General features: G+C 60.8%; 94 protein-coding genes, 4 pseudogenes and 1 other annotated feature (2 of these 99 only partly in view). Of the genes and pseudogenes, 61 read left to right on the top strand and 37 right to left on the bottom strand.

Going from position 1 to position 115,343, the window contains the following annotated elements:
* Positions 1 to 400, bottom strand: partial view of an MFS transporter gene (locus L1F31_RS11845; protein ID WP_265417487.1) — the 5' end (the start) only. The gene continues 833 nt to the left of window position 1, outside the view; only the first 400 of its 1,233 coding nucleotides appear in the window; it begins with the start codon at positions 398 to 400; the stop codon falls past the left edge of the window.
* A gap of 234 nt (positions 401 to 634) precedes the next feature.
* On the opposite strand from L1F31_RS11845, the gene L1F31_RS11840 reads away from it, so the two are divergent.
* The 12 genes from L1F31_RS11840 to dapF all read left to right on the top strand — a co-directional run bounded on the left by L1F31_RS11840 (position 635) and on the right by dapF (position 13,071).
* Positions 635 to 1,285, top strand: coding sequence for an ArsR/SmtB family transcription factor (locus tag L1F31_RS11840; protein WP_346732462.1), 651 nt, complete (start codon positions 635 to 637; stop codon positions 1,283 to 1,285).
* Between the two features lie 240 nt (positions 1,286 to 1,525).
* On the top strand, positions 1,526 to 4,444 hold the full coding sequence (locus L1F31_RS11835; protein WP_429860927.1) for an FtsK/SpoIIIE family DNA translocase: 2,919 nt from the start codon (positions 1,526 to 1,528) through the stop codon (positions 4,442 to 4,444).
* A 128-nt stretch (positions 4,445 to 4,572) separates the two neighbouring features.
* Positions 4,573 to 5,223 (top strand): CDP-diacylglycerol--glycerol-3-phosphate 3-phosphatidyltransferase, encoded by a 651-nt coding sequence (gene pgsA, locus L1F31_RS11830; RefSeq protein ID WP_265417485.1) that lies wholly within the window; start codon positions 4,573 to 4,575, stop codon positions 5,221 to 5,223.
* Positions 5,216 to 5,737, top strand: coding sequence for a CinA family protein (locus L1F31_RS11825; RefSeq protein WP_265417484.1), 522 nt, complete (start codon positions 5,216 to 5,218; stop codon positions 5,735 to 5,737). The genes pgsA and L1F31_RS11825 overlap by 8 nt, the downstream gene beginning before the upstream one ends.
* Before the next feature lie 177 nt (positions 5,738 to 5,914).
* Entirely contained in the window at positions 5,915 to 6,244 is a 330-nt protein-coding gene (locus tag L1F31_RS11820; protein ID WP_265417483.1) for a helix-turn-helix domain-containing protein, read from the top strand.
* Positions 6,244 to 6,471 carry a DUF3046 domain-containing protein gene (locus tag L1F31_RS11815; protein ID WP_265417482.1) on the top strand — a complete coding sequence of 76 codons (228 nt, stop codon included), beginning with the start codon at positions 6,244 to 6,246 and terminating at the stop codon, positions 6,469 to 6,471. The genes L1F31_RS11820 and L1F31_RS11815 overlap by 1 nt, the downstream gene beginning before the upstream one ends.
* 280 nt (positions 6,472 to 6,751) lie before the next feature.
* A complete protein-coding gene (recA, locus tag L1F31_RS11810; protein WP_283255772.1) occupies positions 6,752 to 7,843 on the top strand; it encodes a recombinase RecA in 1,092 nt (363 codons plus the stop codon).
* Complete coding sequence (locus tag L1F31_RS11805; RefSeq protein ID WP_265417481.1) at positions 7,824 to 8,795, top strand: regulatory protein RecX; 972 nt, start codon at positions 7,824 to 7,826, stop codon at positions 8,793 to 8,795. Before recA ends, L1F31_RS11805 begins: the two co-directional genes overlap by 20 nt.
* Positions 8,796 to 8,892: 97 nt before the next feature.
* Positions 8,893 to 10,386, top strand: coding sequence for a tRNA (N6-isopentenyl adenosine(37)-C2)-methylthiotransferase MiaB (gene miaB / locus L1F31_RS11800; protein WP_265417480.1), 1,494 nt, complete (start codon positions 8,893 to 8,895; stop codon positions 10,384 to 10,386).
* Between the two features lies 1 nt (position 10,387).
* Positions 10,388 to 11,062, top strand: a complete 675-nt coding sequence (locus L1F31_RS11795) for a hypothetical protein (RefSeq protein ID WP_265417479.1) — start codon at positions 10,388 to 10,390, stop codon at positions 11,060 to 11,062.
* 6 nt (positions 11,063 to 11,068) lie between these two features.
* Positions 11,069 to 11,995, top strand: a complete 927-nt coding sequence (gene miaA / locus L1F31_RS11790) for a tRNA (adenosine(37)-N6)-dimethylallyltransferase MiaA (protein WP_265417478.1) — start codon at positions 11,069 to 11,071, stop codon at positions 11,993 to 11,995.
* Positions 11,996 to 12,081: 86 nt separating this feature from the next.
* Positions 12,082 to 13,071 carry a diaminopimelate epimerase gene (gene dapF, locus L1F31_RS11785; protein WP_265417477.1) on the top strand — a complete coding sequence of 330 codons (990 nt, stop codon included), beginning with the start codon at positions 12,082 to 12,084 and terminating at the stop codon, positions 13,069 to 13,071.
* A gap of 78 nt (positions 13,072 to 13,149) precedes the next feature.
* Here dapF and L1F31_RS11780 read toward each other — a convergent pair whose 3' ends face one another.
* Positions 13,150 to 13,764, bottom strand: a complete 615-nt coding sequence (locus L1F31_RS11780; RefSeq protein WP_265417476.1) for a class I SAM-dependent methyltransferase — start codon at positions 13,762 to 13,764, stop codon at positions 13,150 to 13,152.
* Between the two features lie 129 nt (positions 13,765 to 13,893).
* On the opposite strand from L1F31_RS11780, the gene hflX reads away from it, so the two are divergent.
* Together hflX and L1F31_RS11770 are read left to right on the top strand one after the other, a co-directional pair.
* A complete protein-coding gene (gene hflX, locus L1F31_RS11775; protein ID WP_265417475.1) occupies positions 13,894 to 15,366 on the top strand; it encodes a GTPase HflX in 1,473 nt (490 codons plus the stop codon).
* Positions 15,363 to 17,333, top strand: a complete 1,971-nt coding sequence (locus L1F31_RS11770; RefSeq protein WP_265417474.1) for an ATP-dependent DNA helicase — start codon at positions 15,363 to 15,365, stop codon at positions 17,331 to 17,333. Before hflX ends, L1F31_RS11770 begins: the two co-directional genes overlap by 4 nt.
* Positions 17,334 to 17,491: 158 nt before the next feature.
* On the opposite strand, the gene lexA is transcribed toward L1F31_RS11770, so the two are convergent.
* Complete coding sequence (lexA, locus tag L1F31_RS11765) at positions 17,492 to 18,247, bottom strand: transcriptional repressor LexA (protein WP_265417473.1); 756 nt, start codon at positions 18,245 to 18,247, stop codon at positions 17,492 to 17,494.
* Between the two features lie 234 nt (positions 18,248 to 18,481).
* On the opposite strand from lexA, the gene L1F31_RS11760 reads away from it, so the two are divergent.
* From L1F31_RS11760 to L1F31_RS11730, 7 genes are all read left to right on the top strand, one after another.
* Positions 18,482 to 18,820 carry a LysM peptidoglycan-binding domain-containing protein gene (locus L1F31_RS11760; protein WP_265417472.1) on the top strand — a complete coding sequence of 113 codons (339 nt, stop codon included), beginning with the start codon at positions 18,482 to 18,484 and terminating at the stop codon, positions 18,818 to 18,820.
* A 201-nt stretch (positions 18,821 to 19,021) separates the two neighbouring features.
* Positions 19,022 to 20,200, top strand: a complete 1,179-nt coding sequence (locus tag L1F31_RS11755; protein WP_265417471.1) for a histidinol-phosphate transaminase — start codon at positions 19,022 to 19,024, stop codon at positions 20,198 to 20,200.
* Positions 20,197 to 20,793, top strand: a complete 597-nt coding sequence (gene hisB / locus L1F31_RS11750; RefSeq protein ID WP_265417470.1) for an imidazoleglycerol-phosphate dehydratase HisB — start codon at positions 20,197 to 20,199, stop codon at positions 20,791 to 20,793. The genes L1F31_RS11755 and hisB overlap by 4 nt, the downstream gene beginning before the upstream one ends.
* Entirely contained in the window at positions 20,790 to 21,392 is a 603-nt protein-coding gene (locus L1F31_RS11745; protein WP_265417469.1) for a hypothetical protein, read from the top strand. The genes hisB and L1F31_RS11745 overlap by 4 nt, the downstream gene beginning before the upstream one ends.
* Positions 21,389 to 22,015: an imidazole glycerol phosphate synthase subunit HisH gene (hisH, locus tag L1F31_RS11740; protein WP_265417468.1), complete on the top strand. Its 627-nt coding sequence runs from the start codon at positions 21,389 to 21,391 to the stop codon at positions 22,013 to 22,015. The genes L1F31_RS11745 and hisH overlap by 4 nt, the downstream gene beginning before the upstream one ends.
* Positions 22,016 to 22,072: 57 nt before the next feature.
* The gene (gene priA, locus L1F31_RS11735; protein ID WP_265417467.1) at positions 22,073 to 22,810 is read left to right on the top strand and encodes a bifunctional 1-(5-phosphoribosyl)-5-((5-phosphoribosylamino)methylideneamino)imidazole-4-carboxamide isomerase/phosphoribosylanthranilate isomerase PriA; all 738 of its coding nucleotides are present in this window, start codon (positions 22,073 to 22,075) and stop codon (positions 22,808 to 22,810) included.
* A gap of 4 nt (positions 22,811 to 22,814) precedes the next feature.
* On the top strand, positions 22,815 to 23,627 hold the full coding sequence (locus L1F31_RS11730) for an SseB family protein (RefSeq protein WP_265417466.1): 813 nt from the start codon (positions 22,815 to 22,817) through the stop codon (positions 23,625 to 23,627).
* A gap of 21 nt (positions 23,628 to 23,648) precedes the next feature.
* Here the strand turns inward: L1F31_RS11730 and L1F31_RS11725 are convergent, their stop codons facing one another.
* On the bottom strand, positions 23,649 to 24,674 hold the full coding sequence (locus L1F31_RS11725; RefSeq protein WP_265417465.1) for an NAD(P)H-binding protein: 1,026 nt from the start codon (positions 24,672 to 24,674) through the stop codon (positions 23,649 to 23,651).
* Positions 24,675 to 24,869: 195 nt separating this feature from the next.
* Here L1F31_RS11725 and L1F31_RS11720 point away from each other — a divergent pair, with 195 nt between their 5' ends.
* Positions 24,870 to 25,535, top strand: a complete 666-nt coding sequence (locus L1F31_RS11720; RefSeq protein ID WP_265417464.1) for a TetR/AcrR family transcriptional regulator — start codon at positions 24,870 to 24,872, stop codon at positions 25,533 to 25,535.
* Positions 25,536 to 25,602: 67 nt separating this feature from the next.
* On the opposite strand, the gene L1F31_RS11715 is transcribed toward L1F31_RS11720, so the two are convergent.
* Positions 25,603 to 25,974: a DUF1844 domain-containing protein gene (locus L1F31_RS11715; protein WP_265417463.1), complete on the bottom strand. Its 372-nt coding sequence runs from the start codon at positions 25,972 to 25,974 to the stop codon at positions 25,603 to 25,605.
* A 284-nt stretch (positions 25,975 to 26,258) separates the two neighbouring features.
* On the opposite strand from L1F31_RS11715, the gene infC reads away from it, so the two are divergent.
* The 5 genes from infC (at position 26,259) to L1F31_RS11690 (ending at position 29,176) form a co-directional block, all read left to right on the top strand.
* Positions 26,259 to 26,909, top strand: coding sequence for a translation initiation factor IF-3 (gene infC / locus L1F31_RS11710; RefSeq protein ID WP_265417462.1), 651 nt, complete (start codon positions 26,259 to 26,261; stop codon positions 26,907 to 26,909).
* A 101-nt stretch (positions 26,910 to 27,010) separates the two neighbouring features.
* On the top strand, positions 27,011 to 27,217 hold the full coding sequence (gene rpmI / locus L1F31_RS11705; RefSeq protein ID WP_039206667.1) for a 50S ribosomal protein L35: 207 nt from the start codon (positions 27,011 to 27,013) through the stop codon (positions 27,215 to 27,217).
* 128 nt (positions 27,218 to 27,345) lie between these two features.
* The gene (gene rplT, locus L1F31_RS11700) at positions 27,346 to 27,735 is read left to right on the top strand and encodes a 50S ribosomal protein L20 (protein ID WP_025779787.1); all 390 of its coding nucleotides are present in this window, start codon (positions 27,346 to 27,348) and stop codon (positions 27,733 to 27,735) included.
* Between the two features lie 177 nt (positions 27,736 to 27,912).
* Positions 27,913 to 28,734 carry a TrmH family RNA methyltransferase gene (locus L1F31_RS11695; RefSeq protein WP_265417461.1) on the top strand — a complete coding sequence of 274 codons (822 nt, stop codon included), beginning with the start codon at positions 27,913 to 27,915 and terminating at the stop codon, positions 28,732 to 28,734.
* A 109-nt stretch (positions 28,735 to 28,843) separates the two neighbouring features.
* Entirely contained in the window at positions 28,844 to 29,176 is a 333-nt protein-coding gene (locus tag L1F31_RS11690) for a hypothetical protein (protein WP_265417460.1), read from the top strand.
* Between the two features lie 67 nt (positions 29,177 to 29,243).
* On the opposite strand, the gene L1F31_RS11685 is transcribed toward L1F31_RS11690, so the two are convergent.
* Complete coding sequence (locus L1F31_RS11685; RefSeq protein ID WP_265417459.1) at positions 29,244 to 29,663, bottom strand: VOC family protein; 420 nt, start codon at positions 29,661 to 29,663, stop codon at positions 29,244 to 29,246.
* An 809-nt stretch (positions 29,664 to 30,472) separates the two neighbouring features.
* Here L1F31_RS11685 and L1F31_RS11680 point away from each other — a divergent pair.
* The 4 genes from L1F31_RS11680 to L1F31_RS11665 all read left to right on the top strand — a co-directional run bounded on the left by L1F31_RS11680 (position 30,473) and on the right by L1F31_RS11665 (position 34,139).
* Positions 30,473 to 31,234, top strand: coding sequence for a DUF2599 domain-containing protein (locus L1F31_RS11680; RefSeq protein ID WP_265417458.1), 762 nt, complete (start codon positions 30,473 to 30,475; stop codon positions 31,232 to 31,234).
* Between the two features lie 21 nt (positions 31,235 to 31,255).
* Positions 31,256 to 31,492, top strand: a complete 237-nt coding sequence (locus L1F31_RS11675) for a hypothetical protein (RefSeq protein WP_265417457.1) — start codon at positions 31,256 to 31,258, stop codon at positions 31,490 to 31,492.
* 933 nt (positions 31,493 to 32,425) lie between these two features.
* A complete protein-coding gene (locus L1F31_RS11670) occupies positions 32,426 to 33,085 on the top strand; it encodes a pentapeptide repeat-containing protein (RefSeq protein WP_265417456.1) in 660 nt (219 codons plus the stop codon).
* A 151-nt stretch (positions 33,086 to 33,236) separates the two neighbouring features.
* Complete coding sequence (locus tag L1F31_RS11665; RefSeq protein WP_265417455.1) at positions 33,237 to 34,139, top strand: polysaccharide deacetylase family protein; 903 nt, start codon at positions 33,237 to 33,239, stop codon at positions 34,137 to 34,139.
* Between the two features lie 69 nt (positions 34,140 to 34,208).
* Here L1F31_RS11665 and L1F31_RS11660 read toward each other — a convergent pair whose 3' ends face one another.
* The 4 genes from L1F31_RS11660 to L1F31_RS11645 are packed head-to-tail and all read right to left on the bottom strand — an operon-like array spanning position 34,209 to position 37,941.
* Entirely contained in the window at positions 34,209 to 34,715 is a 507-nt protein-coding gene (locus L1F31_RS11660) for a hypothetical protein (RefSeq protein WP_265417454.1), read from the bottom strand.
* Positions 34,716 to 34,736: 21 nt separating this feature from the next.
* Positions 34,737 to 35,807: a DNA polymerase III subunit beta family protein gene (locus L1F31_RS11655; RefSeq protein ID WP_265417453.1), complete on the bottom strand. Its 1,071-nt coding sequence runs from the start codon at positions 35,805 to 35,807 to the stop codon at positions 34,737 to 34,739.
* Positions 35,808 to 35,850: 43 nt separating this feature from the next.
* A complete protein-coding gene (locus L1F31_RS11650; RefSeq protein ID WP_265417452.1) occupies positions 35,851 to 36,264 on the bottom strand; it encodes a hypothetical protein in 414 nt (137 codons plus the stop codon).
* 45 nt (positions 36,265 to 36,309) lie between these two features.
* The gene (locus L1F31_RS11645; RefSeq protein ID WP_265417451.1) at positions 36,310 to 37,941 is read right to left on the bottom strand and encodes an acetolactate synthase large subunit; all 1,632 of its coding nucleotides are present in this window, start codon (positions 37,939 to 37,941) and stop codon (positions 36,310 to 36,312) included.
* A gap of 224 nt (positions 37,942 to 38,165) precedes the next feature.
* On the opposite strand from L1F31_RS11645, the gene L1F31_RS11640 reads away from it, so the two are divergent.
* The 7 genes from L1F31_RS11640 (at position 38,166) to L1F31_RS11610 (ending at position 47,471) form a co-directional block, all read left to right on the top strand.
* Entirely contained in the window at positions 38,166 to 39,209 is a 1,044-nt protein-coding gene (locus L1F31_RS11640; protein WP_265417450.1) for a phenylalanine--tRNA ligase subunit alpha, read from the top strand.
* A 1-nt stretch (position 39,210) separates the two neighbouring features.
* Positions 39,211 to 41,796 carry a phenylalanine--tRNA ligase subunit beta gene (pheT, locus tag L1F31_RS11635; protein WP_265417449.1) on the top strand — a complete coding sequence of 862 codons (2,586 nt, stop codon included), beginning with the start codon at positions 39,211 to 39,213 and terminating at the stop codon, positions 41,794 to 41,796.
* Between the two features lie 120 nt (positions 41,797 to 41,916).
* Positions 41,917 to 42,795, top strand: a complete 879-nt coding sequence (locus L1F31_RS11630; protein ID WP_265417448.1) for an SDR family NAD(P)-dependent oxidoreductase — start codon at positions 41,917 to 41,919, stop codon at positions 42,793 to 42,795.
* 99 nt (positions 42,796 to 42,894) lie between these two features.
* Positions 42,895 to 43,392 carry a hypothetical protein gene (locus L1F31_RS11625; RefSeq protein WP_265417447.1) on the top strand — a complete coding sequence of 166 codons (498 nt, stop codon included), beginning with the start codon at positions 42,895 to 42,897 and terminating at the stop codon, positions 43,390 to 43,392.
* A complete protein-coding gene (locus tag L1F31_RS11620) occupies positions 43,379 to 43,942 on the top strand; it encodes a hypothetical protein (RefSeq protein ID WP_265417446.1) in 564 nt (187 codons plus the stop codon). Before L1F31_RS11625 ends, L1F31_RS11620 begins: the two co-directional genes overlap by 14 nt.
* Positions 43,943 to 44,205: 263 nt before the next feature.
* On the top strand, positions 44,206 to 46,590 hold the full coding sequence (pabB, locus tag L1F31_RS11615; RefSeq protein WP_265417445.1) for an aminodeoxychorismate synthase component I: 2,385 nt from the start codon (positions 44,206 to 44,208) through the stop codon (positions 46,588 to 46,590).
* Positions 46,587 to 47,471, top strand: coding sequence for an aminotransferase class IV (locus L1F31_RS11610; protein WP_265417444.1), 885 nt, complete (start codon positions 46,587 to 46,589; stop codon positions 47,469 to 47,471). Before pabB ends, L1F31_RS11610 begins: the two co-directional genes overlap by 4 nt.
* Here L1F31_RS11610 and L1F31_RS11605 read toward each other — a convergent pair.
* The gene (locus L1F31_RS11605; protein ID WP_265417443.1) at positions 47,468 to 47,836 is read right to left on the bottom strand and encodes a hypothetical protein; all 369 of its coding nucleotides are present in this window, start codon (positions 47,834 to 47,836) and stop codon (positions 47,468 to 47,470) included. The two genes, L1F31_RS11610 and L1F31_RS11605, sit on opposite strands and share 4 nt — an antisense overlap.
* A gap of 166 nt (positions 47,837 to 48,002) precedes the next feature.
* Between L1F31_RS11605 and L1F31_RS11600 the strand changes: the two genes are divergently transcribed.
* Positions 48,003 to 49,310 (top strand): MFS transporter, encoded by a 1,308-nt coding sequence (locus tag L1F31_RS11600; RefSeq protein ID WP_265417442.1) that lies wholly within the window; start codon positions 48,003 to 48,005, stop codon positions 49,308 to 49,310.
* Here the strand turns inward: L1F31_RS11600 and L1F31_RS11595 are convergent.
* A protein-coding gene (locus tag L1F31_RS11595; protein WP_429860926.1) for an IS3 family transposase occupies positions 49,265 to 50,517 on the bottom strand; the annotation gives its coding sequence in 2 pieces (ribosomal slippage) (positions 49,265 to 50,226 and positions 50,226 to 50,517; 1,254 coding nt in all). The genes L1F31_RS11600 and L1F31_RS11595 overlap by 46 nt on opposite strands.
* Positions 50,102 to 50,233, bottom strand: a sequence feature (AL1L pseudoknot). (Overlaps the previous gene by 132 nt.)
* Positions 50,518 to 51,071: 554 nt before the next feature.
* Here L1F31_RS11595 and istA (L1F31_RS11590) point away from each other — a divergent pair.
* The 3 genes from istA (L1F31_RS11590) to L1F31_RS19055 all read left to right on the top strand — a co-directional run bounded on the left by istA (L1F31_RS11590) (position 51,072) and on the right by L1F31_RS19055 (position 54,265).
* A complete protein-coding gene (gene istA, locus L1F31_RS11590) occupies positions 51,072 to 52,625 on the top strand; it encodes an IS21 family transposase (protein ID WP_265417440.1) in 1,554 nt (517 codons plus the stop codon).
* Complete coding sequence (locus L1F31_RS11585) at positions 52,622 to 53,368, top strand: ATP-binding protein (RefSeq protein WP_283255771.1); 747 nt, start codon at positions 52,622 to 52,624, stop codon at positions 53,366 to 53,368. The genes istA (L1F31_RS11590) and L1F31_RS11585 overlap by 4 nt, the downstream gene beginning before the upstream one ends.
* Positions 53,369 to 54,154: 786 nt before the next feature.
* Entirely contained in the window at positions 54,155 to 54,265 is a 111-nt protein-coding gene (locus L1F31_RS19055; RefSeq protein WP_265420430.1) for a glutamine amidotransferase-related protein, read from the top strand.
* 381 nt (positions 54,266 to 54,646) lie between these two features.
* Here L1F31_RS19055 and L1F31_RS11575 read toward each other — a convergent pair whose 3' ends face one another.
* The 17 genes and pseudogenes from L1F31_RS11575 to L1F31_RS11495 all read right to left on the bottom strand — a co-directional run bounded on the left by L1F31_RS11575 (position 54,647) and on the right by L1F31_RS11495 (position 71,897).
* Positions 54,647 to 55,417, bottom strand: a complete 771-nt coding sequence (locus tag L1F31_RS11575; protein WP_265417439.1) for an SDR family NAD(P)-dependent oxidoreductase — start codon at positions 55,415 to 55,417, stop codon at positions 54,647 to 54,649.
* A gap of 337 nt (positions 55,418 to 55,754) precedes the next feature.
* A pseudogene (locus L1F31_RS11570) lies at positions 55,755 to 55,904 on the bottom strand (SDR family oxidoreductase); the annotation flags it as partial.
* Positions 55,905 to 56,101: 197 nt separating this feature from the next.
* A complete protein-coding gene (locus tag L1F31_RS11565; protein ID WP_265417433.1) occupies positions 56,102 to 56,362 on the bottom strand; it encodes a hypothetical protein in 261 nt (86 codons plus the stop codon).
* Positions 56,359 to 57,189, bottom strand: coding sequence for an IS21-like element helper ATPase IstB (gene istB / locus L1F31_RS11560; RefSeq protein WP_265417432.1), 831 nt, complete (start codon positions 57,187 to 57,189; stop codon positions 56,359 to 56,361). Before istB (L1F31_RS11560) ends, L1F31_RS11565 begins: the two co-directional genes overlap by 4 nt.
* Entirely contained in the window at positions 57,186 to 58,724 is a 1,539-nt protein-coding gene (istA, locus tag L1F31_RS11555) for an IS21 family transposase (protein WP_265420372.1), read from the bottom strand. The genes istB (L1F31_RS11560) and istA (L1F31_RS11555) overlap by 4 nt, the downstream gene beginning before the upstream one ends.
* A gap of 91 nt (positions 58,725 to 58,815) precedes the next feature.
* Positions 58,816 to 59,463: an SDR family NAD(P)-dependent oxidoreductase gene (locus tag L1F31_RS11550; protein WP_265417438.1), complete on the bottom strand. Its 648-nt coding sequence runs from the start codon at positions 59,461 to 59,463 to the stop codon at positions 58,816 to 58,818.
* On the bottom strand, positions 59,456 to 60,397 hold the full coding sequence (locus L1F31_RS11545; RefSeq protein ID WP_265417437.1) for a 3-hydroxyacyl-CoA dehydrogenase: 942 nt from the start codon (positions 60,395 to 60,397) through the stop codon (positions 59,456 to 59,458). The genes L1F31_RS11550 and L1F31_RS11545 overlap by 8 nt, the downstream gene beginning before the upstream one ends.
* Positions 60,394 to 61,638: an iron-containing alcohol dehydrogenase gene (locus L1F31_RS11540; RefSeq protein ID WP_265417436.1), complete on the bottom strand. Its 1,245-nt coding sequence runs from the start codon at positions 61,636 to 61,638 to the stop codon at positions 60,394 to 60,396. The genes L1F31_RS11545 and L1F31_RS11540 overlap by 4 nt, the downstream gene beginning before the upstream one ends.
* 133 nt (positions 61,639 to 61,771) lie before the next feature.
* The gene (locus tag L1F31_RS11535) at positions 61,772 to 63,433 is read right to left on the bottom strand and encodes a flavin-containing monooxygenase (protein ID WP_265417435.1); all 1,662 of its coding nucleotides are present in this window, start codon (positions 63,431 to 63,433) and stop codon (positions 61,772 to 61,774) included.
* A gap of 42 nt (positions 63,434 to 63,475) precedes the next feature.
* Positions 63,476 to 64,372, bottom strand: coding sequence for an alpha/beta hydrolase (locus L1F31_RS11530; protein ID WP_265417434.1), 897 nt, complete (start codon positions 64,370 to 64,372; stop codon positions 63,476 to 63,478).
* Between the two features lie 946 nt (positions 64,373 to 65,318).
* Positions 65,319 to 66,629 carry an ISL3 family transposase gene (locus L1F31_RS11525; protein ID WP_265417400.1) on the bottom strand — a complete coding sequence of 437 codons (1,311 nt, stop codon included), beginning with the start codon at positions 66,627 to 66,629 and terminating at the stop codon, positions 65,319 to 65,321.
* A 129-nt stretch (positions 66,630 to 66,758) separates the two neighbouring features.
* Positions 66,759 to 67,196, bottom strand: a pseudogene (locus tag L1F31_RS11520) (transposase); the annotation flags it as partial.
* Between the two features lie 176 nt (positions 67,197 to 67,372).
* A complete protein-coding gene (locus L1F31_RS11515; RefSeq protein ID WP_265417433.1) occupies positions 67,373 to 67,633 on the bottom strand; it encodes a hypothetical protein in 261 nt (86 codons plus the stop codon).
* Positions 67,630 to 68,460 (bottom strand): IS21-like element helper ATPase IstB, encoded by an 831-nt coding sequence (gene istB, locus L1F31_RS11510; protein ID WP_265417432.1) that lies wholly within the window; start codon positions 68,458 to 68,460, stop codon positions 67,630 to 67,632. Before istB (L1F31_RS11510) ends, L1F31_RS11515 begins: the two co-directional genes overlap by 4 nt.
* Positions 68,457 to 69,995, bottom strand: a complete 1,539-nt coding sequence (istA, locus tag L1F31_RS11505; RefSeq protein ID WP_265420372.1) for an IS21 family transposase — start codon at positions 69,993 to 69,995, stop codon at positions 68,457 to 68,459. Before istA (L1F31_RS11505) ends, istB (L1F31_RS11510) begins: the two co-directional genes overlap by 4 nt.
* A 133-nt stretch (positions 69,996 to 70,128) precedes the next feature.
* Positions 70,129 to 71,010, bottom strand: a pseudogene (locus L1F31_RS11500) (ISL3 family transposase); the annotation flags it as partial.
* Between the two features lie 179 nt (positions 71,011 to 71,189).
* Positions 71,190 to 71,897: an aspartate/glutamate racemase family protein gene (locus L1F31_RS11495; protein WP_265417431.1), complete on the bottom strand. Its 708-nt coding sequence runs from the start codon at positions 71,895 to 71,897 to the stop codon at positions 71,190 to 71,192.
* Positions 71,898 to 72,001: 104 nt separating this feature from the next.
* Between L1F31_RS11495 and L1F31_RS11490 the strand changes: the two genes are divergently transcribed.
* From L1F31_RS11490 to dctP, 4 genes are all read left to right on the top strand, one after another.
* Entirely contained in the window at positions 72,002 to 72,988 is a 987-nt protein-coding gene (locus tag L1F31_RS11490; RefSeq protein ID WP_265417430.1) for a LysR family transcriptional regulator, read from the top strand.
* The gene (locus L1F31_RS11485) at positions 72,988 to 73,524 is read left to right on the top strand and encodes a TRAP transporter small permease (protein ID WP_265417429.1); all 537 of its coding nucleotides are present in this window, start codon (positions 72,988 to 72,990) and stop codon (positions 73,522 to 73,524) included. Before L1F31_RS11490 ends, L1F31_RS11485 begins: the two co-directional genes overlap by 1 nt.
* Positions 73,525 to 73,533: 9 nt before the next feature.
* Complete coding sequence (locus tag L1F31_RS11480) at positions 73,534 to 75,144, top strand: TRAP transporter large permease (protein ID WP_265417428.1); 1,611 nt, start codon at positions 73,534 to 73,536, stop codon at positions 75,142 to 75,144.
* A gap of 166 nt (positions 75,145 to 75,310) precedes the next feature.
* Positions 75,311 to 76,588, top strand: a complete 1,278-nt coding sequence (gene dctP, locus L1F31_RS11475; RefSeq protein WP_265417427.1) for a TRAP transporter substrate-binding protein DctP — start codon at positions 75,311 to 75,313, stop codon at positions 76,586 to 76,588.
* A 101-nt stretch (positions 76,589 to 76,689) separates the two neighbouring features.
* Here the strand turns inward: dctP and L1F31_RS11470 are convergent, their stop codons facing one another.
* Both L1F31_RS11470 and L1F31_RS11465 read right to left on the bottom strand, forming a co-directional pair.
* Positions 76,690 to 77,115 carry a type II toxin-antitoxin system VapC family toxin gene (locus L1F31_RS11470; protein WP_265417426.1) on the bottom strand — a complete coding sequence of 142 codons (426 nt, stop codon included), beginning with the start codon at positions 77,113 to 77,115 and terminating at the stop codon, positions 76,690 to 76,692.
* Positions 77,112 to 77,339, bottom strand: coding sequence for a FitA-like ribbon-helix-helix domain-containing protein (locus tag L1F31_RS11465; RefSeq protein ID WP_265417425.1), 228 nt, complete (start codon positions 77,337 to 77,339; stop codon positions 77,112 to 77,114). The genes L1F31_RS11470 and L1F31_RS11465 overlap by 4 nt, the downstream gene beginning before the upstream one ends.
* A gap of 175 nt (positions 77,340 to 77,514) precedes the next feature.
* Between L1F31_RS11465 and L1F31_RS11460 the strand changes: the two genes are divergently transcribed.
* From L1F31_RS11460 to L1F31_RS11420, 9 genes are all read left to right on the top strand, one after another.
* On the top strand, positions 77,515 to 79,530 hold the full coding sequence (locus tag L1F31_RS11460) for an ABC1 kinase family protein (protein ID WP_265417424.1): 2,016 nt from the start codon (positions 77,515 to 77,517) through the stop codon (positions 79,528 to 79,530).
* Positions 79,531 to 79,727: 197 nt separating this feature from the next.
* The gene (locus tag L1F31_RS11455; protein WP_265417423.1) at positions 79,728 to 80,321 is read left to right on the top strand and encodes a TetR/AcrR family transcriptional regulator; all 594 of its coding nucleotides are present in this window, start codon (positions 79,728 to 79,730) and stop codon (positions 80,319 to 80,321) included.
* Positions 80,322 to 80,395: 74 nt separating this feature from the next.
* Positions 80,396 to 81,892: an MFS transporter gene (locus L1F31_RS11450; protein WP_265417422.1), complete on the top strand. Its 1,497-nt coding sequence runs from the start codon at positions 80,396 to 80,398 to the stop codon at positions 81,890 to 81,892.
* A 44-nt stretch (positions 81,893 to 81,936) separates the two neighbouring features.
* Positions 81,937 to 83,229 carry a metal-dependent hydrolase family protein gene (locus L1F31_RS11445; RefSeq protein ID WP_265417421.1) on the top strand — a complete coding sequence of 431 codons (1,293 nt, stop codon included), beginning with the start codon at positions 81,937 to 81,939 and terminating at the stop codon, positions 83,227 to 83,229.
* A 101-nt stretch (positions 83,230 to 83,330) separates the two neighbouring features.
* Positions 83,331 to 84,761 carry an amidase gene (locus L1F31_RS11440; protein ID WP_265417420.1) on the top strand — a complete coding sequence of 477 codons (1,431 nt, stop codon included), beginning with the start codon at positions 83,331 to 83,333 and terminating at the stop codon, positions 84,759 to 84,761.
* Between the two features lie 109 nt (positions 84,762 to 84,870).
* Positions 84,871 to 86,064, top strand: a complete 1,194-nt coding sequence (locus L1F31_RS11435; RefSeq protein ID WP_265417419.1) for a M20 metallopeptidase family protein — start codon at positions 84,871 to 84,873, stop codon at positions 86,062 to 86,064.
* Between the two features lie 51 nt (positions 86,065 to 86,115).
* A complete protein-coding gene (locus L1F31_RS11430; protein ID WP_265417418.1) occupies positions 86,116 to 87,018 on the top strand; it encodes a patatin-like phospholipase family protein in 903 nt (300 codons plus the stop codon).
* 68 nt (positions 87,019 to 87,086) lie between these two features.
* A complete protein-coding gene (locus L1F31_RS11425) occupies positions 87,087 to 89,147 on the top strand; it encodes a DUF262 domain-containing protein (RefSeq protein ID WP_265417417.1) in 2,061 nt (686 codons plus the stop codon).
* Positions 89,148 to 89,199: 52 nt separating this feature from the next.
* Entirely contained in the window at positions 89,200 to 89,331 is a 132-nt protein-coding gene (locus L1F31_RS11420) for a hypothetical protein (RefSeq protein WP_265417416.1), read from the top strand.
* A 296-nt stretch (positions 89,332 to 89,627) separates the two neighbouring features.
* On the opposite strand, the gene L1F31_RS11415 is transcribed toward L1F31_RS11420, so the two are convergent.
* The 3 genes from L1F31_RS11415 to L1F31_RS11405 all read right to left on the bottom strand — a co-directional run bounded on the left by L1F31_RS11415 (position 89,628) and on the right by L1F31_RS11405 (position 94,731).
* On the bottom strand, positions 89,628 to 90,311 hold the full coding sequence (locus L1F31_RS11415) for a hypothetical protein (RefSeq protein ID WP_265417415.1): 684 nt from the start codon (positions 90,309 to 90,311) through the stop codon (positions 89,628 to 89,630).
* Positions 90,312 to 90,385: 74 nt separating this feature from the next.
* Positions 90,386 to 91,696: an ISL3 family transposase gene (locus L1F31_RS11410; RefSeq protein WP_265417414.1), complete on the bottom strand. Its 1,311-nt coding sequence runs from the start codon at positions 91,694 to 91,696 to the stop codon at positions 90,386 to 90,388.
* Positions 91,697 to 91,944: 248 nt separating this feature from the next.
* The gene (locus tag L1F31_RS11405) at positions 91,945 to 94,731 is read right to left on the bottom strand and encodes a sigma-70 family RNA polymerase sigma factor (RefSeq protein WP_265417413.1); all 2,787 of its coding nucleotides are present in this window, start codon (positions 94,729 to 94,731) and stop codon (positions 91,945 to 91,947) included.
* 171 nt (positions 94,732 to 94,902) lie between these two features.
* Here L1F31_RS11405 and L1F31_RS11400 point away from each other — a divergent pair, with 171 nt between their 5' ends.
* The 3 genes from L1F31_RS11400 to L1F31_RS11390 all read left to right on the top strand — a co-directional run bounded on the left by L1F31_RS11400 (position 94,903) and on the right by L1F31_RS11390 (position 102,335).
* A complete protein-coding gene (locus tag L1F31_RS11400) occupies positions 94,903 to 97,770 on the top strand; it encodes a PD-(D/E)XK nuclease family protein (RefSeq protein ID WP_265417412.1) in 2,868 nt (955 codons plus the stop codon).
* The gene (locus L1F31_RS11395; protein WP_265417411.1) at positions 97,767 to 101,159 is read left to right on the top strand and encodes a UvrD-helicase domain-containing protein; all 3,393 of its coding nucleotides are present in this window, start codon (positions 97,767 to 97,769) and stop codon (positions 101,157 to 101,159) included. The genes L1F31_RS11400 and L1F31_RS11395 overlap by 4 nt, the downstream gene beginning before the upstream one ends.
* Positions 101,160 to 101,237: 78 nt before the next feature.
* Complete coding sequence (locus L1F31_RS11390; protein ID WP_265417410.1) at positions 101,238 to 102,335, top strand: hypothetical protein; 1,098 nt, start codon at positions 101,238 to 101,240, stop codon at positions 102,333 to 102,335.
* 412 nt (positions 102,336 to 102,747) lie between these two features.
* Here the strand turns inward: L1F31_RS11390 and L1F31_RS11385 are convergent.
* From L1F31_RS11385 to L1F31_RS11375, 3 genes and pseudogenes are all read right to left on the bottom strand, one after another.
* Positions 102,748 to 104,058 (bottom strand): annotated as a pseudogene (locus L1F31_RS11385) (ISL3 family transposase).
* A 205-nt stretch (positions 104,059 to 104,263) separates the two neighbouring features.
* Complete coding sequence (locus L1F31_RS11380) at positions 104,264 to 105,121, bottom strand: hypothetical protein (RefSeq protein WP_265417409.1); 858 nt, start codon at positions 105,119 to 105,121, stop codon at positions 104,264 to 104,266.
* A 581-nt stretch (positions 105,122 to 105,702) separates the two neighbouring features.
* Positions 105,703 to 107,163 carry a PIN-like domain-containing protein gene (locus tag L1F31_RS11375; protein ID WP_265417408.1) on the bottom strand — a complete coding sequence of 487 codons (1,461 nt, stop codon included), beginning with the start codon at positions 107,161 to 107,163 and terminating at the stop codon, positions 105,703 to 105,705.
* Positions 107,164 to 107,796: 633 nt separating this feature from the next.
* Here L1F31_RS11375 and L1F31_RS11370 point away from each other — a divergent pair.
* The 3 genes in view from L1F31_RS11370 to L1F31_RS11360 are tightly spaced (at most 1 nt apart) and all read left to right on the top strand, a layout consistent with a single transcriptional unit that may run on beyond the window.
* Positions 107,797 to 110,859 carry a helicase-related protein gene (locus tag L1F31_RS11370; protein WP_265417407.1) on the top strand — a complete coding sequence of 1,021 codons (3,063 nt, stop codon included), beginning with the start codon at positions 107,797 to 107,799 and terminating at the stop codon, positions 110,857 to 110,859.
* A 1-nt stretch (position 110,860) separates the two neighbouring features.
* Positions 110,861 to 112,771: a hypothetical protein gene (locus L1F31_RS11365; protein WP_265417406.1), complete on the top strand. Its 1,911-nt coding sequence runs from the start codon at positions 110,861 to 110,863 to the stop codon at positions 112,769 to 112,771.
* Positions 112,653 to 115,343: the 5' portion of an Eco57I restriction-modification methylase domain-containing protein gene (locus tag L1F31_RS11360; RefSeq protein WP_265417405.1), read on the top strand. The gene runs 285 nt beyond the window's last position; 2,691 of the gene's 2,976 nt are visible here — the first part of the coding sequence; its start codon is at positions 112,653 to 112,655; the stop codon falls past the right edge of the window. The genes L1F31_RS11365 and L1F31_RS11360 overlap by 119 nt, the downstream gene beginning before the upstream one ends.

The raw sequence follows: 115,343 nt of genomic DNA, 5'->3' as shown, positions 1-115,343 counted from the left end.
GGAGTTTGCCGTTGCCGTCGGCGATCGCGTCCCCGTCGACGAGTTCGGGCAGATAGGACTGGTTGGCGATATCGAAGAAGACGGTTACGATGCCGACCCCGGCCGCGACGAGGTATAGCTGAAGCATGCTCAGGGCATCGAGTGCCCAGGCCAGAGGGATGGTCAGCAGAATCGCGGCGCGGATGATGTCGCCGGAGACGATGACGAGCTTCTTCGGCAGGCGATCGACCCAGGCCCCGGCGGGCAGGCTGATGAGCAGGAACGCCGCTGATTCCAGGGCGGCGAGCACTCCCATCTCGAAGGCATCGGCGTGGCGGATATGGACGGCGATGAGGGGGAGTGCGAAGAGGACGAGCTCGGATCCGAAGACGGAGACGGTGTCACCGGCCCAGAGCTTCATGAAGTCACGATGGGTCCACAGCGAGGAGCGTCGGGGTGATTTCTGTGGGTGCGCTGGTTCCTGCTCGCTTGGTGGCAATGGATCGGCTGTGGCCATGGCTCTTCCTCGAGTCGGCAGGCGGACTATGTCAGTGATTGAGAACTCTCAATCAGTAATAGTCCACCACCGATTGAGAGAAGTCAATCACTTGGACGCTTTGATTGACTTCCTTCGATCACTCGCTAGCGTTGAGGCATGAACCCAGAGCCGACCGCGCCTGATCAGGCAGCGAGTCTCGCGGAGAGCCCTATGGGGCCGCGCGGGTCCGAAGCTAGTCGTCCCGCCGCGGCGGCACTCGCCCGCGCGGTTGAACGTCGAGACGCCACCGACGCCGAGGCGAAGGCTCTGGCCTCGAGTGTCCGCATCCGGATCCTACGGCTGTGCCTCGACGATGCCCTCAGCAACAGGGAGATCGCCGAGGCGGCCGGACTGAATCCTGCGACCTCTCTCCATCATGTGCGGATGCTTGCCGACACCGGATTCCTCGAAGCCCAGGAGCCCCGCCGCGGAAAGCGGGGTTCGCGGGAGATCCCGTACTTGGCGACAGGTAAGAGTTGGTTCCTCAACACAGGTGACATGACCGATGAGATGCTCGAGGCCTTCACTGCCGAGTTCACTGCCGCCCCGTACGAAGAACGGACGATGGGTCGGATGGCTGCGATGCTCACCGCCGAGGAGGTCGAGGAGTTCCGGACCCGCATCGACGAGCTGTTCGAAGAGTTTCGGTCGCGGCGGCAGAAGGACGGGGCGACGCAGTGGGGGCTGTTCATTGCCATGCACCCGAGCTCAACCGTGGTCGGCTCTGCTCCAGAACCTGACGACGGCGGTGAGCCTGACGCCCAATGAAGGCGCGAACGACGAGTAAAATGGGTTCAGATTGCCGAAATCGCGAAGAAAATGTGCAATCTGAACCCATTTAACTCACTCAACGTCGCGGAACCTCGATAGTCGCCTCGCCGGGGCTCGGTGGAGCCAGCCCAGCCAGGTCGCCCACCCGTCCCGACGAGGCACCCCACCCCCGACATGGCGCGCCGAAACCTGCGGATTTCCTGGGCAAGAGGCACGAATCGTCCTAAGATGAGAGACATGGCGACCAGAACGACTTCCCCCGCTTCTGGTTCCGGTAAACGCACAGCGCGCAAAAACGCTGGTCGGTCCGGTCAAGCGGGGACCGAAGAACCCGGGACAAACGTTGTCACCGGTGCGTGGAATGGAGTGGCCCACATGGCCGGAAACCGTGCGCGAAAGACCCTCAGCGACGAACCGACCGATCAGTCACCGACGAAGCGGGACGGCACAGCGTTCTTCCTCATCGGGCTTTCGATCATCATCGCCGCTTTCGAGTGGTGGAACATCCCCGGCGCGATCAGCGACGTCGTGCGCTCGATCGTCGAAGGAACCTTCGGCCGAGTGGCCCTGGCACTGCCGATCGTGTTCGTCTGCTATTCGATCCGCCTGTTCCTCCGCGGCGACGACAACCGCGGCAACAATCGGATCCTCATCGGCGGGATCTTCCTGCTGCTGTCCGCCTCGGGCCTGGCCCACATCGCGGCCGGCAACCCCAGCTTCGTCAACACCCGTGAGGCCATGGCCAACGGCGGCGGCGCCCTGGGCTTCGTCATCTCCTCACCCCTGACAACGGCCACCACCGTCTACGTGGCGGTGCCGCTGCTCGTCCTGCTCGGACTCTTCTCCCTGCTCGTCATCACCGCCACCCCGGTCCGCGCGATCCCGAAGCGCCTGACCGACCTCTACTGGCGCCTGACCGGAGGAGCACGCCCAGACTCCGAGGCGGCTGATTCCGAGAAGTCCCAGACCGACCTCGTCGCCGAGAACGGTCGCACCTCGAGCCTCAAACCCGTCATGGGCGCCAAGCGCCGCAGCCGGAAGAAGAAGACCGAGATCCCCGATTCCGACGAATCGGGGACCGATGACGACGCCGTGACGAAGGCCTACGACAAGGCCTACATCCACGAGGATGACGTCAACGACGAAGAGGCCGACACCACGGTCATCGAGACCGAACCGAAGCTCAAGCCCGGCCAGCGTCGCCCGACCAAGGCCGAACGCGAGATGGCCGAGCTCAAGAAGACCATCGGCATGGACGACGACGCCCAGGCGAAGAAGTCCGAGCCCGCTGCCGCCTCGGCGCCGGCGCCGGTTCCCACGACCAACGCTCCCGCGCCGCCGCCCACGGAGCAGCTGCCCGAACGCGTCGAGCAGCTCACCCTGGCCGGTGACGTCACCTACACCCTGCCCGCCTCGGACAACCTCCAGCCCGGACCTCCCGCGAAGGAGCGCTCCGAGGCCAACGACCGCGTCGTCGAAGCCCTGCGCGATGTGCTCGAGCAGTTCAAGATCGACGCTCAGGTCACCGGGTTCTCCCGCGGACCCACGGTCACCCGCTACGAGGTGGAACTGGGTGCCGGTACCAAGGTCGAGAAGGTCACTGCGCTGTCGAAGAACATCGCCTACGCGGTGGCCAGCGCCGATGTCCGCATCCTCTCGCCGATCCCCGGCAAGAAGGCGATCGGCATCGAGATCCCGAACTCCGACCGTGAGAACGTCGCCCTCGGCGATGTGCTGCGCTCGAAGGCCGCCCGCAAGACCGACCACCCGATGGTCATGGGCGTGGGCAAGGACGTCGAAGGCGGATTCGTCGTCGCCGACCTCTCGAAGATGCCCCACCTGCTCGTCGCCGGTGCCACCGGTGCCGGTAAGTCGAGCTTCGTGAACTCGATGATCACCTCGATCATGATGCGCGCCACCCCCGACGAGGTCCGCATGATCCTCGTCGACCCCAAGCGCGTGGAGCTCACGATCTACGAGGGCATCCCGCACCTCATCACCCCGATCATCACGAACCCGAAGAAGGCCGCCGAGGCGCTCGAATGGGTCGTGCGCGAAATGGACGCCCGCTACGACGACCTCGCGAACTACGGATTCAAGCACGTCAAGGAGTTCAACAAGGCCGTCCGGGAAGGCCGGATCCAGCCGCCCGCCGGTTCCGAACGCGTCCTCCAGCCGTACCCGTACCTGCTCGTGGTCGTCGACGAGCTCGCCGACCTCATGATGGTCGCCCCGCGCGACGTCGAGGCCTCGATCCAGCGCATCACCCAGCTGGCCCGTGCCGCCGGCATCCACCTGGTGCTCGCCACCCAGCGACCCAGCGTCGACGTCGTCACCGGCCTCATCAAGGCCAACGTGCCCTCGCGCCTGGCGTTCGCGACCTCGTCGCTGGCCGACTCTCGCGTCGTGCTCGACCAGCCCGGCGCGGAGAAGCTCATCGGCCAGGGTGATGCCCTGTTCCTGCCGATGGGTGCGGCCAAGCCGATGCGTGTCCAGGGCGCCTGGGTCAACGAGTCCGAGATCGAGAAGGTCGTCGAACACGTCAAGGGCCAGCTCAAACCGAACTACCGCGAAGACGTCGCCGTCGAGGCGCCGAAGAAGCAGATCGACGAGGACATCGGAGACGACCTCGAGCTGCTGCTCCAGGCGATCGAACAGGTCGTCACGACGCAGTTCGGTTCGACGTCGATGCTCCAGCGCAAGCTGCGCGTGGGCTTCGCCAAGGCCGGTCGCCTCATGGACCTCATGGAGTCGCGCGGAATCGTCGGCCCCTCCGAAGGGTCGAAGGCCCGCGATGTGCTCGTCCGTCCCGACGACCTGCCGGGCACCCTGGCCATCATCAAGGGGGAGACCCCGCCCGAGGATTCCGGCGGAGCCGCCGCCGATGCCCCGACCGACAACGGTCAGGGCAGCGGTCAGGGACACGGTCAGTCCGGGCACGCCTCGGCGGCCGGGGACTATGACGAGGAGTTCGACGACGACTACGGGCACTCATCCCACGGCTCGGCCCCGTCGTACGGGTCCGGCTCGTCCGACCGCTACGCCCAGGGCGTCGGCCACGCCGAGGACCTCGGCGTCGGCGACGTCGATCCGGAGACCGGACTCGAGGTCGTCGAAGCCAGCGGAGAGGACGCCTGGCAGCTCACCGGCAGGTGAGCATCGAACCCCACCCCTCGCCGAGGCGGCGCACCGATGATTCGGTGCGCCGCCTCGGCGATTGTGGTTGTGTTGGTCTGCCTGGTAGCTACGATGATCTGTCCAGCTCACTCCGATAGGGTGGAGACGTGAACGATCGAGTCGAGGCCGGAGCCTCTCAGCAGCCCGCCGCAGAACCGAGCCCATGGAACGTTCCGAACGCACTCACTGTGCTGCGGATCCTCATGGTGCCCGTCTTCCTTGTCCTCCTCTTGGCCAATGGCGGCGACGATGTGACGACCCGGTGGTGGGCACTCGTCGTGTTCCTGCTGGCGATGCTCACCGACAAGATCGACGGCGATCTGGCACGCAAATACAACCTCGTGACGAACTTCGGCAAGATCGCCGATCCGATCGCCGACAAATCGCTCATGGCCGCCGCCCTCATCGGACTCGCTGTCATCGTCGAACTGCCCTGGTGGGTGCCGGTGATCATCCTCGTGCGCGAACTCGGCATCACCGTGCTCCGGTTCTTCATGATCCGCATCATCGTCATGCCCGCCTCCCGCGGCGGAAAGATCAAGACGGTGCTGCAGACCGTCGCGATCGGACTGTTCCTGCTCCTCTACCCGCTGGCGAACGTGGTGCCGTCCGTCGTCACCTTCATCCTGCTCATCCTCGCCTGGGTCATCATGACCGCGGCCATCGTCGTCACGCTCGTGACCGGAATCGACTACTGCGTGCAGGCGGCGAAGACCTACCGGGAGGCGAAGGCCGGTGGAGGCACTCAGCGTGCCTGAGTCCGAGCTCTTCTCCACGAATCGGAACATCATCACCACCTGCACCCGGCTGGGGCTCTCGCTGGCCTCGGCGGAGTCGCTGACCGGAGGGCGATTCGTCGCCTCGCTCGTCGACGTGCCCGGTGCCTCGGCGGTGGTGCGCGGGGGACTCGTCACCTATGCCACCGACCTGAAATCCAGCCTCGCCGGAGTCGACGCCGACCACCTCGAGGAGACCGGCCCCATCGATCCCGTCGTCGCCGCGCAGATGGCTGTGGGAACAGCAGGCAGATGCGTCGCCGACATCGGGATCTCGTGCACGGGGGTGGCCGGGCCCGACCCGCAGGACGGCAAACCGGTCGGACTCGTCTACACGGCGATTGCCTTCGGCGGCAAGGCCAAGGTGTTCGAACACGAGTTCAGCGGCGACCGGAATGCCATCCGCGCCCAGACCGTTGCGGCGATGGCGGTCAACCTCGACGAATTCGTCACAGAACTCGCCTTCGGTCCGGCCGGCGGACAGGCCGGGGAATAACTTCGTCGCCGGGGAGGTTGACCGAGTGATGACCATCAGACTGAATTTCTCCGAAGCCTTCGAATGGACTGGCAATACCATCCGCTCGGGGCACCAGGTTGGTGCTGTGTCACGGCCAGGTTGTAAGGTTATTGGAACTACCACGACGGGACGCGCTGACAAAGGGAGGGCCGCGTTATGTTACTGAGAGTCGAAATCGGCGACGCGCTACGTTCCGCCCGCCGTCGTCAAGGCCGCACCCTGCGTGACGTCTCCACCGGTGCCAGCGTATCGCTGGGCTACCTCAGCGAGATCGAACGCGGACAGAAGGAAGCCTCCTCGGAGCTGCTGTCGGCCATCTGTGAAGCACTCGACCTGCCGCTGTCGGCACTGCTGTCCGCAGTGTCCGATCGCTTCGCCCTCGAAGAGGGAGTGCAGATTCCCGACACCATTCCGCAGGAACTGTCGGACAAGATCCTCGGGCATCCCGAGGGCTACTCTGCTCCACGCCTGGCCGCTAAGCCCTGATGCGGCATACGCTCTACTGGATCCTCATGAACGAGGAGTTCGGTGAGGCGCGTGCCGCGTCCCTGCACACCGATCTCACCCTGAGCTCGCTCGGCTCCCGCACCGCCGAAGAGGCATTCTCCGCCGGAGTCGAACCCCGCGACATCTGGATCGCTGTATGCGATTCCATGGGCGTGCCCGAATCGCGTCGACTGGGCAAAGAGAAACCTCGAGCGACACCGTTCTGAACGGCCGGAGTCGTCCCTTGCCTAGGCGGCGTTCGCTGCCTGGCGGAGTGGCTTTTGCCCCGGCTGTGCGCCCCTTGCTTCGGCGGCGCGCTCGAATGAAACACGCGACACACCCGAATATATAGAACACCTGTTCCCATGTGGGTTATCCTGGTGAGGAATCACGGGACCTGTGACATCGAGTGGCTGGTTATCCACGGGGGAGATCCTTCCTCTGTCGTTATGTCAGTGCCATCTTCTAGCCTTGGTCTCAAAGGAAAAGCAACGAAGAGGAGACGTCATGGCACGTACACCCAAGAACCTCCAGATCCCTACCGGCGGCGACAAGTCGAAGGCACTCGACGCCGCGCTGGGGCAGATCGATCGCAACTACGGCAAGGGCGCGATCATGCGTCTGGGTGAGGGTGTTCGCGAACCCATCGCCTCCATCCCGACCGGCTCGGTAGCCCTCGACATCGCTCTGGGCATCGGCGGCCTCCCGCGCGGTCGCGTCGTGGAGATCTACGGTCCGGAATCCTCCGGTAAGACGACCGTGGCCCTGCACGCAGTGGCCAACGCGCAGAAGGGCGGCGGCATCGCTGCGTTCATCGATGCCGAGCACGCTCTGGATCCGGAGTATGCGAAGAAGCTCGGCGTCGACACCGACCAGCTGCTCGTCTCGCAGCCGGACACCGGTGAGCAGGCACTCGAGATCGCCGATATGCTCATCCGCTCCGGCGCGCTCGATGTCATCGTCATCGACTCCGTCGCAGCACTCGTGCCCAAGGCTGAAATCGAAGGCGAGATGGGCGACAGCCACGTTGGTCTGCAGGCTCGTCTGATGTCGCAGGCTCTGCGTAAGATCACCGGTGCCCTCGCACAGTCGAAGACCACCGCGATCTTCATCAACCAGCTGCGTGAGAAGGTCGGCGTCTTCTTCGGTTCACCGGAGACCACCTCGGGTGGTAAGGCGCTGAAGTTCTACGCCTCCGTGCGCATCGACGTCCGCCGCATCGAAACCCTCAAGGAGGGCCAGGACGCGGTCGGCAACCGGACCCGGGCGAAGATCGTGAAGAACAAGGTCGCTCCGCCGTTCAAGCAGGCAGAGTTCGACATCCTCTACGGTCACGGCATCTCCCGCGAGGGCAGCCTCATCGATATGGGCGTCGACAACGGCATCATCCGCAAGTCCGGCTCCTGGTTCACATACGACGGTGACCAGCTGGGTCAGGGCAAGGAGAACGTCCGCAACTTCCTCCGCGACAACCCCGGCCTCGCCGAGGAGATCGAGTTGAAGATCAAGCACAAGCTGGGTCTCATCAAGGTCGACGAACCTGAGGAAGGCGCCGAGGCTGTCGAAGAGGCACAGACGGATGACGTCGAAGTCTCCTGACACCCCGACGTCTGACGTCGAGTCCTCCGCACCGGCCGAACGGGTCGGTGCGGGGGAGTCAGGTCAGGCCGGAACCGGTCAGGCTGGATCCGGTCAGGCCGAAACCCTCACGCAGCTGCGCAGCGCGATCTCGGAGATCGATCAGCGCCATGCCGAGGGTGAAGCCGGCTTCTTCGCCGGGCTCTCCGACATCGACGCGGACCCTGCACCGCGGAAGTCGTCGCGGAAATCTTCACAGAAGTCTTCGCAGACATCGCCGCGCACGAAGAAGAGAACAGCGGGTCGCAAGCGTCAGCAGAGCGATCCGGACAGCGGGTGGGTCGAAGGCGGCACCGAGGCGCTTCCCGACTTCGTCGACGCCCCCGATTTTGCTCAGGCACCCGGTTTCGCGCAGGCACCGGATTTCGTCGACGGCGCTGACGACGACGGCCCGCCTGATTTTGCTGCCGGTCCAGGGCTGAGCTTCGACGACGAAGACGATGCCCCCGATTTCGACGCCGACTACGCGCATGCGAAGAAGACGGCCATGAACATGCTCGCCATGCGCGACCACTCCAGCGATGAGCTGCGCAAGAAGCTGCTCAAACGCGACCTCATGCCCGAAGCCGTCGACGTGCTCATCGAGAAGCTGCAGAACTCCAAGCTGCTCAACGACGAAGAGTTCGCCCACCGATTCGTCCGCGCCCAGCGGGAGAACCGGAAGCTCTCCCGCTCCGTGCTCAAACGAGAGCTCAGCAAGAAGGGCATCAGCCCCGAACTCGCCGCTGACGCCGTTGCTGAAGTCGACGGCGAAGAAGAGCTCGCCCGCGAAGTCGCCGCGAAGAAGGCCGCATCGACCAGGCGTCTCGAACACCACGTGCGTGAGCGCCGAATCCTTGGCATGCTCGCCCGCCGCGGCTTCCCCTCAGGGATCTGCATCAAGGTCACCCGCGAGGTCCTCGCCGAAGACTGACCCGGTGCCGCCGAGGACTGACCCGGTGCCGCCGAAGACTGACCCGGTGCCGCCGAAGACTGACCCTGTGCCGGACAACGGCTAGAATGGGTGCGCCATGACTGAACTGATTGAATCCCCGGTGACACCCGAGACCACACCCCGCAGCTACGAGGTGAAGACCTACGGATGTCAGATGAACGTACACGATTCCGAGCGACTCTCCGGACTCCTCGACGACGCCGGCTACGTTCAGGCCAACACCGACGACCAAGCCGATGTCGTCGTCTTCAACACCTGTGCGGTGCGTGAGAACGCCGACAACCGCCTCTACGGCAACCTCGGCCAGCTCGCGAAGGTCAAGGAGAACCACCCCGGCCTGCAGATCGCCGTCGGCGGATGCATGGCGCAGAAGGACCGGGACACCATCGTCAAGAAGGCCCCGTGGGTCGACGTCGTCTTCGGCACCCACAACATGGGCTCCCTGCCGGCGCTGCTCGAACGCGCCCGCCACAACGAAGAAGCCCAGGTCGAGATCCTCGAAAGCCTCGACGTCTTCCCCTCCACTCTGCCCAGCCGCCGCGAATCCCAGCACTCCGGGTGGGTGTCGATCTCGGTCGGCTGCAACAACACCTGCACCTTCTGCATCGTGCCCAGCCTGCGCGGCAAGGAGAAGGACCGCCGCCCCGGCGACATCCTCGCCGAAGTCGAAGCACTCGTCGCCGACGGAGTAGTCGAAGTCACCCTGCTCGGACAGAACGTCAACTCCTACGGCGCGGAATTCCGCGACAAGGGCGCCTTCGCGAAGCTGCTGCGCGCCGTCGGCAACGTCGACGGCATCGAACGCGTCCGCTTCACCAGCCCCCACCCGGCCGCGTTCTCCGACGACGTCATCGAGGCGATGGCCGAGACCCCCACAGTCATGCCCCAGCTGCACATGCCGCTGCAGTCGGGTTCGGACACGATCCTCAAATCGATGCGCCGGTCCTACCGGACGAAGCGATTCATGAACATCCTCGACAGCGTGCGCGAACGCATCCCGAACGCCGCCATCACCACCGACATCATCGTCGGCTTCCCCGGAGAGACCGAAGAGGACTTCCAAGGCACCATGGACATCGTCCGCCGCGCCCGCTTCTCCCAGGCCTTCACCTTCCAATACTCGATCCGCCCGGGCACCCCTGCCGCGACCATGGAGGACCAGATCCCGAAGGACGTCGTCCAGGAACGCTTCGAACGCCTCACGGCACTCCAGGACGAGATCGCCTGGGAGGAGAACACGAACCAGATCGGCCGTGAGGTCGAGGTCCTCGTGACTAAGCTGCCGCACGATGACTCCCCACGCCTGAGCGGCCGCGCTGCCGACAATCGACTCGTCCACGTCGGCATTCCCGACGGCGCCCCGATGCCCCGCCCGGGCGACTTCGTCACCGCCACCGTCACCGAGGCGAAGCCCTACTTCCTGCTCGCCGATTCCGGATACTCGGTGCGCCCGTCCCGCGCCGGCGACGCCTATGACCGTGCACAGGCCGACAGCTGCGGGGCACCCGCACCCGGACAGTCCGGCGGGTCGACGAACCTCGGAATGCCGACCATCCGCCCCCGCGGCTGAGATGGGCCGCTTCGCCATCATTCCGGCAGCACCCGTGCTGCTTGACGACATCGACCGCAGCGAATCCGACCGGATCGGCCGGCTGCGCGCCACGATCCACGGCGTCCTGCGCGCCCAGGATTCGTGGGCGCTGCCGGTCGAGTCTCTGCCGCCCGTGGCCGGACTCGGCGGATGGGGCATCGACCGCGGCCTCGACACCCGCAACGGTCGGCTGCTCGCCGGGACGGACTGGGTTCAGACCGTCGAATCCCTCACGGACACCGAACGCGACCTCGCCGAGGCGGCCGACTCCGCGATCATCGTCGCACTCCTTCACGCTCACGCCGCCGGAGTCACGGTCGGCCCGGTCGGGTCGAGTGCGAACCTGCTGGTGCCCATCGACCTGTCCGGAGCCTCGGCCGCCGACGCCCCATTGGCACCGGTCGATGGAGCCGCAGACTTCGACTCCGAAGTTGTCTCCGCGCTCACCGCCACACCCGGAGACTTCGCCATGGACACGGATGCTCTGCTGAACCTGTGCGCCCGGGCCGAGAGCATGCACGCGAATCTGTCCGTGCTCGCGGCCGGGGTGCGCCTCCTCGTCGACCAGGGTGCACGAATGGGCGGCGTCGAGCTCGACTTCGACGAACGCATCCACGAAGTGCGGTCGCTGTGCGGCACCGGATCGTGGACGTGATCGCTCATGCCTGAATCTCGGGACCAGCTGCCGATCATCACCGTCGTCGGTGCCACCGCCACCGGGAAGTCCGATCTTGCCCTGGACCTGGCCGAGCACCTCGGCGGGGAGATCATCAACACGGACTCGATGCAGTTCTACCGAGGAATGGACATCGGCACCGCGAAGCTGCCGGTCGCCGAACGCCGGGGGATTCCCCACCATCTCATCGACATCCTCGACGTGACCGAAGAGGCGAACGTCCAGGACTTCCAGGTGAGTGCACGCACCACGATCGAGCAGGTGCGTAAACGTGGACACCGGCCCATCCTTGTGGGCGGATCCGGTCTCTACGTCCGTGCCGCTGTCGACCATATGGAGTTTCCCGGCACGGACCCGGATGTCCGCGCCCGCCTCGAGGCAGCCGCCGCAGCCGACCGGTGGAGCCTGCACATGAGGCTGCAGGAACTCGACCCGGAGGCAGCGGCGAAGATCACCGTGAACGATCAGCGGCGCATCGCCCGCGCGCTCGAAGTCATCGAGCTCACCGGGCGGCCCTTCAGCGCTCAGCTGCCGGACTATCAGGAGATCGAACCGACGATCCACCTCGGGCTGAGCATGGACCGTCCTGTTCTCCACGACCGCATCGCCACCCGCGTCGAACTCATGTGGGAGCACGGCTGGGTCGACGAAGTGCGGCACCTGCTCGACCACGGCCTGGCCGAAGGAAAGACCGCGTCACGGGCCATCGGGTACGCACAGATCCGCCGGCACCTCGACGGTGAGCTCACCGCCGCCGAGGCGAAGGAAGAGACGACGATCAGGACGCGTCAGTTCGCCCGCCGTCAGGACACCTGGTTCCGCCGTGATCCGCGCATCCGCTGGATCGATGGCAGCGCCGCCGACGCGGGGGCGAATCTGGCCGCCGCGCTCGAGATCCTCGCCGAGTCCTGAACAGCTCCCGGCGGTCAGCTCCGGGACCGCAGACTCCTGACCGGAGACTGTATCCGGTCACGGACGCCCACCGATAGGATGGTGTCATGAGCACTCCGGATACCCCGTTCGCCGCCTGGACCGATGCCGCCTTCCTCAAAGGACACGGCACGCAGAATGACTTCGTCCTCATCTCCGACGACGACAGCGAACTCGAGATGCACCCGGAGACCGTGGCCACCTTGGCCGATCGGCGGGCCGGGCTCGGCGCCGACGGCATCATCCGCATCGTCCGCTCGGCCGCCAGCGGCATCCCGGGAGCCGCCGAACAGGCCGAAGCCGGAGCCGAATGGTTCATGGACTACTACAACAACGACGGCAGCCTGTCCGAGATGTGCGGCAACGGTGTGCGCGTCTTCGCTCACGCCCTCGTGACCAGCGGTCGCGTCCCGGCAGACGCCCGCGACATCCTCGTCGGCACCCGCGACGGCATCAAAACCGTGCGCACCACCCTCAACCCGGCACTCGGCGTGCAGACCGGCGATGACGTTGTCGGCACCGGCACCTCCGGACCAGGATCGGCCAGCGACGCCTGGTACACGATCGACATGGGCGAATGGTCGCTCGACCCGTCGAGTTCGGTGCTCGTCGACACCGGCGGCATCGAAGTGGCCCGTCCCGGACTGCGCGTGGCCACCGGCAACCCGCACACGGTCGTCGCACTGGCCGAACACTCCGAGCTCGACGCCGCCGATCTGCGCGACGCCCCTGTCCTCGACCCGGTGCCCCCACAGGGCTCGAACGTCGAATTCATCGTCATGGAACCCGCCCGCTCCGATGTGGCCGGGGGAGAGGGTGCCCTGCGCATGCGCGTCTTCGAACGCGGAGTCGGTGAGACCCGCTCCTGCGGCACCGGAGCCTGTGCCGCCGCCATCGCCGCCCACCACTGGGCAGGCGAGAAGTCACCGCTGCAGTGGCGGGTCGATGTTCCCGGAGGTCAGCTGCGCATCGAAATCGACCCGAACCCTGAGGACACCAGCGGACGCGTCAGCCTCGCCGGACCAGCGGTCCTCGTCGCCAGCGGCACCATCAGCTGACGTTGAGGCGAACCGGGAACGCGGTTCGCTCGCGAATCTGAGCCCCACCTCGGCGAGGGAAAGTCTGTCGAACCCGCTTCAGCCGCGGTGGACGGTGAGGACGCGGAATCCCTTCGACGAACCCGTGCGCTCGATGGTGAACCCGTCGCCGAGCATCTGGGCGATCCACTTCTGCAGTGAATCGGCGCCGAGATTCTTCGACACGACCAGGTCGGCGCGACCGCCCGGTGCCAGACGCGGCAGCCACGTCTCCAGCAGCTCGTGCAGCGCCTCCTTGCCGATACGGATCGGAGGATTGGACCGGATGGCAGCGAATTCCAGGTCAGCGGGGATCTCATCGGCGGTGACGGGACGGATCGAATCGAGTCCGAGCCGGCGCGCATTCGCCGCGGTCGTCTCCAGGGACCGGGAGTTCACGTCGAGAGCCCACACGGACACGTCCACCTCGGCGCCCTTGGCCTCCAACGCCGTGTGCAGGGCGATCGGCCCCCACCCGCAGCCGAGGTCGAGGACATTACCGGCCGGCGGCTGAGGCAGATGCCGCAGCAGCACAGCAGTGCCGAGGTCGAGGCGAGTCGGTGAGAACGTGCCTGATACGGTTTCGACGGTGACTTCGTGGCCGCCCAGATCGAGGTGCAGCTCGCGGGTCTTGGCCTCGCTGCTCGGCGATTCGGTGAAATAGTGCTCTGACACCACTTCAGTCTAGACGGCTGTGGGAGAATTGATGGACACCACTGTCGGTGCGATTGGCCACCGCCGGTGCGCAGCATGAAAGCGCCCACACGAACAGTCTCGTGCGGGCGGCAGAGAACAAAGGAATGAATGACGTCTGAAGACAAGGAGCGTCGCAACGCGATGCTCGACCGTGTGCTCTCCCGAGGCGCCCAAGCCCTGGACGACCACAACACCACCCACGAGGACGACCAGTTCGACCTCGCCGAGCGGGCGGCGCTCACCCGTGTGGCCGGACTCTCCACCGAACTCGAAGACATCACCGAGGTCGAATACCGGCAGGTCCGACTCGAACGCGTCGTGCTCGCCGGCATCTGGAACACCACCCAGGCCGAAGCCGAGAACTCGATCCGCGAACTCGCCGCACTGGCCGAGACCGCCGGTTCCGAGGTCCTCGACGCCCTCATCCAACGACGTGACAAACCGGACCCGGGCACCTACCTCGGCAAGGGCAAAGCCGCCGAGCTCGCCGAGGTCGTCGCCGCTGTCGGCGCCGACACCGTGATCATCGACTCCGAACTCGCCCCCAGCCAGAGGCGCGGGCTCGAGGACGTCATCAAGGTCAAGGTCGTCGACCGCGTCGCCCTCATCCTCGACATCTTCGCCCAGCACGCGAAATCCCGCGAAGGCAAGGCCCAGGTCGAACTGGCCCAACTCGAATACCTGCTGCCGCGTCTGCGCGGTTGGGGTGAGTCGTTGTCGAGGCAGGCCGGTGGACGTGTCGCCGGCGGTGCCGGAATCGGCTCCCGCGGCCCCGGTGAGACGAAGATCGAACTCGATCGCCGCCGCATCCGCACCCGCATGTCCAAGCTGCGCCGCGAGATCAACGCCATGGCGCCGTCGCGTGAGACGAAGCGGAAGAACCGCGCCCGCCACCATGTGCCGTCCGTCGCGATCGTCGGATACACGAACGCGGGCAAATCCTCCCTGCTCAACAGGCTCACCGACGCCGAGGTGATGGTGCAGAACGCGCTGTTCGCCACCCTCGACCCGACCGTGCGTCAGGCGAAGACCGCCGACGGCATCACCTTCACCTACACGGACACCGTCGGCTTCGTCCGCAACCTGCCCCACCAGCTCGTCGAAGCCTTCCGCTCGACCCTGGAGGAGGCCGCCGGTTCGGACCTGCTCCTCCACGTCGTCGACGCCTCCCACCCGGACCCGCACGGGCAGATCCACGCGGTCCGCGATGTCCTCAAGGATGTCGAGACCGGGGACATCCCCGAACTCCTCGTGTTCAACAAGTCAGACCTCGCCGAGGAGGCCGTGATCACCGGTCTGCGCGCGGAGTACCCCGACGCGCAGTTCGTCTCCGCCGTGACGAAGGAGGGCATCGACGACCTCGTCGACGCCATCGAATCGAGGCTTCCCGCCCCGGACATCGACATGACGGTGCTCATTCCCTATGACCGCGGTGACCTCGTCTCGAAGATCTACGCCCTGGGCACCGTCGAACACGAATCCCACGGAGTCGAAGGCACGAGCCTGCAGGTGAAGGTGCCCGCTGAAATCGTCGATGAGCTGCGTGAATTCCAGCGTCCGGACCTGGTCATCGACGAGTGAAAGCCGTCGACGACCTCCTCGAATCCGCCGTCGGGGCCATCGGCGGATCGCCGCGTGAAGGTCAGCAGGAGATGGCCCAAGCGGTCGCTTCGGCGGTGGACAAGGGCATCCACCTCCTTGTGCAGGCCGGCACCGGAACGGGAAAGTCCCTGGCCTACCTCGTGCCCGCGGCCGAGTACGTCACCCGCACCGGCGGGAAGGTCGTCGTCTCGACGGCGACCCTGGCTCTGCAGACGCAGATCATCCACCGTGATCTCCCGCGTCTGTTCAAGGCTGTGAAGAAGGACCTCGATCCGCTGCCGCGGGCGGCGCTGCTCAAGGGACGCCGGAACTATGTGTGCAAGCACAAGCTCTCCGGCGGCTACCCCGACGAAGGTGAGGGGATGCTCTTCGACCTCGGTGCCGACGCCGAGGCGGGTCGCAGACCCACCGAACGTTCGGGCCTGGGGGAGGAGATCCAGCGGATCCGCACCTGGGAGAAGACCACCGATACCGGCGACCGCGATGACCTCCTGCCCGGCGTCAGTGACCGCGCCTGGTCACAGGTGTCGGTCAACGCCTTCGACTGCCTCGGCTCGAACTGCCCCCTGTTCACCGAATGCTTCGCCGAGATCGCCCGGAACAAAGCCGCCGAGGCGGACATCGTCGTGACCAACCATGCCCTGCTGGCCATCGATGCCTTCGGCGAATCGAACGTGCTGCCCGAACACGACGTCATCATCATCGACGAGGCCCACGAACTCAAAGACCGGGTGACCAGCGCCCTGTCCGGGCAGATCAATACATCCATGCTCTCGGCCGCGACGAGCTCGGTGCGCAAACATACAACCGTCCAGGACGGCGTCGTGGCTCTCCTCGACTCCGCAGCAGCCGCCCTCGAACGGGCCCAGTCCTCGGTGCCCGAAGGCCTCATCCTCCACATGAGCGAGGCACTCGGCCTGGCATTGGCGCAGATCCGTGACTCCGCGCGGCAGATCATCAACGACATCGGCGGCAAGACCGAAGACGCCGACGCCGGCCGGCAGATGGCCAAGGCCCGCTGTCAGGAGATCTTCGAACTCGCCGAACGCTTCTGCGAGCCGGGCAAGAACGACGTCATCTGGCTGTCACGCTCGACCTTCCGAGAGAAGGAGACGACGAACCTCGTCGTTGCACCCCTGAGCGTAGCCGGAACCATGCGCAATGGGATCTTCGAGGAATCCACCGTCGTGGCCACCTCGGCGACCTTGTCCCTGGGCGGGAACTTCGATGCGGTCGCAGCGTCCTTGGGACTCTTCGGACCCGATGCTCCGAAGTGGGACAGCCTCGACGTCGGCTCACCCTTCGACTATGGGAAGCAGGGCATCCTCTACGTCGCCTCCCACCTGCCCAAGCCCGGACGCAGCGGGCTGAGCGAGGAGGCTCTCACCGAACTCGAGGAACTCGTCAAGGCCTCGAACGGCGGGGCGCTGGGACTCTTCTCCTCCCGCGCGGCGGCGAATGCCGCGGCCGAACACCTGCGGAACAAGGTCGACTTCCCGATCCTTCTCCAAGGCGACGACGGTCTGCCTGCCCTCGTCTCCCAGTTCACCGCCGACGACCAGACGTGCCTCTTCGGCACCATGTCGCTGTGGCAGGGCGTCGACGTGCCGGGCCGGACGAACCGGTTGGTCATCATCGACCGGCTGCCGTTCCCGCGCCCCGACGACCCGCTCATGCAGGCCCGCGCCAGGGACGCCGATCAGCGCGGAGTCAACGGTTTCATGGCCGTGTCCGCCACTCATGCCGCTCTGCGATTGGCACAGGGGGCCGGGCGTCTCATCCGTTCGACCGATGACAGGGGAGTGGTGGCAGTGCTCGACTCACGGCTGCGCTCGGCGCGGTACGCCGGATTCCTCGTCAACTCGATGCCGCGGATGTGGCCGACGACAAACGCTCAGCTCGTCCGCACCAGCCTGGCCCGTCTCGCCGAAACCGATGAGGGCTGACCGAAACCGACGAAGACTGACGACAACGCCCGCGACCGAGATGGTCGCGGGCGTTGTCTGTCGTGGGTGCTTGTGCTCAGCGGCGCAGGGTTCTAATCACAGGCGGCTGGTTGCCGATCAGAGGCGTCGGGTCTCCGATCAGCGGCACAGGCCCTTGATCAGAGGCGGCGGATGACCGCGACGACGAGACCCATGATCTGCGCGTAGGTGCCGTCGATCGGTTCGTAGTTCTCGTTCTGCGGCATCAGCCACTGCTCGCCGGCCTTGCGCTTGAGCGTCTTCACCGTCGCCTCGCCGTCGAGCAGGGCGGCGACGATCTGACCGTTGTCCGCGGTGTGCTGCTTGCGCACGACCACCCAGTCGTCGTGGCAGATGGCGGCTTCGATCATCGAATCACCGACGACCTTGAGCAGGAACATCTCACCCGAGCCGACGACCTGGGTCGGCAGCGAGAAGACGTCGTCGACTTCCTGTTCGGCCAGGATCGGACCACCGGCGGCGATGCGTCCGACGACGGGAACCTGCACAGTGTTGTTGGCAAGCTCCTCGTACTTCGCGCGCTCCGCCTCTTCCTCTTCGAACGGATTGACGACCTCGATGGCGCGCGGGCGCTTCGGGTCGCGACGAACGTAGCCGAGACGTTCGAGTTGGGAGAGCTGGTGGGCGACGCTCGAGAGTGAGGCGAGTCCGGCGGCCTTGCCGATCTCACGCATGCTCGGCGGGTAGCCGTTGGTCACGACGGCACGTTCGATGGTCTCGAGCACGAGACGCTGGCGTGGGGTGAGGCGGAAGTCGCCTTCGCCGGTCGAACCCTCAGGGATCTGGATCTCTTCGTCGTCGCTGCGGGCGGCAGCGATCTCGCTGGCAACATCTTCGTTGCGAGGCCGTCCTCTGCCTCGTTTGTTCTGAACCATTGCTCGTTCCCCTTCGTTCTATTCCCTGCCGCTGATCACCCTGAACTCCGCTGCGGAGAATCTCGTGTCAGTGCCGACTGAGATGGTTCTGACAGACCAATCAACAACGCTGGTTCCCTCTCATTGTCGCATAGATGTTCGAGTTGGACTGGACATTTGTTCGATTGGCATGTTGAATAGAACAGACGTTCTACCGATTACTGGTGGAATCGTACGAATGAAAGAGGTAATGCGATGTCTGCACAGAACACCGGGCTGCGCCTGACCACTCGTGGACGCCAGGCGGTTCGCCTTCTTCGGACCCTGCTCATTGCTCTCGTCGTCATCGGCGGAGCGCTCCTCCTCGCCACCCAGTCGTTCTCGGCCGCGGCGGTCGCCGAACCGGAATCTGACAGCATCGGCATCGACGCCGAGGCGGTCGTCGTCGGTGAGGGCGAGTCCCTGTGGACCGTGGCCTCGAACCTCGGGATCGACCGCGACACCCGCGATGTCGTGGCCGATATCGTCGAGATCAACCATCTGTCGACCCCGACCGTCCACCCCGGCCAGACCCTCGACGTCCCCGTCCGCTGAGGGCCGGCCGGGTTCGGCCGGTCACCCGACGATGAGGTCGCTGGCCACCCCGACGGTGAGGCTGTCGACCATGTGATCGAGGGACTGCCGGATACTCTGCGGTGGGGTGGTCGGAGGCCGTGGCCTGACAGAGCCGCCTCGGTGCGTCTCGCGGCCCGACCCGCCGCCCGGTCAGCTGCCGTGTCTCGGTAGACTGTTCGCGTGGGAAATATCGAATCTCTGCCAGTGCGTTCTGACCTTGCCGGACTCAAGCCCTATGGGGCTCCGCACCTCGACGTGCCGGTCCAGCTCAACGTCAATGAGAACGCCTATCCTCTCCCCGGGGTCGTCGTCGACAGCATGCGCGCTGCCGTCAATGATCACTTCGCCGGACTCAATCGCTATCCGGATCGTGAGTTCACCGCACTGCGCGAACACTTCGTCACCTACCTGAATGGGGTCAACGAACGCGCAGGAGACACCGTCGCGCTCGATCCTTCGATGATCTGGGCGGCGAACGGGTCGAACGAAGTCCTCAGCCACATCGTCCAGGCCTTCGGCGGGCCCGGGCGCACAGTGCTCGGTTTCACCCCTTCGTACTCGATGCACCCGCTCATCACGACGGGCACCGGCGCACAGTGGCAGCACGTCGACCGCAAGGACGACTTCACCCTCGACGCCGAGACCGTCGCCGCTGAGGTCGCTGCGGCCAACCCCGACATCGTCTTCCTCTGCACCCCGAACAACCCGACAGGCACCTCGATCGGACTCGACGTCATCGAAGCCGCTTACGAGAACTGTTCGGGCATCGTCATCGTTGATGAGGCCTATGCGGAATTCTCCCGCCCGGCCAAGTCATCGGCGATGACCCTGCTGGAAGGGCGCCCCCGCCTCGTCGTCTCCCGCACCATGAGCAAGGCCTTCGCCTGCGCGGGACTGCGCTTGGGCTACGCGATCGCCGCTCCCGAACTCATCGACACCCTCCGCCTCGTCCGACTGCCCTACCACCTGTCCGAGATCACGCAGGTCCTCGCCTGCACCGCACTCGAACACGCAGACGTGCTGCTGGGCAACGTCGACAGACTCATCGACTCCCGCAACCGGATGTCGACCCACCTCGCCGCCGCGGGCTTCACCGTCCACGACAGCGATTCGAACTTCGTGCTCTTCGGCAACATCTCCTCACCGGCAGACCTGTGGCAGAAGCTGCTCGACCGCGGTGTGCTCGTCCGCGACATCGGCATCGCCGGCCACGCCCGAGTCAATGCCGGCACCGAAGAGGAGACCGACGCGTTCCTGACCGCGATCGACGACATCCTCGCGGAGTCCCCGGACATCCTCGCCGAACGACCAACATCCACACCCCCGTCATCCTCCGCCCCGACGAAAGGCACCCCATGAGGCAGGCCCAGAACTCACGCACCACGTCTGAGTCCACGGTGTCCGTGTCCGTCAATCTCGACGGCACCGGCACTTCGAACATCTCGACCAGCGTGCCGTTCTTCGACCATATGCTCACTGCCCTGTCGAAGCACTCGATGATCGACCTCGACGTCACCGCCACCGGCGATACGCACATCGACGTCCACCACACGGTCGAGGACACCTCGATCGTGCTCGGTCAGACCCTGCGCGAAGCGCTCGGCGACAAGGTCGGCATCCGCCGCTATGGCTTCGCCGCCGTCCCCCTCGACGAGGCTCTAACCCAGTGCGTCGTCGACGTCTCCGGTCGCCCCTACTTCGTCCACGAAGGCGAACCCGAAGGCCAGCAGTACCACCTCATCGGCGGGCACTTCACCGGGTCGATGACCTCCCACTCGCTCGAATCCATCGCCTTCCACGGAGGACTGACCGTCCACCTCGACCTCGTGCGCGGCCGCGACCCGCACCACATCGTCGAAGCCCAGTTCAAGGCCTTCGCCCGTGCCCTGCGCGAAGCCGTAGAAGAAGACCCCCGCAGCAATTCCGTTCCCAGCACCAAGGGAGTCCTGTGAGCACCACCGTCGTCGTGACCCCATTCGGGGTCGCCCAGCAGCTGGCCGCGGCCTGCGTGCTGTCGAACATCAACGGCACCATCGTTCCGATCGGCGAGTTCACCGGGATCGTCCTGTCCGACACCGATGTGCAGGCCGGCAACGAGGCGGCCGCCGCGATCTCGAAGCTCGCGGGCAAGCATGAGGTCCTCCTCCTCGTCCGCAGCGAAGAGCAGATCGACGCCGGTCACTATCGTCACGGCAACCGCGAATCCGATGTTCCCGCGGGCCTGGCACTGAAGAACCTGCCCGATGTGCTCGAGGGTCTCCTGCTCGAGACCGTCGCCGCCGAGGACGTCGAAGGCAGCATCCCGACGAACTCGATGACGAAGCTGCAGGCCTCCGCCGCCACCATGACACCGGGCCGTGCCGCCGTGGCCCGCACCGCGCTGCTGTGGATCATCGTCGCCGTCCTCGCCGGACTCGTCACCGCCTTCGGAATCGCACTCGGGCTTGGCGGCAACACCGTCGCCTGGGTCGTCGCCGTCTTCGGCGCCATCGTCCTCGGCTTCTCGCTGTGGAGGATCTGGTCCGTGCTGAGCAAGGGAGCGAAACGATGACGACGGTCGCGGTCCTCGACTACGGGGCAGGCAACGTCCGCTCCGCCGTGCGCGCGGTCGCCGCCGCCGGCGCCGAGGTGACGCTGACTGCCGATCATGACGTCATCAACGACTCCGACGGACTCCTCGTCCCCGGCGTGGGGGCCTTCTCCGCCGTGATGCGAGGGCTTGAGAACGTGGGAGGCGTCGAACTCATCCGCGCCCGCCACGAACAGGGCCGTCCCCTGCTGGGCATCTGCGTGGGCCTGCAGGTGTTCTTCGCCCGCGGTGAGGAACACGGGGTGAAGACCGAGGGAATCGGCCTGTGGGAGGGCGCCGTCACCGGCCTCAACGCCCCGGTCGTCCCGCATATGGGATGGTCCAAGATCAGCGCTCCGGAGGACTCGCAGATGTTCGCCGGAATCCGCGATGAGCGCTTCTACTTCGTCCACTCCTATGCTGCGACGCAGGCACCTGCCGGGACCACGGTCACGACAGCCCGTCACGGCAGCGACTTCATCGCCGCCGTCGAGGACGGCTCGACCTGGGCCGCACAGTTCCATCCCGAGAAGTCCGCCGAGGCGGGAGCGCGGCTGCTGCGCAACTGGCTCGACACGTTCTCTACCGGCCCGCTCAGCTCCTGACCGAGCCCACCGACTAGCATTGCCCGAAACCCCGGTATCTTTCGCAGAAAGGTCACAATGACAGACACCCCGAACAAGCTCGTCCTCCTTCCCGCAGTCGACGTCGCCGACGGCAAGGCCGTCCGCCTCGTCCAGGGTGAAGCCGGCACCGAAACCGACTACGGCTCACCCATCGACGCGGCTCAGGACTTCGAGAACAGGGGAGCGGAGTGGATCCACCTCGTCGACCTCGACGCCGCCTTCGGTCGCGGTTCGAACTCGGACCTGCTCAACCAGGTCGTCAAGGCCGTCGGCATCAAGGTCGAACTCTCCGGCGGCATCCGTGACACCGAGAGCCTCGAACGCGCGCTCGACACCGGTGCCGAGCGCGTGAACATCGGCACCGCCGCTCTGGAGAACCCGGAGTGGACCGCCGAGATGATCTCCCGCTTCGGCGACCAGGTCGCCATCGGCCTCGACGTGCGCGGCACCACCCTGGCAGCTCGCGGCTGGACGAAGGACGGAGGAGATCTCTACGAAGTCCTCAACACCCTCGAAGCTGCCGGCTGCTCCCGCTACGTCGTCACCGATGTGCGCAAGGACGGCACCCTGCAGGGGCCGAACGTCGAACTGCTCAAGTCCCTGGCTGAGAAGACCGACGCCCCGATCGTCGCCTCCGGAGGTGTCTCGAGCCTCGATGACCTGCGCGCCCTGCGCGAGCTCGTGCCCTTCGGCGTCGACTCCGCGATCGTGGGCAAGGCCCTCTACGCCGGCAAGTTCACCCTGGAAGAAGCCCTCGACGTCGCAGGACGGTGATCCGGTGAGCACGCACTCGCACGGAGACGACCACACCCACGGACCGGCAGACGCTCACGCCGGAACCGGTGGACCCACGGACTCCGCCGGGCAGGCATGGGCCGGTCGGGACCTCAAACCCAACCCGTTCTCCGGCGACTCCGGTCTGGCCGACGCGGCACTCCTCGAGGCGATGAACCAGGTCGCGCAATCGCCCCTGGACCCTGCAGCACACCAGCAGGTGATCGGCGCTCTGTCCGGAGTGCGGCTCTACGCCCCGATCGTGCCGATGGTCGTTGACCAGGAGGTCGGAGACAATGGGCTCATGGCCGACAACTCCTCGGAGATGGCGATGGTCCGCCTCCAGGCCGATGACGGACGCGAGTGCACTCCCGGGTTCTCCGGAATCCCACCGCTGACCGCGTGGCACCCGGACGCCCGACCCGTTCCGATCGAATCCGAGCGGCTCGTGCTCGGCGCGATCGAGGCCGAATCCCAGCTCGTCGTCCTCGACCCGGGCGCCGCGCCGTCGTTCCTGCTGCGCAGGCCCGCGATGTTCGCCTTCGTCCAGTCCCAGCCGTGGACCCCGTCCTGGTCCGACGCCGAGGTGGCCCATCGTCTGCGTGCCATCGCCGAGTCCTTCCCCTGGCTGGCCAAGCTGGGGGTCAGCCCCGGCAGCAGCTCCGTCCACCTCGGAGGACCGGAACTGGGCATCACCCTCGGCGTCGAATCCGAAGTGCCGCAGGAAGAGGTGCGTCGCTTCCAGGAAGTCGTCGCCGCCGATGAGGAACTCGTCGCGAAGATCGACTCTCTGGCCATCCGCATCGTCGAAGCCTGACCGGCACCGCCAGTCGCAGTCTCAGTTTCCGGTCGAGCCTCGCAGGTCCGCCCCTGTGCCCCGGAGACCGGAGTCTGTCTCCAGAGGCTGCAGCAGTGCCTGCGTGCCGAGCATCTGCCTCACGCCGTCGCGCCAATCCGTCGTGCCGACCTCTGCCGCCAATTCTCCGGGAGCGATGACACTCGGCTCGTACCAGATCGGTGCGAGCTGATTCAGCTCATAGAACGACCGCTCGACGACCCCCGCAATTCGAGTTGCCCACCGCGGCACCGAGAACGGACGTCTGCGCGCACGACCGAGTGTGTCCGAAGTGAAGTCCGCGATCTCGGCCAGGGTCGGGTTCGAAGCCGGGGCGATGAACAGCTGATGCGTACCCGCGGGGACGCCATCAAGGTGCTCGACGGCTCGAATCATTGCGGCCGCATGATCGGCGATGACGGTGATGCCGTGAGGGACATCCGTGCGCGCAGGCACCAACGCTCGGCGTCCATGGGAGATCGGCTCGGTGATGCACATGCGCACCACCGACGACCATTTCCCCGCACTCCTGCCGAGCAGGTCACCGGCGATGACGCTCGCGCAGGTCGCCGGATGAGCCGCCCGTGCCTCGAGGAGCCGCTGCCGTATCCGCCCCTTGTCCTCGACCGGAGCGAACGGCGAGTCCTCGGTCAGTGGGACTCCAAGACCCGCGAAAGCGTAGACGGACTCGGGGAAGACGACGGGGATGCCGAGATCGGCAGCGGTGTCGAGGATCGCCGCGTCCAGTCGAGGAAGGATCTGCTCCCACTTGAGACTGTCATACGGGGCGTGGGCGCACGCAAAGATCGCATCGACCCCTGCGGCGGCCTCGGCTAGCTGCGTGCGATCGCTCGCGTCAGCCTTGATGTGCGTAGGTGACTTGATGTGCTGAGGTGATTTGATGTGCTGAGGTGATGGACTCGGGCCGCCGGAGCGCGTGGCGATGCGCACGTCCGCCCCCGATTCCGTGAGTTGAGCGGCGATCTCCGAACCGATCTGCCCATTGCCGATGACGAGTGCCTGCTTCATGACGAATCCTCCCTGTGCCTGCGACAGCTGATGGCTGCAGTCCTGGTGACTGCCAACCCGACCACTGCCTTCCTGATGACCTACCAGCTAAAACGAGAGCAGTGCTCTCTGAAATCAGAGTAGACTTCGGTCGACGGCAATTCAAGAGCAGTGCTCACTATTGTTATCGACGCTCTCGAATCGTAGGGTGGATCCATGACTGAAACTCCACGGCAGCGCGCCCGCATCGAGACCGAAGCGCAGATCACTGCGATCGGCAATCGGATGATCGACGAATCCGGTGTCGACGGACTGTCGCTGCGGGCGATCGCTCGCGAACTCGGCGTCGTCTCAAGTGCGGTGTACCGCTATGTGAAGAGCCGCGATGAACTGCTGACGATCCTCATCCGTGACGCCTTCACGCAGATCGCCGATGCCGTCGATGGGGCCCTGGCTGATCGGCGCTCAGTGGAGACATTGGCGCTGACGATGCTCGCCTGGTCGCGGGGGCATCCGAACCGGTGGGCGCTCATCTACGGCACCCCGATCGCTGACTACGAGGCACCGCGTGCGGAGACCGTGGTGCCGGGAACCCGCATCATGGTCACGCTCGCCGACCTCGTGGCGGAGTCTCAGGCCGGCGCCGAGGTGGCCGGCCGTACCGATGTCAGCACAGTTCATGCGGCCGCGCTGCAACCCCTGCGGGACGGTCTCGACGAGCTCGGCCTCGACTACGGCGACGGCGTCATCATCGAGACGATCACGATCTGGGTTGCAGTCATCGGGCTCATCAACGGTCTGCGGTTCGGTCAGTTCGGGCCGGGCTTCGATGATGTCGAGGACGATCTGATGTCCGGAGTGATCGGCCGCCTCGGCGAATGAGGAGACGACAGCGGCCCCCGATCGATGATCGAGGGCCGCTGATTGAACGGTTGCTGGGGGAGTGGGGTCAGCGGACGGGGCCGGTGAACTTCTCTCCCGGACCTTCGCCGGGAGCGTCGGGGAACTCCGAGGCTTCGCGGAAGGCCAGCTGCAGGCTGCGCAGCCCATCACGCAGCGGACGGGCATGGTGGTCGCCGATCACGGTGGCGGCACCGGTGACGAAACCGGCCAGGGCGGTGATGAGCTTGCGGGCCTCGTCGAGGTCCTTGAGGTCGGAGCCGGCACCATCGGGTCCGTCTTCGGCCAGGCCGCACTTGACTGCGGCAGCGGACATGAGATGGACGGCGCTGGAGGTGATGACCTCGACGGCGGGAACCTCGGCGATGTCGCGGGTGACTTCGGCGACCGCCTCGGCGGGAACGGATTCTTCAGAACTCATGCCATAAGCTTGACATATAAATCAATGTGACGATCACACCAGGGTCCCGATGTGCGAAGAGTCATGAAGCGTAGTACACTGGATGCTGGTGCGAAGCGGAGTCTGACTCCCACCTTGATCACGAAGAGTGATCGGGTCCAAAGATCTGCCCCTCGGATGCTATCCGAATCGGGTACGGATCGAGGTGTATCCACTGAACACGTACGGTTGACCGTACTGCTCGTGTGTGCAGGCTCCCTTGGCATGTGTGTCAACGGGAGCCTTTTTCGTTGTCACGACCACATTTGAGCAAAAGGAGTGAACACATCAGCGAGACGCGCATCAATGACCGGATTCGGGTTCCCGAGGTCCGGTTGGTCGGACCCAATGGTGAACAGGTCGGTATCGTTGCCATTCGCAAGGCACTCGATCTCGCCCGTGAGGCAGATCTCGATCTCGTCGAGGTAGCCCCCCAGGCGAAGCCACCCGTAGCCAAGCTCATGGACTACGGAAAATTCAAATACGAATCTGCTCAGAAGGCCAGAGAAGCCCGGAAGAACCAGGCGAACACTGCGCTGAAGGAGATCCGCTTCCGTCTCAAGATCGACGAACACGATTACGAGACGAAGAAGGGCCACGTCACCCGCTTCCTCGAAGGCGGCGACAAGGTCAAGGTCATGATCATGTTCCGCGGACGTGAGCAGTCCCGCCCCGAAATGGGCATCAAGCTGCTCAACCGCTTGGCCGAAGATGTGTCGGAACTCGGCACCGTCGAATCCTCCCCGCGAGTCGACGGACGCAACATGGTGATGGTCATCGCCCCGCACAAATCAAAGTCTGACGCCAAGGCGGAGGCTCGCAAGGCATCAGCTGGTGCCAAGGGCAAGTCCGCTGAGGTGAAGTCCCGTCGCGATCGGGTGGCTGCAGAGAAGAACTCAGCTCACCCGGACGCGTGAGAAATTAAACAGCGTCGCGTACCAGGCCCGTCCTGGTCTGTGCGTGTGAAGTAGTTGCCGGCGGTCGCCGCCGGCAACGAATTGCAAAGGAGAACGGCACCATGCCGAAGCAGAAGACGAACAGCAGCGCCAAGAAGCGCATGCGCGTGACTGGCAGTGGCAAGATCATGCGTGAAGGCGTGAACAACCAGCACAAGTTCGAGGGCAAGTCCTCGGCTCGTAAGCGCCGCGTGTCCACCGACCAGGAACTCACCGGCGGCGACCGCGCCATGGCCCGCAAGCTTCTGGGCAAGCTCAAGGGCAGGTGAGACCCCTTTCGGGTCAATCCTTCCCGGATCGTCTCCGGGATCTCCCCGGGCAGCCGTTCAACGGCTCCCACAGCTTGAACCAGAGTCCGGCACCGCCGGCAGATACGAACTTTTCAAAGGAGTAACACGTGGCACGTGTGAAGAGAGCGGTCAATGCTCACAAGAAGCGCCGGGTCATCCTCGACCGGGCAAGCGGCTACCGCGGACAGCGTTCGCGCCTGTACCGCAAGGCCAAAGAACAGGTCATCCACTCGCTGGTCTACAGCTACCGTGACCGTCGCAAGCGCAAGGGTGACTTCCGTCGCCTCTGGATCCAGCGCATCAACGCCGGCGCCCGCGCCAACGGTATGACCTACAACCGTTTCATCCAGGGCCTCAAGGCTGCTGGAGTCGAGGTCGACCGTCGCATGCTCGCCGAGCTCGCCGTGAACGACTCGGCCACCTTCGCGCACCTGGTCAAGGTCGCCAAGGATGCTCTTCCTGCAGACGTCAACGCAGCGAAGACCGACGCCGCCTGAGCAGCGTCTCTTTAAGACTTCGGTCACGTTTGTGACTGACCGATCGCCTCGGTGATCGACGACGGCCCCGAACTTCAGGTTCGGGGCCGTCGGTCTTTTCGGCTGGGCGCGTTCCCAGCCTCTGCATCGTCTCCAGTACTGCCTCTTCACCACTGAACGGATCGAGAACACGGTTTCATGAAACTCCCTGACGTCATCTCCTCGCCCCAGTCGAAGCGGATCAAGAACGCCGCGAAGCTGCTCAAACGCCGTGACCGCAAGACCACGGGCCAGTTCCTCGTCGAAGGACCGCAGGCCGTGCGTGAGGCTCTGGCGATCAGCGGTTCCGTCGTCGAACTCTTCATCACCGAGGAGGCTGCGGAGGAGCATCCCGAGTTCATGGCCTCGGCCAAGCACGGGCGCCTCCAGTGCAGCACCGTCACCCCCGAAGTCCTCACCGAGCTTGCGACGACAGTGAACTCTCAGGGCGTCGTGGCCGTGTGCAAGACCCTCGACGTGGAGCTGACTTCGGTGCTCACCAAGGAAGCGCAGCTCGTCGTCGTTCTGTCGCAGGTTCGCGATCCTGGCAATGCCGGCACGATCATCCGCCTAGCCGATGCGGCAGGTGCCGATGCCGTGGTGCTGACGTCGTCGTCGGTCGATGTCTACAACGACAAGGTGGTGCGCTCGACCGCCGGCTCTCTCTTCCATATTCCCGTCGTCACAGGTGTGGGGCTGTCCGAGGTGACCGAGCTTGCACGAGCCCGCGGCCTGCAGGTTCTGGCCGCCGATGCCAACGACGGGGCGCACGACCTCCACCACCCGTGGGACACCGGGCTGGATCTCACCGCACGGACCGCGTGGGTCTTCGGCAACGAAGCGTGGGGGATGAGCACCGGTGATCTGTCGTTGTGTGATTCGTCAGTTGCCGTGCCGATCTACGGTTCGGCCGAGAGTCTCAACCTCGGCACCGCTGCTGGGGTCTGCATCTACGAGAGCGCTCGCAACCAGCGGATGTGAGACTAGCGGGCTGCTTCGGCCTCGGTGGTTTGGGGAAGGTGCTCCCGACTGGCTCGCTGAACGGCGGAGTGTTTCAATTCCGCGGCGATCTGCGCTACTGTGATGGCAAGTGAACTGGTCGTTTAACAGCAATAGTCAAGGCGGTGAGACGAGCGTGGTTGAGTTAGCCGAGGCGCCGAAGTCTCTGACGACGCTGCGGAGCCATCATCTCAATGAAGCGATCGAGTCAGTAGTGTGCTTCTCGGGTGTTGCGTGTATTTTCTGGGTACTCGATTTCGGCACTGTTGCCTCTCCGTCTGTACCGGAAATGCTGGTCACGATCACATTGCCAATTGCTCTGATCAAGGAGTATCTCGTCTATGCGTGGGCAGCGAAAAGACTCGGCTTCGTCGATCTCCCGAAAACGGCGACAGCAGGATTCTCAGCTTCCCGCGGCCGCTAAAACGCGGACGACCTCGCGTTCATGGCGCGCGAAACCTCTCTGCGACCGTCCGCCAGGTACGTAAGAACTACTCCGCCGCAGTTGCGGCCCGTGCCGTCTGCTCATTGGCGACGAGTTCCCAGATGTAGCCGTCGAGGTCGGCAAAGTAGCCCATATACGAACCATCGACCTCCTGGCCGGGGTCGGCTGATCCGCCGGCGGCGACTGCACGGTCGAGCACCTCGTCGATCTCGGCTCGAGTGGCGAACGCACAGGAGATGATGCTTGCTCCGGGAACCGGGTTCTTTGAACCGGGCTGACCCGAGAGTTCGAGGTACTGGCCGTACTCATCTGCGGCGACGAAGAAGATCGAAAGGTTGGGCAGTTCGAAGGCGACGATGCCGTCCTCGACGCCGTCCGTCTCCAGGCCGAGGCCTTCGGCGTAGAAGGCTGTTGTGGACTGCGGATCGGCGACGGGCAATGACAGGATCGTTGTCAGTGGCTTCATGTCTGCAGTCTAGTGGGGGAGCTACAGTCCTGGCGCTACACCATCGTTTACCGACCAAAGCCTGCGCTATTCAGGTGCGTGGACTGGTCAGACACGGGGCTAGTGGGTCTGATCGAGGACCACCTATGAAGATACCCGCTCTGCTACCAAATGCTAATAGAGACCCCCTCGGCCGTGGTGACTGGGAAAACGCACCACACATAGTGTTGCTGTAGTGGGCGTAGTCCGCAGCCGCATTCTTCAGGCTGGAGGTAGACATGCAGGTTCATCTGCAAACGACGTCTCAAATGATCGTGGATACAGACGCAAATCGATCGGAGAACATTTGCACTTCTGTGATATTCATCTTTGGAACACCTGGCTAGAGGAATGTTCCGCCAATTGAACAAGGTGAGATGCCTATACTGGGCGATTGCCTGCGTCCGGTGACAGTGAGCACAATTGCTGTCACGTCGTTGAACCTTCGATTGTGTTGAAATACGAACTGCTTGCCCGGCAGTGCAGAGCAGGATGCCGCCAGGGCGATAAGGGTGATCTGTATCGGCGAGTGAGGGAACCTTGCTACATATCGGCTGAGGACCAAAGGTCAAATTTAGTACTTTTGAGGGATGCGGGAACGTGAAATCGCTTGATAGCTTGTATCTGCCGGTCGGTCCTCAGTCGTTCGACCGCCCAGCTAGTGTCCAATCAGCAGCACCAATCATTCACAGAGAGCAACGATGAGCCGGACAATGTCTCGATCGATCGCGATGGTTTCACTAGCCCTACTACTGGCAAGTGTTTCAACAGCCCAGGTTGCGTCTGGGGCTGTGGCCCAGGAAGTCCCGGAACCAACTCCTATCAACGTCGAAGCAAGTGCGGAGATCAGTAAGGGCTCACTCAATCTTCAGGGGCCGGTTTCGCGTTTCAACGTTTCACTGCCGCCGGGCGGCAGCCACAATCCTCGCCCTGCGGTTGTTGAGAACGGAACAGGGGCCGAATTTGCTTTGAACCGCGTGGATCCGGGCGGTGCCGCCCTGCGTACCGAAGTCGAGGATGGAACTGAAATCGAGGTCGTAGAAGATGACCAAGGTGATCAGTCGATTCAGTTGACTGACGCGAATGGAGAAATCGTCGGCGGCATACTAATTGAAGCTACTCGCTCAAGCAATGGCCAACCCGTTCGTTCCGAACTGGCGGTGGAAGGTAAAACGATAACGCCGAAGTTCTTGGCAGGAAATGATGAGATCAAGGAGCCCGTGTCCGTCGATGTTTATGCTTCAACTGTTTGGTACAACAAGGGCTGGGTTACCAAAAAATCCGGCAAAAAGTATGTCGTGAATCTGGACCCTACTAGGCTTGGAAGGAAGCAAAATGCCCTGAACACGCATAAAACACATGTCAAGCATGCGAAGAAGGTGCTTGGATCTACGAACACTAAGAAGCACTGGAACTACAATATCGAGCAGCAGTTTCTCTGTCACGTTGTAGGAGCGTGGTTCCCGACAGGAGTGTATAATATGGAGTCTTGGCGGCCCACTAAGAAGTGGCAGCAGATCGCGAACCCGTTTGATCGCTGCAACCGGAAGTAATAGGCAAAGGATTCTGTTAAAATGAAACTATTCAAGCCAGCTCTTATTGTTCTTATAACACTGTTCTCTGTCAGCGTGTTGGCGATCATCGGAATTGCACTAATTACCTTTTCCACTGACGGCGGCGGGTTCGCGGGATCTGAGCTTCTGGTAGAAATTGGGTTTGGCTCGATGCTGGCGGCAATCGTTTGTCCGGTTCTTATCGTGCTATTATTTCTTGCGGCGTGGATTAAGCGTCGCTCGGAAATAAACACCTAGCCGGGTGATTATTTTCCCACTTTGTGAACGGCATCCCGCCCTGCTGCATGAGGTAGGGCGGGATTCTCACCGGAAATATACATTCTCGTCTGTATGGACTATGACACGGGGAATGTTGCTTGGCCGCTTGTCCCGGTATGGCTATTTTGCCCTGTCATGGATGATCCGGGGGCAGCCAAGAATCTTGTACGCGGCGATTACTGATAAGGATTTGGCTCACTACTTTTGAGATCTCGTCGTGTAGGGGGTCTCAGCATCGAGGGTGATTGCAGAGATACGACTACTGGGATGGACAGCCGAGGAAGGCTGTAGTGGACTGCGAATACGACGTGTGGCTCGGCCTCGACGTGGGCGATACCACCCGTCACGGGTGCGGACTGGGTCGGAAGACGAGCGGGACTTCGACTACCACCTCGCCCGGAACAGAATCGCGATTAGAGACTCGCTCTCGAGGTCGTCGATCGAGTTCCGCAGAGTTCTCGTCATCGTCAAACAATCGAGTACGGTCGGAGCGTTTCCTGTCGCCGCTGCCTGAAATTGTGGCGCCAATATTGCTTCTTTGCCTTGACAGGCGCCTAGGTTGAGTACTTAGGTCCCTTATCTTCGGGCCTTTAGATTGAAGCCGAGAGCTTTCGTTAAGCCCGCGTCGCGGGCCTTTCTTGCAGGCAGTGATTGCAACGCGTTCCAGCCGGATAGTCATTTGGCCGCGTATACCGGTATTGCACCGGTCTGGATCCACGATTCGAAGCAAGTTCCCGTCGTGGGCTCGGAACTAGACCGTGAAGCACGCGTTGTTACTCTTAGAAGGAGTCGCGTCGGATCATGACTCGTTTTGGAATGCCGATTCTGTACAGAAACGGGTGGGGTGGAAGGACATATTGCGGCGAACCTGAAACCCTTAGCTGCTTCATCCGAAGCCACTAGGGTGGCCACATGGCAATCGATACCCCACGACCACCGAAGATCAGCCTCGGAGAGCTTGCCCAGGGCTACCTCGGCGATATCGGTCCGGAAGAATTCCTCGAGGGAATGAAATTCACCGACCTCAACCTCGCCGAGGTGGACGCCACCCAATCGACGTTTCTTGACTGTCGATGGTCGAACGTCAATCTCGGTGACGCGGACGCTCCGATCAATCTCACCGGAGCAAAGATCTCGGGGACGACGATCAGTGACGGCCGTGCCGATACGTGGACCATGTCGCGGGGCAATCTGCTGCACACCGAAATTGACGGCACCCGGATCGGAGCCGGTGTCGTCTATGACAGTGTGTGGGAGAAGGTGCTGTTCACCAACTGCCGTATCTCGTACCTCAACCTGCGGGGGTCGAAGCTCACTGATGTCGAGTTCCGTGACTGCAAGATCGACGAGATCGATCTCGACCGTGCGAAGGTCAGTCGGGTCGCGTTTCCCGGCAGCAGCGTCGGCGTGTTCCAGTGCGAAGGCGCCATACTCGGCAACGTCGACATTCGGGGACTGCAGCCCCACAAGATCTCCGGGGTGCACTCGCTGCGGGGAGCGACCATCGATGACACCCAGCTCATGCTCTTCGCGGACCTCTTCGCCCGCGAACTCGGTATCAGCGTGGAGTGAGTGTGGGTGACTGATCCGCGGTGAATCACCTATTCACTGCAGGTGAGAAACCCATTGCACAGATCCGCCTTCGGTGAAAGACTCACAGCATCGTGGCATTCGCTCACTGTGAATCTGCGGTCTCGCACTCGATCTGACGGAGGTTGCAACGATGGCCAAAGAGATTTTCGTTTCACTCGGAATCGACATCGACGCGGTGTCAGGCTGGCTCGGATCTTACGGCGGTGAAGACTCTCCCTCGGACATTCAACGGGGCATCTTCGCCGGCGAAATCGGAGTCCCCAGGCTGCTGAAGATGCTCAAGCGCCGCGACCTCAAGGCAAGCTGGTTCATTCCCGGTCATTCGCTCGAGACCTTCCCTGACCAGTGCAAGATGGTGCACGACGACGGACATGAGATCGGCGCACATGGCTACAGCCACGAGAACCCCGTTGCGATGACGAACCGCCAGGAAGACCTCGTCATGGAGAAATCCGTCGAGCTCATCACGAACCTCACGGGCAGCCAGCCTCGCGGCTACGTCGCTCCATGGTGGGAGCTGAGCGCATACACACCAGAGCTGCTGAAGAAGTTCGGGTTCGACTACGATCACAGCCAAAGCCACAAGGACTTCGTGCCTTACTACTCCATCGCCGGCGACGAATGGACGCCGATCGACTATTCGCAGTCGCCGGAAACATGGATGAAGCCGCTCAAACACGGTCAGGAAATCGACCTCGTCGAGATCGCCGCCAACTGGTACGTCGACGACCTGCCGCCGATGCTGTTCGTGAAGAGCAGCCCGAACAGCCACGGCTTCGTCAATCCCCGCGACATCGAGACCCTGTGGCGTGACCAGTTCGATTGGGTCTACCGCGAACTCGACTATGCGATCTTCCCCATCACCATCCACCCGGACGTGTCCGGACGACCGCAGGTGCTGCTCATGCTCGAACGTCTGCTGGACTACATCGGCGGGCACGACGGTGTGAAGATCGTGACCATGGGCGAGATCGCTGATGACTTCCGCGCACGGTACCCGTTCGAGTCACCTGAGCGCCCACCGGCGTACTGATAACACTGGTCAGCAAGCGGCGTCCGTCATCGGTACCTCCGTGTAGTGAGCGCCCGGAGGTCGGTAGTTCTATGAACCACCAGGTGCAGAGCTCCGGCGGGCAGTCTCGCCCCGGTCGATGGCGAGTCGAACCTCTTTGATCGCTGTGCGGATCATTCGTCCGTAGCCGTCGTCGGTCAATGCGGCGCTGCGTTCTTCGGCGTGTGAGATGTGCTCCTGAGCGGCATCGAATGCACTCAGCTGGCGGAGGTTGTCGGCGATATTGAGGTGGAGGCTGGGGTAGAAACCGGCGACCTGCAGAGAGTGGTGGTGCGCCTGCGCGCGTTCATCACTGAGTGAAGCGGCGGCATCGAGAGCACGAATATCCCAGATGAGTGCCTCAGCCGGGTGATCGTAAAGATCTGCGAGATAGTGCGCGAGCGTGCAGCGATGGAAGGGATCGCCGGAGGGACCGGCATCCTGCCAGAGGTCGATCAACTGACGCTGAGCGGTGTCGACGTCTCCTGCTCTCCCGAGTTCGACGGCTCGTCCGATCGTCTCCATCATCGGATCGGGTGTAGCTGGTGTCGAGGTCATGGTGGTCTGTTCCTGTCTGTCTCAGTGGGCGGGTGCCTGGCATGGCATGAGGACAGTGGTGAAGTCTCCGTCATCAGCTGAGCGCAGGACGACTGGCTGGTCCGACGCAGTGACGTCGAAGATGAGATCGTTTCCTAGCGCATGGGTCACCGCCGGATGCAGCGTCGTCAGCTCAAACCACAATGTGAGCTCAGAGCCATCACGTGTACCGTCGAAATCGACGAAGTCATCGGGAGGCACAACCCGTACCCCACTGGAGGTGAGTCGCAGACCGAGCTTTTCCAGCGGCCGTTGTTCCATCGTCCGCAAGAGCTGACTGCGGTCGATCATGCAGCGGTGGACTGCAGTAGGCAGCGACTCAAAGAAGTCGTGAGCATCCGGAAAAGGCTCATCGATCAGCGAGCACAGGCTCACGGTGCCATCTTCGAGCACGATGTGCACGAAGTTGTCTCCAGCCGCGAGATTCACTGTCGAGCTTCTGCGGATCGCCGAAACAGTGTTCCGAAGAGCATCGCCGGACACGGTGCCTGCCCACTTCGTATCCGCAGAGCGACTCGGTACCAAGGTGCGACAGGTGAAGCGGTAGCGATCCGTTGCCGCCAGTATGAGCGCGTCGGGTTCAACGCTGAGGCGAACACCGTTGAGGACGGGGAACCTGGGATCGTCCGTTGTAGTCGCCAGAAGCTGGTCGACGGCTGCGGCGAAGAAGGGCCCGGGAAGAGCGCACAGCGGTGCCGAAGGCTCTGATCGCAGAGACTCAGTGAGGCGTGCGGCTACGTGCTGCAACCGCGCGCCTTCAGCTGAGACCCTGCGCATATGGTCATTCAGGACCCGTAGCGATTCCGCAGAGTCGGATGCAGTTGCGGCCGCGAAGAACCGAGAGACATCGGACAGCGGCATTCCGAGCTCCCGAAGCTCCCGAAGTCGATGTGCTGTGTTTATCTGTTCTTCACTGTAGAAACGATATCCGGTCTGGGCATCGACATGGTCGGGGTGGAGGATGCCGGCATCGTCGTAGAATCGCAGCGCGCTCGCCGTCAGACCCACTGTTCGGGCGAAGGTCCCGATCGGCATCAAGTCAGAATCAGTCACTCGAACATTGTCCGGTCTCAACCGACTTGAAGGTCAACCCCTGTCATTCGTCGTCTAACCCCTCCGGGCTGTCCGGGGGAGTGAAATAGGTTCTGCGCAGGTAGATCATCGCAGCGACACAGATCGCCGCGGCCACGACCGCGGTGACCGCCACGTCGACGAGGTCTGCTCCGCCGACCAACAGCGACGGCAGAACGAACCCGCCCACCAGCGAGCACAGCAATACGACTCCCAGGGGAACGCTGCCGATGAAGCTTCTGACCTCGAGCCTGACACCGCGCGCCCGAAATACAGCCCAGGCCACCATCGCCGAGGCGGCCGCCACCACAAATATCACCCAGAGCAGTGAATCGATCGGTCGATCCCGGAAGGTGGCTTTGGCGATCTCGCCGAGTGATCCCCACGCACAGAGCGTGGAGATCCCCAGCAGAATCGTGAAGATCCGTGACCGCAGCAATCGACCAGCTTTCCGATCAGGCCGGGAGCCACCGAAAACAGCGCCTTACCGCTTCCCCAACTCATCGATGAGCACGCGCTTGTTCTCCGAGTAGTCGATGGGCACGACCACGACGTGCACGCCGCCGGCAGCGAACGCGTTCTCCAAGGCATCACTAATGCCGTCGACAGTCTCGACGCGGGTGCCGGTCGCCCCGTACGATTCGGCGTACTTCACGAAGTCGGGGTTGTTGAACGTCAGCCCGAAGTCAGGCATCCCATCGGCTTCCTGCTTCCACCGGATCATGCCGTAGGCGTCGTCTTCGAGGATGAGCACGACGAGGTCCAGCCCCAGCCGCACCGCGGTCTCCATCTCCTGACTGTTCATCATGAATCCGCCGTCGCCGACGACCGCCATCACCCGACGCTCGGGGTAGGACAGCTTCGCACCGATCGCCGAAGGCAGCCCCGCGCCCATCGTCGCCAGCGCATTGTCGAGCAGCAAGGTGTTCGCCCTGGTGGTGCGGTAATTGCGGGCGAACCAGATCTTGTACATCCCGTTGTCCAAGGCGACGATCCCGTCGACGGGCATGACGTCGCGGACCTCCTGGACGATCCGCTGTGGGATGAACCGATCCTCATCAGCTCCTTCGTGGATCTTGATGAGGATGTCATCACGCATCGGCAGGATCGCCTCGGCGGTGGGCACGGGACCACCGAGCACCTCGGCGAGTCTGTCCAGGGACGGACCCAGGTCACCGATGACCTCGAACTGCGGGAAATACACCTGCTCGACCACCGCTGAACGGTAGCCGACGTGGACGACGGTCGGGCCGTAGTCGCCCATCGTGAACGGCGGCTTCTCCGTCGTGTCGTGGCCGATGGTGACGATGACATCGGCGGCCTCGATCGCGTCGTGGACATAGTCACGGTCGGTCAGCGCCGCCGTGCCGACGTAGAGCTCCGAGGATCCCGACACCGATCCCTTGCCCATCTGCGTGGTGACGTAGGGGATGCGCATCCCGGCGACGAAGGCCGAGAGCGAATCGCTGCAGTCGGAGCGCGACGCATCCGCGCCGAGCATGAGCAGCGGCGCCTTGGCTTCCCGAATGACGTTCGCCGCGTTCGCGATCGCCGTCTCACTGGCCACAGGACGACCGTTCGTATGCGGTTCGATGAGCTCGAACGCCTCAACGGGCAGACCCGCAATATCCTCGGGCAGCTCGAGATGGACAGGTCCGGGACGTTCGGCCTGAGCGACGCGGAAAGCCTCGCGCACCATGGTCGGAATCATCGCCGCCGAGGTGATCTGCCGGCTCGACTTCGTCAGCGGATCCATCGTCGCCACCGTGTTGACCATCTGGAACGCCGCCTGCTCGGCCGTGCGAATGCCCTTCTGACCGGTGATCATGATCACCGGCATCCCGCCGAGGTGGGCGTACGCGGCGCCGGTCGCGAGATTGAGCGCGCCCGGGCCCAGCGTCGTCATGCACACTCCCGGCTTGCCGGTCAGCCGCCCGTAGGTGGCGGCCATGAACGCGGCGGCCTGCTCGTGCCGGGTGAGGACGAATTCGATCGAGGACTGCCGTAGGGAATCGAGGAAGTCGATGTTCTCCTCGCCGGGGATGCCGAAGATGCGTTCGACGCCCTCGTTCTCCAGGGCCCTGACCATGACATCGGATGCGCGTTGAGTGCTCATGCCCCCGACCCTACGCGTTTGACGCCGCGAACCCTATGACCGACCCCACACCACCCGCACCGAGGCGGCCCACCCACCCAGCGGACGTGCGGAACCGCATGGCCACCTCGGCGAGGTGATACTCCCACCCACCCAGCGGACGTGGCCCCAGCCGTTCCGACCGGAGACGATAGACTGAAACCGAAGAGATACGACGTCCCATCGACACGGACAAAAGGACATTGATGACAGACCAACTCGACCCCTTGGACGAGTCGGCCGTGAAGCAGGCCGTCGACGCGGCCCTGCAGGCATTCGCGGACGCGACCACACTCGACGACCTCAAGCAGGCGAAGATCGACCACACCGGTGACAAGGCCCCGTTGGCACTCGCCAACCGGGCCATCGGCTCACTCGACAAGGCCGATAAGGCCGCCGCCGGCAAGATCGTCGGCAAGTCCAGGGGACAGGTCAAGCAGGCCCACGACGCACGCCTGGCCGAGCTCGAAGCCGAACGTGATGCCGCGGTCCTCATCGAAGAGGCCATCGACGTCACCCTGCCCACGGATCGTCGCCGCCTCGGCGCTCGCCATCCGTTGAGCCTCATCCAGGAACAGGCCGCGGACTACTTCGTCGGCCTCGGCTGGGAGATCGCCGAAGGCCCCGAGATCGAATCCGAGTGGCTGAACTTCGACTCGCTCAACTTCGGCCCCGACCATCCTGCGCGCCAGATGCAGGACACCTTCTTCGTCGAGCCCCCGGAGGCCGGCCTCGTCCTGCGCACCCACACCTCGCCGGTGCAGTCACGCTCACTCCTCGAGCGCGGCGTGCCGCTCTATATCGTGTGCCCGGGCAAGACCTTCCGCACCGATGAGCTCGACGCCACGCACACCCCGGTCTTCCACCAGATCGAAGGCATCGCCATCGACAAGGGCCTGACCATGGCGAACCTGCAGGGCACCCTCGACGGCTTCGCCCGCGAGATGTTCGGCCCTGAGTCGAAGACCCGGCTGCGCCCGAGCTTCTTCCCGTTCACCGAACCGAGCGCGGAGATGGACTTCTGGTTCCCCAACAAGGTCGGCGGCCCCGGCTGGATCGAATGGGGCGGCTGCGGCATGGTCCACCCCAATGTGCTGCGCGCCGCCGGCATCGACCCCGACGTCTACCAGGGCTTCGCCTTCGGCATGGGCATCGAGCGCACCCTGATGCTGCGCGAGGGAATCAACGATATGCATGACATGGTCGAAGGCGATGTGCGCTTCTCGGCCCGTTTCGGAATGAAGGCTTGATATGCGCGTCCCACTGAACTGGCTGGCCGACTATGTCGATCTGCCTCATGACACCGACCCCCATGCCCTCGCCGCCGAATTCGCGGCCGTCGGCCTCGAGGAAGAGGACTTCTTCGGTCCTGAGATCACCGGCCCCCTCGTCGTCGGACGCGTGCTCGAACTGGTCAAGGAAGAGCACTCGAACGGCAAGACCATCAACTGGTGCCGCGTCGACGTCGGACCCGAACACAACGAAGCTGCCGACAACCCGAAGGACCCGCAGCCCGGCGAGGAGCGACCCAGCCGCGGCATCATCTGCGGTGCTCATAACTTCGAAGCCGGTGACCTCATCGTCGCCTGCCTGCCCGGAGCAGTCTTGCCCGGTGACTTCGCGATCGCAGCTCGGAAGACCTACGGGCACATCTCCGACGGTATGATCTGCTCGGCCAAGGAGCTCGGCCTCGGCGAGGACCATTCCGGCATCATCGTGCTGAAGGACCTCGGCCTGACCGGTGAGCCCGGCGATGACGCGATCGCCCTGCTCGGCCTCGACCAGGTCACCCTCGACGTCAACGTCACCCCCGACCGCGGCTACCAGCTGTCGATGCGCGGCATCGCCCGTGAATATGCGCAGATGAAGGGCCAGTCCTTCACCGATATCGGATCCGCCGAGGTGGCACCCACCAACGCTGCCACCGACGATGGTTTCCCGGTGTCGATCGAGGATTCGAACCCCATCAACGAGGTGGCCGGCTGTGACCAGTTCACCGCCGTTCAGGTCACCGGTCTGGACCCTCAGGCGAAGACTCCGTTCTGGATGCAGCGTCGCCTGCAGCAGGCGGGAATGCGCCCGATCAGCCTGACCGTCGACGTCACGAACTACGTCATGCTCGAACTCGGGCAGCCGCTGCACGCTTATGACACCGCGCTGCTCGGTGACGAGATCGTCGTCCGTCGTGCCACCGCCGGTGAGAAGTTCACGACCCTCGACGATGTCGAGCGAAAGCTTGACCCCGAGGATCTGCTCATCACCGACCGCGGTGCCGGTGCCAGCGGCAAGGGCGGGAAGATCATCGGCCTGGCCGGAGTCATGGGCGGCGCAGACGTCGAGGTCAACGACCAGACGACCGACATCGTCATCGAGGCCGCACACTTCGACCCGATCTCCATCGCCCGCACCTCGCGTCGTCACAAGCTGTCTTCGGAGGCTTCGCGTCGTTTCGAGCGCGGCGTCGACCCGAAGCTCGGGCCTGTGGCCGCACGTCGCTGCGCGGACCTGCTCGTCGAACTCGGCGGCGGAACGCTCAGCCCGGCGACCACACAGATCGGGCAGGCTCCCGAACCGACCGTGCTCGACCTCAAGGTTGCCCGTGTCGCGTCGTTGGTCGGCATCGATTATTCGGTCGCCGAGGTGACCGCCCTGCTCGAGGGCATCGGTGCGACCGTGTCGGCTAAGGAAGATGAGACCGTGTCCGTGACCGTGCCCAGCTGGCGCACGGACATCACCGACGACGTCGACCTCGTCGAAGAAGTCGCCCGCACCGGCGGCTACGACCGGATTCCATCCGTCCAGCCCGCCGCTCGTGCCGGCAACGGACTGACTACCGCGCAGAAGACGCGTCGGAGGATCTCGAACCTGCTGGCCGCCGACGGGTTCACCGAGGTGCTGTCCTACCCGTTCACGAACGACAAGCGGGATGACCAGCTGCGTCTGGAAGCCGACGATGTGCGGCGCAAGCACGTGCGTCTGGCCAACCCGATGTCCGAAGATCTGCCGCTCATGCGCACGAACCTGCTCTCGACTCTCGTCGAGCTTGTGGTACGCAACCAGGGCCGCGGGGCCAAGGATGTTGCGCTCTTCGAGGCCGGACTCGTGTCCACCTCGGCGGGACTGCCCGAAGGACCAGGACCGCGTCACCTGCCGGGCTACCACCCGAGCGATGACGAGCTCGAGAAGATCTACGCCTCGGTGCCGGCCCAGCCGTACCACTACGCGGGGATCATCTCCGGCAATGCGGAGCTGCCCGGCGTCTGGGGCAAGGGTCGGAAGGCCGAGGCCACCGATGTCATCGACACCGTGCGCAGGATCGCCTCCGTCAACGGACTCGAGGTCACCGTCGAGGCCGACCAGATTGCCCCGTGGCATCCGGGTCGGGCCGCGAAGTTCGTCCTCGCCGACGGGCAGGTCTTCGGCCATGCCGGTGAGCTGCACCCGAAGGTGTGCGAGAACCTCGGCCTGCCGGCCCGGACCGTCGCCTTCGAGATCGACCTCGATGCGCTGTTGGCTCAGGAGGATCTGCGCGCCTGGGACGGTGCGCTGTCGACCTACCCGGTATCGCGTCAGGATGTCGCGCTCATCGTCGATGCCGAACTGCCCACGCAGACTCTGGCCGCGACTCTGCGCGAAGGTGCAGGGGAGGAGCTCGAACTGCTCGAGACCTTCGACCTCTACACCGGCGACCAGCTGCCGGAGGGCAAGAAGTCCCTGGCGTTCCGGTTGACGTTCCGGGCACCGGATCGCACGCTCAAGGCCGATGAAGCCTCGGCCATGCGTGAGGCCGCCACCGCCTTGGCCGCCGAACGTCACGGCGCCGAAGTCCGCAGCTGAGAACAGTGCGTAACAGGGCCCGGTCGGAACGCGAGCGTTTCCGGCCGGGTTCTGCCGTACCCGCACCGCACTCCACTACAATCGACCACCCGAAACCGATCATCGCTGAGGAGCCCTGATATGTCCGAGAAGCTGCCCTACGGAACCACCTTGCCCACCGGCGAGACCGCACCTGAGGCCACCGCAGTCCCGGCGGAGACGATCGCACTCATCACCGGCGGTGCCCGCGGAATCGGACGTCACCTGTCGGAGGCGTTCGCGACGGCCGGGTATCACGTGATCGTCACGGCAACCTCGGCGAGCAGTGCTGAGGACGCGGCCGACGAGATCGGCGAGGCGACTGGGGGAGCGGTCACCGGGGTCGGGTTGCGCACCGACGATATCGCCGCGGTGAAGGCTCTGCGTGAGTCCGTGAACGCGGTCGAGGCCGAGACCGGACGGCGCCTGCAGGTGCTGATCAACAATGCCGGGCGCATCGAGACGACCGAGGGGCCGCTGTGGGACGCGGATCCGGAGAGCATCAAGTCCGTCGTCGACGCGAACGTGCTCGGCGTCGCGCTCATGGTCAATATCTTCGCCCCGGTGCTCATCGGCGCAGCCTCGGCGACGGGCCGTCCCAGCCGGATCATCGACCTCAATTCGGGATCGGGAGCGAAGGGCACACCTGCGTATGCCGTGTACTCGGCGTCGAAGGCGGCGCTGTTCCGCATCGCCGATTCCGTTGTTCACTTCGGCCACGACAAGGGACTGCGGATCTTCGAGATGGCACCCGGTGTCGTCGAGACCGCGATGACGAAGTCAATGCCCGTCCACGACTTCCGACAGGGCGACGACTGGACGAGCCCAGAGCAGGTAATCGGTCTTGCTGTGGCCTTGGCCTCAGGAACGTTGGATGCGTTCACCGGACGATACGTCCGTGCGGGTGCGGACTCGGAAGAGTCGTTGCTCGCCGAGGCAGCTGAGCTCGAGGAGTCGACTCGACGGATGGTGCTCGGCTGAGATGCCTGCATTGGCACGACCCCACACCACTCAAAACTTCTAGGTACCGCAGCTATACTGGACTCGACACGGGCCAAGTGCGAGTTGGGAGGAAGACTGATGAATAACACAGAAGACCGCCCGACAGCTAAGGCTCTACGTTCGAAGGCAGTGGTGGACTCGTGGGATCTTGCTGGCTCCGTAGATCAGCAATCTCTACAACTTGCTCGACTTGTCTCGTTGCAGCGCGATAACGACCAGGTACATAACCTTCTAATTGAAGAGAGAATTCGCTCACGAAGGCGACGAAACCTGTTGTATATTTCCGGTATTGGACTGTCTGTACTTTCTTTAATTGTTGTTTCGGTCGTTGTTGTAACGAGTTTTGGAATCGAATTTGATAGCACGAACAAGTCAAGTTCTGTTATTACGGTCGTGATGGCCTCGCTGAGCCTTGTAGTGTCTATGTTCTCTATTTGGAGCTTCCGGAACGGAATTAAGAAGGATCGTAGAACTGATAAGTTTGCTAAAAATGAAAATCGCATAAAAGTTGTTCATGATAGCAAGGACGGAAAGTTTTATATTCTAGATAATAAGGTCGACGATGGGTTTAGGTGAAGATGCCTATGAAGGTAGTCCGGACCTTGTGGACGAGGGTACTGATGCGAACTTTGATTTTGGTGAAAGCGGGAAAGTCTTTGACGAAGGTTTCGAGCCTGTAGAGATTGATGGTGATGACGCTGCTTTCGTTCAAGTTGCACTCGCTACTAGATCAGAAATAGAGCGTAGCTCTAAGGGAAAACGAAAGTTGACTCCTGAGGTCACTGCTGAAATTCTCTTGATTAATGAAAGCGTTAGGAAAGAACTCTATCGGCTTGCCATCTTAAAATCAGGATCGCACAGAAGAGATCCATATTTAACTATAGAAGACGTCGAGTGGGCGCATAAGAGATTGGTCTCGGGTGGAGGCGCATCTTTGCTGTCAAATGCCACTACGGCTGTAGGCGGTCTGTGCTCGGGTATTGGCGCCCCAATGCTGCTCGCTGCCATAACTGCCGGCTCAGAGACTCCGATCGAACCGGCCCAGATCGGTTGGGGTGCAGGGTTCACCGTAGTAGGATTAATCATTCTTGCGTTGGGCTTTATTGTGGAAGCCTGGCGTTCGTGAGTGGAACCGGATTGTTACGATTTTGCTTTTCGTTGTGTAAACCTTATTTGATTATTGGTTCTCGAGGAGACGGCGCGTCAAAGAATTCAGTGTGAGTTGCGGTGACTACCTGACAGGGGAATAGGCGCGGATTTGGATCCTTATCTGTGTCGTAGGTGCTCTCGCCTTCACTCGGAGTCACACTGCTCGTTGTGCACGAAGTGTGGACGGTAGGATTCGCCGGAGTTATATGTTCGACAATCGTAGATCGCGAGGAGACGAGCGTGATCCGCACTCTGCTCATCGACAACGCTGATTCGTTCACGCTCAATCTTTTTCACCTCCTCGCCGAGGTGAACGAGTGCGCTCCGACGCTTGTGCCCAATGATTGGGCCGAGCTCGATGTGAGTGTGCTCGACGAGTTCGACAACGTCGTCATCTCGCCTGGGCCAGGAACACCGGAGAAGTCGGCCGACTTCGGCATCTGTGCCGAGGTCATCGAGCACTCGCCGATTCCCGTTCTTGGCGTATGCCTCGGCCACCAGGGGATCGCCCATGTGCACGGGGGAGAGGTGGTACATGCGCCGGAGCCCCGGCACGGCCGAGTCTCTGCGATTCGCCATACTGGGACCGGGCTGTTCGCCGGTGTTCCGTCGCCTTTCTCCGCTGTGCGTTATCACTCGCTCGCGGTGACAGAGTTGCCCGTTTGCCTGGAGGCGACCGCGTGGTCCGAAGACGGGGTCGTCCAGGCACTGCGGCATCGAACCAGACCGCAATGGGGAGTTCAGTTTCATCCGGAATCGATCGCTTCGGACCAGGCTCGGGCACTATTGCGGAACTTCGTGGCGTTGACCGTGGAATGGAATGGCCAAAATAGGGTGAGGCCCGCCGGTCTTGGCCGAGGTGCCGATGACGCTTTTCATTTTGACGTCCCCGCGGGGACGTCTACAGAGATCACTCCGCTTCAGCCGGCCACCGATATCCCTGCCCCACGGCGCCGATACGTCCTCGACACCGATGAACTTCCGCAGACGGTCCCCGACGCCCGTCTTTTCGCCGAGTTCTTCGGTAGCGAGCCCGAGGTTGTGTGGCTCGACGGGAACCTGCCTGGCAATGCCTCCTCGAGGTTCTCGATCATGGGCGCACCGACAGGTCCGCTGAGTAAAATCGCGACCGCCTCAGTGCCGGACGGAACGGTCACGGTCCAAACGAGCGAAGCGGTCCGCTCTGGCATCGGATCTCGCGAAGAATCGGGCGAACAGGCCGTCGTCATAGAAACCTCTGCCTTCTTCGACTGGCTCGAAGCCGAGCTCGCCAGCACGCAGGTCGAACTCGCCGTGACTGAAGCTGCGCTCACTTCCACAGGAGAGGACGCCCCCGAACTGCCGTTCGAGTTCCGGCTCGGATGGGTCGGCTACCTCGGCTATGAACTCAAGGCTGAGGACGGATCGCCGAACAAGCATGAGTCCGACCTGCCCGATGCAGTGATGATGTTCCTCGACCGTGCTCTCGTTATCGACCACGACACCGACCGCATCTACCTCCTGGGGCTGCGCGAACCCGACGACCCCACTGGCCTCAATGCGACCAAACGATGGTTCGACCAGATGCGAGCACGGATAACATCGATCCCCACCGACGAACTCAACAATATAGACAACCAGAGAGCCACCTCGGCGAAGATTGACACCACAAACCAAACTGAACGACACCACCCAACCTTGTCGGCTCGCCACAGCCAGCACGACTACCTCGACCTCATCGATCAGGTGCAGCAGAAGATCACCGACGGCGAGACCTATGAGGTGTGCCTGACAAACATGCTCGAGGGCACCGCCAACCCGCACGAAACTCCGCTGGATATGTATCTGCGGCTGCGTGATGACAATCCGACGCCGTTCGGGGCATTCATCCGCACACGCGAGGCGGCGATTCTCAGCACGTCGCCGGAGCGGTTTCTGCGTATCCGTGCCGACGGTCGGGTCGAGTCGAAACCGATCAAGGGCACTCGCCCCAGGGGAGCGACACCGACCGAGGACGAAGCGATCAAGGCTGAACTGGCCGCCTCGGTGAAGGATCGGTCGGAGAATCTCATGATCGTCGATCTCGTGCGGCACGATCTCGGGCACACGGGCGAGCTGGGATCTGTGCAGGTGGACACGCTGTTCGGGATCGAGTCGTATGCGACGGTGCATCAGATGGTCTCGACGGTGAGCTCGCGGTTGGCCGAGGCCGCCAGCCCGGTGGCGTGTGTGCGGGCGGCGTTCCCGCCAGGGTCGATGACCGGGGCGCCCAAGCTGCGGACGATGTCTCTCATCGATGAGCTCGAGGCCGGAGCGCGTGGGATCTACAGCGGTGCGGTCGGGTACTTTTCGTTGGATGGTGCCGTCGATCTCAGCGTCGTCATCCGCACGCTTGTGGTCAGTGACGAGACGCTGCGGTATGGGGTCGGTGGAGCGATCGTCGCGCTCTCCGATTCCGACGAGGAGTATGCCGAGACCGTGGTGAAGGCGGCGCCATTGTTGAGGTTGCTCGGCGGGGCGGAGTTCCCTGGCGCGACCCTGTATTCTGCTGAGGCCGATCAGGAACTCATTTCAGTGATCCCCGCCGAGGTGACCCAAACTCTCGGCACTGATGTTGCCGAACGTACGGGCGGAGCTGAAGCATGAGCGTGTATTTGTGGGATCCGAGGGACTGCCGTTTAGAGGAGACGGCTGCGGACATCAGTGCGTGGTTGCTTAAGGCAGCGGACTCGTGGTTCGTAGAGGACGGGTGCGTGCGAGCGTTTGATCGCCATCGGGAACGGTTCGGGGATGCGGTTTCTCAGCTTGGTGTGGCCGAAATGGTCAGTGATGATTTTTGGGCTGCAGTCATCAGTCTGATCCCAGAGACAGGGGAGTGGTTCCCGCGAGTGGACGTACTTGAACCATCTGCTAGGGCCGAGCCTGTGCTGGCCTTCCGGCTGAGACCAGCCCCTGAAAGAACTCGTGAGTTACAGGTTCAAGTCCCGTCACATCCCGATCCACGCATCACCCCCGGTCGAAAGGGCCCAGACATTGCTCTGCTCAGCCAGCTGTTGGCACGAGCGAAGGCCGACTTTGATTGTTCTGAGGTGCTGTTGCTCAGCGATGATGGCTTCGTCATCGAAGGTGCAACAACGAGCCTGCTGTGGTGGGAGGGACAGACTCTCTGCGCTCCAACTCTTGAGCTGGGGGCATTGTCTGGCGTGACCTCGGCGGTAGTGCTGGACGTGGCTCGTTCGCGGTCGATTCCTGTTGAATTTCGTCGCGCACTGCCCGAGGAACTGTTCGGTCACGAGGTGTGGTTGGTCAATGCGCTGCATGGGATTCGACGAGTGCGCGAGTTTGTCGACGCACGTAGTGGAAACCGGAATGTCTCACCGCTTGGCGAAGAATCAGAGCGATTCGTTCAATGGCGTATGTGGTTGAAATCAGCACGTCGGCCGCTGTGCAGTAGAAAGACGACGGCGACTCTGAGCGAGCCTGAGACGGAGCGAGACAGACGTGACTCAGGTCTTACGAAGCCTTAGAAGAGCATTACTACCGCACCAATGGCAAGAACACCCGTTGCTATGCAGATCCCGAGAGAGATGAGTGCGATCCATTGCCAGCTGAGCGTGCTGAACCGTCCGAAAAGAGAAGTCGCGATTGCTCCAGCAACGAACCAGAATATGGTGACCGGCAGGGCAAAGAAGAAGCCAGCAAATGCGATCGAATCGCGAGCAGTGAGAGTGCAACCGAAGCCCAGTCCGCTGCATTGTCCATCCGGCAGCGAGTCTGGAGCCAGCAGCCACACAATGAAGAGTCCCAATACACCGGACAGCCACGCGGCGGCGATGACTGAGAACGCGCGACTCGAAGCCCGGTGAGACTTCGCTTTCTTTGGCATCGGCATGAGACGACCTTACCGTGGCTGATTTCACCACCGCGGGTCTGAGCCAATCGAGGGAGGTGGAGATTCGGTTTCAATTGCTGGGAGTTTTCTGAGCCACGGGTCAAATGGTTTTGCACAGTCGTAACGTCGAATTGTCAATGAAGATTTCGCGACTAAGTGTGCTGTTATGTCCCAACTGAAGAATCCTGCACCTGCTGATCACGAACATCACGTCCAGGTCAGACGCGCAGCCATCGCAAGTACCATCGGCACCACGATCGAATGGTATGACTATTTTCTCTACGGAACCGCCTCGGCGTTGGTGTTTCCGCACTTGTTCTTCCCCGACGTTTCTCCTTATATCGGTACCCTGGCGGCATTCGCCACCTACTTCGTCGGATTCCTCGCCCGCCCCGTCGGTGCAGCGATCTTCGGCCATTGGGGTGATCGAATCGGCAGGAAGGTCATGCTCATCGTCACCCTGCTGATGATGGGGATCTCGACCGCCCTCATTGGCGTTCTGCCGGGATCGGCCACCTGGGGTGACGCTGCGCCAATAATCCTCATCCTCCTGCGCGTGATTCAAGGAATCGCCGTCGGCGGCGAGTGGAGCGGTTCGGTGCTGCTGTCCATGGAATGGGGCGACCAGAAGCGTCGTGGCCTCATGGGCAGTTGGCCGCAGCTCGGCGTGGCGATCGGTCTGATCCTCTCGACCGGGTTGATGTCGCTCTTCAACGGGATCTTCGGCAAGGATGCGTTCCTTTCGTGGGGATTCCGCGTCCCGTTCCTCCTCAGCTTGGTGCTCGTGGCCATCGGCCTCTACATCCGGCTGAAGATCATGGAGACTCCGCAGTTTTCGAAAGTGGTCTCGGAGCAGACCACAACGACCGCGCCCCTGCTGCAGGTCATCCGCCGGTTCCCGAAGGAGATCATCCTCTCCGCTCTGCTGAGGATGTCCGAGCAGATGCCGTTCTACGTGGTCACGGCTTTCGTGCTCTCCTATATGACGTCGGGCTCGAACGGGCACGATTACACGTATAACTTCGTGCTCATCGGTACGCTGATTGCCGCGGCTGTGGAGTTCGTTCTGGTCCCATTGTTCGGGCTCTATTCCGACACGATCGGGCGGAAGAAGATCTACGCCTGGGGTGCTGCGATCATGGGCGTGTGGGGCTTCATCTACTTCGCGCTCCTCGATAGCGGCGTCACCTGGCTGGCGTTCGTTGCACTGTGCCTTGGCCTCGTGCCTCACGCCATGCAGTACGGTCCGCAGGCATCGATTATCGCCGAGTCGTTCCCGACGAACCTTCGGTACACGGGTGCTGGCCTTGGATATCAGCTCTCGTCGATCATCGCCGGCGGTCCGGCTGCGTTGATCGCGACCTGGCTCATCCACCAGTTCGGAACCGGCTATGCAGTGTCTGGATCGCCCCGAGTTCAGTGGAGAGCTCATAACGGTACGCCAGCCACCTCTGACCGGCTGGCTTCAGTGTAGTAGTGTTCGTCGAGCTGCGCTGGAGCGAGGTCCTTGCAGTACGAATGTGGGCGGGTGTTGTTATACCAATGCACCCACTCCAAAGTCGCGAATTCCACAGCATCACGACCAGTCCACGGACCTTCGCGCCACACCACCTCTTTCTTAAATAGTTTGTTTAACGCTTCGGCTGCGGCATTATCATAAGAATCACCCGTCGAGCCGACCGAGGCTTCTATTCCTGCTTCGCGTAGTCGCTCTGTGTAAGCAATGGAAACATATTGGCTTCCCTTGTCTGAATGGTGAATTAATTGGCCGGTATTCCTGGTTTTTCGTTTCCTTTCCCATAACGCGTGCTCGAGAGCATCCAGCGCCAAATCGGTCCGCAAAGTCGTATCGACTCGCCACCCAACAATCATGCGGGAAAACAAATCCATCACGAAAGCGACATAGACGAAACCACTCCACGTCGGCACATAGGTGATATCGGCGACCCAGCGAGTGTCAGGAGCATCGGCGGTGAAATCCCGCTGGACGAGGTCACTCGGGTACGAGGCGGTCTTGGACTGCCATGTCGTAGTCGTCGCCCGGGCGTTGCTCACCCCTGCCAGCCCCAGAGCGCGCATGCGTCGTTCGACGGTGCACCTGGCGATCGGCTCGTCGGGATAGAGCCGGCGGAGCATGACCCAGATTTTCCGTGCTCCAAACAATCCGCGATTATCGGAATGAACTTTCTGAATCCGTTCATCCCACACGGCATCAGAGCGTTCCCGCTCCGAGACCGGGCGGGACTTCCTGGCATAATATGAACTCGCAGCGATCTGCACCCCGGTACCGGAAAGGACACGACAGATCGGCTCGACTCCGAATTCGTCACGATTGTCATCGATGAAATCATCGATATTCGTCAGCGGCGGTCGAGCTCCGCCTGGGCAAAATACGCACTCGCTTTCCGCAAAATCTCATTTGCCCGCCGCAGTTCTCGGATCTCCTTTTCCAACTCCGTGATGCGGTGCTTGTCATCGGTTGTCATTCCTGGCGTTTTGCCAGAATCCACATGGTTTTGCTTCACCCAATTGCGGAGGGTGTTTTTGTTGATTCCGATCTGTTCACCGACCAGTCGGCACGCGGTGCTCACGGCCAGGGCCGGATCGTTGGTCAGCTTCTCGTTGACCATGCGTACGGCACGGTCACGGACTTCTGCAGGGTACTTACTCGGTGCGGGCATGTTCCTATCCTCTCGGTTGAATCAAGCCCTCCACCACACCCGGGGCGATCCAGTCGGTGTACATCCTGGTCTCGGCGGTCATCACGTTGGTTGCGCTGAAGTTCCTCAAGGATAGGTCGCGCAGCGACATCACGGACGATAAGACTTATGCGTGATGCGCTGAACTGAAGCTGGCGCTGACGGGCCTGTGGACCTGCAAGTTCCTCAGCGGCGGCTCTACGCTGTGGCGACGCCGGAGGTGCTTCTGCCTCCTCTCCAAGTCACTGCTATTACAGGCCGTTGCCGAATAGAGTTAGGGACATGAGCGGTGCGGCACGCGACTTCGATGAGGTGGGTGGATCCACCGCTGAGGCCCTGACGGTGGGCTGTCGACTAATTCCTGCGCGGTCTACTGAATATCCGCTTTATTGGGGGCCGTCAATCGTGGGTTCGGGGGCCGGACGCCTGATCAGATAATCGTGTGGTTCGGGGCCAGCTATGGCGTGCATGGGGGCCACTGACGTATAAGCTCCTTCCGCCGCGTGTATAGGGCACGCGGCAGAAGGAGAATATTCATGGTACGCAAGATCAGAGCGAAGCTGGTTCTACAGCTTCGGGCCGAGGGGCTCTCGGGAAGAGCTATTGCATCGTCTCAGGCGATGTCCCGTAAGTCTGTCACCCAAGTCCTCGATGCCGCGAATGCTGCCGGCCTGAGTTGGGATGATGTCAAAGACTGCCCCGATGGTGAGGTGTACAGTCTGTTGTTCCCGGGCCGCGGCGACCATCACAGTGTGTTCGCCCAACCCGACTGGGAACGAATCCATAAGGAGATGGCTCGGGTCGGGGTGACGCTGAAGCTCCTCCATGGCGAGTATGTCGATGCATGCGCTGCTGCTGGTGATGCGGCGATGAGCTACGACCGGTTCTGCCGCACCTATCAACGTCATGTGCTGGTCACTGGCGCCGCTTCCCGAGTCGGTCACAAGGCCGCGCAGACGATCGAAGTCGATTGGTCGGGGCCGACGATGCGACTGTATCCGTCGGGGGCGAGTCAGCCTGTGACCGTGTATCTGTTCGTCGCGTGTCTGCCATTCAGCCGGTACGCGTTCGTGTATCCGAGTCTGGATATGAGCCAGGATTCCTGGTTGCGGGCGCATGTGGCAATGTTCACCGCTTTCGACGGATCGACGCCGAGGATCGTGCCGGACAACCTCAAAACCGGAGTGATCGCTCATCCCCGCGATGGTGAGGTCGTGCTCAACGATGCTTATCGGGAAATGGCTGCCCACTATTCGGCGGCAGTGCTTCCGGGCCGGATCAGAGCACCGAAAGACAAGGCGAGTGTGGAGAACACTGTCGGGCATGTGGCCACGTGGGTGATCGCGGGACTTCGGGACCGACGGTTTGCTTCGCTGCCGGAACTGGCATCGGCGATCGAGGAGCGAGTCGCAGCCTATAACGCCGAGCCCTTCCAGAAGCGGCCAGGTTCCAGACTCAGCGTCTTCACCACCGATGAGCAGCCACTGCTGAGGCGATTGCCGCAGGTTGCCTACGAGATCAGCCGGTGGGTCTACGGGCGCCGGGTGGCCAGGAATGGGCATGTCAGTTGGGCGCGGAACTATTATTCAGTGCCGTTTGCCCATATCGGCGCCAAGGTTGATCTGCGAATCACCGATCGCAGTCTTGAGGTCTATTCCGGCCATGAGAGGATCACGACGCACCTGCTGCTACCGGTAACGGCAGCGAATGAGTATCGGACGAATGAGGCCGACCTGCCGGTCGGCGAGAAGTACCAGCTGTGGGACAAACCGCGAGCCCGCCGGTGGGCCGAGCGGATCGGTCCATCGGCACTGGTTGTCATCGATCGCATTTTCGAGTCTGTTCCCATCGACGAGCAAGGACTCAACCCGGCCCTGGCGGTGTTGAGGCTGGCCCGCCGTTACTCTGCTGAAAGGGTCGAGGCGGCCTGCCGGATCGCTTTGGCCGGTCCGGTGAGGTCCCCACGCTATGCGCATGTGAACCCGATCCTGGTCACAGGGCAAGACCACACCAGAGCCGACGAGGCTCAGCCTGTCGAGCACGGCGGTTACGTTCGTGGAGCCTCCTACTATGCAGGAGGCCGACAGTGACGGCGATCGATACAGAAACCAAGCGCAAGCTGCGCGAGATGGGTGCGACACCTTTGCTGGAGGCACTCGAGTCCCAGGACGAGGACCTGACTATGGGAATGAGCTTCGATGAACGCCTGCAGTTGATCGTCGACGAAGCCCACTCGAGGTTCAACCATGCCAAAGTTGAAGGACTCATCCGCCGGGCCGGACTACGATACCCGGCAGCGGACCTGCGGCAACTGTCCCGCGTCGATGAGAGAGGACTGGATCAGAACGTGATCGCGCAGCTAGGAACCTGCGGCTTCATCGACCGCGGCCAGAACGTCGTGTTCCAAGGATTCACCGGTTCGGGAAAGTCCTATCTGGGATGTGCTCTAGCAAAACGAGCCTGTCAGCACCGGATCCGAGCTCACTACATTCGCATGCCTGATCTGGAAGAGGCCTGGGCACTAGCAAAGGACAAACCGCTGGGCACGACGAAGTTATTGAAGAAATACGCCGCGTTCACCGTCCTCGTCATCGACGAATGGTTACTCGATCCTCCCGATGAGGCTATGCGCAGTATGCTGCTGGAACTGCTCGAGCGCCGCTACGACACGGCATCGACGGTGTTCTGTACCCAGTATGCGAAGAAGGACTGGCATCAACGACTAGGGTCTGGAGTCCACGCGGATGCGATCATGGACCGAATCGTGCACAACACGATCTGGGTCGAGACTGGCAGTCATAACATGCGTGAACATGCTGCTCTGAATTCGTGAGAAACCGTCGGTGGGTGGCTGGTGGACCCGATAGTCCCGGCTGCTGGCCCCCACCGGCAATATCGGTGGCTCCCAAACGCACGATCGACTGGTCCCCAAAGCTTCAAATACTCAGTCTACGGCGGCGAGGCATCTTCGACTGTTCAATTCTCAGCGAAGTGCATGGCGCAGTTGTCGGTGCACACCGTAGAAACGATGGGGAATTGAGCCGGGGAGACAGCCGGGGCGTCGCGCTTGGAACGTTGGCTTGAGTTCAACCGATCTACTAATGGTTTCGACGGCGACTGCTGCGAAGAATGGGAGTCATAAGGGCAATCGTTGCGTTGCTGGGCAAGAGAGGGTTGACACAGGGTAAAGCCCGCTGTTCGGGTTCACGATGTAGGCCAAGTTTACGAACAGCCCGATGGCGAGCAACGTCCAGGTTGCCAATTTCATCGCTTTGAGCATCGTGGCTTTCCTCATTCGCTGACTGCGGTTGAGTGCGACGCTATCAGCGTGACGCTGAGGCGCAAGAGCCACGGCTAGTACGTCTAATACGATGAGTAATGTCGCTCCGAATAGTCGTACCGCAGATCTGATCTCGTTTAGCAATCTATTAATTGATCGCAACACGTGAGGGGACGAGCGTGATCCGCACTCTGCTCATCGACAATGCCGATTCGTTCACGTTGAACCTCTTTCACCTCCTTGCCGAGGTGAACGCGTGCGCTCCGACTCTCGTGTCCAAAGACTGAGCTGAGTTCGAGGTGAGCGTGCTCGACGAGTTCGACAACATAGTCATTAGTCATCTCGCCGGGGCCAGGAACATCAGGGAGAACGGCCGACTTCGGCCTCTGCGCCGAGGTTATCGAACACTCGTTGATTCCCGTACTAGGCGTGTGCCTCGGGCATCGATGAAGCTCTATCTTGTGACCAGTGCAGTTCGAGATGCGGACCGGCTACTTTCGCCGATGATTTGTCGTCCGGCGGTTTGAGTCAGACGCCACTGCCCCAACTGCGATCTATGCCGAGGGGTTACCAAAATATAACTTCGTGTACACAGGCTCACCGACCAACATCTATTCCTGCGTATTGTGACCGAGTCGATCGTCGTCGAAAAAGCCATCCAACGTCTATGGTTAGCCGATCACAGCTACGTCTGTCCGGAAAAGTGCGTAATCCTGTCAACTTCAAAAATCGGTGTCTCGTCCGGCCGTTTATTGCAGTTTTTGTGAGGGGCTGTATACAGGCGAGGTGAACCAATTCCGTCACAAGAATTGCGCCCGCGTCCTGAGAATGTCACTGCGCAGTATATCCACCGTCAACGGGAAGGACGGCGCCAGTAATGAACGAAGCTTCTTCGGATGCCAGAAACAATGTTGCTGCCGCGACTTCTTCGGGGGTTCCTACCCGACCAAGCGGATGCTTGGCACCCATAAGTTTAGTATATCCATCTAAGCCATCGGGGCCCCTTGAACCGAGCTCCTTGACTAGTGGAGTCAAAATGGTTCCGGGTGCTACCGCATTCACTCGGATATTTGACGGTCCGTAAGTCACCGCGTCCTGTTTGGTAAGGGCAACGACCGCACCTTTGGCTGCGTGGTACGGGGTAAGCTCCTGCGACCCCACCAGACCATAGATAGACGCGAAGTTGACGATGGCTCCGCCGCCAGCATGTTTAAGGTAGGGGATGCAGTGTTTTGTCATGAAGAATACTCCTTTCACATCGACGCTCAGTACGAGGTCCAGGTCCCGTTCGTCGATCTCGTGAGTTGGTTTATCAGCACCGGTGACGCCTGCGTTGTTCACTAGTACGTTAATCGCACCGAATCTCTTGGCAATGTCGGAGACGACTGTTTCAACTTCAGACTCGTCAGAAACGTCCAATTTCCAATAGTTTGCAACCCCGCCGCTGGCCCTTATCGCATCGGCAGTGGCACGGCCTTCTTGTTCATTGACATCTACTACCGCTACTTGTGCACCCTCACTCGCATACAGTTCAGACTGTATGCGCCCCATGCCTGCGGCGCCCCCAGTAATGACTGCTACTTTTCCGCCGAGTCGATTCATTGTTATCTCCCAATGTCAGTTTGAAATTGTATTGCTCTGTGTACTGTGTACGGCTTTCGTGTCATAATAAGAAATTACAAAATTCTTAATTCTTGCAGCTGTAATTGGTGACTCTGCTCTATCTCTCGCCTTGAGTGGAATCTCGTTATTCACTGTTCAATTGGAATGCCGAAAGAGTACGGTGAATTAAGCGATCGTCCGAATTCCGGTGTGGAGTTCTGGGGTTGGGCAATTACAAATTCTGAATCTTGCTATTGAGGCGTCACAAGTAAATAAACGTATTGATGGCCCCAGACGATGGTGCTGGACGGACAGAGTAGATCGAGGACTCTTTTCTCTACCTGGCAGCGTATCCACCGTCGATGTGCAGTACCGTTCCAGTTATGCCTCTGGCTGCATTCGACATGAGGAAAACCACCCCATCGGCGATTTCCGATGGATCATTCAATCGTCCATTTGGGATACGTTCAGTCCATTCGCTGATTGTTTCGGGAGATTCGGCTTTCTGAGTGTGTCAACCCCATTTGGCCCCACTGTGATGCTTTGATTTGGCCCCACCCCAGCATGTGTGGTCGTGCTCGCCGCGCGTTGGTAACAGTCGCGGCCCAGCGGGGTCGGGCGGTGTTGTGTTGCGAGCCTTTCTCCGGCCACAGGAGTGGCCGGGCCTCTCAGGTTCCAGTGTGGTCAGAACGGCGGATCGCCAGGGCCGTAGTCGGGTTCGGTTGGTCCGAATCGGCGACGCAGTCGCTGAAGGTCCTCAATAGCCGAATCGATCAGATCGGCGGCATGCTCGCGGCCACTGGGCTGAACAGACTCGATGGTGACACTGATCCCGTCCAGGAGATCCTGGGCGTCATTGAGGCGTTGGCTGATGTAGGCGACCCAGTCCTCGGTGGCATCGATGGCATTTCCGCTGGCTGGTTCCTGATCCTCGGTGGTGATCATGGTTGATCTCCTTCCTGCAAAGTGGCCTCTTCGCTCCTGGCCCGGGTGGTGCGCAGCCGGTAAGAGCTGGTGCCGGTGTTGATGATGTGGGCGTTAAACGTCAACCGATCGACAACGGCCGCGGCCAGCCGCGGGTCGGTGAATGTCTGCCCCCACTCGCTGAACGAGGCGTTCGAGGCTGTCGCAATCGAGGCTCGTTCCTCACGTTCGGTGATGATCTGGAAGAGTAACTCAGCTCCACGAGAATCGAGGCTGACATACCCCAACTCATCCAGGCACAGCAGGTCCAGGCGAGCATAGCGGCCCACTACCCGGGAGAGCTGCTTGGCATCGGCGGCCTCGGTGAGCTCGTTGACCAGGGCCGCCGTCGTGACGTAGCGGACTCTGCGGCCCTGCTCGGCCGCGGCGGTCCCCAGACCGATCAGCAGATGCGTCTTCCCTGTCCCGGAATCACCGAGTAGCACCAACGGCTCACCGGCATCGATCCACGCTCCGGTGGCCAGAGTCGCCAACCGGGCCGGCGGCAAATCCTCGATGGCGGCGGTATCGAAGTCGGACAGGTGCTTGGTGCGAGGAAACTTCGCTTCCTTGATCCGCCGGATCCGACGGCGGGCATCACGATCATCACACTCCGCGGCCAACACCTCAGCCAGGTAGGCCTTGTGCGAGAGCCGTTCTCGGGCTGCTGCCTCGGCCATCGGTGAGGCCTGGTCACGGATCGTGGGCATGAACAGGGTCCGACAAGCCGTGGCGATCGCGGCCTCAGCCGCCTGATCACCCAGAGCAGTCACTGCCGGCGTCGATGCCGGGATGGTTTTCGCGTTCATGCTCCCACCACCGAGACCAGTTCGTCATAGGCGCCCAGGCCCGGCACCGGCCTCTCCCCGACTGGTCCGACGTGGGCCGGGACGACCACCGCCGGTGGCGCAGTCATCGCCTGACCGGCCCGGCGGGCCTCGACCGCGACCACATCAGCATCGAAGCATCCCAACCCGGTCGCGGTTGTCAATGCGGTGACAATGTCACCGTTGGGCAGGCTGCGGTGCAGTAGCAGCACACCGATGAGCGCCCGGGTCCCGGCCGTGTCGCCGAGTTGCCCACGCGCAGCATCCCAGAACCGTTGATGAGCGTTCGTGAACATCCCGGACTTCCGGGCAGCCGCCAGCGCGGTGGCCCCGGCGAATGCTCCGGGCTTGCGTATGAGGACTTCCAGGTAGTGATCGAGGACCAAATCTTCGGTGTACTTATGCAGCGACCGGGTATGGACAGCGACCACCCCCGACTCAGCGATCACGGTCACCGTCGTGGCCCCCAAACGCACCTGGAGGCGTCTGCCAGCCAACCGGGCCGGCACCGAGTAATAGGACTGACGTACGCACACTCTGGCTCTCGCATCGACCCGACACGACAGGGTCTGCGCGGCATCGAAGACCTCATCGGGCAAACCCCGCAGGCCAGGCAGCTCCCGGGCCGCCGCGGCCCCGACCGTCTCGACCCGGCCGGTGATCTTTCGGTCGTCATCACCAGCATCGGCAGCGACCATGAAAGCGTTGAGCTCGGCTAAGGAGGCGAACTCGGGCACCGGCACCAGATGACGGCGCCGGAACCGACCGACCTCCCCCTCGACGCCACCCTTCTCATGAGCACCCTTGATCCCGGGCTGGCAGAAGAAGCTATCGAACCCGTAATGCGACCTCAGGGCGACAAACCGGGGATTCTCCTCCCGTTCCCGACCCAGCAGCACCCGCACCACCGCCGGAGTCAGGTTGTCATACCGGATCATGCCCGTCGGGACTCCACCGAGCCGGTCGAAGGCCTTCACATGACCGTCGAGAAACGACTCCTGAGCCTGGTTGGCGTAAGCAATGTGCACGGCTTTACCCGAATGCGATAGGCGCAGAATGAACATCCACAGCTTCAACCACACCCCACCGATGAGGGCGTAGAACTCCCCGAAGTCGACCTCGGCTTCAGCCGCCGGGGCATGGGTTTGAGGAACCTTGACCTCCAACGACTGATCGAAAATGTCCCGGCGCAGCTTCGCGACCAGGGTTCGCACACTCGACTCCGCAACCTCGACTCCTTCCTCCTCGACGAGGCGCTGCCAGACCCGCCGGGCGGTATGACGCTGCTTCCGAGGGACCTCTTTGTCAGCAACTAACCAAGCCCGGACGGTGGCAACGTGCTCACCGAGGACTGGTGCTACCCTCTCCGGAGTCTTCCGCCGCGGTGGTACCGCATCCGCCAACGCCTGACGTACCGTCCTGCGGTGGACCTTGTACTTTTGGGCTAACTGTCGAATCGACATCTCATGGTCTCTGTGGTCTCGTCGGATATTCTCGAATTGCTCCACTCTCGACATCTCCTTCATATGCCCCACCTCTTCGTGAACGTCTTGGTCGACATCACGAACGGTACGGCTGGTAGGTCGGGGGTGGGGCCAAATCAGAGGATCATTTTTGCTCCAAGTGGGGCCATTTCAGACTGTCACACTCAGCTTTCAAAGCTTCGAGGATCGGTGTTCGCGTATAGCCCGGTGCGACCGCGTTGACCCGCACACCGGTTTTTGCCCACTCGACGCCGAGTAGCCCGACAAGATGGGCGACCGCGGCCTTAGTGGCTCCATACGCTGCGTGGCGCTCGGGCGACACAGTCCGGAAACCTGCAATAGATGAAGTAGTGACTACCGACCCGCGACCTCGAGCAATCATTCGCTTTCCGAATTCGCGGCAGCACCAGAACACTCCATTGAGGTTGATGTCCACGGTCCGAAGCCACAGTTCATCGGAGTAGTCGACCGCCGCTGAACTTGGGGCGATACCCGCATTGGCCATGAGGCCGTACACGGGCCAACCTTCATCATCGAGCTTTTGCGCGCACTCAGTAACCGCTGCGGGGTTTGTTACATCCAACGGTTCAAAGCGAATCTCACCGTTAGTGTTGCGCCGCACTTCGTCGGCGACTTGAGAGCCAGCGTCTTCATCAACATCGGTCAAGACCACCCGACCGCCACGTTCTGCAAGCGCCGTCGTCGTGGCTCTTCCGATACCGCCAGCACCGCCAGTAACGAGAAAGACGTCTCCACCCAATGAGTCAGTCACGGGTAGTACCTCCGTTAGAAGTTCGTGCGTTCAATTGCTTCATTAGTTGCGTATCTCGGTCGGCTACAGCTTGGTCCCACTGCTCGATGGGCACGGCTTTGCGTCTAGAGCAGTTCACCTTGGCAACTAGCTTGTCGGTCCATTCTTTGGAAGTGTCCAAGGCGCCGGCCATCCGGTGATAGGCAGATCCCATTCGTTCGGCATGAGCTGTGATCCCACCACGTACGTTCAAATCAACTGTCGCAAACGGGCCGGCGACGGACCAGCGAAGACCTAAACCATCTTGAACAAGTGTGTCTAGGTCCATAGGATCTATAATCTCAGCTTCGACGAGCGCATACGCTTCACGAAGTACAGCGCCCTGGATCCGATTGAAGACGAACCCGTCAACCTCTCGATTCACACGTACAGCGGACAGACCCGCTTGCTCATATAGCTGTCCAGCCCTTAATACGGTCTGCTCCTCAGTCGACGGATTACCCACTAGTTCAACCACGCGAAGCAAGTAAGGTGGATTACCCGGATGGCCAATCAACGATCGAAACGCTGAATGAACGTCAACGAATCTGCTCGAAGGAATTGCTGAGGACGCACTCGCCAAAATCGTTTCGTCGCTAGTGACCGCGGTTAGATCTTCAAATATACGTTGCTTAGTCTGGACATCTTCAGGTCCTGCTTCCTGGACAAAAATTGCTCCAGATGCCGCAGTTCGAGCAGATGAAACGATTTCAATGAGCTCACGAACTTCACTTGGATTCGATGCCAATAAGGTGAATCGTTGAAGTTCCGTGATTCGCTGATCGATGACATGTCTTGATCGTTCCAGAGCTGATGGATCAGGATCAAAGATCCGAACAGCGAAGCCAGCATCAGCGAACAGTAGCGCAAAGGCTGTACCTATAGAGCCAGCGCCGAAAATCCCTACGTGGCTCACTCGGCCCACCAGCTTCTATCTCCGCGAACTCCCCGCAACAGAATTTCTTCCATGATTTCGGCTGGTAGAGGTCGGGGGTTGTTGGCTATGAGACGGGTTGAAGCAGCTGCGGCTTTAGCGACGCTCGCCACATCCGCCTCGGTCATCCCCAAGGCACCTAAATCTGTGGGCGCCCCAATAGTTGACACTAGCCATTCAACTTTCTCGACGGCATGCTGGGCACTTTCCAAAACGGTGCTTCCACTGTCCGCCCCAACTAGCTCACCGAGACGTGCAAACTCTGGTGTACGAGCTGGTAAGTTGTACCGCATCACGTAAGGAAGCAGCGCGCCCACACCGAAGCCGTGCGATGTTCCAGTCAACGCACTGAGCGGTGATTGAAGGGCATGACATCCTGCCGTGCCGGTAGTGTTGATTCCCATCCCGCCGCAGAAAGCGGCAAGCATGACATTGGTACGTGCGTTGAGATCAGTGAGATCTTTTGCCAGGGCAGGAATCCCGTCCGAAATGAGCTTGAGCCCACGTTCAGCCCACACGTCTGTCAGCAGGTTCTTACCGACATAAAGGTGATCCCGAATATCGTCCGAGGAGGGATTTTTCGCGTACGCGGTGTACGACTCCACCAGATGTGAGAGTGCATCCGTCGCCGTCGCAGCCGTCAGCCCCTCTGGGGCAGTAAGCGTGAACTCTGGATCGATGACGGTGGCCACAGCCTGCATGTAGGCACTTGCGACCCCAACCTTCACGCCTTTTTCCTCATCGTGCACCACTGAAATACAAGTCGCCTCGGCCCCGGTACCTCCAGTGGTGGGCACAGTGATTACGGGTAAACCGGGGCCGGAGACGACGTTTTCGCCGAAGATGTCACGGACGTCGCCTGGGGACAGAAGTAGGATCCCCATAACCTTTGCGAAGTCCATGCAGCTTCCTCCGCCAAGACCGATGATGACATCGATTTTGTCGTGGGCAAGTTTCCGTGTTGCAGTCTGAATGTCGGCTCGGGGTAAGTCAGGACGCACATTTCCGTATACAACGACTCGCATTCCCGCTTTTTCCAACGCTGTTTGCAAGTCAATACACATTGGTTCAGCGAGCATGCGTTCGTCGGTGCAGATCAATACGGTCGAACCGTAACGTTTGGCTATGGACGGGAGCTCACGTCTCTGCCCTGGGCCGAACACTACAGTGCCGGGTTGGCGTAGTAATCCGAGGCCAAGTGTGTTTTCGTTGTGCGACTCCATAAATGTTCACCATCTTCGTTGGTTGAAAGATTGCGGTTGCGAGCAGACTCGGCTGCAAGTGTTTTGAGCGATCAGCTTGCCGCCGAGACGTGGGGTTTGGCCACAGGGTCAGGGCCCGAACGAGACTGCTGGGCTATTTCATACCCGCCGATTCACGAACCTTTTCGCCGTCAATGGAGTCAGCATTCAGAAAAGTGGCGTAGTCGGATTCTTCCGCCTCGCGGCACCAGTCCTGGTAGACCTGACCGCCGCCCATATACACCTGGTACTCACGTGATTTACCGGGAATGTTGCCGCCGATGAACCATGCGCCGGCTTTGGGTCCTTCGATGGACATGACCGTAGATTCAGCGCCGCGAATGGTTTCGGCATTCCAGATTTCTTCAGCTTCTCTCGACGACTCGAACACTTCAATGCCGCGTTCCTGAATGAACTTAAGGAATCGCTGCATCCATTGGGCTCCCAACTGAATAGGAACAACAAGGTTGGAGTACGGGGTCTGAGGTCCAAGAGACATCAGGAAGTTCGGGAAGCCGTTTACAGTAAGACCAATGTTTGTCCTAAGCCCATCCTGGGCCCACTTGTCGCGGAGGATGACTCCGTCGCGGCCCACGATGTCAATGTTGGTGAGCGTACCTGTCATCGCGTCGAAGCCGGTTGCGAACACGATTGCATCTAGTTCGTATTCGGTGTCTCCGTGAACGATACCTTTGCTGCTGATCCGAGTAATTGGCGTGCCCCTGGCATCCAAAAGGTGCACATTCGTGCGATTGAACGTCTCGTAGTAGCCGTGCCCGGTCGGCACTCGCTTACCGTTGAACGAGTACGACTTGGGGCAAAGGAGATCTGCCGTAGCGGGGTCCTTAACGACCTCCCGAATCTTCGAACGTATGAACTCTGACGCCAGCTCGCTGGCCTCAGGGCTGGTAGCCAGGTCCGTGAAACACTCGTTTGCAAAATGGAAGCCTCCCTCCTCCCATTTGCTTTCAAAGACGCGCTTACGTTCTTCTTCTGAAACCTCGACGGCGGATTCCGTCGGATACTCCATATCGACTCCGAACGGGTGTTTGGATGCGCGTTCGAAAATTTCGTCATAGTTGTCGCGAACGTACTGCATCCACTCGGCGTCAACTTTGTCGTTGTTGCTCTCAACCACATAGTTCGGAGTTCGCTGGAATACGAATAGTTCGCCAGCCAACTTGGCGAGCTCGGGAATGATTTGAATTCCCGAGGCCCCGACCCCAATGACTCCAACCTTCTTGCCCGTGAAATCTACGCCATCAGCTGGCCAAGCCGCGGTGTGATATTTCGCGCCGTTGAATTCGTCGATTCCGTCGATGGCCGGGAAAATCGCCTGGCTAAGTGCACCCATTGCGCTGATGAGGAAGCGAGCGCGTTTCGAGGACCCGTCTTCGAAAATGACGTCCCAGTACTTTTCCGTCTCATTCCAACGGGCAGTATTCACTCGCGAGTTGAGCTGAATGTCCTTCCGAAGATCAAGTCGATCCGCAATGAAATTGAGATAGGCGCAAACTTCTTCACCGTCTGGGTAGCGTTGAGTCCATGTCCACTCGTCACGAACTTCCTTGCTGAAGCTGAAAGAGTAGTAGTGGAACTCGCTGTCGGTCCGCACCCCCGGGTAGCGGTTGATCCACCAAGTTCCTCCAATGCCGTCTGTTGCTTCGACGATTTGAGTGTCTAGGCCGATTTCACGCAGGTGGTGCAGAATGGCTAGTCCGGAGAAGCCGGCGCCGATGACGATAGCGTCGTGGTCAAGTTGTTGTGTAGTTGGCATGGTTCCTCGATCTTTCAACGTTGAAGAGATGTTGTTTGGTATTCAGTGGCACCAAGCGACGATTTCCGAGATCGCTTTGTCGGCTGCAGGGTGATTGCCTGCTTGCATGGGGAACACGTGTTGCTGGCCTTGTTCTACCGACAGCGTTACGTCGACATTGGCAGTCTTCGCACGTTCGGCTAGACGGATGCTGTCCGCGTAGAGGGACTCGGTGTCACTAACGCAGATGTACAGTCGGGGAAACCCATGGAAATCTGCGTATAGCGGATTTACCAGTCCGTCACGAGGATCCGCTCCACCTGACAGGTAGCGGTCAATGTTTCCCTGTAGTCCATCCCGGGTGATGAGGAAGTCGTATGCGTCGTTTGACTCGATAGTCTCACCGGAGTTTTCCATATCCACCCAAGGAGACATGGTGACGACCTGTCGGGGGAGAGCTCTTCCGTCTTTTAACAGTGAAAGAACAGTTCCGATCGCGATGCTCGCTCCTGCGCTGTCGCCGACCAGTGTGATGTTCTCAGTGGGGATGCCCCGACTATTCATCGCGGAGATGACGGTGAGCGCATCTTCTATCTGTGCTGGAAATGGGTGTTCGGGGGCTAGGCGGAAGTCGGCGACAAAAGCTTGTCTGCCGCTTTGCTTGGCTAGATGGCCGGCCAATTTGCGATGGCTATTCGACGAGCCCAGTGCGAAGCCTCCACCGTGGAGAACCAGGAAGGGCTTGGCGTCGTCTGCTTCGTCGGGGAGCACCCAGATGCCTGGAACGCTGCCTTCGGTTGTCTCTTCGTAGCGAACGTTTGACGGTTCTTTTGTTACACGTTGCCAATCTTCGAAGACCCATCTCATAAGCTGCAATGACATGGTGGGGTGTTCGCGAAATTCCTTATCCCATTCGGCGTAAATCTCGCCAAGTGGGTCTGTGGGGTGGGGCGCAGTCAACGTGACCTCCTTATCTGACTGTTCCGAGGGACTCGAATGAGTCGTTGGAACCAGTGTTCAAGGTGGTTGAACCGATGGGAAGTCGATTCTCAGGTTGAAGCAACGGAGTCGCAGTTTGAGACACAAGTGGAAGTTTTGCCCCTTCGAATGTGGATCTCTTCCGGTCCAGGTCTCTCGTTGGTGCCGCGCTTAGAAATGATTGTTGGAGGGTGAGTGGCAGGAGGTCCGAGCCAAGGTAGAGGATCTTGTCAATGTCTATCCGGCGAACAATTTGTGGTCCCCGACTTTCTGAGACGAGGAGGTCGGAGTCTCCGCGCACTCGATCGAAGCTTACGAGATAACTCCGCGGGCGAGTGGTCGAGCCGCGAAGCCAGGGTATGTCTCCTCTATCCGAGGTCTTCGGGCTGACACGCTGGATAAGGGACTACACGGCAACGGCGCTGAGGCTTCGGCAAAGACCAATGGACGCGAATGGAACCGCTGTCCTCAAATACCCGGAAGAGGCCCCGACTGCTCGAGAACAGGCGTCGAGGGGATCGTCTTCCGATACCTGGTTGTCAGAGTCTGGCGTGACCTAGTTCGTGAGCATTTCGGACCCTGGCGAACAGTAGGAAACTCTACCGTCGCTACGCGCCGACGGCTCATGGGGTCGGACCCTGGCCCACATGCTCTCCGATGGAGGTTTCATTCGCGTTAAAGGAATCGGTTGGTGATGTCCTCTGGGCCACCGGAGGAGCTGCTGGTGTATTGGCGCAGGGCCAGTGTTTAACTCGACGACTATCGAGCTTCGGAGCGTGTCCGCTACTCAATTGGCTAGCCACTTCCTGCAACAGTCCAGAGTGGGGCCAGTCGAAGGCCGTGCACGCTTATCCAATGGCGGAATGACCGGGGTTATCAACGGACCAACGAGCACCGGTGAAGTAGTGGACCTGCTCAGTTACCTGGCTCATCGTAATTGAGAGTGTAGAACCGGTCTGAAGCCACCGGACTCGAGCAGACACCTGGCGATGTAGTGGGTGAGGTTTCGGAACCCCAGAGCAGACCCCCGCAGATGCTCGAGCCTGCCGTTGATCGCTTCCGTCGGCCCGTTCGACGTTCCCGGTCGAGTGAAGAACGCCAGCACATCATCAGCGCGACGCTTCAGAGTCCGTCCCAACCGTTTGAGTTCAATTAGCTCAGAAGGCAGGTTCGTTGTCAGGGCATCGATGACCCTCTGCAAGAGTTTCTTACCCTCGTTGCCGTCGGCGGTTCGGTAGGCGGTCACAATGTCTTGGTAGACGGCCCAGGTCACTTCAACCGCGGTGAAGTTCGGGTCAGCGAAGAGGCCCACGATCCTCTCCTGCTGCTTGGTCGTGAGCAGATCAGCCCCGGTGTGCAGAGTCCTCCTCGCCCGATACAAGGGGTCTTTCGCTCGGCCACGGTGGCCAGTTGTCTCCTGTTGAACACGGCGGCGTACCTCGTCGAGTGCATCACCGGCGAGCTTGACGACGTGGAAGGGGTCCATGACTTCGATGGCTTCTGGCAGTTCCTCGACCGAGGCTGTTTTGAAGCCGGAGAACCCGTCCATCGCGACGACGTCGATGCCATCACGCCAAACCTTGGGTCGGGCTTTCAACCACTCCTTGAACACCTGCTTCGACCGGCCGGGCACCATATCGAGCAGGCGTGCCGGTCCCGTTCCTGCACTGATGGGGGTGAGGTCGATGATGACGGTGACGTACTTGTCACCACGACGCGTGTGCCGCCATACATGCTCGTCGACACCGATGACGCTGACCCCGTCGAAACGGTTCGGGTCGTTGATCAACAGCCTGTGGCCTTCAGAGAGGATTGCAGAGTTCGCGGTATGCCAGGACACGGCGAGTTTCGCAGCGATCACGGACACGGTGTCGTGGTCGATGACGAGGGCACGCAGCGCCCAGTCAAGGCCGGTTCGCGAGACCTTCGCTCGTGGTGGTGCCGCAGCAGTGGTGTCTTGACGCCATACGTGGCCGCACTCGACGCATTTGTACCGGCGGAGGCGAATATGAAGCGTGGTCGGTCGGTGGCCGAAGGGTTCGTGTGCCAGACGGCGGACGACGGTATCGCGAACGAACCCGTGGCCACCACACCGACGGCACCAGTCATCGGCAGTGTTGGGCTGACATTCCAGGATGGTTTTGTGCCTGGTGATGTGTTGGCCGATACAGGTCAGGTCGAGGGAGTCGAGTCGGCAGAATGTCGTGAGGTCAGGGGTCGAGAAAGTAGGCTTGGCCACGTCGAGGTCTTTCGGATGGACTGTGTGAGAACTTCCATCATCGGAAGACCTCGATGTCTATCCGGGCTACGCCACGCCGTGTCCTGAAATCACCGGTGTACACCCTCAATTACGAAGAGCCATAGGGGCTCATCGTAATTGAGAGTGTAGAACCGGTCTGAAGCCACCGGACTCGAGCAGACACCTGGCGATGTAGTGGGTGAGGTTTCGGAACCCCAGAGCAGACCCCCGCAGATGCTCGAGCCTGCCGTTGATCGCTTCCGTCGGCCCGTTCGACGTTCCCGGTCGAGTGAAGAACGCCAGCACATCATCAGCGCGACGCTTCAGAGTCCGTCCCAACCGTTTGAGTTCAATTAGCTCAGAAGGCAGGTTCGTTGTCAGGGCATCGATGACCCTCTGCAAGAGTTTCTTACCCTCGTTGCCGTCGGCGGTTCGGTAGGCGGTCACAATGTCTTGGTAGACGGCCCAGGTCACTTCAACCGCGGTGAAGTTCGGGTCAGCGAAGAGGCCCACGATCCTCTCCTGCTGCTTGGTCGTGAGCAGATCAGCCCCGGTGTGCAGAGTCTGAGTGTGTCAACCCCATTTGGCCCCACTGTGATGCTTTGATTTGGCCCCACCCCAGCATGTGTGGTCGTGCTCGCCGCGCGTTGGTAACAGTCGCGGCCCAGCGGGGTCGGGCGGTGTTGTGTTGCGAGCCTTTCTCCGGCCACAGGAGTGGCCGGGCCTCTCAGGTTCCAGTGTGGTCAGAACGGCGGATCGCCAGGGCCGTAGTCGGGTTCGGTTGGTCCGAATCGGCGACGCAGTCGCTGAAGGTCCTCAATAGCCGAATCGATCAGATCGGCGGCATGCTCGCGGCCACTGGGCTGAACAGACTCGATGGTGACACTGATCCCGTCCAGGAGATCCTGGGCGTCATTGAGGCGTTGGCTGATGTAGGCGACCCAGTCCTCGGTGGCATCGATGGCATTTCCGCTGGCTGGTTCCTGATCCTCGGTGGTGATCATGGTTGATCTCCTTCCTGCAAAGTGGCCTCTTCGCTCCTGGCCCGGGTGGTGCGCAGCCGGTAAGAGCTGGTGCCGGTGTTGATGATGTGGGCGTTAAACGTCAACCGATCGACAACGGCCGCGGCCAGCCGCGGGTCGGTGAATGTCTGCCCCCACTCGCTGAACGAGGCGTTCGAGGCTGTCGCAATCGAGGCTCGTTCCTCACGTTCGGTGATGATCTGGAAGAGTAACTCAGCTCCACGAGAATCGAGGCTGACATACCCCAACTCATCCAGGCACAGCAGGTCCAGGCGAGCATAGCGGCCCACTACCCGGGAGAGCTGCTTGGCATCGGCGGCCTCGGTGAGCTCGTTGACCAGGGCCGCCGTCGTGACGTAGCGGACTCTGCGGCCCTGCTCGGCCGCGGCGGTCCCCAGACCGATCAGCAGATGCGTCTTCCCTGTCCCGGAATCACCGAGTAGCACCAACGGCTCACCGGCATCGATCCACGCTCCGGTGGCCAGAGTCGCCAACCGGGCCGGCGGCAAATCCTCGATGGCGGCGGTATCGAAGTCGGACAGGTGCTTGGTGCGAGGAAACTTCGCTTCCTTGATCCGCCGGATCCGACGGCGGGCATCACGATCATCACACTCCGCGGCCAACACCTCAGCCAGGTAGGCCTTGTGCGAGAGCCGTTCTCGGGCTGCTGCCTCGGCCATCGGTGAGGCCTGGTCACGGATCGTGGGCATGAACAGGGTCCGACAAGCCGTGGCGATCGCGGCCTCAGCCGCCTGATCACCCAGAGCAGTCACTGCCGGCGTCGATGCCGGGATGGTTTTCGCGTTCATGCTCCCACCACCGAGACCAGTTCGTCATAGGCGCCCAGGCCCGGCACCGGCCTCTCCCCGACTGGTCCGACGTGGGCCGGGACGACCACCGCCGGTGGCGCAGTCATCGCCTGACCGGCCCGGCGGGCCTCGACCGCGACCACATCAGCATCGAAGCATCCCAACCCGGTCGCGGTTGTCAATGCGGTGACAATGTCACCGTTGGGCAGGCTGCGGTGCAGTAGCAGCACACCGATGAGCGCCCGGGTCCCGGCCGTGTCGCCGAGTTGCCCACGCGCAGCATCCCAGAACCGTTGATGAGCGTTCGTGAACATCCCGGACTTCCGGGCAGCCGCCAGCGCGGTGGCCCCGGCGAATGCTCCGGGCTTGCGTATGAGGACTTCCAGGTAGTGATCGAGGACCAAATCTTCGGTGTACTTATGCAGCGACCGGGTATGGACAGCGACCACCCCCGACTCAGCGATCACGGTCACCGTCGTGGCCCCCAAACGCACCTGGAGGCGTCTGCCAGCCAACCGGGCCGGCACCGAGTAATAGGACTGACGTACGCACACTCTGGCTCTCGCATCGACCCGACACGACAGGGTCTGCGCGGCATCGAAGACCTCATCGGGCAAACCCCGCAGGCCAGGCAGCTCCCGGGCCGCCGCGGCCCCGACCGTCTCGACCCGGCCGGTGATCTTTCGGTCGTCATCACCAGCATCGGCAGCGACCATGAAAGCGTTGAGCTCGGCTAAGGAGGCGAACTCGGGCACCGGCACCAGATGACGGCGCCGGAACCGACCGACCTCCCCCTCGACGCCACCCTTCTCATGAGCACCCTTGATCCCGGGCTGGCAGAAGAAGCTATCGAACCCGTAATGCGACCTCAGGGCGACAAACCGGGGATTCTCCTCCCGTTCCCGACCCAGCAGCACCCGCACCACCGCCGGAGTCAGGTTGTCATACCGGATCATGCCCGTCGGGACTCCACCGAGCCGGTCGAAGGCCTTCACATGACCGTCGAGAAACGACTCCTGAGCCTGGTTGGCGTAAGCAATGTGCACGGCTTTACCCGAATGCGATAGGCGCAGAATGAACATCCACAGCTTCAACCACACCCCACCGATGAGGGCGTAGAACTCCCCGAAGTCGACCTCGGCTTCAGCCGCCGGGGCATGGGTTTGAGGAACCTTGACCTCCAACGACTGATCGAAAATGTCCCGGCGCAGCTTCGCGACCAGGGTTCGCACACTCGACTCCGCAACCTCGACTCCTTCCTCCTCGACGAGGCGCTGCCAGACCCGCCGGGCGGTATGACGCTGCTTCCGAGGGACCTCTTTGTCAGCAACTAACCAAGCCCGGACGGTGGCAACGTGCTCACCGAGGACTGGTGCTACCCTCTCCGGAGTCTTCCGCCGCGGTGGTACCGCATCCGCCAACGCCTGACGTACCGTCCTGCGGTGGACCTTGTACTTTTGGGCTAACTGTCGAATCGACATCTCATGGTCTCTGTGGTCTCGTCGGATATTCTCGAATTGCTCCACTCTCGACATCTCCTTCATATGCCCCACCTCTTCGTGAACGTCTTGGTCGACATCACGAACGGTACGGCTGGTAGGTCGGGGGTGGGGCCAAATCAGAGGATCATTTTTGCTCCAAGTGGGGCCATTTCAGACTGTCACACTCAAGAGTCCTCCTCGCCCGATACAAGGGGTCTTTCGCTCGGCCACGGTGGCCAGTTGTCTCCTGTTGAACACGGCGGCGTACCTCGTCGAGTGCATCACCGGCGAGCTTGACGACGTGGAAGGGGTCCATGACTTCGATGGCTTCTGGCAGTTCCTCGACCGAGGCTGTTTTGAAGCCGGAGAACCCGTCCATCGCGACGACGTCGATGCCATCACGCCAAACCTTGGGTCGGGCTTTCAACCACTCCTTGAACACCTGCTTCGACCGGCCGGGCACCATATCGAGCAGGCGTGCCGGTCCCGTTCCTGCACTGATGGGGGTGAGGTCGATGATGACGGTGACGTACTTGTCACCACGACGCGTGTGCCGCCATACATGCTCGTCGACACCGATGACGCTGACCCCGTCGAAACGGTTCGGGTCGTTGATCAACAGCCTGTGGCCTTCAGAGAGGATTGCAGAGTTCGCGGTATGCCAGGACACGGCGAGTTTCGCAGCGATCACGGACACGGTGTCGTGGTCGATGACGAGGGCACGCAGCGCCCAGTCAAGGCCGGTTCGCGAGACCTTCGCTCGTGGTGGTGCCGCAGCAGTGGTGTCTTGACGCCATACGTGGCCGCACTCGACGCATTTGTACCGGCGGAGGCGAATATGAAGCGTGGTCGGTCGGTGGCCGAAGGGTTCGTGTGCCAGACGGCGGACGACGGTATCGCGAACGAACCCGTGGCCACCACACCGACGGCACCAGTCATCGGCAGTGTTGGGCTGACATTCCAGGATGGTTTTGTGCCTGGTGATGTGTTGGCCGATACAGGTCAGGTCGAGGGAGTCGAGTCGGCAGAATGTCGTGAGGTCAGGGGTCGAGAAAGTAGGCTTGGCCACGTCGAGGTCTTTCGGATGGACTGTGTGAGAACTTCCATCATCGGAAGACCTCGATGTCTATCCGGGCTACGCCACGCCGTGTCCTGAAATCACCGGTGTACACCCTCAATTACGAAGAGCCGGTATAGGAGACCTTTAAAAGCGTTGTCCAACGGCTCCAAAGAGGTAGTAGGTCTAGGTCATGAGCGAGCGCGGCCTCCTCCCATCATCCACTCCACGATCGCTGCCACATGAGCGTCAACCGAGTCGATGGCCGGCAGGGGAGCGGTCTGCGGTGGGACCAGCAGGCCAATCTCCGTGCATGACAGTGCCACTGCGTCAGCACCGCGGGCCTTGAGGTCGTTCATGATCTCGACGTACCGGGCACGAGAGGCATCCGTGAACGTGCCCTGCGTGAGTTCGTCGAAGATGATCTGATCGATCTCGAGGCACGTATCCTCATCCGGCACGAGCGTCCGGATGCCCTGCTCCTCGAGGCGACCGGTGTAGAAGTCATCGAGCATCGTCCATTTCGTGCCCAGGACCGCCAGCGTCGAATATCCCTGACGCTTCGCCACCGTCGCAATTGAATCAACGATATGGATAAGGGGTACGTCGACAGCAGACTCAATGGCCGGAGCGCACTTATGCATGAGGTTCGTCGCGATCGCGACCGCCTCAGCGCCACCATCGACCAGGCGCTGCGCCGTCGCGACGAGCGACGCGTCAGTGCCCGCCCAATCCTCGGCGATCTGCATCTCCCGGATATCAGCGAAGTCCGTCGAATCGAGGAGGATCCGGGCAGAATGATGACCGCCGAGCCGGCTCGCCACCGCCTCATTGATCTTCGTGTAGTACTCGATGCTCGAGTGCCAGCTCATTCCACCCAGCAGACCGATCCTGCGCATCTTCCACTCCTCGTCATCACGAAACCATCTACACCATCCAGTCTGACCCGAACACAAGACGCTCGGTAGACCCAGTTCTCTCTGCTCTGGCATAAGCTGGACTTATGTCTTCCGTGTTCGAACACGCTCTCACCCTCGGCGAACCCAAACGCCTCCTCATCTTCGGCGCCATCGCCGAAGCCGGCAGCATCGGCGCCGCCGCCCGCGCCCTCGGCTGGTCCCAGCCCGCCCTGTCCCAACACATGACTGCCCTCGAAAAAGACCTCGGCGTCACCCTCTTCGACCGCACACCCCGCGGCATCCGACTGACCACAGCCGGCCAACTCGCCCGCATCCGCGCGAACGAGCTGGCCGCCTCGGTGACGGGACTGCGCAGCGACCTCGCGAAGGCTTTCGGCCTCGGCGGACGCAACGTCCGGCTGGCCGGGTTCCCCAGCTTCGTCATCGGACCCCTCGCCGCAGCCCTCGGCCGACTCGAAGCCAACGCAAGCACCGGCACAGACTCACCACTGCACCACTCCTACGAAGTCTCCGAGGCCGAACCACCCGAAGCGCTGCGTCTGCTCGACGACGGGGCCATCGACATCGCCTTCCTCTTCCACCACGAAGACGAAACACCACCCGAACTGCCCGGACACACGACCGTCGACCTCGGCGCCGACCACCTCGACCTCCTCGTCCCCGAACGCTGGAACCGCGCCGGGCAGATCCGCCACCTCGCCGACGTCGCTGAGCTTCCCTGGATCATGGGTTGCGTGCGCTGCCGCTCCACCGCCGAACGCCTCTGCCGGGCTGCCGGCTTCGAACCCCGCACCCGCCACATCACCGACAACCCCGGCGCCATCCAATCACTCGTCTCCAACGGCCTCGGCGTCGCACTCTTGCCTCGCAGTGCCCGCCGCTACTCGAAGGTGGCCGGCATCGACCCCATTGCCCTTCAAGAAGCCGGGGCCCGGCGAGTCACCGCGATGATGCCCGACAGCCTGGCCACCGCCTCCGAGATCGACGACCTCCTCGAGGCACTCCGCGCAGTCGAAGTCACACCGAACACCGGCGCCGAACCCGCTCCAGAGAGCTACAGTGACTCGTGATGTTCACTTTCAACAGAGTCCTCGACCGGTGGCTGACGGTCACCACGGCCGCCGCCGTGATCGTCATGATGCTCCACATCGTCACCCACGCACTCGCGCGCTCCCTCTTCGACGCCCCGATCTACGGCACCAATGAGATCGTCGAATACTGGTACTTACCGATCGTGGCTCTGCTCGGCATCCCCGCCGCCCAACTGCAGAAGGAACACATCACCGTGACCATGGCCATCAAACGGGCCAGGCCCGCCACCGCCGCGGTATTCACGATCTTCGCGTGCATCCTCGGTGCGCTCGTCTCTCTCGCGTTCGGCTGGTTCGGGCTCCGTCGGGCGCTGGAGTACATGGCGATCGGTCAGACCGCCGACGTCTCCGACGTCATCACCTGGCCGGTGTACTTCCTCGTGCCCATCGTGTTCGTCCTCCTCGCCGTGCTCTACGTTCTCGACGCCGTCGTCATCGCCCGCACCGGGCAGCCCGACCCGGACATGGTCACCGGCGAACCCGCCGAACACGACCTCGAGACCCGGACCTACTGAGACGGCCGAATGAACGCGAACACTGACACCACCGGTCCGGCCCCACGCCCGGACGAGCCGAACACCGCCACCGGCACGGCAGCCCCGAACACTGCCGCCCCCACCACCCGCATGCTTTTCCCGAACGACTCCCGCCGTCGCCAACGCCCCGGCATCCTCGCCCTGACGATCGGCTTCGGCCTCGTCGCCGTCTGCCTCATCGGCCTCTTCACCAGCCCGTCGGCGGCCATTGGCGGAGCCTGGTGCATCGGGATTATGCTCGTCCTCCTCTTCCTCTCCGTGCCCGTGGCCATCGCCCTCTCCGTGCCCTCGATCATCGGCGTCTACGCCGTATCCGGGATCCCGGCGACGATGAACATCCTGTCCACCGCCCCGTTCAGCGCCGTCTCCGACTGGTCGATGAGCGTGCTGCCGATGTTCATCTTCATGGGCATGCTGCTCACCCAATCAGGACTGTCCGGCAAGGTCTACCGAGTCGCCGACCACTGGTTCTCCTGGCTGCCCGGCGGCATCGGCATCGGCACCACCTTCGCCGGCGCCGGCCTATCGGCAGTGACCGGATCGACCATCGGCATGACCTACGCGCTCGGCCGCGCAGGCATTCCCGAAATGCTCAAGGCCGGCTACGACAAACGCATGGCCGTGGGCACGATCATGGTCGCCGGCATGACCGGCAACCTCATCCCACCCTCGATCCTCATGGTCATCTACGCCGGCATCGCCTCCGTACCCGTTGGCCCGGCACTCATGGCCGGCGCCCTGCCCGGCATCCTTCTCGCAGTGTGCTTCGCGGCCTTCATCTTCGCCATCGGCGTCTTCGCCCCGAGACTCGTCGGCCGCGGCCGCCCAACCGCAAACCAGAGCACCACCAACCCCACAACCCCCGAACGCCCCACGACCACCTGGCGCGACCGCTTCACCTCGCTGGCGAGCGTGTGGGGCTTCGCGATCATCCTCATCGTCCTCTTCGGCGGCATGTTCTCCGGCATCTTCACCCCCACCGAGGCTGGAGCCGCCGCCGCACTCTGCTCACTGCTGCTGTGCCTGTGGGAAAAGCGAGGCCAGAAGCCGTGGCGCAAGGTCGCGGATTCGGCCATGGCCACGGTGGCGGCCACCTCGGCGATCTTCTTCATCATGATCGGCGCGACCATGCTCACGAGCCTGCTCGCCATCACGGGACTCGCCCCCATCCTCACCGGCTTCATCACGAGCCTGGGCCTGTCCACGCTGGGATTCCTGCTCGTCCTCATCGTCCTCTACATCGTCATGGGCATGTTCTTCGACACCCTGTCGATGATGCTGCTGACCATCCCGATCCTCCTGCCCACCCTCGAAACGATGGGCGTGAGCCCGCTGTGGTTCGGTGTCTTCGTCGTCCTCCTCGGCGAGTTCGCCATGGTCACCCCGCCCGTCGGCATCATCCCCTACATCGTCCACTCCATCGCCAAGGCCCCCGAGGTCAACCTCGGCCACAACGTGAGCCTGCGCGATATCTTCATCTCCCTGCTGTGGTTCCTGCCCGTCGTCGTGGTCTTCCTCATCCTCATGGTCGCCGTGCCCGGAATGACCGAATGGCTGCCCGCCCTCATCGAACGCACCAGCGGAGGAATGTCCGGATAACCCTCGCCGAGGCGGCTCCACCAAACCGTCGACACCGGCGTTCCCGTGGCTGCCGCACGGTGTGAAAGTGCGGTGTGGCCGCGTGGTGTGAGGACCGTCATAACAGGGTCGACTCATTCAGAACTATGATCGGAGGAAACTCTCAGCCATTGTTCAAAGGAGTCCCATGAAGCGCATCCGTTCGGCAGCTCGTCCTGCCAAGGCCATCGCAGCGATCGGTTCGCTGGCACTGTTGGCCGGGTGCGCCGGATCCGTCGGCGGTGACGGCTCTGACTCGGGTGATAACGCGGGGGAGGGCTTCGCGTATGACGCTTCACAGGATGAGATCGATAAGGCTCTGGCCGACCTCGACCCGGTGACGCTGAAGTTCCAGCCCTCGGCGATGTCGGAGAAGTCGATCCTCGCGCCGAACGGACTCGATGTGAAGAAGGCCATCGAGGAACGCTCGGGTGGGAAGGTCAAGGTCGACATCGTGTGGGGTCAGGCGATCGCCAGCTACGCCGATGTTGATGACGCCCTGGCCGATGGCCGCGTCGATCTCGCGTTCACGTTGCCGTCCTACACCCCGGCCGAGTACCCGGCCTTCGACGCGATCGGCACGGCCATGTCGACGCTGCCGTCCTCGCCGGTGGCCAGTGACCTGGCGGCGAACGCGGCCGGTGTGCAGGCCGCATGGGAGACACCCGAAGTGCTCGATGAGTTCGAGAAGAAGAACCTCGTGCCGCTCATTCCGATGCTCGCTGCCGGCGGGTACTCGACGATGTGCTCGAAGCCGATGACCTCGCTCGATGACTGGAAGGGCAAGCAGATCCGTGTCGGTTCGGCCGCGGCTGGCAAGCAGGTGACCGACCTGGGTGCGACTCCGGTGTCGCTGTCGTTCCCGGAGACCTATGAGGCGCTGCAGCGTGGAACCGTCGACTGCGACCTCGGCCAGCTGGCACCGAACGTCGAGGCCGGCACCTTCGAGGTCGCCCCGAACATCGGTGTCGCCTCGGACGCGGGCATCGCCCGGTCAGCGGGTGCGATCACGGCGGGCAAGAAGTACAACGAGCTGCCGGTCGCCTATAAGCAGGTGGTCTTCGACGCGATGTCGACGACGTTTAGCACGATGATGGAGGTCGTCATCGGTGCGAAGGCTCAGGCCGTTGAGCAGGCGAAGGACAACGACGGTTCGGTCGAACCCTTCGCCGATGACGTGCAGAAGCAGATGGCGAAGTACGCGAAGACTCTGTCGGATAAGACCGCTGAGAAGGCCGAGGTGCCCGATGCTCCGAAGGCGCTGAACGATGCTGGAACCGAATGGGCGAAATCCGTGTCCGAACTCGGCTACGACGACAAGGGCGACTTCGCCTCCCTCGACGAGTGGTACCCGGACGACGCGAACTACGACAAGCTCGGCGACGATCTGTTCGTGAAGGTCATGGCCGAGCACCGACCGGAGTGATGTTCTAACCTCAGTGTCCGGAACTCGGAAGACCCTGCTTGAGCGGAGAGCAGAAACTTTGCCGCTCAAGCAGGGTCTTCGTGCTTTTAGAGCGCCCCCGGTCAGTTCGAATTGTCCGTCCACGGATCGACCAGTCGAACCCCTTCGAGCGCCTCGAAATGTTTCGTGTTCCGAGTCGCGACCGTCATGTTGTGGGCAACGGCGATGGCTGCAATGAGCGCGTCATCGAGCGGTGCGTGTTCAGGTACTCGGAACGTACCCAGCGCGCGAGCCGCAGGTAGGTCAAAAGGAAGAATGCGCCCGGCAAAACCCGGAAGCAGCATGTCTTCGAACCACGTTCGCAAGACCCCGCCTTGCTGTGAGTCATTGCGTTCCTTCGCTGCGACCCCTCGTTCGATCTCGGAAATGCTCAGCGCAGATACGAACTGGACACTCGTGGGTAGGGAATTCGACCAGTCTTCGACCTCCGGGTTACGCCCGCGTACCCGCAACGCTGAAATGACGTTGGTGTCGAGAAGATAGTTCATAATTCTGCGGTGCGCGCCTTCAAACCAAGGCGTTTCGGCTCGAACTCGATCGTGGTATCGGAATCCATCGAAATGAGGTCAACAAGGGTGGGGTCTTCGGCCGCAATCCCGACTGCGAGTGCTTCTCTGGCTTCGGCCTCGATGCTCGAATTGTGGGCAGCTGCTCGTCTTCGCAGGATTGCTTTAGTGCCCTCTGGCAGATTGCGGATCAGAATCTGTTCCATGGTGCCTCCGAATGATATCAATATCATGATATCAATGTTCGTGACTGATCTGAAGAACAGTCTCCCAACGCACTGCAAACTCTCAATCTCAACCATCCCTGATCAACTAGGCTGGGGACGGCGCCGAACGATGCTCCAGGACGGCGCAGGCCACAGACGACGGAAGGGTTGACGGGTGACGATCCTCTACACCATCGGGTTAGGCGTTCTCAGCGCGCTCATCGTCGGATTCCTCGTCCGGCGGATGATGCTCACCGGCACCGGAGCCGCCCGCAACACCATCGTCTCCCTCATCATGGGCCTCTCCATCTGGCCGATCACCCTCCAGGCGTACAAGCTCCTCGGCATCTCCGAATCCGACCAGTATCCGAACCTGTCGATGAGCTTCCCGGCTATCATGGTCTTCCTGCTCCTCTTCGCCTGGTTCATCGTCATCCAGATGTTCGTCCTCCTCGCGATCGAACTCATCATGCCCTCGGGCACCCTGAGCTCACTCATCCGCAACGCACCGAAGATCCCCACCTGGTATCGCCGCGTCAACCGCCTGGCACAGATCCAGAAGATCCTCATCAAATTCGGCCTCTCCCGCTACCTCCGACCCCGAATCCCGACCCTGCGCGTCTCCCTCCGAGAAATCGCCGCCACCACCCGTGACGCTCTGGCCGCATCGGGGGTCACGTTTATCAAGCTCGGTCAGTTCATCGCCACCCGCGGTGACATGATTCCGCATGAATTCGTCGAGGAGTTCTCCACCCTCCAAGCTGGAGTGAAGCCCGTTCCCTTCGCCGAGGTGAAGGACCAACTCGAGGCCGAATGGGGCCGACCCGTCGCCGAGGTGTTTGCCGAGTTCGATGAGAAACCTTTCGCAGGTGCCTCCGTCGCCCAGGTCCACCGAGCCGTGACGTGGGAAGGCCGCGTGGTTGCGGTGAAGGTGCAGCGGCCGAAGATCCGCAAGCAGGTTCGCGCCGACTGCGACATCGTCCTCACCCTGGCCGACCGGCTTGATCGCACCACTGACTGGGCGAAGAAGATCGGCATCGCGAAGCTCGCCCGCAGCTTCGTCGATTCTCTGCAGGGCGAGCTCGACTACCGTGGGGAGCTCGCTCAGATTGAGGCGCTCCGGCTTGCCGACGAGACTGGTCGGTCGGCGACGAAGACCGAGTCCGTCGTTCATATTCCTCACGTGTACACGGAGCTGTCCGGCGAGTTCGTCATTGTCATGGACCTCGTCGAAGGTTCCCCTTTGTCCCATGGCGCCGAGGTGGTCGACCACCTGTCCGAAATCGCGCGCAGGGAGATCGCCCAGGACCTCTTCCTCATGGTCGTCCGCCAGGTGCTCGGAAAGGGCATCTTCCACGCCGACCTGCACCCCGGAAACATCGTCGTCTCGAGCGCGGGCCGCGCCGGCCTCGTCGACTTCGGAGCCGTCGGCCGGATCGACAAACGCGACCGCCGAGCAATCGCTTTGCTGCTCATGGCCTTCGACTCGCAGAACTCGCAAGCGGCAACTGCCGCAATCCTCGAGCTGCTCGGCACACCGAGCGAGGTGAATCTGCGAGAACTGCAGCGAGAGATCGGGCAGATCATGCTCAAGTACGGAGACGGGGCACCGGGCTCGACCTCGGCTGCGCTGTTCGGCGAGCTCATCGACTTCGTCGTTGATTTCGGGTTCCCGATGCCGGCCTCAGTGGCCACGGCGTTCCGTGCCATCAGCACCCTCGAGGGGTCAATCACCCGACTCGTGCCGGAACTCAATCTGCTGGCGCTGGTGACTCAGAACGGCAAGACACTGTTGCGAGAGGTCGGGGGACTGGGGGTCGACAGACACGAGATGGCGCTTTACGCGGCGGCGACCGCGCCACAGATCGCAGAACTGCCCGGACAGATTTCCCGTATTGCCGGTCACCTGCAGGACGGTACGCTCGACGTTGGCACGAGCGGGCTGAACATATCCACCATTAAGAATCTGCTTGTCTCGACTGTCGAACAGTTCATTCAGGTGATCGTCTCGACCGCTCTCATCCTCGGCGGAGTGATCCTCATGGCCGCGGATTTCGGGCCGCCACTGGCGCCTGAGCTCAAATTGTTCACGTACTTCGGCGCCTGGATGCTGTTGGCAGGAAGTGTCATCGCAGCTCTCGTGCTGGCACCGGCACTCCGGCAACGAATGACGTGGGAGGGCCTGGGCTAACCCGCGACACGCAACGAACCAGGGTGCGTTGCCCGCCTGATTGAGCACTGTGGGCTGCCCCTCTGGGCTCCCGCACGAAGTTCCGGACTCAACTACTGGCGTATCACCAGACTCTCATATTGTCGCGCCGCCAGACCTGAATAACTAAACGATACGTTCTGTTGCGGAAAGACTGTGACCTGTGCCATGCTCTGGATATGACCGAGAGCACACCGAAGGGGAGACCCCTCGACACCGATCTGACGCAACGGGTCCTCGCTACTGTGCGTTCACACGTCGAAGAATTCGGATTCGTGAATCTGAGCATCGAGAAGGTTGCGTCGGAAGTCGGATGCGGAAAGACCACCATCTACCGTCGGTGGCCGACCAAGCCTCAACTCGTCGCCGCAGCAATCATCGACAACATCGAAGTCGGAGAGGTGCCAAACACCGGCGACGTCGTCGAGGACCTCGTCGAGCACGCGTGGCAGAACCGCGAGAACTTCCGCCGATCGAAGAACCGCTCAGGCAACAACGGCTTGTTGCTCGCGATGTTCAACATGGACGTCATCCCGATTATCTCGGATTCGTTCATGCAGGCGCGCCACACCATGGGGCGCGAGATCATCGCCCGCGGGGTGGAACGGGAACAGGTGAGCGGCGAACTCGATCATGACCTCATCATCGATACACTCGCCGGCCTCACACTCTTCCGCATCACCCTCAAACCCGAAGCCACCGGACGCACAGACGACGAAATCAAAGACACCTACCGCAGCCTCGTGCGTTCGCTCATCGGCCGTCAGAGCTGACGGTCGCCGATGAACCTTCCGTGTGCGACGGCGCAGTCGGCACGAGGTTCTCGCTTAACAGGAAAGGACACACTATGACCACCTCCGACTCCGCGCTCGACACGAAGTCGAGCAAACGGCTCCTCGCCGTCGTCGGATTCCTCGTCTTCGTCGAATTCTCCAGCGGATTCCTGCAGGGCTACTATGTCCCGCTGCTGGACCGGATCCGCGACAACCTCGGCGTCTCCGACGCATCTATTGCGTGGTTTATCACCGTTCAGACTCTCACCGCCGGGGTCTGCGTTCCGATCCTCTCGAAGCTAGGCGACATATTCGGCCACCGGCGCATGTTGCGCATCGCGATCATCACAGTTCTCATCGGAACCGTGCTGGTTGCGCTTGCTCCCAGTTACCCGCTTGTCCTTCTCGGCCGTATACTCAGCGGTCCCCTTGCAGTGTGGCTGCCGCTCGAACTGGCGATCGTCCACAATCAGATCAAGGGCGAGACAGCACGGCGTGCGATCGGCATGCTCATCTCCGCTCTGACAATCGGCGCGCTCATCGGGTCCTTGGCCGCCGGGCTGTTCTCGTCGGTCCTGTCATCGACAGCCGCGCAGCTCCTGGTGCCCGTGGTCATCGTCGCGATCTCTACGATCTTCGTCTTCACCCTCGTCCCGGAATCGACTGTCCGCACTTCGCCGACGATCGACTGGCTCGGTTTCATCCTGCTCGCGCTTTTCATGCTCGCACTGCTTGCAGGCATCAATATCGTTACCGCGACGCCCGTCATCGGCGCCGTCCTCGTTGTCGCCGCCGTCGTACTCATCGTCATCTTCGTGTGGTGGGAACTGAGAACCAGAGTCCCCGCACTCAACATGCGTCTGCTCACCTCGAATCGGCTCTGGCCTGTCTACGTCACGTCGTTCCTCTTCGGCATGGTGCTCTTCGGTACCCAGAGCATCACGACCACTTTCCTCGCGGGTAAACCTGAACTCGTTGGGTATGGGTTCGGACTCAGCGCCGGGGTCATCTCGCTCACCACCGGAGCGAACATGCTGCTGGCGGCGGTCGGCGCCGCGATCTACTCCTTCATTGCCCGTGCCACCTCGCTCAAGGGTGTGCTCATGGTCGGTTCGGCCGTGGTGGCGCTCGCTCAGCTGCTGCTCATCTTCGGCAATGCTTCACTTGTCACTGTGGTCGTCGGAATCGCGTTCGCCGGTCTCGGGTCGGGGCTCCTCCTTGGTGGACTTCCGGCTGCTACGGCGGAATCGTCGCCGGCTGACGAGACCGGAATCGCCACCGGCGTCTACAACTCCGTGAAGACACTTGGCGGGGCACTCGCCGGAGCCGTGTTCGCAGTCGTCCTGGGAATCTTCGTGATCCCCGAAGCCGGGGCTTCGAGCCTCGGCGGATACATCACCATCTGGGTGATCTGCGCCGTAGCCACCGGAATTTGTCCCATCCTTCTTTCCCTCATCCGGTCGCAGGATAAGGGCGAAACGCATGACCAGAACGCTCATCAAGGTGAGAACGTATATGCTGCCGAGGCGGCGCGCCCAGGTGAGGACACACGTCCGACCACGGCCCTGTGAGCCGTCTCCGATCGAATCCGCAATCTCTCCGCGAAAGGAACACCATGTCCATCGCTCATCTTCCCTCTACTGTCGCCAGTGACGACAACCTGCTGCTGCGCGGAGCAACCCTCATCGACGGCACCGGCGGCGCCCCGATCACCGATGCCGAACTCGAAGTCCGGGACGGACGCGTGGTCTATGCGGGCCCCGCGCGGGCCGCCGGAGCCGACGGAGCCGACATCGTCGAGCTCGGAGGCAGGACTGTCCTACCAGGATTCATCGACTCACACGTGCACTTCGGCATGTCGATCGAGGACCAAATGGCCGATGCCGCACGCTTCGGATCGGAACGGACTCTACGCACCGCGCTCAACGCGCGTAAAGCACTCATGGCAGGCGTGACCACTGCCCGGGACCTCGGCGGACTGGATCGCGGCTACCGGGATGCGATCGCGGCCGGCCTAGTCCAGGGTCCACGCACACACCTGGCGATCGCCCCGTTATCACCGACCGGTGGGCACACCGACTTCACCATGCCCAACGGTCGTTCGGTGCAGATGCACATGCCGATCAGTCCAATCATCGACACCGAAGACGATGTGCGGCGGACGGTGCGAACGCTCATTCGCAGCGGCGCTGACGTCATTAAGGTCTGCACCACCGGTGGTGTCTCCAGTCCATCCGACACTCCCGACGACATCGGGGTGCCCGAAGAACATGTTCGACTCATCGTCGCCGAAACGGCCAAGCGCGCCGGACAGCCGGTCGCTGCACATGCGCAGGGTGCCGAGGGCATCAAAGCCGCCATCAGGGGAGGCGTGCGGTCGGTCGAGCACGGCTACGGAATCGACGACGAAGGTATCGAACTCATGCTCGAGCACGGGACCTTCCTCGTCCCGACCTTGAGCAGCGCACTCCGCGTCCCTGACCCTGCGGCGGTCCCCGCCTACCTCTACGAGAAGAAGGTGAAATGGTCGGCCATCGCGCGGGAACGCGTCGCCGCGGCCCTGCAGGCGGGCGTGAAGGTGGCGCTGGGAACCGACTCCGGGGTCTGCCCTCATGGAGAGAACCTACGCGAACCGGTACACGCCGTGGAGCTCGGGCTGTCCGAGATGGACGCGATCGTCGCCGGAACGAAGAACGCCGCCGAACTGCTTCGCCTCGACGCAGACCTCGGCACGCTCGAAGCCGGCAAACTTGCGGACTTCATCGTCATCGACTTCGACCCCCTTACCGACATCACACCCTTGGCGAAGCCTGATAATGTCAAAGTTGTTGTCCAGGGTGGTGCCCTCGTAAAGGACACCGACTCCTGGTTTGGCACGGATCCCGTCCGCCCGCTGCTGGCCCAGTGAACACCGGGAAGACAGGCACGAGCACAGGCAAAACGACCACCGTCCAGGACCTCACGTCACAGATTGCGCGGGTCAGGTCTGGTTCGGCAACGTCTGAGGAAATGGTGTCCGCATCACTTGACCTCACCGACCGTGTCAATGACCGAGTCGGCGCGATTCTCGAACGCTTCGACGAATCCGCGCTGGCCGCAAGCCGAAGTGCCGAAATCAACGCCGGTCCACTGGCGGGCCTTCCTTTGGGGGTCAAAGCGAACATCGCCCTCGGCGAAGCAGTCCCGACCGCACAGAGCCAAGTGTTCGATGCAGATTTCCACCGTGGCCGCGACGCCAAGGCCATCGCTCCTCTGCGAGCCGCCGGTGGAGTTTTCACGGGCACGACGACAATGGTCGAACATGCTGCAGGCAGGCCTGATCCCGCTTTCGACTTTCCTATTCCACGAAACCCGTGGAACCTGAGTCGCTGGCCTGGCGGTTCGAGTTGCGGAACTGCGATCGCAGTCAGTCTCGGAATCATCTCCGCCGGGCTGGGGACCGACACTTCGGGCAGCTGCCGAATACCGGCTGCCTACTGTGGAGTGACGGGCATGCGTCCGGTCGCTGGGTCGCTTCCCATGGACGGAATCATGCCGGCAGCTCCGAGTCTCGACATCGTCGGGCCCATAGCCAGGAGTGCCAGGGACTGCCGACTGTTACTCGAGGTCATGCGCGGAGATTCCGTAGGCTCATCGCGACGCGGCCGTCCCGTAAGCGTGCTCGTGCCTAAGCAGGTATTGGACGAACCGCGGATCACACACGATACGACCGCAGCATTCGACAAGGCGCTGACGACCCTCGAAGTACTCGGCGTCGAGACCTCGACCGTCGATGTGCCTTTCCTCGATGAACTCATCGCGGCCACATTTACGATCATGGTCCGCGAGATGTACAAGGTGCACAGTGATCGGCTCGCACCTCGGTGGAACGATTATGGTCGCTCGTTCCGTCGACTCGCACTCGCCGGTGCACTCATCTCGGACGACTCTTACCAATCGGCACTGAGTTCTGCTGAGGAGCTGCGCGGACGGTTGAGCGAGCTGGTGACCGACGGCACCGCCCTCGCCTTGCCGACGTGGCCCTCCGCGGCACCGCCCTACGTCTTCCGGGGCGGGGCACCACAGGACGACTGGAACCTGACGGCCGCGTTCTGTGCCACCGGGAATCCTGCCCTCGCCGTCCCGATGGGGTTCGACGAGGCAGGACTGCCGCTGTCTCTGCAGCTGGTCGGGTCCGGACCCGGGGCGACCGGTGTTGCCGGGGAGGACACGATCTTGACCCTCGGTGAGCTCTATCAGCAGCACACGGATCATCATCTTCAGGTGCCTGACCTCGATCTCGTCACCGCGCTTCCTCCGATTCCCGACCCGGACGACGGTGTGGACCCCAGTGGAGAAGAACCTCAGCTGCCACCCCAGATCACCGGACGAGGGATACCACTGACACGAGCAGACGAAGTGATTCTCGGCCATCTCCTTACCCTGCTGGGAGCACCATGATGACACCGATGACACCGACGGCCGAGACCGGCAAGCGACGAAAATCCACCCAGCCCGTCCACCCAGCTCACCCAGTCATCCAACCCACCGTGCCCAACCGAAGGACGCTATGACACAGTCGATTGATTTCACCGCCGAATCGGCCGCACTCGCCGACGACCTCAGCGCGCTGCGTCGCGATCTCCATCGCAACCCCGAACTCGGCTTCTCGTTGCCCTACACTCAGAAGCGGATCCTCGACGCACTCGATGGGCTGCCCCTCGACATCACACTCGGCACGGACCTGTCTTCCGTGGTGGCAGTTCTGCGCGGAGCACAGCCGGGACCGACCATTCTGCTGCGTGGCGATATGGACGCCCTGCCTGTTGTTGAGTCCACAGGGTTGGAGTACGCGTCGAGGAACGGGAACATGCACGCTTGCGGACACGACCTCCACGTCTCCGGACTCGTCGGAGCCGCCCGACTCCTCTGCGCTCATCAGGAGGAACTGTGCGGGACGATCGCGTTCATGTTCCAGCCCGGTGAGGAGGGGCTCGGTGGGGCGAAGATCATGCTCGACGAGGGAATGTTCGAGACCATCGGAGCGAAACCCGACGCCGCCTACGCCATCCACGTCGCTCCTGGCGTGGCGGGAACCTTCGTCACCCGTCCGGGCACCGTCATGGCTGGTGCCAACACGCTGCACGTGACGATGGTCGGAAAGGGCGGGCACAGTTCACGTCCGCAGGACTCGGTGGACCCGGTGCGTCCCGTCCTCGAATTCGGGCAGGCCCTGTATTCGATGATCACCGGTTCTTTCAGTGTCTTCGACCCGATCGTCGCCGAGGTGACGCAGCTCAGTGCCGGCGAGGCCGTGAACGTGATCCCGGCGACCGCATCGATCGGCGCCTCGGTGCGAACCCTGTCAGCCGAATCGACGAAGAGGTTCCCCGAACTCGCGACCCGACTGGCCGAATCCGTGGCGGCCGCACACGGATGCACCGCCGAGGTGGTGTGGAACGAACAGTACCCCGTGACGGTCAACGACGCAGCCGAAGCACAATTCGCCCTCGATACTCTCACTTCGACGTTCGGCCCTGTCCGCGTTGTCGAGGCACCGGATCCCGTGATGGGATCTGAGGACTTCTCCTATGTCCTCGAACAGGTGCCGGGAGCCTTCGTCTTCTTTTTCGTCAGCCCGGCTGGAACCGACGCAGAGACCGCGGCGACGAACCATTCCGCGGAGGTGCTCTTCGACGATGCCTACCTGCCTGATCAGGCAGTGGCTCTGGCCACCTTGGCATGGGAACGTTTACAGCGGTGATGGGGCACGTGGCGACATCAGTATCGCTTGTCGCTCGATAGGATGATCGGTATGACGAACGGGAAGCAGCCGGTGGAGACGACGCGAATCAGCGATACTGCACTCATCTTCGAAGGCGGAGGCATGCGAGCCTCGCTCACGAGCGCCATGGCCGTCACTCTGCTCAAAGCGGGCCTGTCGTTCGATTGGGTCGCAGGTATCAGCGCAGGAGCATCCACTGCAGTGAACTATCTTTCCGGCGATGCGTGGAGGATTCGTCGGTCATTCGTCGAGTTCGCAGCGGAAGAGGAATTCGGCGGGTGGCGGTACTTCGCTCGCGGCAAAGGTATGTTCCATGGCGAGTACATCTACCAACGTGCAGGTGCTCCCGACGAGGCTTTGCCTTTCGACTGGGACACCTACGAATCGAGCACCGGCGACATGCGGGTGATCGCGTTCGATGCTGAGACCGGCGAGGAAGCGGTGTGGTCGAAGAAGGACACACCGAACATCGACGAACTGATGATCCGTGTGCAGGCGTCATCGACGATGCCGATCGTCATGCCGCCGGTCCGTCTTGACGGCCATATATACGTTGATGGTGCGATGGGGGAGGACGGCGGAATCGCGTTGAGCCAGGCTCAGCGCGAGGGCTACGAAAAGTTCGTCGTCGTTCTCACGCAGGAGCGCGGGTACAAGAAAGCACCGCAGCGATTCCCTGCGGTCTACAGAGGCATCTTCCGAAAGTACCCGGCACTGGCTGATGCGCTGCTGACACGGTGGAAGCGCTACAACGAGACTCGCGAACGCATCTTCGCTCTCGAGGAGGAGGGCAAGGCGCATGTCTTTGTCCCTGACCGCATGCCCGTCGATAACAGCACACGCGACCTCTCGCGGCTTGCAGCAGCTCATCGTATGGGTCTGTCGCAGTCTCGGCGGGAGTTACCAGCGATGCGCGAGTTCGTAAATAAGTAGTTAACCGGCGCACCCTAAAGTATCCTGGCGATCGAATAGCTGTCTATAACACACTGCGGGGGCATCATATGAAAGCTGTTGATACCAACCTTCTCGAACTACTCAAAAAATCCGAGAGCTTTGTCGTACCGATCTACCAGCGTGTCTATTCATGGGATGAGAATGAATGCGAACAGCTCTGGTCGGATATCGTCCGGGCAGGTTCCAGATCACAGCTAGTCAATCATTTCACCGGTTCCATCGTATACATCGAGCGGGACGAAGGTACTGCCACATCGCGCGAACCGAATCTCATAATTGATGGCCAGCAACGCGTAACAACAGTGACGTTGCTCTTGGCCGCTCTGGCGTCCTATCTCGACGAACTTCCTGAAGATCAGAGGGAACCTCGTACAGGATTTTCGCCAGCAAAGATCCGCGGTCTGTATCTCACGAACCAGTACAACTCCGGCGATGAGTACTTCAAGCTCATCCTTACCCAACGAGACAGGGTTGCGTTGAAGTCGGTGATCCAGAACTCTGCCCTGCCGGAATCAGATTCTCGTGTCATCTCCAACTTTCGCTTTTTTCAGGACAAGCTGCGAACTTCAGGCGCGACACTTTCCGACGTCTGTAGCGGGCTCGACAAGCTGGTCGTCGTTGATGTTTCGCTGACTAGGGGACGAGACGACCCGCAGCTTGTATTCGAATCCATGAACGCGACAGGAAAGAAGTTATCTCAAGCAGACTTGATTCGGAACTTTGTGCTCATGGATCTCGAGCCTGCCAGTCAGACTCGGCTCTACGAGCAATACTGGTACCCGATGGAGCGCTTCTACCAAGGAGACAACGAGAGTCGCTTCGATGAGTTTGTTCGTCACTACCTGACGTTGAAGAGTCCAACGCACTCGATTCCCCGACGCGACCTGATGTATGAAGCTTTCAAGGACTATGCGTTCGAGCTCGAGGCGAAAGGTATCTCAAGAGAAGAACTCGTCGTTGATTTCAGTAATTACTCGAGCTACTTCGCGGCCATGGCCCTCGGCCGTGAAAAGGATCGAGAGCTCTTGTCCCGATTCACGGAAATAGATCTGCTTGCCAGGGTGGTCCATCCCTTCCTCCTCCGCGCATACTCGGACTATTCCGACGGTCGCCTACGTCGGAGCGAGTTCATAGTCATATTGGACGCCGTAATTTCCTATGTATTCCGCCGTGCTATTTGCTCTATTCCAACCAACAGCCTCAACAAGACTTTTGCCACCTTGGAAAACGTCATTGACGAGTCGGACTACGCCAAGAGCGTCTGTGCTCGGCTGCTCACTTTTCCCGACTACCGGCGATTCCCCACGGACGGTGAATTCAAGGAAGCCCTTGTCAACGTGGACCTATATAGTCTCAAACGCAAGATGTACTTCTTTCGGAAGCTTGAGAATGACGGCCGCAAAGAGGAAGTGGCCACCTCTGAGTACACAGTGGAGCACATCATGCCTCAGAACCCTAACGAAGCATGGCAGAATGCTTTGGGGAGTGACTGGAAAAACGTTCACGAACGTTTTCTCCACACATTGGGGAACCTGACCCTCACCGGTTACAATCCGGAGTACTCTGATCGGCCTTTCTGCGAGAAGCGAGATATTGAAGGCGGATTTCGAGACAGCCCTTTGCGGCTCAACGCGGGGATCGGACAACTGGACCGTTGGACTGAGGACGAAATAATTCAGAGAGCGGATTCTTTGGCGGACCGTTCGCTAAAGATTTGGTCGCGGCCCGATGTCAACAGCGAAGAGTTGGAGAGCTTCCGACAGCAGTTCGCGGACTCTCGGAATTTCGACTGGTCAGTCGCGCACTCGATTCTTGGAGCCATTCCCAGTGGCTTTTGGACCAATTATGACAACCTTGCTGAAGCGGTAGGCACCAGCGCACAGCCGATGGCGAATCATCTAGCCACCTGCCCCAAGTGCTTTAAGCCGTATCGAGTTCTCACTTTTGACGGTAGGGTCGCGGCGAATTTTCGCTGGAGCGACCCAAGTGATAAGAGAGATCCCATCGAACTCCTACGCCTTGACGGCGTAGAGGTTGTCGATGGACATGCCGATCCTGAACAAAAACTTGGGTCCGAAGAGCTTTTGGAACTGTTGGAGGAGGAATGAGAACCACTCTGCTAGATCCTGAATCTGCACAGGAGATTCGGCCTGGGTCATCGTGTTCATACCCATCGCGTTCTCCGGCAACGGCTTCGCCTCGATCACCTGGTCGCTGGTTTTGGCTGCGGCACCAGAACGACCACTGGGTCTGACCGGAGACATGTTCAATTTCACCGGCAAACTGTCGTAGATTGCAACGCCTGATCGTCAGCGGAATCCTCGTCATTGACATCTACTTTGCCCCGGCATTCGTCTAAATGGCCGCAGTCACCATCGTCGGTGCTCTCTTACAGGTTCCTCGTTGGCAAGGTTGAACGCGTCGAGGAGTGACGCATACATTCTCGTTCTCGCCATGAACAACGTCGGGGAGGCTCTCTATAGTCGGACATCAATACCGACCTTGGAGAGCCTGCCTGCAATATTGAAATGCATGGCTATTTTCAACAAAGAGTTTGCCAGCGAGGTGCGCAGCGTCTACTCGCCCGGCTAGTCGACGAGCTCGCGACCTGACGCTGCTCTCCACGCAATGTGATCGAGCGCTCGTGGGTCGACTTTCATTGCTTTCGCAGTCTCGGTCATCAGTTCCCGTGCTCTGTCGACGTCGAGGTCCGATTCTTCGCCCAATGCGTCCGCGAGGAAGCGGAAAATCATCCGATCCGGCTTGACCGATGGCAATCCGGCCAAGATTAGGAGGTAGCTGTAGGTCACTCCAGAGCTTTGGCTGGGCAGTCGTTTCCACCCGCGGTACACACGGTTGTCCGTCAGCTTTCCCCCGACGGCTGTAACAAGATCTGGGACAGTGTCGATCCCTAACTCGGCCATGAGGGCCACGGCCTGTTCGATGATGTCGGCTTTCAAAGGAGCACCGGGTCGCGTATGCGCTGGCTTGAGATTTTTTGCAATGGTAGTTGCCCATGATCGTGCGCTACCGGCCTGTTGGATGGAGCCTGCTAAGTCTTTGGCCCCATGACGCTCACCGCCGGCCTTCTTATACCGTTCGATCACCTTCACCACCGATGAATAGTGCGATCCGGTCGAATAGATTGAATCGATAATGCAGAGCGCGAGGCTGTTTGGATAGCCGTCAGGCGTCTTCCACAGCGTTGGATCTCCGAGATGAGTTTCGCAGTACTTGACCAGCGTGTTGATCTCATTTTCGGTAACAGCCACTTTGCCACTCCTTCGTTCTGTTCTGCCTTGAGACAAGAATACGGATAGCTGCTGACGCGAGCAGCTTTGCCGGCTCATCGTAATTGAGAGTGTAGAACCGGTCTGAAGCCACCGGACTCGAGCAGACACCTGGCGATGTAGTGGGTGAGGTTTCGGAACCCCAGAGCAGACCCCCGCAGATGCTCGAGCCTGCCGTTGATCGCTTCCGTCGGCCCGTTCGACGTTCCCGGTCGAGTGAAGAACGCCAGCACATCATCAGCGCGACGCTTCAGAGTCCGTCCCAACCGTTTGAGTTCAATTAGCTCAGAAGGCAGGTTCGTTGTCAGGGCATCGATGACCCTCTGCAAGAGTTTCTTACCCTCGTTGCCGTCGGCGGTTCGGTAGGCGGTCACGATGTCTTGGTAGACGGCCCAGGTCACTTCAACCGCGGTGAAGTTCGGGTCAGCGAAGAGGCCCGCGATCCTCTCCTGCTGCTTGGTCGTGAGCAGATCAGCCCCGGTGTGCAGAGTCCTCCTCGCCCGATACAAGGGGTCTTTCGCTCGGCCACGGTGGCCAGTTGTCTCCTGTTGAACACGGCGGCGTACCTCGTCGAGTGCATCACCGGCGAGCTTGACGACGTGGAAGGGGTCCATGACTTCGATGGCTTCTGGCAGTTCCTCGACCGAGGCTGTTTTGAAGCCGGAGAACCCGTCCATCGCGACGACGTCGATGCCATCACGCCAAACCTTGGGTCGGGCTTTCAACCACTCCTTGAACACCTGCTTCGACCGGCCGGGCACCATATCGAGCAGGCGTGCCGGTCCCGTTCCTGCACTGATGGGGGTGAGGTCGATGATGACGGTGACGTACTTGTCACCGCGACGCGTGTGCCGCCATACATGCTCGTCGACACCGATGACGCTGACCCCGTCGAAACGGTTCGGGTCGTTGATCAACAGCCTGTGGCCTTCAGAGAGGATTGCAGAGTTCGCGGTATGCCAGGACACGGCGAGTTTCGCAGCGATCACGGACACGGTGTCGTGGTCGATGACGAGGGCACGCAGCGCCCAGTCAAGGCCGGTTCGCGAGACCTTCGCTCGTGGTGGTGCCGCAGCAGTGGTGTCTTGACGCCATACGTGGCCGCACTCGACGCATTTGTACCGGCGGAGGCGAATATGAAGCGTGGTCGGTCGGTGGCCGAAGGGTTCGTGTGCCAGACGGCGGACGACGGTATCGCGAACGAACCCGTGGCCACCACACCGACGGCACCAGTCATCGGCAGTGTTGGGCTGACATTCCAGGATGGCTTTGTGCCTGGTGATGTGTTGGCCGATACAGGTCAGGTCGAGGGAGTCGAGTCGGCAGAATGTCGTGAGGTCAGGGGTCGAGAAAGTAGGCTTGGCCACGTCGAGGTCTTTCGGATGGACTGTGTGAGAACTTCCATCATCGGAAGACCTCGATGTCTATCCGGGCTACGCCACGCCGTGTCCTGAAATCACCGGTCTACACCCTCAATTACGAAGAGCCGCTTTGCCTCGTGAAATTTGAGTTGATCGAGCCAGAGCGGTCCAAGGGAGGTACCGTGGACTGCCACCTCGGATGTCTTTCATAAAGTGCCAGACCTGAACGTTGACAGGCGCAGCGGGGTTGACTGCTATGAGCCGAATACCATCAAGAAGTTGCGTTCAGTTGGTTTGGGGACCTCGTGAGGTTGGCTCTTGAGATGCGGTTCGTCCACGCTCGATATTGAATCGTTCTCCACCATTGGCGCAGGCGAATCGATTCGCCGCAGCACAGGTTTGGGCTTTGTCGACGCTGGAATTCTGACTTCTTCGAAGTAGGGGTGTGACTCAAACTCTTCGCTTAGCTTTTTGAGCGACAACTTTTCCAATTGGCGAATCCGCTCACGCGTCAGCTCGAACCGTTTACCAATGGCATCGAGAGTTTGGATCGGCTGACCGTTCCAACCAAATCGACTGCGAATGATCTCCGCTTCGCGGGCTGGCAGTGTGTCGACGGCCGAATTGATTGTGGCCAAGAACTCGAGGTCAACGATTCGAACTTCGGGATCAACGGTGAACACCTCTGGGTCGGCAATGCGATCGTCGAATGACGTCCGGCTCTCGGCATAGTGTCCGTCCCACTGGAGGTCGAGGTATGCATCCAGTGAAGCCGGTTGCATCCGGAGAGCTGCCTCCGCCTTCGAATGATCATGGTCGCAGGCGGCCCGTGATTCTTCGTCTTTCGTGCATTCCCAGAATTCTGGGAACTGTTCGACGAGGTGGATCGGGATGCGAATCGTATTGGAAAGATCTCCGATCCCGCGGTCAATGGCCTGACGAATCCACCATGTTGCGTATGTGGAGAACTTATTGCCTTTGGTGTAGTCAAACTTCTTCACCGCTCGAACAAGGCCGAGATTGCCTTCTTGAATGCGGTCGAGAAATTCCAGCTTGGAGCGTGAGTACTTTTTGGCGATCGACACGACCAAGCGGAGGTTGGAAGTCACCATCTGGTTGAACGCAGCGCGGCCATCGGACCGTATCCACTCAAGGTCACGACGTTCTCGTCGTGTTGAATACCGACCCATGCCGAGGACGTGGTCCGCATACATGCCGGCCTCAATGCGCTTCGCGACTTCAACCTCTTCTTCTGCGCTGAGCAGCGGAAACTGTCCGATCTGCTTCAGATACAGACCCTCAAGGTCCTCGGGATCAGGTACCTTTCGAAGCACCTCAGGCAGTTCGCCCTCGTCATCCACCTCCTTGAGGAGGACAAACGGTTGGGGGATGACGTTGGGTGCTTCAGGCGCTTTGGCTGAGTTTGGTTCGTCGATACCAGGCACCGAATCATCGACGTTCACTGCAGTCTTCGACGTCGAGGCCTCGTCCGCCGGATCATCAGTTCCGGACAGCGATGGGGCGGGGGATCCCTGCCGTTCGGGCGCGGGAGCCCGTAGGAACTTTCTCAACTCGCGGATCTGAGTTTCGTTGAAGTCCGCGACTCGTCGTGCAGCAGGAACGACCGCTCCGAACTGCTGGTCACGATTACGAGTCTCGTCCTCGATGGTGTTGATGGCATAGAGGACGACAAATCGTCCATGACGTCCGTCAGCCTTGCGACGGATGATTCGTCCGAGACGCTGAATCGTCTGGCGGGGCTGCTTGCTGCCCGAGAGCACGACAGCCAGGTCCGAGTCGGGGACGTCGATACCTTCGTCGAGAATGCGCGGAGCACACAGCACCTTCGCCAAACCATTGGCGAACAGCTGCATCGCACCACGACGCTCGTGCGGCTTCGAACTCGACGACACAGCTTTGGTCTCGATACCCGAGCGTTGAAGCAGGTGAGCGGCCTGCGTTGACGAATCGACGGTCTGCGAAAAGACCAGGGTTCCTCGCGACTCGGCAATGACTGGCGCGATGCCTTCGAGCACTTTCATCTTGTTCTTCGCATTGGTGAGCACCTGCTGCCTCTTCACGACCGCTTCCAGATACTTCCGCGCCATGAACACGACAGGGGAGGGATCATTCCTGCGTTTGGCAAGAGACTGGACGGCCGCCATGAACTGATCGAACGATGCTCCCTGCAGCTCCAGCTTGGTCTTCAACGTCATCCCGAGCTTGCTGATCGCTGAACTTGCGACCTGGTATTTGCCGCGCTCCGCGTCAGTCAACGTGACCCCGACGAAAGCAATGTCGAACTCAGCAATCACACCATCGCGCAGAGCACGGTCGTACCACATCTGGAATACGACGCCGCCGAAATATGGATCGAGAACAGTCGCATTCGCCTTGTCCGGACGTTGATACGTCGCGGTCAAACCCAGTCGGTAACGGAAATCCGATTGCAGAGCCTGCGAAAAGGACTTCGCCGCATACCGGTGGCACTCGTCAGCGATGAGCAAGCCCTCAGAATGTTCTTTCAGCAGATCGCCTCGAGTCGCCGAGTTGATGATGGCCACCAGAATGTCACACCCGGTGAGCGAATCCGTCCGACCATTGCCGAGAGTGCCAACATCAGCCTGGGGGAGAGTCTCCATCAAACGGCGCTGCCATTGTGTCTGCAGTTCGGCGGTCGGCACGAGGACCAGAACCTTGATCCCTTGGCGAAACGCCTCGAACGCGGCCGTGATTCCGATCATCGTCTTACCGGCTCCCGTGACGGCTTCGACGACGCCTCGACAGCCAGATTGATGCCAGGCGTCCAAAGCTTCTGCTTGCCACGTCCACAGGTGAGGATTGACTTCGCGGCTGGGACGAGAAGCCACGATGTTGATGAAGTGATCGTTCGTCTGCGGCCTTTGACTGACGACGTCAACCGAATCAGCAGCTGCGCCGACATCAGCGCCAGTGGGCAGAGTGGCGCTCGGATCATCGATGCTGTGGGCACGGCTGATCAACGTTCGAACTGGTGTCTGCGTAACGGAACGAACATTCATCGTTGTCTCCTTCTCTCAGTGTTAGAAACCACAGTAGATGTCGCCACTGACATGAGTCGTTTCAACCAAATCAAACCGTACTATGCCGGAAGTCGGAGGAACTCTCACAAGCATTTGGAGAAACCGTCATTTCGGAATAATCTCTGTTTAGTTGCTCTGGGAAGGACCAGCATGCGCATTGTTTTCGGATGGAACCTTGACCGCGTTCCGTGGACGACCGATGACTCCGGCACAACCGTGGTCACTGGTCCACTCGGCATGCTCGGGATCCTTCAGGCCCGTTTGGGCACGACCCGCCCCACCGCCGACCGAACTTTCCGAATCGCCCAGTACCGAGCGTTGCTGGAGCGTGCCGATCACCCCTGGTATCGGCAGTCGTTCGTCAACGACCCCTGGCACACGGCGCAGCATCTGCTCGAGATGCGCGATGACGCCATCGAGGCGGGGTGGAGTCCGAACCTCAAACCCACGGACTATTCCGCTCACCCTCGCCTCGATGCCCTGTCCGAAGTTGAAGCGCTGGTCGTGCTCGGGTCCTCCCATGACACCACTGCGACGCTCGCAGCAGGTCGTGCCGACGATCTTCGCGAAGTCCTCGAACTGCTCCGGATCCACAGCTCCAATTGGCCCTTGGGCATCTCGTCGATCGAGCTCCGTGATCAGCGAAACACTCTCCCGCAGGTGTGGCAAGACATCGTCAATGCGGTAGAAACCCTTGGAGTCGCGGTGTCAGAGACCATCGCGAACTCAGCAACTCCAGAACTCACCATCGTTCGCGGACCCGACGAATGGTCCACCGCCGAGGCAGCCGCCCGCTACCTCGCCCACCTGACCAACCGTGACCGACTGTGCATCATCGCCGGAGACTCGACCTCAGTCCTTGACCAACAGCTCTTACGACGAGACACACCGACTCTCGGCGTTCCCAGTGCCACCACCACGACACCGTCTGCCCAAGTTCTCCCGGTCTTCCTCAGTGCAGTTCTGCCCCCAACCGACATCCGACGGGTGGCAGATTTCCTCCACCTCTCGTTCGGCTCCGACGGCGGAGAGTCACCAGCGAAGAAGCTTGTCCCACACGTTGTCTCCTCCGTCCTGCTCAAGGCGCTGGCCCGGGAACCGGGCATCTCAGGTGACGAGCACTCCGCCTGGATGACAGCGCTGCGGACACTCCACGATCGGGCCCTCACGCAACCCGAGACGTTGACCAGCGCATGGAACACTGCCCGCATCCTTGACGAGTTCCTTCGCGTTTCCCCGCCGCTCGTCCATGACGACGAGCTCGTCCTCAATTCCCTGCCGCTCGCGCTCGACTGGCTGAGCACACGCCTGCGCCGGCTGAGTGCCCATCACCGTGCCAACGGTGAAAATGCATCATCAGACGGCACCCAGACGACTACAGATTCCTTCCTCGACGAGGCGGCTGGACATCTCGACTCATTCCGTGCCGCCCTCGGCAAGCTCGGTACAAAAACGCTGCGTCCCCGAGAACTCTTCGACATCGTCGAGTCGTGCGCACCCAGATCGACGACGGCGGTCGCCACCGCTCAAGCCGCCGACTGGACCGTCGTCAGCGATCCTTCCGAGGTGCCTGTCGGCACGGGGGCGATCGTCTGGTGGTCCTCTCACCGGAACGCCACTTCCTCGGCCGAGTCGTGGGACCCCACTGAGATCGCTGTCCTCGCGGACGCCGGAGTCCACATCGCAACGGTCGCCAACCGTGAACGACTCCGCCAGGCAGCTGAACTCAGGGGGATTCGCACTGCTTCGACATTGGTGTGCTTCTGCCCTGATACCAGCCAGGGTGAACCCCTCGCACTCCACCCGGCGTTGTCCAGGCTCAGCGAAGTCATCGCAGCAACCCACCCCGATCGATACACCTCAGCCTCGGTCGACTCGGTGCTCAACGATGTGACGGTCAACCGGTCAGTCGGCGACCTCTTCGACATCGAATCCTGGAATCTGCACGATGTGACCATCCCGACCTCGGCAGTCCCGCTTGAGCGGAGTACACGACCGCAGGCTGTTTCGCGGACCCTTGACGGGGATTTCACCCATCTCTTGCCGGCGACGCTGTCGTACACACAGATCGACCAATTGCTCAGCGACCCTCAGGAATGGGTTCTGTCGAGAGCCCTGGGACTGGTTCGCGGCTTCACCTTCGACATTCCCACCGACAATCGCATGATAGGGACCCTCGTTCATGCTGTCGTCGAACACTTGGTGCGCTCTGCTGACGTAGACCGTGGAGCGGCACCTTCGGCTGCGAAGATCGCTGCCACATTCGATGATCTCGTCCCACGATTCGCTTCAGAGCTGCTCCCGCCCGGGCAGCTCGCCCGACGGAACGCGATCCGCTCGACCGCAGTCGCCTCACTTACCCACCTTTTCACGGTTGCACAGAAGCGTGGGTTCACCATCACCGGCACCGAGGTTGACTTCACCTTTGACTGGACACTGACCGTAGCCGGCACGCCCCGGCAGATCCAGCTGCGCGGGCAGCGAGACCTCGAAGGCGAGTTCGTCGACGGACGACTGGTGATCATCGACCTCAAATGGGCAAACTTCGAAAAGCGGTACCGGACAATGATTCGCGACGAGGAAGCCGTTCAGCTGAGCGTCTACTCCCGCACCACCGAACCAAGCCCCCAGGCTCACCCTCTGACGTCCTACTTCATGCTCAAACAGGGCCGGTACGTCTCGACAGACGCTGCGCTCGACCCGAACTCCACAGGGGAAGCAGATTCTCTCGACGACGACGGCAACGGGCTTGGCGGAGATCCTGCGGGGCTGTGGCCGAGGATCGAAGAATCGGTCGAACATGCGCTGTCGAACATCGTCGCTGGGCGATTCGAGTCTCCGAATGCTGATATTCACGCCGCACTCGGGACCAATCCGGGCGAAGCCGGCAGTGAAGTCGACAAGGCCCTCAAAGAGTTCAAGAACGAGGAACTGGAGGAAGGACGCCTTTTCGTCACCAAGCGGCAGGCCTTCAGCGACTTAAACCTCATCTACGGCATTGCGGGAGACCATTCATGAGCGTTCACGTCATCACCGCCTCGGCAGGGTCGGGCAAGACCTATCGGCTGACCCAGGTGCTCTCCGAACGGCTGTCGCAGAAGACGGCTACGGGTGAACCTGTTCTGCGCGCCAGCGAGGTCATCGCCACGACGTTTACCGTTCGAGCTGCCGCCGACCTCATCGAGAAGACGCAGAAGAGACTCCTCGACGATGGGAACATCACCGCAGCCGAGGAGATCGGTACAGCGCTCATCGGAACCATCAATTCGATGTCCGGCCGCCTCGTCACCGAATACGCCATCGACGCCGGTTTCTCGCCGGAATTGCGTGTGCTCGATGAAAACGAGCAGAAGATCGTATTCGCCACCGCAGTTGACGAAGTCGTCGCGAATGCCGAAATCACACACCGAGATCTCCTAGCGCGAGCCGGACACAACGGCAGACCGGAAGATGCGAACCCATACGGCCACGGACCGGTTGCGTGGTCCACACTCGTCAAGAACATCGCCGAGGCGGCACGGTCGAACCACCTCGGCGAGGCTGAGCTGCGCGCTTCCGCCCGCGACTCGATCGAACTTTACCTCTCGGCCCTCCCCGCGAAGCAGGCCGATCGCCGTCAGACGTGGCGGGACTGCCTGGCCAGTGACATCGACGTTCTTCGTGAGTCGCTGACATGCTTTCGGAATGGAGAGGACCTTCCGGCCGGTGTGCCGAAGATGACAAAGGCGAGTGCAGACAATGTTGAAGGCAGCATCGTCACGCTCGATCATTTCCTTCGCGATCTCGACACTCACGCCGAGGATGTCGATCCTTTCGCACGGACTCCATGGTCGTCGTGGGGGAAAGTTGCCAAGGCGAACTATCCGGCGGCACAGGGTGGGAAGGCACCCGGAGTCGTGCCGAAGGCGGTACTCGAGAACTCAAGTTCACGGATGGTTGCCGAACAGCTGCTGGCTAACAGCGCATTCCATGCCGATATCGCGGCACTGACCGAGCTTGTCATCGACACTGCGATCGCGTCACTTAGCGCCTACGAAGAACATAAAAACCGCCTCGGCGTCATGGATTTCGTCGACCAGGAAGTCCGTGCGCTCGACCTGCTGCGCACGAATGAACGAGTGAGAACATCGATCGCGTCCCGCTACCGGCTGCTCGCCGTTGACGAATTCCAAGATTCCTCACCGATCCAGCTGGCGATCTTCATGGAACTCGCCGACCTCGTCGACGAAGTCATATGGGTGGGGGACCGCAAACAAGCGATCTACGGTTTTCGCGGAGCCGATCCGGAACTGATGAACGACGTCTTCGCATCACTGGTTGAAGGAACGACGGATCTGGGTACAGCGACCTCGGAGAACCTCGGCGCATCATGGCGTTCAACTGAATCGCCTCTCGAGCTGTCGAACACACTCTTCAGCTCAGTGTTCGCCGAGCAGAAGGAAGATGAGGTCGTGCTTCGCATTCCCCCGGAACGCGAGCATCTGCGCAATATCGGCAGCCGTGAGCTCTGGGTACCCAACACGGACAAGGGCAAAGGCACCCAAGCGAACTCCCGGATGGTCAAAGCCATTGCAGAAGGAGTCGGCGACCTCCTGGAGCGCTCGCCTCAACTGCCGGACGGAGAGGTGTCACAGGGTGATATTGCGGTCCTCGTGCGCACCAACTCCCAGGTCGACTCGGTAGTCGCGGAACTGCGGGCACGCGGCATCCGAGCCGTCGGGTCGACCAGTAATCTGCTGTCCACCAGGGAAGGACAGTTCGTCGCATCAGGCCTGGCGGCAGTCGTCGACCGCGATGATGCTGTGGCGCTGGCCGAACTCGTCACGCTCATGCCAGATCACGGCAGCCACCACACGTGGTTTGAAGAGACAGCGCGGATCGTCGATAAGGACGAACGACACCAGCATTATCGGACGTGGTGGGACGATCCCACGCTGGCGGCACTGTCCGAACTCGAGGTCAACGCAGCCCGCTACTCGGCAACGGAACTGGTGGTGGCCATCATTGATGCTCTCGACCTGCCGCAGCGCATCAAGGCTTGGACGAACCCTGAGGCACGTTTGGCCACGCTGGATGCCTTGTGCCAGATCGCTGGAGAATACGAAAATTCCGCGCAGCAGACACGCTCGCCGGTGACTCCGGCAGGCCTGCTCGATCACCTCACCGAGGCGGCCGGTTCCTATGAGCAGTCGACCGCGCACGATGCCGTGCTTGTCACGACCATGCATCAGTCGAAGGGTCTGCAGTGGCCGGTCGTCATCGTCGGTGTGCCCGTCGACAAGGACTATGGTCACAGCGAGATCACTGTGGAGAAGGCACCAGTGTTCGACGCCAGGCATCCTTTGGCCAACCGGTCACTGCGGTACCTGCCCGGAGTGATCAAAGACTATGGTCCGCTGAAGGAACGTCTCGCAAACTTGGACACGGTGAGCCGTGCAGGAGCAGCAGAGAAGCGGGAAACGGAACGGCTCCTCTATGTCGCATTAACCCGAGCCGAGTGCCACAGCATCGTGGCGTTCGGTGACCCGATGGGCAGGAACAACGTCCTCAGTGCGTCGGTCGACGAAAGACTCCTCGAATGGGACGTCGCGACGGTGGGCGACTCGTCATCGCCGGCTGTCGAAGGGGCAGGTGTTCTTCGGATCGCTGATCTCCGTAGGTCTGTGGGCGACGGTGTGCCGGTGCAACACGAACTAACGATGCGGATCAGTGCGTTTCCGATCGACGGTGAGACTGAGGGTGTGGGGGAGAGCGGCACCGAATCACGGTCGTTCTTTGCGCAAACGGACATCCCGAGCCGGACGCCAGCGGCTGAACAAACGGGTCTGCCTGCGAGGTTCACCGCGAGCAGCGTGCCGTCTGATGGCATCGATGCGGAGGTGAGTCTTCTTGCGTCGCTCGGCAAGCCGCTGGTCGAACACGGCGGAAGAAATTGGGATCGCGTCGGGGACGCGATCCACGCCTACCTCGGTCTGCCGCTCAGCTCCCTATCCGACGAGAAACATCAGACCGCGGCCGAGAGAATTCTGGCGCGCTGGGATTCCCAGGGAAACCTTTCCCCGGAAATGCTCATCGAACTCGGCCGGCGGTGGACCACGTGGATCGAGGAGACGTTCCCCGGCGCCGAGGAGGTCACCGAGTCCCCGATCACATGGCGCAACGATGAGCGTCAGGTGATGGAAGGGTGGATCGACGCTCGCATCGTGTTGCCTGGCGGTGAACACGTACTCGTCGATCACAAGTCGTATCCCGGCACGGATTCGATTGGACACGTGTCCGAAAACTACCTCGGCCAATTGTCCACTTATGCTCACGCTCTTGAGACCGCGCAGGGAGCAGCACCTACACGGGTGCTGATCCACCTCCCGTTGAAATCCGAAGTACTCGAAGTTCGATTGCTGCGCTAGGAGACGCGCGAAGCCCCGCCGACAGGCACTAAAAACTCACCGACATTAACGCTGTAATCCATTCCCAGGGAGGCACTCGTGACAATCAGCGACTATCTGCCGAAAGATCATAGACCGATTTATGGCACATCCGTTCGACCTGAGCAGTTCGAACCCATCGATACAGCGACCAAGCAGGGATGGCGCATCAACGCTCGCACCACGCAGGGTGACCAGGGTGAGTTCACCATCACGCTGGCCAACGACACCGATCAGCCGACCGAACATGACGAGCAATCGTTGGGGTCCCGGTTGGCTACGTGTGATGTGGTGGTCGAGGGGGAGCAGCGCTCGGTCAAACACCCCTATTCAAAGCGGATTGGCGGGCTGGCAACGGTGGCTGATTGGTATGACGCGATCGCGATCGAAGATGCGAAGGGGCATGAAACCGAGCACAACTCGGCGTGGTCGGGCCAGGATCTGGAGAGTGCTTTTTCCCGGATGGAACACAATATCGTGGCCTACGGGCGGGACGAGGTAGCGGTCGAGAGCTTCTCGGCGGCGGCTGAGGTGTCGAAGTGGCTAGACAACGCACTGTCCACGACCCAGGTGAGGACTGAAGTCTGGCAGGTTCGCAACGCTTTCGAGGCGGAAAAGATCGCCGACCAGACGATGCTTCGCCGGTTCAATAACGATGAGGTCGATGGATGGGCTCCCATTCCGTTCTCTACTAGCTACATTTCTCAGGACTGGATGGAGAGCGCCTTTGGCGACAAAAAGTACAGTCCGTTCGTACATATTCGGATGTTGGGTGCGCAACGAGAGCATCTCGAAGCGGACTATGCACTTTCATGGAAACAGCTGACGGAGGCGGGAGACCTCACTCGGGATGATTCTCCCTTGGAGAGCGGGAGTGATGACTGGCTTGTGATCCGGGTGCTGGACTCGGACGTGGCTCTGCCGTTGCCGTGGCCTGGTGCCAACATTGCCGTTCACCATGACGAGGACGGCGCACAGGTTGGAATCGACGTGCTGGTCACTGAGAAGCAGGACAGGTCTAATCGGAAGCAACGGGCATGGGAAAGCGAGTGGGGACGTTTCCTCGATGAAAGGATCACCCTCACAGGTGCCGAGATCGCCGAGGGGATCAATCGAGCGGAAGGCGAATTGCATGCGCTCATCGAGGAGGAACAGTAATGGCGACGAGAACACGTTTTGACAGTGGAATCGGACTTCCCGAGGTTGACGATGGTGGCGACAGGCCGCGAGGCTGCGAATGGCACCAAAGCGTCTGCGTCAATTCCCCCACGCATTTCATTCATTGGGGAGCCCATGGCGACGAATCTGCCGAACTGACTACGAGCGTGTACTGCGGACGGCACTACACGGTGGAACTGGCGCACTATACCGAGTTTCATATCAAGGAATGTTCCGGGGCAGCATCCAACCACATTTCCAAATTTGGGAGAATCGAAAGTTAGTTTCTCAGGTTGCACTATTTGCCCATCCGCGCCGCGTGCATAGGCGTGTTGTGTATCACTCAACAGAGCTTGAATCATGAACCAAGAGAGGAAAACACTATGACCGAGAGCAAGGCATTAAAGGGGGCTCATCGTAAATGAGAGTGTAGAACCGGTCTGAAGCCATCGGACTCGAGCAGGCACCCGGCGATGTAGTGGGAGACGTTGCGGAAGCCCAATGCTGACCCCCGTAGATGCTCGAGCCTGCCATTGATCGCCTCGGTGAGACCGTTCGACGTCCCCGGACGCGTGAAGAACGCCAGCATATCGGCGGCTCGACACTTCATCGTCCGTCCCAACTGATTGAGTTCAATCAGCTCGGACGGCAGATTCGTTGTCAGAGCGTCAATGACCCTCTGCAAGAGCTTCTTGCCCTCGTTGCGGTCGGCGGTTCGGTAGGCGGTCACGATGTCTTGGTAGAAGGCCCAGGTGACTTCGACCGCAGTGAAGCTCCGGTCGGCAAGGAGGCCCTCGGTCTTCTCCTGCTGTTTCGTCGTAAGCAGATGATGCCCGTGTGCTAAGTCCTCCTCGCCCGATACAGCGGGTCCCCCGCTCGTTCGCGGCGGCCGGTGGTCTCTTTTTGAATACGACGGCGCACTTCGTCGAGGGCATCGCCGGCGAGCTTGACGACGTGGAACGGGTCCATGACTTCCACGGCGTCGGGCAGCTCTTCGACGGCGGCTGTTTTGAAGCCAGAGAATCCGTCCATCGCGACGACGTTGATGCCGTCACGCCAACCCTTGGGTCGGGTGGCCAACCGTTGTTTGAACACCTGTTTTGACTATCCGGGCACCATATCGAGCAGACGTGCTGGGTCTGTTGCCTGGCTGATCGGGGTGAGGTCGATGATGACGGTGACGTACTTGTCGCCACGCCTGGTGTGCCGCTAGACGTGCTCGTCGACACCGATGACGCTGACCCCGTCGAACCCGGTCGGGGCGTTGATCAACAGTCGGCGACCTTCAGCGAGGATTGCGAAGTTCGCGGTGTGCCTGGATACGGCGAGTTTGCTGGAGATCACGGACACGGTGTCGTGGTCGATGACGAGAGCACGCAGTGCCCAGTCGAGGCCGGTTCGAGAGATCTTCGCTCGTCGTGGTGCCGCAGCAGTGGTGTCCTGACGCCATACGCGGCACCACTCGACGCATTTGTAACGGCGGAGGCGAACATGAAGCGTGGTCGGCCGGTGACCGAAAGGCTCGTGGGCCAGATGGCGGACTACGGTATCGCGAACGATCACGTGGCCACCGCACCGACGGCACCAGTTATCGGCAGTGTTAGGCCCGGCATTCCAGAACGGCTCTGTGCCCGTTGACGTGCTGGCCGATACAGGTCAGATCGTGGGAGTCGAGTCGGCAGAATGTCGTGAGGTCAGGGGGCGAGAAAGTAGGCTTGGCCACGTCGAGGTCTTTCGGATGGAAAGTGTGAGAACTTCCATCGTCGGAAGACCTCGACGTCTATCCCGGCAGCGCCACGCCGTGTCCTGGAATCACCGACCTGCAACCTCAATTACGAAGAGCCGGTTTGATAGGGAAAGTAGAGAAATTAAACTATTTAGGGATCGGATGAATCTGCATTGATTAAGTGTTCTTGCAGTCTAAGAGCCTATCGTCGTTTCAGCAAGAGTCGCCGAGCGACAATCGCGCAGACCCCCAGAGCTCCAGCAAGAACAATAAGAATCAGCACAAGAACCAGCGAAGGTAGTTTGATTCCGAACAGGCTGACTAGGTCGTTTGCAATTGTTATGGGAAAGACTGCTACTGCGAGGACCATCGCTATTGCGGAAAGAGTTTCCTGCGCCTTGGTTCGACGGTTAGTCGCGTCACGCTCAGCAAGTCTAGCCAACGTCGCAATTTGAGTTTCGAGACTTGCGAGGCGTTGTGAAACTCGTTGCGCCTCTTGTGCATCATGGAGGATCGAGATCGACTTTCCTGTATTTGCTTCTGTCTTCTTTAGCCAATACCGCGCGCTGTCAACAGCAACCGCTCGTTCAAGGCGCATCATCTGATCTCGGGCTGATGAAAGGTCATCGCTTCCTACAGTCCCCGAGAGGATGGAGTACGCGGGACGTTCCCAACTCCGTAAGAGCTGAGTCTGCAAGCGCGCCAACATGTACGCATCTGTGTAGAGGGTGTGAAAATAGACTGGAGCAAACTGCCGAAAATCGTCCTCTTTCGGCGAATGCAACTGAAAGCTGGCGCCATGTCGCAATGCAAGCATGCTCCATGATTTACTGATCGAACGCTTGGTTTTCGTCGCTTCTTCGATACGTGACCGTGCGCTGTGTGCCTTTTCAGTAGTTTGTAGCGCTGCGCAGCGATATAACTCCTCATCGTCAACTGCCCAGTCCCCAGAATCGCTAGTTCGACTGTTTAGCGTCAGAGTATAGATGCTTCCTTCCGCAGCATCTGATCCGGTTGGAAACTTGCAAACGCTCCGCAGGGAGTCGATCGATTTCAGCATGTCCTGCCCCGGGCGCCCTCTTCCAAACCCTTCATTCCGCTTTCCTCTCGAGTGAGACATCGCGCTGACAACTGAGAGTGCCTCATCGAGATTGCGGGCTGTAATTGATAAGTGCAACGACAGTACTGCAGGTCGCGCCGTTGAAGCATCGACCGGGGTTGCTGCAGCCAGAAGTAGATCGGCATGACTAATCGCGATCTCCGTAGATTCGGACGAGACACTAGCGACTTGGAAAATGGAAGAAATCGAATCTTCGCTTGGAAGTAGAGGCTGTTGTCCCGAAGTGTATCTAGCGGGGTGCCGTTGACTCGTCCTGGTTCGTGCATTGCCGGCAGTCTCTGACTGCTGTGATAGAGATGAGCCGAAGGGGCCGAAAAGTAGTGCGTTGAGCTGGGGCGGAAAATTGGTCGATCGAGCGACCGCGTCCGTTCGAACCGTTCTTCCGTCCGGACCATTGTAAGTGTAAACGTACGGCCCAATCAGCCACTCGGACTCTTGTCGTTGAGTGTCTGCCAGCTTCTCGGACAACCTTTCTTCGTCTATTTCGACGTCGCAGATTAGTACGGCCTCAATTGTGCAGGTCATTGGGCTGGATTGACTTCTGCTCTTGTTCGGTAGGAAGCGTCTGAAGAGTCGAAATCTCTTGTGGCTACATTTCGGAGTCTGCATAGGTCCTGAAATCCCGATCTTGCTATATTTGCGAAGTCTTTGTCTTCATGTAATACTTTTTCTAAGGCGTCTAGGGGGTTGCCGTTAAAGCAATAGACTCCCTCTCCATTATCAGGGTATCTACTCCAAATCATGGCTTCATCGACAGTATCGTCTTCAAAATTATTGAGAATAGTGCGGAAAGGCGAAGAAAATTGTGCCAGGTTTTCTCTGCCGGTCAGTTCGCGAGCTTCGGAAAAGGTGATGGGGTCCATGCCATTCTTCGCGGCGCCGTAAGCAGCAAGTAGTACTTTTAACTGATCATGGTATCTTGGCCGGTCGTAAAGGTAAGCGAGATAGTTGAAGGCTGCGTCGGTTGTCCAGCCTCGATTGTCATCTTCTACCGCTTCGATTTGTGCCATTCCAGCAGCGTCGAGGGACTGCGCACCGAAATGTGAAGTCGCGACTTCAATGAGGTGCCTGAAAGATTTTATTCGGAAGACTCCGCCCCCTGTTGCGTTCGCGAACTCTCGAACCAGCTCTCGTCGCGGTAGAGGGTCTGGTTTTGTAGATCTAGTCCAATCGTCTTTGAGGTCATTTGTGATTAGGGTCAGGTCAACTGACTGGCCGAGTTCCTCAGACCGGTGCTTCGCTTCGTTTAGTCCCTGTCGCCAGATGAAAAAATCTCCGCTGGCTTTGTCTGTCTCGCCTTTACGAATTTCGACGTCTCTATTTCCAGGCGGAAGTCCCTTGTCAATTCGGTCGGCGAACTCGGTGAGCAACCGCTTGTGCTCGGTTTCATCTGGTGCCCGCCCAACTCGCCCCTCGAAAATCTTCTCGATACTGTCGAGTATTTCATTCTCTTGCGCTTCTTCGGAGACACTATCGATGATCTCGCCTATGCGGGACGACGCAGCCTCCATCTCGTCTAGCAAATTTTCAACGCTGGCAACGACCGCTTCAAGCGACAGGCCCGCCTGGGTATCGGAGCCTGAAGTAAGCTTTAATCCAGTTTCCTGCGACGATTCCTCGATGGCTTCTAGTCCGGTCCTCTTAAACCATTTTTCGACTTCTCTGCGCGCATTGGCCATTGAAGTGTCAACTTTGCCCTTTGCTTCGAGGTGGTGGGAGCCTTTGCGCACCTCCGCTAGCAAAGGCCAAAATTCCTCGAGGACTTGATGTGGGAGGAAGAGCGCATTGCGCATGTGGTGGAGTACCTCAATGACTTGTCGCGCAGTTGATCGTGAGTATTTGAATAGGTTGAGGAGTACGTTTGTGTCGATCACGTAGATCGTTCGATTGACTGGATCGTCGGGGTCGATGAGGTCGCGATCGCGGTACTCAAAGAAGTCGCTGTATATATTCAGCGGAGTTTGAGAGGTTCTGTTCTCCATGCGCCTAACATTACACTGAAGTGTAGGAATCGGTACTACACATGAGTGTGGATTGTGTCTAAGTTCGTTATGTTGGTGAGGCAACTAGCGGGGTAACTTTGCTTGACTAGGTTCGGTGTTTTCCTCTGGGTATCTTAATTTGGAGGGCTCAGAGCTCGGATCGTCAGTGCCTCGACCTGCTAGTGCACTGTCGCGTTTAAGCGGTTTGTGGGTATCAGCCACTCTTGCCAGGGACGTGGTGTGGTCCTTACCCTTGCTTTCGGTGCGGTCTGTCGAGTTTCCGGGGCGTGCGACACGGATGCCCTGATTTGCATTGTCTGGTCGGCTCGTAAATGCGGAGTCGCTTGGGTTTAGCCTTGATCCACTGATGTAGGTAGCCGTTGAGGCCCGCGCGTAAAATGGAAATGCTCCTTCTGGCCCGGGCGAATGATGGTGTTCAGAGTCAACATTCCGCTGAACTGCGAGGTGAGCGGTTGGAATCGGACTGCTCGCGAGGCGGGAAATCGGAATGAATAGGTCTGTGGCAGTTGGACACGTCTGAGGCTCGGCGCTGAAGCTCCCGGATCCGAGATAGCATGACGTGAGTAGTGGCCGTCTTCCCGTGAGGTTTGTGCAATGGAGTCTTCACAGTCTGTGCTTCCGACCGATACTGGTCATGCCGATGTGGTCGACGATGACCAGCGAACAGCCACCCTCGCCCCAGGCTCCGTCGTCGAAGTCCGCGATGAGGAGTGGCTGGTCACCGGAGTTCAGACGGTCTATGAACGGGCGAACCACCAAGAGAGAGTTCCCAGCAAACCTGTTCAGCGAATCGAAGTCCAAGGGCTGTCCGAACTTGTTCGTGACACCAGTGCGATCTTCTTCGACTCGATCGATACGGTCACCCCGATCGACCCCAGGCAAGCTCCCCTCGTCAATGACCCGAGTTCTGGCTACAGGGATGCCAAACTCTGGCTCGAAGCCACACTCATGAAGACGGCGACAGCGGTTGAAGACACCAATCTCACCGTCGCCGATGGGATGCTCATCGATCCGAAGGACTACCAGCGGACACCGGTGCGCAAGATCCTCGACCCCAGGAATCTGCGACCGCGCATTCTTCTCGCCGACGCAGTCGGGTTGGGCAAGACCATCGAGATCGGTCTCATCCTCGCCGAGCTCATCAAACGGGGTCGCGGCGACCGCATCCTCATCGTCACCCCGAAGCACGTGCTGGAGCAGATGCAGCACGAGATGTGGACGAAATTTGCCATTCCCTTCGTCCGCCTCGATTCCCAGGGAATCCAGCGGATCCGGCAGAAGCTGCCGGCCACTCGCAACCCCTTCACCTATTTCAAACGCGCCATCATCTCGATCGATACGCTCAAGTCCGATCGTTACCTGTCGCACCTACGTCGCCACAAATGGGATGCCGTCGTCATCGACGAATCACACAACGTGACGAACACCAGTTCGCTCAACCACCGCTTGGCCGATACCTTGGCCAAGAACACCGATGCGCTGATCCTCGCCAGTGCCACCCCGCACAACGGCAAGAAAGAGTCCTTCGCAGAACTGATCCGTCTCCTTGAACCGACTGCGGTCAACCCAGACGGATCCCTCGACGAGGATGCCGTGAAGAATCTCATCGTCCGCAGGCACCGCTATTCCGAAGACGTGAAGAAAGAGGTTGGCGCGGATTGGGCCGAACGCAAAGAGCCCCAGGCCCGTGTCGCTTATGCGAGTCTCGAGGAGAACGCAGTGGCAGAGGAGCTCGACCAGATCTGGCTGCATCCCATCGGGTCGAGCCCCTACTCCGGGAGAACCAGCCTCTTCCCTTGGACACTGGCCAAAGCATTCCTCTCCAGCCCGGAAGCACTCGTCGAGACTATCGACAACCGGTTACGTGTCCTGAGCAATCAGGACCCTTCCGACGCAGTCGCTCGAGAACGCACCTACCTCGACCGGCTCCGCGAATACGCCGTCGATAGCATGACCGCAGTCGAGCGCAACCGCACCGAGAAGCGCCCACAAACAGGAAAGTACGGCGCCCTGCTGGACTATCTGAAAGAGATCGGCATCGGGCCGAAGAATGACACCAGAGTCGTCATCTTCGCCGAGCGAGTCGCTACCTTGCACGCTCTGCAACGGCATCTCACCCAAGACCTCAAGCTCAAAGACGATCAGCTCGCCATTCTTCACGGCGGACTCTCCGATGTCGAACAACAGGACGTCGTCGAGTCCTTCAAGAAGAAGAGCTCGCCCATTCGTGTTCTCGTCACCGGCGACCTGGCATCGGAAGGTGTGAACCTCCACTCTCAATGTCACGAGCTCATCCACTTCGACATTCCGTGGTCCCTCATTCGGATCGAGCAGCGCAATGGCCGAATCGATCGCTATGGGCAGACTGAGCGACCGCAGATTACGACGTTGGTGCTGCAACCGGAATCTGAGCGCTTTTCCGGCGACATTCGCGTGCTGAAGAAACTCATCGAAAAAGAGAACGAAGCGCATACCGCACTGGGTGACGCGGCCGCCCTCATGGGCAAATACACCGCCGAGGCGGAGGAGGAAGCCATCAAGGCTGCCCTCGCCAAGGGACAAGATCTCGACGAGGTGGTCGCCGACGTCAGCACCGCAACGCAGACCGATGAACTCCTCAACCTGATCATGACCGGTATCTCGGACGAGCCTGCAAGCACCGAATCGTCTGGAAACGCCGTTGCAGCAAATGGTCAAGAATCTGAGACTCTCGATTCACAACCGACATCGCGCGCAGCTACCGGATTGTCTCTCTACTCCTCGCCAGTTGAGTTCCTTGAGGACGGCCTGGCGATGGTCTATGGCAACCACCCGGAACAAAAGCCTGCCGCCGATGGCGGCGGGGGAGTGAGCTGGCAATTTCACTCTCGAGAGGCGATCGCTGAGCTCGAGCCGCCCCGCGACATGTGGTCGCGTCTGGAGAGTCTGCCACAGAGCTATCTCAAAGAGCGCAACGTCAAAGCGAACTTCAAACTGGCAACCAACAAGTTGGTGGGGCGTACGCTGGTCGAAGCCGCGCGGAACTCACTTGACTCGAAGAATGCTTCGCTCTGGCCGGAAGCCCATTACCTCGGACCATTACACCCGGTCCTCGAATGGGTAGCTGATCGAGCGTTGTCTCGTGTTCCTGAACGCGGTGGGATCTACGTCATCCGCGCCGAGGTCGAAGCGCCGACTGTCGTTGTTCATGCAGGTCTGACGAACCTCCGCGGGCAAGTTGTCTCGAGCATCTTCCGGACAGTTGTCTTTCCCGGAGGCAATCCGGACTTCGGACTGACCGGCGAATTCGCGGACGCTGAAGCAGTCGTTGCTGACCTCGGGTTGAGATCGCTGACCCACAACCCAGGGGTTATCAAGACCGAAAACTTCCAGCCGTTGGTGCCAGCCGCGATCGACGCAGTTGCCGAGAGCATTGAAGAAGTCATCGGCTCCGGCAAGGCCCGGATCGAACGCCGAGTCCATGAATGGTTCGATCGTAATGAAAAGTGGAAACAGGGCGCACTCGATCTCGTTCAAGGCGCGACCGTGAAGCACCGGTTGAGGGCCGTCAGCGAAGAAGACGAACTCATCAGATCAATGCAGCCAAATCGAAGTCTGCTGCGGCCCTTGCTGGTAGCAGTCCCGACAGACACACCTGTGTGCGAAATGTTCAACGAGAATGCAGAGGAGAACTGACATGGATGAACTCTCAGTGGTCCAGGATTTCGTCAGTGACGACTACTTCTCCTCCGACGGTTCGAAGGAATCCTTCAAAGCCAAAGCACTCGGCCTGCGCAAGGAATGGGAACAGGAAGCCTCCGACGCCGAGGCCGAAGGTCGTGATCTGACTACACCCCTGAACTCATGGGGCAGCGCCAGGCAGCAACTTCAGAAGCGCCTTGTCGCGATCATCGAAGGAATCGGCGAAAACTCAGTACTCACTTCCGACGAACGTGACGCTGTAGCCGGGTTCGACCAGCAGCTGCTCGACTTCCTCGGCTATTCCAATGGCTACGACATCGCCGTCGGACGCAATGCTGACGGCGATGAGTCAGCCTACCTTGAGGTGCGCGGAACTGCGACGGCTGAAGACTCATCCCCGTTGCTGATCGTCCTAGCCAAACCGGTCACTGATATCGGAGATCTACTTGATAAGAACTCCGCGACACTGTTGAGACCGGTCGTCGAACACGTGCCCGGCAGTACCGATCGGACCGAGCAGACGGAATCCGTGGCTCGGTATCTTTCTGCTCGTTTCGTTGAGGACACTCCGCCACAGTTCGCTCTCGTTCTTGCAGGATCGTTCATGTTGCTCACCGCCGCGGAACGCTGGCAGGAGGGTCGATACTTGGCTATCGATCTTGGACTGTTGTTTGAACGCAACGACACCAAACGCGGGGGAGCAGTCGACCAGTTTCTGGCTTGCACCAGCGCAAAAGCACTTGCCCCCACCGCTGACGGCACTACATGGTTCACAACGGTTCTCGAAGACTCCGTCAAACACACAGAGAAGGTCTCGGAGGATCTTCGTGAAGCCGTGCGGGATTCGATCGAGTTGATCGCCAATGAAGTTGTCATGCGGCGCCGGAAGGCAGGAATGGATCCGTTGCCGGCGGGCGAAGCTCAACCGCTCGCGAAACAATCGCTGCGCTTTCTCTATCGAATCCTGTTTCTGCTCTTCGCCGAGGCATCGCCGGAACTCGAGATTGTGCCGACCGGCGCTACGGAGTACGAATCTGGTTACGGCATCGACCGCTTGCGCGATCTCGCGCTCGTCGATATACCCACTCGGGGCGACGGGACGCACCTCTACCAGTCGTTGGCAGTCGTGTTCGCACAGATTCAGTCCGGGCACAATGATCTACGAGTCGCCGAGGCAGCCCACCCTGACAATGAATCGTCCATGAGCGAGGGGCTTGAATTCCATCCCCTCGAAGCTGATCTGTTCTCTCCGCAGGCAACTGCACATATCGACGAAGTCGGATTGGGCAATGCTGCCCTCCAGCAGGTGTTGCAGAAGCTGCTCCTTAGTAAGGAGACGGCGAAGAAGGACCGAGGCTTTATCTCCTATGCCGAACTTGGCATCAACCAACTCGGACGCGTCTACGAGGGACTGATGTCCTACACGGGCTTCTTCGCCGAAACGGACCTCTTTGAAGTGGCACCGAAGGGTGACTCGAGCAAAGGTAGCTGGGTAGTTCCAACCACGAGGGCTGAGCATATCGATGCCGATGATTTCGTTCGCGATCCTGACGAGTTGACTGGCGAACAGAAACCGCGTGTGCATCGCAGAGGCAGATTCGTCTTCCGGCTCTCGGGGCGGGATCGGCAACAATCTGCGTCCTATTACACCCCCGAAGTCCTCACTCGCTTCACGGTGTCGCAAGCTCTCGCAGAGTTGTTCACCGATGAAATGTCCGCGGATGAAATCCTCGATCTAACCGTATGTGAGCCTGCTCTGGGGTCGGGGGGCATTCGCGTTGGAAGCCGTGAACCAACTCGCTGCCGAATATTTGCGCCGCAAGCAAGAGGAAGCTGGCCATCGAATCGATCCGGCACAGTTTCAGCAGGAACTACAGAAAACCAAGGCTTACATTGCTCTGCATAACGTCTACGGAGTCGACCTCAACTCGACCGCGGTCGAACTCGCTGAAATTTCGCTGTGGCTCGACACGATGGTGACTGGGCTTTCCGCTCCATGGTTCGGGTTGAGGCTCAGGCGCGGCAACTCTTTGATCGGTGCTCGCAGAGCTGTCTACTCCCGGAGTTCGGTCAAGGACAAGACGTGGCTGAAGGCCGCGCCCGAAAAGGTGAATGCCGATTCACGCGATCCACAGAGCATCTTTCAATTCCTCTTACCCGCCGAAGGATGGGGCGCAGCAGCTGACTCCAAAGAAGGAAAGAACTTAGCGCCCGAAGCTGTCGCAAATCTAAAAGACTGGCGAAAGTCCGTGCGGACAAAGCTCAGTGACACGAAGACGAATGGCCAGATCGGTCGACTCATAGGATTGTCGAAACAGGCTGACGTGCTGTGGGAGGTTGCGGTCAAGCGGCTGTCGATTGCTGAAGCCGAATCACGTCGTACGATCGGTGTATGGGGCTTCGAAGAAGGTGCGACAGGAACGACGGTGACGCGATCTGAGATTGAGTCAAAACTCGCTGATCCGAATGGAGCATATCAGCGCTTGCACCGAGTTATGGACGCTTGGTGTGCGATGTGGTTCTGGCCGCTGACCGAAACTGAGATTGCACCGCCGAGCGTGGAAGAGTGGATTGATGCCTGCGAACAGCTGCTAGGCAGACCAACCAACGAGTCGAAGTCCGCGAAGACTGCTCGCGAATCGGGTCAGGCGTCAATGTTTGACGTGGACAATTGGGCAGAGCTCAATGAGTTCGAAGATAACCAGCGAGTTCTTTCTGGTGCAGCGAGTACTGTCGAGATGGTGTTCGAACACCACCCGTGGCTTCGTGTTACTGAGGCGATTGCTGACCAGCAAGGCTTCTTCCATTGGGACCTCACCTTCGCCACGGTGTTCGAACGAGGAGGCTTCGACCTCCAGCTGGGAAATCCGCCATGGGTACGTCCCAGAGGAGACGTCGAGGCGTTGCTGGCCGAGGGAGATCCATGGTGGCAGCTGGCGCACAGGCCGACTGAAGAGAAGAAAAAGGAAAGACGGTCAACCACGATCGCTCTCCCTGGGGTTGCGAAGCTGGTTCTCGACGGGGCGACCGACGTTGTCTGCACAGCAGCTTTCACCGCGGACCTGACAACCTATCCACTCGTTGCCGGAACTCAACCAGATCTCTATCGATCGTTTATGGAACAGGTGTGGCAACACGCAAGCCCGAACGGAATTTCGGGGCTAATCCATCCAGAATCGCATTTCACCGATGACAAGGCGGGGCCGTTACGAAGAGAGGCTTATTTTCACTTGCTGCGGCATTGGCAGTTCGTGAACGAGATCGTTCTCTTTGACATTTCTGGACACATAATTTATGGAGTTCACATCTATGGGAACAGGAAGGACGAAGTTGATTTCTTGACAGCGGCTTCGCTATACCACCCAATGACTGTCGAGGGATCTTTAGTCCATAATGGAGATGGTCCGGAGCCTGGGCTGAAGAACGAGTACGGCGAATGGGAGCTTAAGCCGCACGCTGGACGTATTCTTCGCGTAGACCGAAGAGTTCTGAGGACATGGGGCGAAATATTCGGCATAGATGACGCCCGGTCAATTGATGACGTAAAAATGGTGTATGCGATAAACGGAGCGACTGCAAGAGTGCTTGAAAAGATTGCCGAACGAGATTCGCTTCGTGGCCTTTCTCCGCAGTTTAGCAGAGGATGGGACGAGTCTATTGACCGGAAGAACGGACGGTTTAAACTAGGGTGGGGGAGAGCAGAAGATTGGGGAGACTCAATTCTTCAGGGCCCCCACATCTATGGAATGAACCCGTTCTTTAAATTCCCTAATTCAACCCTGAAAAATCAAATGGATTGGTCGGCAGTGGATCTTGAACAGCTTCCCGGTAATTCGACTCCTGTGACAGGTTACAAACCGATTCGCGATGGCAATTATGATCAACTTTACACGCATTGGGTACTCTCCAGCGGCGAACGAGTTCAGGCTCGTGACTATTACAGAGTCGCATGGCGGAAGATGGCCGCTAACAACGGCGAGCGGACGCTTATTCCAGCAATAATTCCGCCGCGAGCTGGACATATTGAGGGTGTCCGTTCGTTCGGTCTACCTGAGTTGAATGCATGCAGTCTTTTGCTCCATGCGGGTTCTCTTTCATCATTATTGGTAGATTTCGTTGTGAGAACCTCGCCGAAAAATAACATTGTTCCATCGACTGTTGAGCGTCTCCCTGCAATTGGAGCCGAACACGTATTGGCGCCGTCCGTAGTTGCTCGAGTTCTCCTTCTCAACTCTTTGACCGACGCCTACGCTGACCTTTGGAACTCGTGTACTGAAGTCAAAGCGAACGGTGAGTCGTGGACTGGCGGATACGGCTTCCCAGAATCAGTATCGATGGAAGTGCTCGACTCCGATTGGACGGAAAGATCTCCGTTGCGCCTGACTGCTGACCGGCGCCAAGCACAGGTAGAGATCGATGCGCTTGTTGCGCTGATGTTCGATGTGACCGCCGATGAACTTTGCTCGATCTATCGGACC

It is taken from the genome of Brevibacterium spongiae, from assembly GCF_026168515.1.
Classification (GTDB): domain Bacteria; phylum Actinomycetota; class Actinomycetes; order Actinomycetales; family Brevibacteriaceae; genus Brevibacterium; species Brevibacterium spongiae.
Note: the sequence above shows the minus strand (reverse complement) of the source record. Positions and strands in the feature narration are given on the sequence as shown.

Excerpts from the sequence above, each read along its gene's own strand:
- L1F31_RS11840 (WP_346732462.1), top strand. The coding sequence starts at position 635 with ATGAACCCAGAGCCGACCGCGCCTGATCAGGCAGCGAGTCTCGCGGAG.
- L1F31_RS11835 (WP_429860927.1), top strand. The coding sequence starts at position 1,526 with ATGGCGACCAGAACGACTTCCCCCGCTTCTGGTTCCGGTAAACGCACA.
- L1F31_RS11820 (WP_265417483.1), top strand. The coding sequence starts at position 5,915 with ATGTTACTGAGAGTCGAAATCGGCGACGCGCTACGTTCCGCCCGCCGT.
- L1F31_RS11815 (WP_265417482.1), top strand. The coding sequence starts at position 6,244 with ATGCGGCATACGCTCTACTGGATCCTCATGAACGAGGAGTTCGGTGAG.
- recA (WP_283255772.1), top strand. The coding sequence starts at position 6,752 with ATGGCACGTACACCCAAGAACCTCCAGATCCCTACCGGCGGCGACAAG.
- L1F31_RS11805 (WP_265417481.1), top strand. The coding sequence starts at position 7,824 with ATGACGTCGAAGTCTCCTGACACCCCGACGTCTGACGTCGAGTCCTCC.
- miaB (WP_265417480.1), top strand. The coding sequence starts at position 8,893 with ATGACTGAACTGATTGAATCCCCGGTGACACCCGAGACCACACCCCGC.
- L1F31_RS11795 (WP_265417479.1), top strand. The coding sequence starts at position 10,388 with ATGGGCCGCTTCGCCATCATTCCGGCAGCACCCGTGCTGCTTGACGAC.
- miaA (WP_265417478.1), top strand. The coding sequence starts at position 11,069 with ATGCCTGAATCTCGGGACCAGCTGCCGATCATCACCGTCGTCGGTGCC.
- dapF (WP_265417477.1), top strand. The coding sequence starts at position 12,082 with ATGAGCACTCCGGATACCCCGTTCGCCGCCTGGACCGATGCCGCCTTC.
- hflX (WP_265417475.1), top strand. The coding sequence starts at position 13,894 with ATGACGTCTGAAGACAAGGAGCGTCGCAACGCGATGCTCGACCGTGTG.
- lexA (WP_265417473.1), bottom strand. The coding sequence starts at position 18,247 with ATGGTTCAGAACAAACGAGGCAGAGGACGGCCTCGCAACGAAGATGTT.
- L1F31_RS11760 (WP_265417472.1), top strand. The coding sequence starts at position 18,482 with ATGTCTGCACAGAACACCGGGCTGCGCCTGACCACTCGTGGACGCCAG.
- hisB (WP_265417470.1), top strand. The coding sequence starts at position 20,197 with ATGAGGCAGGCCCAGAACTCACGCACCACGTCTGAGTCCACGGTGTCC.
- hisH (WP_265417468.1), top strand. The coding sequence starts at position 21,389 with ATGACGACGGTCGCGGTCCTCGACTACGGGGCAGGCAACGTCCGCTCC.
- priA (WP_265417467.1), top strand. The coding sequence starts at position 22,073 with ATGACAGACACCCCGAACAAGCTCGTCCTCCTTCCCGCAGTCGACGTC.
- L1F31_RS11725 (WP_265417465.1), bottom strand. The coding sequence starts at position 24,674 with ATGAAGCAGGCACTCGTCATCGGCAATGGGCAGATCGGTTCGGAGATC.
- L1F31_RS11720 (WP_265417464.1), top strand. The coding sequence starts at position 24,870 with ATGACTGAAACTCCACGGCAGCGCGCCCGCATCGAGACCGAAGCGCAG.
- L1F31_RS11715 (WP_265417463.1), bottom strand. The coding sequence starts at position 25,974 with ATGAGTTCTGAAGAATCCGTTCCCGCCGAGGCGGTCGCCGAAGTCACC.
- rpmI (WP_039206667.1), top strand. The coding sequence starts at position 27,011 with ATGCCGAAGCAGAAGACGAACAGCAGCGCCAAGAAGCGCATGCGCGTG.
- L1F31_RS11695 (WP_265417461.1), top strand. The coding sequence starts at position 27,913 with ATGAAACTCCCTGACGTCATCTCCTCGCCCCAGTCGAAGCGGATCAAG.
- L1F31_RS11685 (WP_265417459.1), bottom strand. The coding sequence starts at position 29,663 with ATGAAGCCACTGACAACGATCCTGTCATTGCCCGTCGCCGATCCGCAG.
- L1F31_RS11675 (WP_265417457.1), top strand. The coding sequence starts at position 31,256 with ATGAAACTATTCAAGCCAGCTCTTATTGTTCTTATAACACTGTTCTCT.
- L1F31_RS11670 (WP_265417456.1), top strand. The coding sequence starts at position 32,426 with ATGGCAATCGATACCCCACGACCACCGAAGATCAGCCTCGGAGAGCTT.
- L1F31_RS11665 (WP_265417455.1), top strand. The coding sequence starts at position 33,237 with ATGGCCAAAGAGATTTTCGTTTCACTCGGAATCGACATCGACGCGGTG.
- L1F31_RS11660 (WP_265417454.1), bottom strand. The coding sequence starts at position 34,715 with ATGACCTCGACACCAGCTACACCCGATCCGATGATGGAGACGATCGGA.
- L1F31_RS11645 (WP_265417451.1), bottom strand. The coding sequence starts at position 37,941 with ATGAGCACTCAACGCGCATCCGATGTCATGGTCAGGGCCCTGGAGAAC.
- L1F31_RS11640 (WP_265417450.1), top strand. The coding sequence starts at position 38,166 with ATGACAGACCAACTCGACCCCTTGGACGAGTCGGCCGTGAAGCAGGCC.
- pheT (WP_265417449.1), top strand. The coding sequence starts at position 39,211 with ATGCGCGTCCCACTGAACTGGCTGGCCGACTATGTCGATCTGCCTCAT.
- L1F31_RS11630 (WP_265417448.1), top strand. The coding sequence starts at position 41,917 with ATGTCCGAGAAGCTGCCCTACGGAACCACCTTGCCCACCGGCGAGACC.
- L1F31_RS11625 (WP_265417447.1), top strand. The coding sequence starts at position 42,895 with ATGAATAACACAGAAGACCGCCCGACAGCTAAGGCTCTACGTTCGAAG.
- L1F31_RS11620 (WP_265417446.1), top strand. The coding sequence starts at position 43,379 with ATGGGTTTAGGTGAAGATGCCTATGAAGGTAGTCCGGACCTTGTGGAC.
- L1F31_RS11610 (WP_265417444.1), top strand. The coding sequence starts at position 46,587 with ATGAGCGTGTATTTGTGGGATCCGAGGGACTGCCGTTTAGAGGAGACG.
- L1F31_RS11605 (WP_265417443.1), bottom strand. The coding sequence starts at position 47,836 with ATGCCGATGCCAAAGAAAGCGAAGTCTCACCGGGCTTCGAGTCGCGCG.
- L1F31_RS11600 (WP_265417442.1), top strand. The coding sequence starts at position 48,003 with ATGTCCCAACTGAAGAATCCTGCACCTGCTGATCACGAACATCACGTC.
- istA (WP_265417440.1), top strand. The coding sequence starts at position 51,072 with ATGGTACGCAAGATCAGAGCGAAGCTGGTTCTACAGCTTCGGGCCGAG.
- L1F31_RS11575 (WP_265417439.1), bottom strand. The coding sequence starts at position 55,417 with ATGAATCGACTCGGCGGAAAAGTAGCAGTCATTACTGGGGGCGCCGCA.
- L1F31_RS11565 (WP_265417433.1), bottom strand. The coding sequence starts at position 56,362 with ATGATCACCACCGAGGATCAGGAACCAGCCAGCGGAAATGCCATCGAT.
- istB (WP_265417432.1), bottom strand. The coding sequence starts at position 57,189 with ATGAACGCGAAAACCATCCCGGCATCGACGCCGGCAGTGACTGCTCTG.
- istA (WP_265420372.1), bottom strand. The coding sequence starts at position 58,724 with ATGTCGAGAGTGGAGCAATTCGAGAATATCCGACGAGACCACAGAGAC.
- L1F31_RS11540 (WP_265417436.1), bottom strand. The coding sequence starts at position 61,638 with ATGGAGTCGCACAACGAAAACACACTTGGCCTCGGATTACTACGCCAA.
- L1F31_RS11535 (WP_265417435.1), bottom strand. The coding sequence starts at position 63,433 with ATGCCAACTACACAACAACTTGACCACGACGCTATCGTCATCGGCGCC.
- L1F31_RS11515 (WP_265417433.1), bottom strand. The coding sequence starts at position 67,633 with ATGATCACCACCGAGGATCAGGAACCAGCCAGCGGAAATGCCATCGAT.
- istB (WP_265417432.1), bottom strand. The coding sequence starts at position 68,460 with ATGAACGCGAAAACCATCCCGGCATCGACGCCGGCAGTGACTGCTCTG.
- istA (WP_265420372.1), bottom strand. The coding sequence starts at position 69,995 with ATGTCGAGAGTGGAGCAATTCGAGAATATCCGACGAGACCACAGAGAC.
- L1F31_RS11495 (WP_265417431.1), bottom strand. The coding sequence starts at position 71,897 with ATGCGCAGGATCGGTCTGCTGGGTGGAATGAGCTGGCACTCGAGCATC.
- L1F31_RS11490 (WP_265417430.1), top strand. The coding sequence starts at position 72,002 with ATGTCTTCCGTGTTCGAACACGCTCTCACCCTCGGCGAACCCAAACGC.
- L1F31_RS11485 (WP_265417429.1), top strand. The coding sequence starts at position 72,988 with ATGTTCACTTTCAACAGAGTCCTCGACCGGTGGCTGACGGTCACCACG.
- L1F31_RS11480 (WP_265417428.1), top strand. The coding sequence starts at position 73,534 with ATGAACGCGAACACTGACACCACCGGTCCGGCCCCACGCCCGGACGAG.
- dctP (WP_265417427.1), top strand. The coding sequence starts at position 75,311 with ATGAAGCGCATCCGTTCGGCAGCTCGTCCTGCCAAGGCCATCGCAGCG.
- L1F31_RS11470 (WP_265417426.1), bottom strand. The coding sequence starts at position 77,115 with ATGAACTATCTTCTCGACACCAACGTCATTTCAGCGTTGCGGGTACGC.
- L1F31_RS11465 (WP_265417425.1), bottom strand. The coding sequence starts at position 77,339 with ATGGAACAGATTCTGATCCGCAATCTGCCAGAGGGCACTAAAGCAATC.
- L1F31_RS11455 (WP_265417423.1), top strand. The coding sequence starts at position 79,728 with ATGACCGAGAGCACACCGAAGGGGAGACCCCTCGACACCGATCTGACG.
- L1F31_RS11450 (WP_265417422.1), top strand. The coding sequence starts at position 80,396 with ATGACCACCTCCGACTCCGCGCTCGACACGAAGTCGAGCAAACGGCTC.
- L1F31_RS11445 (WP_265417421.1), top strand. The coding sequence starts at position 81,937 with ATGTCCATCGCTCATCTTCCCTCTACTGTCGCCAGTGACGACAACCTG.
- L1F31_RS11440 (WP_265417420.1), top strand. The coding sequence starts at position 83,331 with ATGGTGTCCGCATCACTTGACCTCACCGACCGTGTCAATGACCGAGTC.
- L1F31_RS11435 (WP_265417419.1), top strand. The coding sequence starts at position 84,871 with ATGACACAGTCGATTGATTTCACCGCCGAATCGGCCGCACTCGCCGAC.
- L1F31_RS11430 (WP_265417418.1), top strand. The coding sequence starts at position 86,116 with ATGACGAACGGGAAGCAGCCGGTGGAGACGACGCGAATCAGCGATACT.
- L1F31_RS11425 (WP_265417417.1), top strand. The coding sequence starts at position 87,087 with ATGAAAGCTGTTGATACCAACCTTCTCGAACTACTCAAAAAATCCGAG.
- L1F31_RS11405 (WP_265417413.1), bottom strand. The coding sequence starts at position 94,731 with ATGAATGTTCGTTCCGTTACGCAGACACCAGTTCGAACGTTGATCAGC.
- L1F31_RS11400 (WP_265417412.1), top strand. The coding sequence starts at position 94,903 with ATGCGCATTGTTTTCGGATGGAACCTTGACCGCGTTCCGTGGACGACC.
- L1F31_RS11395 (WP_265417411.1), top strand. The coding sequence starts at position 97,767 with ATGAGCGTTCACGTCATCACCGCCTCGGCAGGGTCGGGCAAGACCTAT.
- L1F31_RS11380 (WP_265417409.1), bottom strand. The coding sequence starts at position 105,121 with ATGCTGAAATCGATCGACTCCCTGCGGAGCGTTTGCAAGTTTCCAACC.
- L1F31_RS11375 (WP_265417408.1), bottom strand. The coding sequence starts at position 107,163 with ATGGAGAACAGAACCTCTCAAACTCCGCTGAATATATACAGCGACTTC.
- L1F31_RS11365 (WP_265417406.1), top strand. The coding sequence starts at position 110,861 with ATGGATGAACTCTCAGTGGTCCAGGATTTCGTCAGTGACGACTACTTC.